Source organism: Rhodococcus koreensis (genome assembly GCF_017068375.1).
In the GTDB taxonomy this organism is placed as follows: Bacteria; Actinomycetota; Actinomycetes; order Mycobacteriales; family Mycobacteriaceae; genus Rhodococcus_F; species Rhodococcus_F koreensis.
The window spans coordinates 115344-230686 of the sequence record NZ_CP070609.1 but is presented as its reverse complement, the minus strand read 5'-3'; the positions used below and the strand labels follow the sequence as shown (position 1 = coordinate 230686).

93 protein-coding genes and 7 pseudogenes (1 of these 100 only partly in view) are annotated in these 115343 nt (G+C 66.6%); 45 read left to right on the top strand and 55 right to left on the bottom strand.

Going from position 1 to position 115343, the window contains the following annotated elements; all coding sequences use genetic code 11:
* Positions 1-279: 279 nt before the first annotated feature.
* Genes JWS14_RS01015 through JWS14_RS00990 form a run of 6 tightly spaced genes read left to right on the top strand, consistent with a single transcriptional unit; the run spans position 280 to position 5311 of the window.
* Positions 280-1425, top strand: coding sequence for a 4Fe-4S dicluster domain-containing protein (locus JWS14_RS01015; RefSeq protein WP_206012290.1), 1146 nt, complete (start codon positions 280-282; stop codon positions 1423-1425).
* A complete protein-coding gene (locus tag JWS14_RS01010; RefSeq protein ID WP_241031207.1) occupies positions 1422-1883 on the top strand; it encodes a cyclic nucleotide-binding domain-containing protein in 462 nt (153 codons plus the stop codon). The genes JWS14_RS01015 and JWS14_RS01010 overlap by 4 nt, the downstream gene beginning before the upstream one ends.
* Positions 1880-2722, top strand: coding sequence for an FAD/NAD(P)-binding protein (locus tag JWS14_RS01005; protein ID WP_206012289.1), 843 nt, complete (start codon positions 1880-1882; stop codon positions 2720-2722). Before JWS14_RS01010 ends, JWS14_RS01005 begins: the two co-directional genes overlap by 4 nt.
* Entirely contained in the window at positions 2722-3501 is a 780-nt protein-coding gene (locus JWS14_RS01000) for an NADH-quinone oxidoreductase subunit B family protein (RefSeq protein WP_072946268.1), read from the top strand. The genes JWS14_RS01005 and JWS14_RS01000 overlap by 1 nt, the downstream gene beginning before the upstream one ends.
* Positions 3498-4790, top strand: a complete 1293-nt coding sequence (locus JWS14_RS00995) for a Ni/Fe hydrogenase subunit alpha (protein ID WP_072946269.1) — start codon at positions 3498-3500, stop codon at positions 4788-4790. The genes JWS14_RS01000 and JWS14_RS00995 overlap by 4 nt, the downstream gene beginning before the upstream one ends.
* Positions 4787-5311: a hydrogenase maturation protease gene (locus JWS14_RS00990; RefSeq protein ID WP_095864181.1), complete on the top strand. Its 525-nt coding sequence runs from the start codon at positions 4787-4789 to the stop codon at positions 5309-5311. The genes JWS14_RS00995 and JWS14_RS00990 overlap by 4 nt, the downstream gene beginning before the upstream one ends.
* On the opposite strand, the gene JWS14_RS00985 is transcribed toward JWS14_RS00990, so the two are convergent.
* The 3 genes from JWS14_RS00985 to JWS14_RS00975 form a co-directional block, all read right to left on the bottom strand.
* On the bottom strand, positions 5235-6110 hold the full coding sequence (locus tag JWS14_RS00985; RefSeq protein ID WP_095864182.1) for a universal stress protein: 876 nt from the start codon (positions 6108-6110) through the stop codon (positions 5235-5237). The two genes, JWS14_RS00990 and JWS14_RS00985, sit on opposite strands and share 77 nt — an antisense overlap.
* A gap of 345 nt (positions 6111-6455) precedes the next feature.
* On the bottom strand, positions 6456-7097 hold the full coding sequence (locus JWS14_RS00980) for a response regulator (RefSeq protein ID WP_095864183.1): 642 nt from the start codon (positions 7095-7097) through the stop codon (positions 6456-6458).
* A 94-nt stretch (positions 7098-7191) separates the two neighbouring features.
* Positions 7192-8175, bottom strand: a complete 984-nt coding sequence (locus tag JWS14_RS00975) for an Acg family FMN-binding oxidoreductase (protein WP_420855105.1) — start codon at positions 8173-8175, stop codon at positions 7192-7194.
* A gap of 212 nt (positions 8176-8387) precedes the next feature.
* Between JWS14_RS00975 and JWS14_RS00970 the strand changes: the two genes are divergently transcribed.
* From JWS14_RS00970 to JWS14_RS00955, 4 genes are read left to right on the top strand one after another with little or no spacing between them, the layout of a single operon-like run.
* On the top strand, positions 8388-8573 hold the full coding sequence (locus JWS14_RS00970; RefSeq protein ID WP_095864184.1) for a hypothetical protein: 186 nt from the start codon (positions 8388-8390) through the stop codon (positions 8571-8573).
* Positions 8574-8575: 2 nt separating this feature from the next.
* The gene (locus JWS14_RS00965; protein ID WP_072946276.1) at positions 8576-9514 is read left to right on the top strand and encodes a universal stress protein; all 939 of its coding nucleotides are present in this window, start codon (positions 8576-8578) and stop codon (positions 9512-9514) included.
* Positions 9511-10377: a universal stress protein gene (locus JWS14_RS00960; RefSeq protein ID WP_095864185.1), complete on the top strand. Its 867-nt coding sequence runs from the start codon at positions 9511-9513 to the stop codon at positions 10375-10377. Before JWS14_RS00965 ends, JWS14_RS00960 begins: the two co-directional genes overlap by 4 nt.
* A 53-nt stretch (positions 10378-10430) precedes the next feature.
* On the top strand, positions 10431-10679 hold the full coding sequence (locus JWS14_RS00955; RefSeq protein WP_072946278.1) for a PLD nuclease N-terminal domain-containing protein: 249 nt from the start codon (positions 10431-10433) through the stop codon (positions 10677-10679).
* Between the two features lie 86 nt (positions 10680-10765).
* Here the strand turns inward: JWS14_RS00955 and JWS14_RS00950 are convergent, their stop codons facing one another.
* Positions 10766-11644, bottom strand: coding sequence for a universal stress protein (locus JWS14_RS00950; RefSeq protein WP_206012287.1), 879 nt, complete (start codon positions 11642-11644; stop codon positions 10766-10768).
* Positions 11645-11862: 218 nt separating this feature from the next.
* Here JWS14_RS00950 and JWS14_RS00945 point away from each other — a divergent pair, with 218 nt between their 5' ends.
* From JWS14_RS00945 to JWS14_RS00915, 7 genes are all read left to right on the top strand, one after another.
* Positions 11863-12474 (top strand): Rv1733c family protein, encoded by a 612-nt coding sequence (locus JWS14_RS00945; protein WP_476748558.1) that lies wholly within the window; start codon positions 11863-11865, stop codon positions 12472-12474.
* Between the two features lie 62 nt (positions 12475-12536).
* Complete coding sequence (locus tag JWS14_RS00940; protein ID WP_095864187.1) at positions 12537-13949, top strand: WS/DGAT/MGAT family O-acyltransferase; 1413 nt, start codon at positions 12537-12539, stop codon at positions 13947-13949.
* Between the two features lie 169 nt (positions 13950-14118).
* Positions 14119-15111, top strand: coding sequence for an Acg family FMN-binding oxidoreductase (locus tag JWS14_RS00935; protein ID WP_095864188.1), 993 nt, complete (start codon positions 14119-14121; stop codon positions 15109-15111).
* 125 nt (positions 15112-15236) lie between these two features.
* The gene (locus JWS14_RS00930; protein ID WP_072946282.1) at positions 15237-16241 is read left to right on the top strand and encodes an inorganic phosphate transporter; all 1005 of its coding nucleotides are present in this window, start codon (positions 15237-15239) and stop codon (positions 16239-16241) included.
* Positions 16241-16882 (top strand): hypothetical protein, encoded by a 642-nt coding sequence (locus tag JWS14_RS00925; RefSeq protein WP_206012286.1) that lies wholly within the window; start codon positions 16241-16243, stop codon positions 16880-16882. Before JWS14_RS00930 ends, JWS14_RS00925 begins: the two co-directional genes overlap by 1 nt.
* 132 nt (positions 16883-17014) lie before the next feature.
* Positions 17015-17284, top strand: a complete 270-nt coding sequence (locus JWS14_RS00920; RefSeq protein WP_206012285.1) for a metal-sensitive transcriptional regulator — start codon at positions 17015-17017, stop codon at positions 17282-17284.
* A gap of 109 nt (positions 17285-17393) precedes the next feature.
* On the top strand, positions 17394-17801 hold the full coding sequence (locus JWS14_RS00915) for a DUF302 domain-containing protein (protein ID WP_072946302.1): 408 nt from the start codon (positions 17394-17396) through the stop codon (positions 17799-17801).
* Between the two features lie 37 nt (positions 17802-17838).
* Here JWS14_RS00915 and JWS14_RS00910 read toward each other — a convergent pair whose 3' ends face one another.
* Both JWS14_RS00910 and JWS14_RS00905 read right to left on the bottom strand, forming a co-directional pair.
* The gene (locus tag JWS14_RS00910) at positions 17839-18711 is read right to left on the bottom strand and encodes a DUF4436 family protein (RefSeq protein ID WP_072946285.1); all 873 of its coding nucleotides are present in this window, start codon (positions 18709-18711) and stop codon (positions 17839-17841) included.
* A gap of 13 nt (positions 18712-18724) precedes the next feature.
* Positions 18725-19886 (bottom strand): annotated as a pseudogene (locus tag JWS14_RS00905) (zinc-binding dehydrogenase).
* A gap of 128 nt (positions 19887-20014) precedes the next feature.
* Between JWS14_RS00905 and JWS14_RS00900 the strand changes: the two are divergent.
* Positions 20015-20551 (top strand): carboxymuconolactone decarboxylase family protein, encoded by a 537-nt coding sequence (locus tag JWS14_RS00900; RefSeq protein ID WP_072946287.1) that lies wholly within the window; start codon positions 20015-20017, stop codon positions 20549-20551.
* A 28-nt stretch (positions 20552-20579) separates the two neighbouring features.
* On the opposite strand, the gene JWS14_RS00895 is transcribed toward JWS14_RS00900, so the two are convergent.
* Both JWS14_RS00895 and JWS14_RS00890 read right to left on the bottom strand, forming a co-directional pair.
* Positions 20580-21005, bottom strand: coding sequence for a hypothetical protein (locus tag JWS14_RS00895; RefSeq protein ID WP_072946288.1), 426 nt, complete (start codon positions 21003-21005; stop codon positions 20580-20582).
* 156 nt (positions 21006-21161) lie between these two features.
* Positions 21162-22667: an MFS transporter gene (locus tag JWS14_RS00890; protein WP_095864350.1), complete on the bottom strand. Its 1506-nt coding sequence runs from the start codon at positions 22665-22667 to the stop codon at positions 21162-21164.
* Between the two features lie 334 nt (positions 22668-23001).
* Between JWS14_RS00890 and JWS14_RS00885 the strand changes: the two genes are divergently transcribed.
* Positions 23002-23685 (top strand): hypothetical protein, encoded by a 684-nt coding sequence (locus tag JWS14_RS00885; protein WP_095864192.1) that lies wholly within the window; start codon positions 23002-23004, stop codon positions 23683-23685.
* Between the two features lie 22 nt (positions 23686-23707).
* On the opposite strand, the gene JWS14_RS00880 is transcribed toward JWS14_RS00885, so the two are convergent.
* Positions 23708-24556, bottom strand: a complete 849-nt coding sequence (locus JWS14_RS00880; RefSeq protein ID WP_095864193.1) for an alpha/beta fold hydrolase — start codon at positions 24554-24556, stop codon at positions 23708-23710.
* Between the two features lie 158 nt (positions 24557-24714).
* Here JWS14_RS00880 and JWS14_RS00875 point away from each other — a divergent pair, with 158 nt between their 5' ends.
* A complete protein-coding gene (locus JWS14_RS00875; protein WP_095864194.1) occupies positions 24715-25461 on the top strand; it encodes a response regulator transcription factor in 747 nt (248 codons plus the stop codon).
* Between the two features lie 97 nt (positions 25462-25558).
* On the opposite strand, the gene JWS14_RS00870 is transcribed toward JWS14_RS00875, so the two are convergent.
* Positions 25559-26494, bottom strand: coding sequence for an alpha/beta fold hydrolase (locus JWS14_RS00870; RefSeq protein WP_095864195.1), 936 nt, complete (start codon positions 26492-26494; stop codon positions 25559-25561).
* A gap of 53 nt (positions 26495-26547) precedes the next feature.
* Here JWS14_RS00870 and JWS14_RS00865 point away from each other — a divergent pair, with 53 nt between their 5' ends.
* On the top strand, positions 26548-27087 hold the full coding sequence (locus tag JWS14_RS00865) for a TetR/AcrR family transcriptional regulator (protein ID WP_206012284.1): 540 nt from the start codon (positions 26548-26550) through the stop codon (positions 27085-27087).
* Between the two features lie 13 nt (positions 27088-27100).
* On the opposite strand, the gene JWS14_RS00860 is transcribed toward JWS14_RS00865, so the two are convergent.
* From JWS14_RS00860 to rox, 4 genes are all read right to left on the bottom strand, one after another.
* Positions 27101-28831 carry a GAF domain-containing sensor histidine kinase gene (locus tag JWS14_RS00860; RefSeq protein WP_206012283.1) on the bottom strand — a complete coding sequence of 577 codons (1731 nt, stop codon included), beginning with the start codon at positions 28829-28831 and terminating at the stop codon, positions 27101-27103.
* 48 nt (positions 28832-28879) lie between these two features.
* A complete protein-coding gene (locus JWS14_RS00855; protein ID WP_072951667.1) occupies positions 28880-29527 on the bottom strand; it encodes a response regulator transcription factor in 648 nt (215 codons plus the stop codon).
* 68 nt (positions 29528-29595) lie between these two features.
* Entirely contained in the window at positions 29596-29880 is a 285-nt protein-coding gene (locus tag JWS14_RS00850) for a hypothetical protein (RefSeq protein WP_179377707.1), read from the bottom strand.
* 104 nt (positions 29881-29984) lie between these two features.
* Complete coding sequence (gene rox / locus JWS14_RS00845) at positions 29985-31418, bottom strand: rifampin monooxygenase (RefSeq protein WP_095864199.1); 1434 nt, start codon at positions 31416-31418, stop codon at positions 29985-29987.
* A gap of 266 nt (positions 31419-31684) precedes the next feature.
* On the opposite strand from rox, the gene JWS14_RS00840 reads away from it, so the two are divergent.
* Positions 31685-31966 (top strand): DUF1876 domain-containing protein, encoded by a 282-nt coding sequence (locus JWS14_RS00840; protein WP_072951674.1) that lies wholly within the window; start codon positions 31685-31687, stop codon positions 31964-31966.
* 23 nt (positions 31967-31989) lie between these two features.
* On the opposite strand, the gene JWS14_RS00835 is transcribed toward JWS14_RS00840, so the two are convergent.
* Positions 31990-32979 carry an Acg family FMN-binding oxidoreductase gene (locus JWS14_RS00835; RefSeq protein ID WP_095864200.1) on the bottom strand — a complete coding sequence of 330 codons (990 nt, stop codon included), beginning with the start codon at positions 32977-32979 and terminating at the stop codon, positions 31990-31992.
* 864 nt (positions 32980-33843) lie between these two features.
* Here JWS14_RS00835 and JWS14_RS51670 point away from each other — a divergent pair.
* From JWS14_RS51670 to JWS14_RS51665, 6 genes and pseudogenes are all read left to right on the top strand, one after another.
* Complete coding sequence (locus JWS14_RS51670) at positions 33844-34536, top strand: monooxygenase family protein (RefSeq protein ID WP_420855131.1); 693 nt, start codon at positions 33844-33846, stop codon at positions 34534-34536.
* 120 nt (positions 34537-34656) lie between these two features.
* A pseudogene (locus JWS14_RS00825) lies at positions 34657-35322 on the top strand (transposase); the annotation flags it as partial.
* A gap of 467 nt (positions 35323-35789) precedes the next feature.
* Complete coding sequence (locus JWS14_RS00820) at positions 35790-35930, top strand: hypothetical protein (protein ID WP_179377708.1); 141 nt, start codon at positions 35790-35792, stop codon at positions 35928-35930.
* A gap of 169 nt (positions 35931-36099) precedes the next feature.
* Positions 36100-36377: pseudogene (locus JWS14_RS49835) on the top strand (hypothetical protein).
* A gap of 1286 nt (positions 36378-37663) precedes the next feature.
* On the top strand, positions 37664-38329 hold the full coding sequence (locus tag JWS14_RS00815) for a ScbR family autoregulator-binding transcription factor (protein WP_095864204.1): 666 nt from the start codon (positions 37664-37666) through the stop codon (positions 38327-38329).
* Positions 38330-38477: 148 nt separating this feature from the next.
* A complete protein-coding gene (locus tag JWS14_RS51665) occupies positions 38478-38756 on the top strand; it encodes a hypothetical protein (RefSeq protein WP_420855104.1) in 279 nt (92 codons plus the stop codon).
* Positions 38757-39298: 542 nt separating this feature from the next.
* Here JWS14_RS51665 and JWS14_RS00810 read toward each other — a convergent pair.
* The 5 genes and pseudogenes from JWS14_RS00810 to JWS14_RS00790 all read right to left on the bottom strand — a co-directional run.
* Positions 39299-39889, bottom strand: a complete 591-nt coding sequence (locus tag JWS14_RS00810; protein ID WP_206012282.1) for an ATP-binding protein — start codon at positions 39887-39889, stop codon at positions 39299-39301.
* 89 nt (positions 39890-39978) lie between these two features.
* Positions 39979-40899, bottom strand: a pseudogene (locus JWS14_RS00805) (Mu transposase domain-containing protein); the annotation flags it as partial.
* A gap of 40 nt (positions 40900-40939) precedes the next feature.
* Entirely contained in the window at positions 40940-43378 is a 2439-nt protein-coding gene (locus JWS14_RS00800; RefSeq protein WP_241031205.1) for a site-specific integrase, read from the bottom strand.
* Positions 43379-43383: 5 nt separating this feature from the next.
* Complete coding sequence (locus JWS14_RS00795) at positions 43384-44604, bottom strand: tyrosine-type recombinase/integrase (RefSeq protein ID WP_011600104.1); 1221 nt, start codon at positions 44602-44604, stop codon at positions 43384-43386.
* Positions 44605-44678: 74 nt separating this feature from the next.
* Positions 44679-45326 (bottom strand): annotated as a pseudogene (locus tag JWS14_RS00790) (transposase); the annotation flags it as partial.
* A gap of 322 nt (positions 45327-45648) precedes the next feature.
* On the opposite strand from JWS14_RS00790, the gene JWS14_RS00785 reads away from it, so the two are divergent.
* Both JWS14_RS00785 and JWS14_RS00780 read left to right on the top strand, forming a co-directional pair.
* Entirely contained in the window at positions 45649-47235 is a 1587-nt protein-coding gene (locus JWS14_RS00785; protein ID WP_206012279.1) for an ISL3 family transposase, read from the top strand.
* Positions 47236-47540: 305 nt separating this feature from the next.
* Entirely contained in the window at positions 47541-47738 is a 198-nt protein-coding gene (locus tag JWS14_RS00780) for a DUF6308 family protein (protein WP_241031204.1), read from the top strand.
* On the opposite strand, the gene JWS14_RS00775 is transcribed toward JWS14_RS00780, so the two are convergent.
* The 6 genes from JWS14_RS00775 to JWS14_RS49830 form a co-directional block, all read right to left on the bottom strand.
* Positions 47735-48316, bottom strand: a complete 582-nt coding sequence (locus JWS14_RS00775) for an ATPase (RefSeq protein WP_072947475.1) — start codon at positions 48314-48316, stop codon at positions 47735-47737. The two genes, JWS14_RS00780 and JWS14_RS00775, sit on opposite strands and share 4 nt — an antisense overlap.
* Positions 48313-48687, bottom strand: coding sequence for a TA system antitoxin ParD family protein (locus JWS14_RS00770; protein ID WP_072947474.1), 375 nt, complete (start codon positions 48685-48687; stop codon positions 48313-48315). The genes JWS14_RS00775 and JWS14_RS00770 overlap by 4 nt, the downstream gene beginning before the upstream one ends.
* A gap of 153 nt (positions 48688-48840) precedes the next feature.
* On the bottom strand, positions 48841-49113 hold the full coding sequence (locus JWS14_RS00765) for a hypothetical protein (RefSeq protein WP_206012278.1): 273 nt from the start codon (positions 49111-49113) through the stop codon (positions 48841-48843).
* Between the two features lie 241 nt (positions 49114-49354).
* On the bottom strand, positions 49355-49879 hold the full coding sequence (locus JWS14_RS00760) for an ester cyclase (RefSeq protein WP_206012277.1): 525 nt from the start codon (positions 49877-49879) through the stop codon (positions 49355-49357).
* A 1124-nt stretch (positions 49880-51003) separates the two neighbouring features.
* The gene (locus JWS14_RS00755; RefSeq protein WP_241031203.1) at positions 51004-52329 is read right to left on the bottom strand and encodes a YbfB/YjiJ family MFS transporter; all 1326 of its coding nucleotides are present in this window, start codon (positions 52327-52329) and stop codon (positions 51004-51006) included.
* Positions 52323-52613, bottom strand: a complete 291-nt coding sequence (locus JWS14_RS49830) for a muconolactone Delta-isomerase family protein (protein WP_241031202.1) — start codon at positions 52611-52613, stop codon at positions 52323-52325. Before JWS14_RS49830 ends, JWS14_RS00755 begins: the two co-directional genes overlap by 7 nt.
* A gap of 124 nt (positions 52614-52737) precedes the next feature.
* On the opposite strand from JWS14_RS49830, the gene JWS14_RS00750 reads away from it, so the two are divergent.
* The 3 genes from JWS14_RS00750 to JWS14_RS00740 all read left to right on the top strand — a co-directional run bounded on the left by JWS14_RS00750 (position 52738) and on the right by JWS14_RS00740 (position 54938).
* Complete coding sequence (locus JWS14_RS00750; protein WP_206015886.1) at positions 52738-53649, top strand: LysR family transcriptional regulator; 912 nt, start codon at positions 52738-52740, stop codon at positions 53647-53649.
* A gap of 185 nt (positions 53650-53834) precedes the next feature.
* Positions 53835-54548 (top strand): SDR family NAD(P)-dependent oxidoreductase, encoded by a 714-nt coding sequence (locus tag JWS14_RS00745; protein ID WP_206012275.1) that lies wholly within the window; start codon positions 53835-53837, stop codon positions 54546-54548.
* 18 nt (positions 54549-54566) lie between these two features.
* Positions 54567-54938 carry a YybH family protein gene (locus JWS14_RS00740; RefSeq protein WP_206012274.1) on the top strand — a complete coding sequence of 124 codons (372 nt, stop codon included), beginning with the start codon at positions 54567-54569 and terminating at the stop codon, positions 54936-54938.
* Positions 54939-55270: 332 nt separating this feature from the next.
* Here JWS14_RS00740 and JWS14_RS00735 read toward each other — a convergent pair whose 3' ends face one another.
* Positions 55271-55909, bottom strand: a complete 639-nt coding sequence (locus JWS14_RS00735; RefSeq protein ID WP_206012273.1) for a ScbR family autoregulator-binding transcription factor — start codon at positions 55907-55909, stop codon at positions 55271-55273.
* Between the two features lie 268 nt (positions 55910-56177).
* Between JWS14_RS00735 and JWS14_RS00730 the strand changes: the two are divergent.
* A pseudogene (locus JWS14_RS00730) lies at positions 56178-56572 on the top strand (DNA-binding protein); the annotation flags it as partial.
* 43 nt (positions 56573-56615) lie between these two features.
* On the opposite strand, the gene JWS14_RS00725 reads toward JWS14_RS00730, so the two are convergent.
* Complete coding sequence (locus JWS14_RS00725) at positions 56616-57416, bottom strand: ABC transporter permease subunit (protein WP_241031201.1); 801 nt, start codon at positions 57414-57416, stop codon at positions 56616-56618.
* Complete coding sequence (locus tag JWS14_RS00720) at positions 57413-58357, bottom strand: ABC transporter ATP-binding protein (RefSeq protein WP_206012272.1); 945 nt, start codon at positions 58355-58357, stop codon at positions 57413-57415. Before JWS14_RS00720 ends, JWS14_RS00725 begins: the two co-directional genes overlap by 4 nt.
* Before the next feature lie 406 nt (positions 58358-58763).
* On the opposite strand from JWS14_RS00720, the gene JWS14_RS00715 reads away from it, so the two are divergent.
* A complete protein-coding gene (locus JWS14_RS00715) occupies positions 58764-58934 on the top strand; it encodes a hypothetical protein (RefSeq protein ID WP_206012271.1) in 171 nt (56 codons plus the stop codon).
* A 65-nt stretch (positions 58935-58999) separates the two neighbouring features.
* The gene (locus JWS14_RS00710) at positions 59000-59170 is read left to right on the top strand and encodes a hypothetical protein (RefSeq protein ID WP_167372093.1); all 171 of its coding nucleotides are present in this window, start codon (positions 59000-59002) and stop codon (positions 59168-59170) included.
* Positions 59171-59251: 81 nt separating this feature from the next.
* Here JWS14_RS00710 and JWS14_RS49825 read toward each other — a convergent pair whose 3' ends face one another.
* From JWS14_RS49825 to JWS14_RS00635, 15 genes are all read right to left on the bottom strand, one after another.
* Entirely contained in the window at positions 59252-59734 is a 483-nt protein-coding gene (locus JWS14_RS49825; protein ID WP_241031200.1) for a hypothetical protein, read from the bottom strand.
* Between the two features lie 801 nt (positions 59735-60535).
* Entirely contained in the window at positions 60536-60994 is a 459-nt protein-coding gene (locus JWS14_RS00700) for a nuclear transport factor 2 family protein (RefSeq protein ID WP_072947464.1), read from the bottom strand.
* Between the two features lie 670 nt (positions 60995-61664).
* Positions 61665-63239: a class I adenylate-forming enzyme family protein gene (locus JWS14_RS00695; RefSeq protein ID WP_206012270.1), complete on the bottom strand. Its 1575-nt coding sequence runs from the start codon at positions 63237-63239 to the stop codon at positions 61665-61667.
* A complete protein-coding gene (locus JWS14_RS00690) occupies positions 63236-64378 on the bottom strand; it encodes an NAD(P)-dependent alcohol dehydrogenase (protein ID WP_206012269.1) in 1143 nt (380 codons plus the stop codon). Before JWS14_RS00690 ends, JWS14_RS00695 begins: the two co-directional genes overlap by 4 nt.
* 53 nt (positions 64379-64431) lie before the next feature.
* Complete coding sequence (locus JWS14_RS00685; protein WP_206012268.1) at positions 64432-65892, bottom strand: aldehyde dehydrogenase family protein; 1461 nt, start codon at positions 65890-65892, stop codon at positions 64432-64434.
* A gap of 74 nt (positions 65893-65966) precedes the next feature.
* Positions 65967-67667: a sigma-54-dependent Fis family transcriptional regulator gene (locus JWS14_RS00680; RefSeq protein ID WP_072947462.1), complete on the bottom strand. Its 1701-nt coding sequence runs from the start codon at positions 67665-67667 to the stop codon at positions 65967-65969.
* Between the two features lie 53 nt (positions 67668-67720).
* Positions 67721-68275 (bottom strand): DUF5134 domain-containing protein, encoded by a 555-nt coding sequence (locus JWS14_RS00675; protein WP_206012267.1) that lies wholly within the window; start codon positions 68273-68275, stop codon positions 67721-67723.
* A 106-nt stretch (positions 68276-68381) separates the two neighbouring features.
* Positions 68382-68897 carry an SCO family protein gene (locus tag JWS14_RS00670; protein ID WP_072947461.1) on the bottom strand — a complete coding sequence of 172 codons (516 nt, stop codon included), beginning with the start codon at positions 68895-68897 and terminating at the stop codon, positions 68382-68384.
* Entirely contained in the window at positions 68890-70488 is a 1599-nt protein-coding gene (locus tag JWS14_RS00665) for a linalool dehydratase/isomerase domain-containing protein (RefSeq protein WP_206012266.1), read from the bottom strand. Before JWS14_RS00665 ends, JWS14_RS00670 begins: the two co-directional genes overlap by 8 nt.
* A 43-nt stretch (positions 70489-70531) precedes the next feature.
* Complete coding sequence (locus JWS14_RS00660) at positions 70532-71314, bottom strand: IS630 family transposase (protein ID WP_206012265.1); 783 nt, start codon at positions 71312-71314, stop codon at positions 70532-70534.
* Positions 71203-71673, bottom strand: coding sequence for a helix-turn-helix domain-containing protein (locus tag JWS14_RS00655; protein ID WP_241031199.1), 471 nt, complete (start codon positions 71671-71673; stop codon positions 71203-71205). Before JWS14_RS00655 ends, JWS14_RS00660 begins: the two co-directional genes overlap by 112 nt.
* Before the next feature lie 391 nt (positions 71674-72064).
* Positions 72065-73054 (bottom strand): AraC-like ligand-binding domain-containing protein, encoded by a 990-nt coding sequence (locus JWS14_RS00650; protein ID WP_206012264.1) that lies wholly within the window; start codon positions 73052-73054, stop codon positions 72065-72067.
* Between the two features lie 16 nt (positions 73055-73070).
* A complete protein-coding gene (locus tag JWS14_RS00645) occupies positions 73071-74159 on the bottom strand; it encodes a phenylacetaldoxime dehydratase family protein (RefSeq protein ID WP_206012263.1) in 1089 nt (362 codons plus the stop codon).
* Positions 74152-75225, bottom strand: coding sequence for a carbon-nitrogen hydrolase family protein (locus JWS14_RS00640; protein ID WP_206012262.1), 1074 nt, complete (start codon positions 75223-75225; stop codon positions 74152-74154). The genes JWS14_RS00645 and JWS14_RS00640 overlap by 8 nt, the downstream gene beginning before the upstream one ends.
* 710 nt (positions 75226-75935) lie before the next feature.
* Entirely contained in the window at positions 75936-76331 is a 396-nt protein-coding gene (locus JWS14_RS00635) for a hypothetical protein (protein ID WP_174705557.1), read from the bottom strand.
* Between the two features lie 864 nt (positions 76332-77195).
* Here JWS14_RS00635 and gvpJ (JWS14_RS00630) point away from each other — a divergent pair.
* Together gvpJ (JWS14_RS00630) and JWS14_RS00625 are read left to right on the top strand one after the other, a co-directional pair.
* A complete protein-coding gene (gene gvpJ, locus JWS14_RS00630; protein WP_072947449.1) occupies positions 77196-77564 on the top strand; it encodes a gas vesicle protein GvpJ in 369 nt (122 codons plus the stop codon).
* Positions 77561-78346: a GvpL/GvpF family gas vesicle protein gene (locus JWS14_RS00625; protein WP_206012261.1), complete on the top strand. Its 786-nt coding sequence runs from the start codon at positions 77561-77563 to the stop codon at positions 78344-78346. Before gvpJ (JWS14_RS00630) ends, JWS14_RS00625 begins: the two co-directional genes overlap by 4 nt.
* A gap of 378 nt (positions 78347-78724) precedes the next feature.
* Here JWS14_RS00625 and JWS14_RS00620 read toward each other — a convergent pair whose 3' ends face one another.
* Positions 78725-80230 (bottom strand): diguanylate cyclase domain-containing protein, encoded by a 1506-nt coding sequence (locus JWS14_RS00620; protein ID WP_206012260.1) that lies wholly within the window; start codon positions 80228-80230, stop codon positions 78725-78727.
* Positions 80231-81636: 1406 nt separating this feature from the next.
* On the opposite strand from JWS14_RS00620, the gene JWS14_RS00610 reads away from it, so the two are divergent.
* The 6 genes and pseudogenes from JWS14_RS00610 to JWS14_RS51660 form a co-directional block, all read left to right on the top strand.
* Positions 81637-82242 carry a hypothetical protein gene (locus JWS14_RS00610; protein ID WP_206012259.1) on the top strand — a complete coding sequence of 202 codons (606 nt, stop codon included), beginning with the start codon at positions 81637-81639 and terminating at the stop codon, positions 82240-82242.
* 6 nt (positions 82243-82248) lie between these two features.
* Positions 82249-83622, top strand: a complete 1374-nt coding sequence (locus JWS14_RS00605) for an SRPBCC family protein (RefSeq protein ID WP_206012258.1) — start codon at positions 82249-82251, stop codon at positions 83620-83622.
* The gene (gene gvpJ / locus JWS14_RS00600; protein ID WP_072947445.1) at positions 83619-84032 is read left to right on the top strand and encodes a gas vesicle protein GvpJ; all 414 of its coding nucleotides are present in this window, start codon (positions 83619-83621) and stop codon (positions 84030-84032) included. The genes JWS14_RS00605 and gvpJ (JWS14_RS00600) overlap by 4 nt, the downstream gene beginning before the upstream one ends.
* Positions 84033-84442: 410 nt before the next feature.
* On the top strand, positions 84443-84808 hold the full coding sequence (gvpJ, locus tag JWS14_RS00595) for a gas vesicle protein GvpJ (protein WP_072947444.1): 366 nt from the start codon (positions 84443-84445) through the stop codon (positions 84806-84808).
* The gene (locus JWS14_RS00590) at positions 84808-85620 is read left to right on the top strand and encodes a GvpL/GvpF family gas vesicle protein (protein WP_206012257.1); all 813 of its coding nucleotides are present in this window, start codon (positions 84808-84810) and stop codon (positions 85618-85620) included. Before gvpJ (JWS14_RS00595) ends, JWS14_RS00590 begins: the two co-directional genes overlap by 1 nt.
* 478 nt (positions 85621-86098) lie before the next feature.
* Positions 86099-86614 (top strand): annotated as a pseudogene (locus tag JWS14_RS51660) (IS3 family transposase); the annotation flags it as partial.
* A 106-nt stretch (positions 86615-86720) separates the two neighbouring features.
* On the opposite strand, the gene JWS14_RS00580 reads toward JWS14_RS51660, so the two are convergent.
* From JWS14_RS00580 to JWS14_RS00570, 3 genes are all read right to left on the bottom strand, one after another.
* A complete protein-coding gene (locus JWS14_RS00580; RefSeq protein ID WP_206012256.1) occupies positions 86721-101687 on the bottom strand; it encodes a non-ribosomal peptide synthetase in 14967 nt (4988 codons plus the stop codon).
* A gap of 40 nt (positions 101688-101727) precedes the next feature.
* On the bottom strand, positions 101728-104607 hold the full coding sequence (pabB, locus tag JWS14_RS00575; protein WP_206012255.1) for an aminodeoxychorismate synthase component I: 2880 nt from the start codon (positions 104605-104607) through the stop codon (positions 101728-101730).
* 1035 nt (positions 104608-105642) lie between these two features.
* A complete protein-coding gene (locus JWS14_RS00570; protein WP_206012254.1) occupies positions 105643-106248 on the bottom strand; it encodes a Clp protease N-terminal domain-containing protein in 606 nt (201 codons plus the stop codon).
* Positions 106249-106845: 597 nt separating this feature from the next.
* On the opposite strand from JWS14_RS00570, the gene JWS14_RS00565 reads away from it, so the two are divergent.
* Positions 106846-107331: a hypothetical protein gene (locus tag JWS14_RS00565; protein ID WP_095864234.1), complete on the top strand. Its 486-nt coding sequence runs from the start codon at positions 106846-106848 to the stop codon at positions 107329-107331.
* A 132-nt stretch (positions 107332-107463) separates the two neighbouring features.
* On the opposite strand, the gene JWS14_RS00560 is transcribed toward JWS14_RS00565, so the two are convergent.
* The 7 genes from JWS14_RS00560 to JWS14_RS00530 form a co-directional block, all read right to left on the bottom strand.
* Positions 107464-108135 (bottom strand): PAS and ANTAR domain-containing protein, encoded by a 672-nt coding sequence (locus JWS14_RS00560; protein ID WP_095864235.1) that lies wholly within the window; start codon positions 108133-108135, stop codon positions 107464-107466.
* A 781-nt stretch (positions 108136-108916) separates the two neighbouring features.
* Complete coding sequence (locus tag JWS14_RS00555) at positions 108917-110152, bottom strand: fatty acid desaturase family protein (RefSeq protein ID WP_206012253.1); 1236 nt, start codon at positions 110150-110152, stop codon at positions 108917-108919.
* 209 nt (positions 110153-110361) lie between these two features.
* Positions 110362-111969: a bifunctional 3-(3-hydroxy-phenyl)propionate/3-hydroxycinnamic acid hydroxylase MhpA gene (mhpA, locus tag JWS14_RS00550; protein WP_206012252.1), complete on the bottom strand. Its 1608-nt coding sequence runs from the start codon at positions 111967-111969 to the stop codon at positions 110362-110364.
* Positions 111966-112322, bottom strand: coding sequence for a DoxX family protein (locus tag JWS14_RS00545; protein ID WP_206012251.1), 357 nt, complete (start codon positions 112320-112322; stop codon positions 111966-111968). The genes mhpA and JWS14_RS00545 overlap by 4 nt, the downstream gene beginning before the upstream one ends.
* Positions 112319-114208 (bottom strand): acyl-CoA synthetase, encoded by a 1890-nt coding sequence (locus JWS14_RS00540; RefSeq protein ID WP_206012250.1) that lies wholly within the window; start codon positions 114206-114208, stop codon positions 112319-112321. The genes JWS14_RS00545 and JWS14_RS00540 overlap by 4 nt, the downstream gene beginning before the upstream one ends.
* A complete protein-coding gene (locus tag JWS14_RS00535; protein ID WP_206012249.1) occupies positions 114205-115143 on the bottom strand; it encodes a fumarylacetoacetate hydrolase family protein in 939 nt (312 codons plus the stop codon). Before JWS14_RS00535 ends, JWS14_RS00540 begins: the two co-directional genes overlap by 4 nt.
* A protein-coding gene (locus JWS14_RS00530) for a VOC family protein (protein ID WP_206012248.1) crosses the window boundary here: on the bottom strand, positions 115140-115343 show its 3' portion. The gene runs 930 nt beyond the window's last position; the window shows 204 of its 1134 coding nt (coding positions 931-1134); the start codon falls outside the window, past its right edge; it ends in the stop codon at positions 115140-115142. The genes JWS14_RS00535 and JWS14_RS00530 overlap by 4 nt, the downstream gene beginning before the upstream one ends.

The window sequence follows — 115343 nt, the reverse complement described above, 5'->3', positions numbered from 1 at the left end:
CGCGTGCGTTCGATCATGTGTTCAGCGAACCTCGGTCCGCGAGCGCCGAGGTAGAGCACCCGGTCACTGGGCGCGGTGACCTTCGTCGTCGCGACCCGTGCCCGCTGCTCCTCGCCCGATCAGAGGATTACACCGGCGGCGTGCCGCGATCGTGAGTGCGGCCGCCCGGCTCCGACTATGCCGGAGGAAAGGCCGAACGGCCCTTATCACCGCCGGGTGTGCGCTGGCTCAATGGGAGATGAGTGGTCACGGCAATTCCGCCGGCGGAGGAGTCAGCGTATGGGCAGCGCACGTGTCCAGCGACCGGGTGAACGAATCCTCGACCGCACGGGCCTCGATCTTCTGATCGAGGTGCTTCGTGGCCACGGATATCGGGTGGTCGGCCCGACGGTTCGTGACAGCGCCATCGTTCTGGGAGAACTGGATTCGGGCGCCGATCTGCCGACGGGGTGGGGCGTGGAAACCGGCCCCGGCACGTACCGGCTGCACCGCCGCGACGACGACGCGGTGTTCGCGCACTCGTCGGGCCCGCAGTCGTGGAAACAATTCCTGCACCCGCCGCGGCGGCAACTGTGGTCCACCGAACCGGACGGCTGGTGGGAGGCACCCGTCGACGACGAGACACCGTATGCGTTCCTCGGAGTGCACGGTTGCGACTTGGCGGCGATCGCGATCCTGCGTCGTGTCCTGTGTCCGGACCCGGACGCGGACACACCCACCGCGCGCCGGTTCCGGAACCTGTTCGTCGTCGCAGCGCAGTGCACCGAACCCGGCGGGGTGTGCTTCTGCGCCTCCATGGGGACCGGCCCCGCAGCCGGTCCCGGGTTCGATCTGGCGCTCACCGAACTCCTCGACGACCGCGCCCACCGTTTCCTGGTCGACGTCGGCTCCGAAGCCGGCGCCGAGATCCTCGGCGACGTCGAATGCCGCGTTGCCGAACCCGGCGACGTCGACGCCGCACGCACCGCGGTCGCCACCGCCACCGAGCGTATGGGCCGGCGCATGCCGGAGACGGACCTGCGAGGACTGTTGCAGCGTTCGCGGGACGCCGACGTCTGGGAGGACGTCGCCGACCGGTGCCTCACCTGCGGCAACTGCACCATGGTGTGCCCCACCTGCTTCTGCACCACCACCGAGGACATGACCGACCCGACCGGCGAGCACGCCGAGCGGTGGCAGCACTGGTCTTCCTGTTTCGAACTCGACTTCAGCCACCTGCACGGCGGCGATGTGCGTACCTCGGGGGAGAGCCGCTACCGACAGTGGATGTCCCACAAACTCGGCACCTGGTTCGACCAGTTCGGCAGCTCCGGCTGCGTGGGATGCGGACGGTGCATCGACTGGTGTCCCGTCGGCATCGACATCACCGAGGAGGCGGCGCGGCTGGCGCAACTCCTCCCGGTGTGGGGGCAGGACGACCAGTGAACGCCGGCGAACCGGTCCTTCCGGCCGCGCTCGCAGCGCTCGCCGAGAAACAGCGTGTCCGGCTCGCAGAATTCACGACGGCGACCCGATTCGCTCCCGGCGCCGTCGTCTTCCGGGAGAACGACCCGGCGACCCGCTGCTGGCTGCTGCAGACCGGCAGTGTGGTCCTGACGACGGTGGTGCCGGGGCACGGCACCGTCAGCCTCGAGACACTGCACGGCGGCGACATCCTGGGCTGGTCCTGGCTGGGCACGAATCCACGCTGGCAATTCACAGCGCACGCCGTGACCGCGACCGACGCCACCGAACTGGATGTGATCGCCCTGCAGGCGACAGCCGCCGACGATCCGGCCTTCACCTACGCGGTCACCCGGGCGCTGTCGGGGGTGCTCATCGCCCGCCTCCAGTCCACCCGGGCGCGGCTGCTCGACCTCTACGCCGGCCACCGTCAGGAGTGACACCCGTGCCACAGGACTGCATGCTTCCGCTCGGTTACCGCGTCGCCTCCCGCACGGTCGAAACGCACGACACCGTCACCCTGACGCTGCATCCGATCGGCGTCCTACCCGAAAATCAGTTCACGCCAGGTCAGTTCATGATGCTGTACGCACACGGTGTCGGGGAGGTGGCCATCTCGGTCAGCGGCGACCCGGCGCGGGACCGCGACACCTTGGTCCACACGATCCGGAATGTGGGCGCCGTGAGCCGGGCCCTCCACGACGCACCGGTCGGCACCGTGCTCGGTGTCCGCGGTCCCTTCGGACGCGGGTGGGACCTGCGCAGCGAGTCCGGCCGGGACCTCATCATCGTCGCCGGCGGCGTGGGACTGGCACCGCTTCGTCCGGTGATCCTCGCCGCCCTCGCCGCCCGCGACCGGTTCCGGCGGATCACCCTCGTCGTCGGCGCGCGGACTCCGTCGAACATCCTCTTCCGATCCGAGCTGTCCGCCTGGCAATCCCGCGACGACCTTGCCGTCGAGCTGATGATCGACCAACCGGTCTCCGGCTGGACGGGTGCGGTCGGATTCGTCACCGAAGCCTTACACCGGGTGCCGGTCGATCCGGCCCGGACCACCGCGTTGCTGTGCGGACCCGAACCGATGATGCGGTTCTGCGCCCGGGCCCTGACCGATCGGGATGTGCGCCCCGGCGACATCCAGGTGTCCCTCGAACGGAACATGCAGTGCGGTGCCGGAGTCTGCGGTCACTGCCAGCTCGGTGAGCTTCTGCTGTGCCGGGACGGCCCGGTCGTCGACTACACCGTCGCCGAACCCCTCCTACGAACACCGGAGCTGTGATGAGTGCACCCCCGAAGACCACTCCGACGCTCGCTGTCTGGAAGTTCGCCTCGTGCGACGGCTGCCAGCTCACGCTCCTCGACTGCGAAGACGAACTACTGGCACTGTCCGAGGCCGTGTCGATCGCGCACTTCCTCGAGCTGTCCGACACCGTCACGGGCGGACCGTACGACGTCTCGCTCGTCGAGGGATCGGTCACCACGGCCGCCGACCGTGACCGCATCCGCGCGATCCGCGAGCAGTCGCGGTTCCTCGTCACAATCGGGGCCTGCGCCACCGCCGGCGGAATTCAGGCGTTGCGCAACTTCGCCGACATCGATGAGTTCCTGGCGGTCGTCTACGCCAGCCCCGACTACATCGACACCCTCGCGACCTCGACCCCGATCTCGGCGCACGTTCCGGTCGACTTCGAACTGCGCGGCTGCCCAATCGACCGACGCCAGCTCCTGGAAGTGATCACGGCGTACCTGGCGGGGCGGCGGCCGAACATCCCGAACACCAGCGTGTGCACCGAATGCAAACGTCGCGGCCTGACCTGCGTGATGGTCGCGGACGGCACCCCCTGCCTCGGTCCGGTGACCCATTCCGGCTGCGGTGCACTGTGTCCGGCGGTCTCGCGAGGGTGCTACGGATGTTTCGGCCCGACGACCGACCCGAATCTCGCGTCGATGACGGGATGGCTGCGCACCTGCGGAATGACCGATTCCGCCATTGCCCGTGTCTTCGCGACTTTCAACGTCGCGGCGTACGGTACCGGCAACGGCGGACGTCCGGAATGACATCCGCCCGTAGGGAGCTGATCGTCCGCGCCCTCGCCCGTGTCGAAGGGGAAGGCCGACTCGACGTGACCATCCGCGACGGCCGCGCGGACCGGGTGGCCCTCGCGATCTACGAGCCACCCCGGTTCTTCGAGTCGTTCCTGCGTGGGCGGCACTATCTGGAACCACCGGACATCACCTCCCGGATCTGCGGCATCTGCCCGGTCGCCTATCAGGTGAGCGCCTGCAATGCGCTCGAACAAGCCTGTGCGCTCAAGATCGACGATGCCGTTCTCGATCTGCGGCGCCTGCTCTACTGCGGGGAGTGGATCGCGAGCCACGTGCTGCACATCTACTTCCTGCACGCCCCCGACTTCCTGGGTCTGCCGGACTCGATCGCACTCGCCCGCACCGATCGCGCCGCAATCGAGCGGGGACTCGCCCTGAAGAAGGCGGGCAACGCCATCCTCGACACCATCGGCGGCCGTCCCATCCATCCGGTGAACGTCCGCGTCGGCGGCTTCCATCGCGCACCGACCCGCACCGAACTGGCTCCGCTCGCCGAACAACTCGGCGCCGCGCTCGAGTACGCGGTGGCCACGGTTGACTGGGTGTCGTCGTTCACCTACCCCGACATCGAACTCGACCACGATCTCCTCGCACTCCGGCACGAATCCCGATACGCCATCGAAGACGGCGAGATCGTCTCGTCCACCGGACTGCGTTGCCCGGCCGAGGAATTTCCCCGGCACGTCGTCGAACACCAGGTGCCGCACTCCACCGCTCTGCACGCCGAACTCGACGGTCGGCGTTATCTCACGGGCCCGCTCGCCCGGTACTCCCTCAATTCGTCCCAGTTGACGGGGCAGGCCGCATCGAGTGCCACCGCAGCGGGACTCGACGTGCAATGCCGCAATCCGTATCGCAGCATCGTCGTCCGCGCCGTCGAAGTCGTGTACGCGGTCGAGGAAGCCCTGCGGATCATCGACCGCTACCAGCGGCCTGCGCCATCTTTCGCCGCCGCCGCACCGAAATACGCCGTCGGACACGGCGTCAGCGAAGCGCCGCGAGGACTGCTGTATCACCGCTACGAACTCGATACCGACGGCCTCCTCACGGCGGCTATCATCATCCCGCCCACCTCACAGAACCAGGCGGCCATCGAACACGACCTCCGCACCGCCGTGAACGCACATCTCACGCTTGCCGACGACGACCTGACCGCGGTGTGTGAGCGGATCATCCGCAACTACGATCCGTGCATCTCATGCGCCACTCATTTCCTCACCCTCACAATCGACCGCCGATGACCGCCGTTGTGCTCGGGCTGGGCAACGACTACCGCCGCGACGACGGCCTCGGACCCGCCGTCGCACGTGAAGTCGCTGCCCGCGTGGCAGCGGACATTCGGGTGTCGACCTCGGACGGTGACCCCACCCGCATACTGGACGCCTGGGCCGGAGCGGACCTGGCCGTCCTGGTCGATGCCGTCGTGTCCGAGCCACCACGACCCGGAACCGTTCATCGATTCGACCCGACCGCCGTTGCCGAGCTGCCAACCCCGAACACCAGCACACACGGTGTCGGACTGGCCACGGCACTCGAACTGGGGCGCGTGCTCGACCGACTGCCCCGCCGGTGGGTGCTCTACGCTGTCGAGGTGGTCGACCTCGGATACGGCCGCGGGCTCTCACCCGTGGCCGCGGGAGCAGTCGAACCGGTGGTACGGGCGGTGCTGTCCGAACTCGCGAGCACTACCGGACAACAATCAGTGGGCAGGTCACCGAATGCGCCAGCGCCCGACTGGTCGAACCCAGCAGCATGCTCGTGAACCCGCCCCGCCCACGGCTGCCGACCACGATCAGCTGTGCATGCTCGGCCTGCTCCCGCAGATTCCGAGCCGGCTGATCCATGACCACCAGCGGTCGCACCGTCACATCCGGGAACTCCTCGGCACGGCCGGCCACGCTTTCGGACAGCAGTGCACGCTCGCGGCTCTCGACCTGCGACCAGTCGACATCGCTGGGGAACGGCGCGTACAGATCGATATCCGACCACGCGTGCACCGCCACCAGATCGACGCCGCGCAGCGCCGCCTCCTCGAACGCCATCGTGATCGCGGATTCGCTGTGCTCGGAGCCGTCGACACCGACGACGACCGGACCGGAAATGGCGTTGACCTCGGTGTGCGGGAGGCCGCGTACGACGGCGACCGGTGCGTGCGCGTGGGCCACGACCGCGGCACTGACCGACCCCAGGACCGCACGTTCGAAGAACCCGTGCCGATGCGCGCCGACCACGACCATCCGCGCGGACTTCGACCGCTCGATCAACTCGCCCGAGGGCACCCCGGTGCAGAACGCGGTGTCGACGTCGAGGGTATGCCCCGCCGCGGCCTGGGCGACCACCTCTTCCGCCTGCGCGAGTCGCTGCTTGGTGGCGAGTTCCTCTTCCTCGAAGAGGCTGACGGGAACCCCGATCGGCACACCATAGGTACCGGGCACGAACATGGTGGTGACCAACGTCAATGGAGCGCTGCGCAACGCAGCTTCCCGCGCAGCCCACGACACAGCCTGCAGGGACGACTGCGACCCGTCTAACCCGACGACAATCGGATGCTGCGCGGTCATGATGGTCTCCTCGAATTCGCGTGAATGATCCCGTCAACACCATCGTCACCGCCGCCGCAACCGGCGCCGTAGGGGAGAAGGTCCTCACCTTCGCGGCACTGGTCGAAGGTCAGGGCAGCGGCGCGGACCAGTGAGTCGATGACCGACAGTGGGCCCGACATGTGCACGGTGGTCTGTAAGCCGGAGTCGGCGGTGGTCTCGGCGAGCAACTCCCGCAGCCGCAGCTCGGACAGGGGTCCGAGGAGAGATCGGGGATCCCGCTCATCCTCGTGTGGGATCACCCTCGGCATTGTTCCACGGCGAGCGCCTGGCAGGGCGCAAAGAGGATGCGCACACCCGGGCGGGTCAGGTCGGGGGTGGGCTCATGTTCGTGGCGATGACGGCGGCCTGGGTCCGTCGCTCCACCCCCAGCTTCGTCAGCAGCCGTGACACGTAATTCTTGACCGTCTTCTCCGCGAGGAACATCCGCTCCGCGATCTGCCGGTTCGTCAGTCCCTCACCCAGCAGGGCGAGAAGGGTCCGTTCCTGGTTGGTCAGGCGGGAGATGGTTCCGCGCTCCGAGCTCGCGTCCGACCGCAGTTTTGCCATCAGCGCTGCCGCCGCGCGACTGTCGAGCAGCGACTTGCCTGCGCCCACGTCGTGGACCGCTTCGGTGAGTTCCATGCCGCGGATGTCCTTGACCACGTACCCACTCGCACCGGCGAGGACGGCATCGAGCATCGCCTGATCATCGGTGTACGAGGTGAGCATCAGGCAGCGGATGCCGGGCATCCGAGACATCAGTTCGCGACACAACTCGACTCCGTTTCCATCGGGTAGACGGACGTCGAGCACGGCGACATCGGGTCGGAGCGCGGGGATCCGGGCCAGCGCCTGGAAATACGACGCCGCCTCTCCGACTACGGTGAGATCCGGGTCCGCGGTGAGAAGTTCCGCGATGCCACGGCGCACGACTTCGTGATCGTCCACGAGAAAGATGCTGATCATTCGGCAACCTCCGCTCTACAGGTCGGTGCCGCCACTTCCCACAGGTGACGGCAGCGGACGAGTGCACGAGATCTCGGCGGGAATGCCGTCGCGATTACCGCGGATGCGATACGACCGACAACACCGAGTCTGTGGGGCGCCGCGGTGTCTGCCGCGGAGTGAGCTTCTTGTCCGTCACACCCAGCCGAATCAGGGCCTGAGGAAATCCTCGGTCGGGGAGCAGTTCACGGATCGACTCACGGCTCTGCCGAAGTTCGGTCATATGGGTCAGGGGGCAGGTCGCAAGGCCCTCCACCGTCGCCTCCAGGAGCACCGCCGACAGCGCCTCGCCGGCGCGGAGCCAGTCCGGCCGCCCATCCGCATCGGTGCTTATCACGAGCACCGTGGACCGATCGATCTCCTCGGCGGAATCTTTGTCGCGACCGGCGGGAAAACCGCGCCCGATGTCCACCCGGGAGAGGTTCTCCGCTGTTGCCAGAGCATTCGGGGGAATCCCACCGGATCGAATGGAATGACCTGCCCACCAGTGTAACTCGGTGTGATATGCGGTGTCGTACCTTCGTGCTGCGGCCGTGATCTCGGTGGCTGCCGCGAGGGTCGCGCGAGCTTCGGGTGGCAGGACCGTCAGATGCACCCCCGGGGCGCGGATAACATCCGGCAGAGTGCGCGGAAGCGGCGACTTCACACTCAACGGACCAAACGGACGCCGATCCGAATACCGGTGGCGGATCGCGGAGAGGAGATCGAAGTCGTGTGACTGCGGGTGCGCGTCATGTTGGAACCTGATCGTCGCCAGATGCCCGGAACGAAGCCCGTCGGGAAGTCGCTCGATCTCTGCCGTCCATCGCAGAGCGGTCAGCGCAGTTTCCAGGTGATGCAGTGCAGCGCCACAGCTGACCACCAGTTGCCGACCCTTCGGATCGGTCGACGCCAGGAGCCGGCCGCGGTCGGTGTGCAGGTCCAGGCGACCGTCGGAATAGGTCCACTGCCACGGCTGGCTGTTGTGCACCGAGGGTGCACGACACGCAAGGTCCACCGCGATTCGAACCACGTTCACCTCAGGAATTGTGGTGTCCACGATCGTCTCCACTTCAGTCCACGCTACGTCACGATTCGTGCCGGAGATCTGGTGCATGACAACAGTGTCCATCGCGCGGGGTCTGCGGGTTAGGGCCGATTGTCATCGGTGACAGGGCGCACCGTCGGCAGCACTGCGGTCCGTCCGCGCGACCGTCATTCGGGGACCGAAGACCCTACTGGCATCGTCCCGACAGCTGAGAGCCTGGGCACATGGCCACTCCGCTCGACGTCCGCACCGCGGGGCTCACGAAATCGTACGGTTCCGTCCCCGCCCTCGACGAACCCACCGGAAGACTCGATCCCCTTCGGCGCAGGTTCTCCATCACCGCCCCGCCGGCCACGATATCGGCGCTGATCGTCGTCGTGGGATGCAACCGGTGGGACATGGTGAGGTAGCGGTGACCGGGCACGGCACGGGCGGCCGGCAGATCGTCGCCGGGGTCGACGGCTCGGCCGTGGCGGAGGCGGCGGCACGCTGGGCCGCCGCTGTCGCCGCGCAGTGGAATGTGCCGCTCCGACTGGTTCACGTCCTACCACAGGCACCTGTCTTCTATGGGGTGCCGGCACCGGTCCGGGACATCGAGGCGCACCGTGTGCTCGGCGACGCCGCGCTCGCGCGTGCCGCCGACATCATCCGCGGCGAACAACCAGCCGCCGCGATCGAATGCACAACCATGACGGGGCCGACTCCCGCCGATGTCCTGCTGGATGTGGCATCGTCGGCCTCGATGGTGGCGATCGGATCGTCGTGTGCCGGGCCCGTCGAGGGATATCTGAACGCCACGGCCCTACGGCTGGCGCACCACGCCGAATGCCCGGTCACTGTGTGGCGGCAGGCCACGGGTCCCGCCGTGCCCGACCGCTGGCCGGTGATCGTCGGCGTCGACGGAAGCGAGATCAGCATCGCGGCGGTGCGGTGGGCGTGTTCGTTCGCGGAGTCGTTCGCGGTGCCCGTCGTGGCCGTTCACACCTGGACGGGCGTAGCGCCCCAAGGGGATTCGCATCGCCACGAGTATCCGGTCGAGGCGGCAGAGAGCGTACTACTCGCCGAAAGCGTCGCCGGCTGCCGGACCGAGTACCCCGACGTGACGATCGAACAGGTCACCGAACGCGGCACCCCGGCGGATGCCCTGCTCGCGCGGTGTCGTCAGGCGCAACTCCTGGTCGTCGGAAGCCACGGGCGAGGAGCGCTGGGACGGGCGCTGCTCGGATCGACCAGTCAAGACATGCTGCATCGCGCTCCCTGCCCCGTCACGATCTGCCGTCCGGACACGATTCCGGCACCGCCCCACACCGATGCCCCATCCGTCCCGACGGATTCGAGGAGAACACCGTGACGAACGCACCGATAGTCGTGGGCGTCGACGGATCCCCGTCGTCGTCGGACGCCGTGCGATGGGCTACGCGTGAGGCCGGAATGTGCCACGCTCCACTCCTGATCCTGTCGTGCGTCAGCTATCGCGGCGCCGAGGCCGTCCCCTGCATCGGAACCGAACTGCGCGCCCGCGCCGAACGAGACCTGGCCGCCGCGGTCGGGATTGCGCAAACCCAGAACCGCGGGGGCGGAGTCGAGATCCGCACCGAGGTACATGCGCAGTACGCGCCCGCGGCGCTCGTCGATTGCTCGGACTCCGCGAGGATGATCGTTGTCGGCCGGCGCGGTCTCGGTGAATTCACGGGCGGCTTGCTCGGTTCCGTCAGCTCGATCGTCGCCCGCCACGCACGCTGCCCGGTCGCGGTGATCGAGGGGTGGTCTCGGATCGAGGACGGCGCGGGGCCGGTCGTCGTCGGAGTCGACGGATCCGCCAACAGCGCCGCCGCCATCGACGTCGCGTTCGAAGAATGTGCACTGCGTGGTGCTGAACTGGTTGCGCTGCACGCCTGGTCCGATCAGAACCTGTCGCAGATCCACATCGATCCGCAACAGTGGACGGCCGCAGAACAGTCAGAGCGGTCCCTGCTGGCCGAATGCCTCGCGGGGCGCAAGGAGCAGTATCCCGACATCGCCGTGCGGGTCGTCGTGGTCAGAGATCGTCCGGTGCGTCACCTGCTGGCCGAGGCGGAGGAAGCTCAGCTGATCGTGGTCGGAAGCCACGGCCGCGGCGGATTCGCCGGTATGACACTCGGTTCGACCAGCGAGGCCCTGTTGCATATCACCACGTGCCCGCTGCTGATCGTGCGCCCGCACTCGGAGGGGTGACGCCTTTTCCCCTGAAAGAGATATCTTCGGTGAGAGAGAGGAGGGGACGAATAATGCACAGCAGACGAAGCCGCAAGTCGTGGTCTGATCTGACGCACCGCCAGCGCACCGCCGTCGCCATGTCAGCGGCAGTACAAATGGCACTCGCGATCGCCGCGTGGACCGATCTCGCTCGCCGCGATCCGTGGCAGATCAACGGCAGCAAGAAGATGTGGGCCGCATTTATCGCGGTCAATTTCATCGGCCCGATCGCTTACTTCACACGCGGTCGCCGCGACGAGACCTCACCGCACACCGCGTAGGCTCTCCGCACCGCGGCTGCAACACCCGACGACAGGGATGTCCCCGGGCACGGGTGCATGACCCTGTCCGCGCGAGGGCGACGAACTCAGCGGGCGACGATCAGCGGGCAGGTGACGGAGTGCAGCAGGGCCCGGCTGGTCGATCCCAGCAACATGCTCGCGAATCCACCACGACCGCGGCTGCCCACAATCAGAAGTTGTGCGCGTTCGGCTTGTGCGCGCAAATTGTGGACAGGACGATCTATCACCGCCACCGGCTGGACCTTGACGTCCGGGTAGTCCTCAGCGCGACCGGCCAGACTTTCGGCCAGCAGTGCCATCTCGCGGGTGTGCTGCTTCTCCCATTCGAATCCGCTACCGCGCCAGCCCGCGAGATCGAGGTCGATATCGGACCAGGCGTGCACGGCCACCAGCCCGACGTGCCGCTGCGCAGCTTCCTCGAACGCCACGGAGATCGCAGGTTCGCTGTTGGCTGTCCCGTCCACCCCGACGACGACCGGTCCGACTATCTCGGTCACCTCGGTATGGGGGAGGTCGCGGACCACCGCGACGGGACATTGGGCGTGGGTGACGACTGCGGTACTGACCGAACCGAGCAGTGCCCTCTCCACCGGGCCGTACCGGTTGCTGCCGATCACCACCATGCGTGCCGTCTTCGACCGCTCGAGCAATTCGTGAGCCGGTGAGCCCGTGTCGCGCGCGATCTCGATGTCGATGTCGTGACCGTCGGCGGCCGCCCGAGCAAATTCCTCGGCCTTTGCCAGGCGTTTCCTCGCATCGAGTTCCTTGTCGTCGAAGAACCTGGCGGGTATCCCGGCAGGGACCCCGGGGTCGCCGAACGCGGAGGTGACGGTGACCAGGACCAACGGGGCGTCGTGGTAGACGGCCTCTCGTGCGGCCCAGGTCACGGCCTGCAGTGCCGACTGCCCGTCTACTCCGACGACGATCGGCTTGTGGGCGGTCATGATGGTCTCCTCGACTGAGTGTGCGTTCGCCCGATTCAACAATCGTCTTCGCTGGTACAAACGCCTCATAGAGCCGAAGGTCCCGCCTTCCGGAAGGGCCGCCGTGCATTGACGACAACCGAAGTCACCAGTCACCGACCGAGGGACGCGAGATGACCTTGGTCTCTACAGACCTGTGACACGAGCCGGAAGACTGAGAGTGCGGAACGCAGGAGGTCGTGGTGGCTGGGGAACTGACTACACCAGTTCGAATCTGGCGGTTGGTGCCATGGAGCCACAACGGGCTGATGCGTCCGAGCGACCGCCTCGAATCCGTCATCGTCATCGTTGTAGTCGCGGTGGTCGTACTCCTGCTTCCGGTCGCCGGGGCGTTCGGAACCGCCACCTACACCAGGTTGAGCGACCAAGCACGAGTCGAACAGGCGACCCGTAGCGAGGTGACCGCCGTGCTCGTCGAGGATGCGGCGCGCGTATACAGCGAGGATGCGGTGCGCGGAACTGGAGGGTCCGATCTTGGTCGGGCGCGGGTGCACTGGTCCGTTGGCGGGACGGGGCACACGAAAATGATCGACGTCGATTCCGGGGCGAAAGCGGGCGACGCTGTGAGCATCTGGGTCGACACGAACGGGAATCTCAGTGCGGCGCCGATGACCGGCGGGGAGAGCGCGGTCGCCGCGGTCATCGCCGCCATCGCAGTGTGGGCAACGAGCATCATCGCGGGAGTGCTGCTCCTTCTGGGTGTTCACTGGAGCGCGTCGAGGCACCGCCTCGCGCAATGGAACCGGGAATGGGCCGGGATCGGAAAGGCACCCGGATGGCCCGTGAGCTGAAGTCGACACGGCCGTGAATCCGGACCTCAGGAACACCGCACTGGAAGGCGATGAGGTCGACCATGGGCAATGACACGCTGAGTTTCCTCGACGCCGGCTTCCTGGAAACTGAAGACTCCGACCGGCATGCGAGCCTGACCATCGGAGCGCTGGCAGTCATCGAAGGACCCCCGCCCGATCAGAAGGAGTTCCGCGACGCCGTCGCGGAACGTCTCCTCGACCTTCCACACGCACGCGACAAACTCCGCACGGCTCCACTCGATGTCAGTGCCCCGTCGTGGACGGAAGATTCGAACTTCGACCTCGACCGACACCTGCGACGGGTCGCCATCCCGAACCCGGGCGAGGAGGAGGCACTGTTCGGATTCGTTGCCCGAGTCATGGGGCACCGGCTCGACCGGGACCACCCGCTGTGGGAATGCTGGGTAGTGGAAGGACTCAGCGGCGACCGCTGGGCGATGCTCGCCAAACTCCATCACTGCATGGCCGACGGGATCACCGGAACACGACTGTTCGAGGCTATGTGCGATGAGGTGGAGCCGACAATCGACCCCGCCGCCGACTCGTCGGGTCCGGATCGCCCCGCGCATCAACCACCGCCGGCACCGTCGATCTCCACGCTGCTCTCCCCGAGCCACCAGTGCGAACTACTCGAGACAATCCTGCGCGCTCCTCTCACGATCGCTCGAGCGGGACTCGGAGCGGGCCGGGGACTTGCCCGGCTCCTGACCGAGATGCTGACGTCGTCGTCCGACACTTCACTGATCGGTCCGATAGGAAAGCAACGGCGCTACCGCGGTGCCCGCACCCGGATGGCGGATGTCCGGGAGATCTGTGCGGCATACGGCGTCACGGTCAATGACGTCGCCCTCGCGGCCATCACCGGCGGATTACGGACACTGCTCCTCCGGCGCGGTGAACACCCCGACGCACACACGGTGCGCACACTGGTTCCGGTCTCGGCGCGGTCCGCGAACGACGACGCGGAATCTCTCCACAACCAGGTATCGCTCATGCTGCCGTTCCTGCCGGTCGACATCGAAGATCACGTCGAACAGCTCACCGCAGTGCATCGGCGGATGTCCGCGCACAAGGCAGGCAAGGAAGCGCAGGGCGGAAAGGTGTTCACCACTTTGGCGCAATCCGGGCCGTTCATGCCGCTCGCCTGGGCATTGCGTCTGGCCACCCGATTCCCCCAGCACAGCGTGGTGGCAGTGGCCACCAACATCCCCGGACCCCAACAGACTCGTCACCTCCTCAGCCGAAGAATCGTCGACATCTTCCCGTACGTACCCATCGCACTGCGATTGCGCGTCGGCATCGCAATCCTCAGCTACGCCGACAATCTGACGTTCGGGTTGACCGGTGACTACGACACCACCCCGGACCTCGCCGACCTGGGAACGGCGATCGAACAGGGCGTGTCCTCGCTACTGACGGCAGCCCGGTTGGAGACCGCGGGCAGCCAGAGCTGATCGGGGACCCGCCATCCCACAGTCGCATGTCGGTCCAGCCCTCGGGTGGGTGACGGCAGAATGTCGCGATGACCTCCGGCCCTACCGGTGCGAGGGCCCGGTACGCGAGACTCGACATCACCACGATGGCACCAAGCGGCGCACCTGGCTACGAGTAATGAGGTGGGTGATGGGCACAGCTGCGGAGACGATGCCGAGTTGGCGCACGATCGAGTCGGTGGTCGCGTCGGCCTGCCGGGCGCCATCTCTTCACAACAGTCAACCGTGGCGGTGGGTCCTCGAGCCGGAGGGTCTGACACTGTCCAGTGACCCCGACCGCATCCTGCCTGCCACCGATTCATTCGGACGTCAAATGGTGGTGTCCTGCGGTGCGGCGCTCAACCATCTGAAATACGCTCTACTCGAGCACCATTGGGATTCGGTGATCGAACGCATGCCGCATTCGGCGAACCGCGAGTGTCTGGCAACTGTTGCATTCACCCCCACGGCGGACGTGTCCGAATCCGAGATCTCCATGGCAACGGCGATCGCACGCCGGTACACCGAGCGGCTACCGATGTCTGCACCTACCTCATGGGACGACACCCTGGCGCAGGTCACCGAACTCGCCGAACGCGCAGGAACACAGGTGGAAGACATCGGAGATCGCGCACGACCCGCACTCGAGGCAATGTCACTTCGCCTCCGAGGTCTACGCCGCGAGAACCCGGTGTACCAAGCCGAGCTGCGCTGGTGGGCCGGGCACGCACTGTATCCCGACGGGATTCCGTCGGCGGCGCTACCAGCCGCGCCACCGGGAACTGTCCCGGTCGGACGAGAGTTCCCTCCAGGCACTGCCACGTGTGACCCCGGCGACCTGGAGGACCGTGCAGCGATACTCGTGCTCACCACCGGCTCGGACTCGAGGCTGAACTGGTTGCGATGCGGCGAGGCGCTCTCGGCGCTCCTGTTGGCCTGCACAGCGCGAGGCTTCGGTACGTGCCCGGTCACGCACATGACCGAGCTGGGGGAGACGCGAACCCGTGTGGGTGAGCTGCTCGAGGGCGATGGCCTGCCTCAAGTCCTCATCCGGGTCGGCATCGGGCCACGGGCCGAACCGCTCTCGACAACGCCGAGACGACCGCTCTCCGAGGTTCTCTTCCGCGACCGATCGGAGGCCTGACCGTGCACGGGACTGATCGCGCCGTCACGGCGCTGCAGATGTTCACCAGGCCGTCTCGTGCGGCCGTGATGGCCTGTTCGATGCCGGCCGCAGAGAGCCCACACACCGATCGCGTGTACTGAGCCGTGGAGGTCGCTGTCCTCCTGGCCATCGCGACAGCGCTCGCGTTCGACCTCACCAACGGCTTCCACGACTCCGCGAACTCGATCGCCGCGCTCGTCGCCACCCGGGCCGCTCGCCCCGAACACGCGCTCATCCTGGCTGCTGCCGGGAACTTCGTCGGCCCATTGATCGTGGGAACGGCCGTGGCCGACACCGTCGGAGGAGTCGTCGCACTGCCCGCGAGCGCGACGGTCACAGCGGTCGGCGCCGCACTGACTGCAGCGATCGCATGGAACCTTGTCACCTGGTGGTTCGGGCTGCCATCGAGTTCATCGCACGCCCTGGTCGGCGGACTGGTCGGTGCATCCCTGATCGCTGCGGGCCCGAGTGGTGTGCACTGGGGCGGATTCACCGACGGCCGACCTTCCGGCGTGGTGGGGATCCTGGTCGGTCTGGCAATCTCCCCACTTCTCGGCGCGGTCGCGTGTGCGTTGCTCGCGACCATCGCCTGGAGACTGATGCGACGTGCCCGTCGACGCGCACTCGGCCCGGTGCGCCGCGCCGAATGGGTCACGGCCGCCACACTCGCACTGAGCCACGGTGGCAACGATGCGCAGAAATCCATGGGCGTGATCACGCTGCTGCTCATAGCGGGTGGCCATCTCACCGAGTTCACCGTGCCCCTGTGGGTCAAGCTGGCAGCTGCGACGAGTCTGACGGTCGGAACCGCGTTCGGCGGGTGGCGTATCGTGCGGACGGTGGGGCGTGGGGTGTTTCGGATGACTCCGCTCGACGGGCTGGTCAGTCAGGCCGGCGCCGCCGGCGTGATCCTCGGCGCATCCCTCGTGGGTGCACCGGTCAGCACCACACATGTAGTTGCCGCCGGTGTAGTGGGCACGGGAGCACAACACCGCGCGCGGCATGTGCACTGGAAGGTAGTCACAGAGATGGGCGTGGCCTGGGTCGTCACGCTACCGATGACCGCACTGCTGGGGGCGATGCTGTTTCCGGTGTGGGGGGCGATCTGATGCATCGGCCGCGACTGTCCAATGCGTGGTTCCTGCCACGCTCGTTCGACCTGCTGGGCATGCTGCGCCAACAGCTCGACATCGTCGAGCAGTGCATACACGTGTTGAACGACTGGGGACACGGCAAGATCCCGACCCATGATGCCGTCGCGGAGCTGCGGGTCGCCGCAGGGAACGAGCATCGTGCCCGCCGCACTCTCAACGACGCCGTGCGCGATAGTTTCAGCACCCCCGTCGAGGCGGAAGACCTCTTCGAACTGGGGGAGCGTCTCGGCGAGATCACCGAGGCCGGGTACGCCTTGATCCGGGAGTCCGAGCTGTCGTGTTCCGGCCCGACCTGCGCCCCGCCTGATCCTTACCTCGTCGAGTTGATAGACAGGCTCGCGAAAGCGATGGTCCCCCTCGCACAGGGGCTGCGGGCGCTGCCGAGTGGGGACGCGGCAACGTGCGCCGATCACGCTATCGAAGAATTGTCCGCGGTCGAGCACGCCTACCGCGCTGCGATCGCCGATCTCGAAACCGAGCCCGACGTCCGACGGGAGCTGCGTAGACGGGAACTGTATCGCCGCGCTGAACATCTGCACGCCGCGATGATGCGTGTTGCACGGCGGACCTGGTATTCGGTGTACAAGTCGCGGTGAGCACGGCCCGCTCAGCCACTCGGGAGGTCCAAGGAGCAGGCGCGGCGCGAGTGAGGTGACACTGGACTCACCTACCCCGACACGATACCCCCAGGGGTATTATTGGGGTCAGATTTCAGGAAGGGGACACTCGTGGTCGGCGACGACGACAGCATTGCGTTGGTACTCAATCGGCTCCGCCGCGCGCACGGGCAGCTGGCCGGGGTGATCTCGATGATCGAGCAGGGACGTGACTGCAAAGACGTCGTCACCCAGCTCGCTGCGGTCTCTCGCGCTCTGGATCGGGCCGGGTTCAAGATCGTCGCAACCGGGTTGCGTGAATGCCTGACCGGCGACGCTGCGGAGGGTGCCGAACCCATGACTGAGGCTGAACTGGAGAAGCTCTTCCTTGCGCTCGCCTGATCGTCATTCACCCGCATGGCCCAGGGCCGCTCCGATTCAACGCATCGACGATCACACAGCGAATGCCGAACACCAGATCCCACGAACACCGAAAGAAGGCCGAATGGTCATGAATCTCGCATTGTCGACAACACTTCACACAACGTTCGCCGATGCCGTGGAACGCACTCGGAAGGCCCTGTCCGAGCAGGGTTTCGGAATTCTCACAGAGATCGACATGAAAGCCACCTTGAAGGCGAAACTAGGCGAGGACATGGAGGACTATCTGATCCTCGGCGCGTGCAACCCGCCTCTGGCCCACCGCGCAGTCAACGTGGACCGGCAGATCGGGCTGCTGCTGCCCTGCAATGTCGTCGTGCGCGCCGACACCGCCACCGAGAACAGCGTCATCGTCGACGCGATGAACCCAGCCCTGATGGTCGAAGTCACCGGCGAACCGGGACTGAACGACGTCGCCGACGACGCCACCACCAAACTGCGGGCCGCGATCGACTCCCTCACCGCACACCGCGCCTGACACCCACACGGCTGGCGCCGTTACGCGCCCCAGCTGATCAGGGCTGAGCGGGCTGCTCGCTGTCCCTCCACCAGCAGAAGACGAACAACGCCAGCGACGCGACGAGGGTGGACACCACCCACACCGTGAGGGCGATGTCGACCCACGACCCGATCGGCGGGCTTCCCGGCAGGATTCCGCGCAACGGCACGACCGCGAACAGCATCGCCGCCATCCATCCGAGCATGTCCGTGTTGACGGCCCGCTTGCGCCGGAACGTCTGCAGCGCGACGAACGCGGCGAGCCCCGCGAGGATCGTCATCATCAGCAAGAGGATGCCGGCGTAGATCAGGTTCCCGCCCGTGCGCGCGAACAACAGCGCGGCGCCGGTGCCGTTCCGCGAGAGGTCCGTGTCGACTGTCACCGCTTCGGCCCGCGCCTTCCACCCGTCGACTCTGCCGTCCACGAGGAGACCCGTGGGCAGCAGTTCACGGTCGGCGCCGGCGCCCTCGTACGCCTCCACGACCATCGGGTTCACCTCGAACCGGTCGAACGGCCAGTACGCCGCGTTGCCGGTGGCGATGAACTCGGTGTCGAACGTCGTCGGTGCGGCGCCCGCCCGGAACACGATCTCTTCGTGACTGGTGCTCGGGAAGAGCAGCAGGGTGATGTCCCGATTCAGGGTGTCGCCGTTGGCGTGCAGGTACTCCTCGCCGACGGCGATCGTCACCTCGGCCTGCACCCGGTCGGTCGTCGGCTGCAGGGACTTCGCCGTCACCAGGACCACGACCTCGTCGTTGCTGCCCTCGAACGGTCCCTCGTCCTCGCCGGTGCGGCTGCTCAACCCGTACACGGTGAGCGACGCCGCGTAGATCAACGCGAGGAGCAGCGCCGGGGCGACCCATCGGAGGCGGGGATGGTGAGAGTTCATGATCGGCGGCGGATCACAGGGAAGCGGTGCTGATCTCGGGGTCGATCAGGATCTTCGCGTGCACCTCGGGGTCACCCAGCGCGGCGAACGCGGATTCGACCCCGGGCAGGCCGACCGTGCCGGTGATCAGCGGTGTCGGATCGACCTTTCCGTCGGCCAGCATGTGGAGGGTGTCGCGGAATTCGCGGGGGTCGTAGGCGACGGCGAAGCGGAGTTCGATCTCCTTGTTGACCGCGAGCGCCGGCCGGAACGTGTCGGTCTCCATGCACACCCCGACCACGACGACGCGGGACCGCAGCGGGGGCCCCGGCCAGGATGCCGTCGATGACGCCGGGCATGCCGACGCACTCGAAGACGACCGGCCCGGACGGTGTCGCGCCCACCGTGTCGGCGAGGGCGAACGCATGCCACCACGGCAGCCTCGGGATTCGGCGCAGTTTCTCCATGGTGTCCAGCCCGAGACCGAGCACATCCGTGATCGAGGTCGTTTCCCGACGTCGCGGATACGACGTCCAGGGCGACGCCGCGGCAGGGTCGACGACGACGTCGGCACCGCACTGCCGGGCGAGTTCGCGGCGGCGGGTGGAGAAGTCGGCGGCCACCACGGTACGGACACCAGTCGCCTTCAGCATGCTGATCACCGCGAGACCGATCGGGCCGCACCCGATGACGACCGCGTTCCGGCGCTTGCCGACGTCACCCTTGCGCACCGCGTGCCACGCCACCGACATCGGCTCGGTCAGGGCCGCCTTCTCCGCCGTCAGACCGTTCGGGACCGGCAGCGTCATCGACTCCTGCACCACCACCTGTTCGGCGTAGCCACCGGGCGCCGAGGCAGACAGGCCGGTCAGGTGAATCCCGGCGCCGGTGCGGACGATCGGCAACGCCACCACCGCGGTACCCACCGGCCACCGCTTCCGGCAGCCGGGCCCGTAACCGGCAACGGTGCCGCTGAACTCGTGACCCAGCACGACCCGCTGGTGTGAACGCATGAAGTCGCGGTAGCCGGTCTCGGCGGCCAGTTCCGCCATCTCGTCGGCGTGCACGCGGGCGTGCAGGTCCGAGCCGCAGATCCCGCACCGGGACACGTCGATCAGCACCTGACCCCTGGCCGGGACCGGAGCCGGGACGTCACCGAACTCCAGGCGAGTCTCGGTGCAGACGACTGCCTTCATGGTGACTCCTCGGGGTGCGGCGGGGTCGGCCTCAGCTCCGAACGTAGAACACTCCCGCCGCCGGGACACGGCGATTGCCGAATGGCCCAGGGGTTGTCTCGGTCCGGCGGCGGGTGTAAACCGACAGCATGAGCGTCCTCGGTCAGATGGACTCGTTTCGCCGCGTCTTTCCCACCGCCCGCCGCAACCGGGCAGACCTGTTTCGCTGGTTGCGACGCCGGCCGCAGCTGCTCGCGGCCGTCGGATTCCACGAGGTCGCGCTGGCGGCGAGCGCCCGGGTCGACCCCCGGTTGAAGGCGCTCGCCGAGATCAAGGCGGCCGCGCTGACCAACTGCGAGTACTGCCTCGACATCGGATCGGCGTTCAGCCGTGCGCTCGGGGTCAGCGACGCCCAGTTGCGCGCCCTGCCGGCGTTCCGCGAGAGCTCCGCGTTCGACGACACCGAGAAGCTGGTCCTGGAGTTCGCCGACGCGATGACACGCACCCCCGCCCACATCGGCGACGACCTGCGGCGTTCGCTGCTCGCCGCCTTCTCCGAGTCCCAGGTGACCGAACTCGCCGCGGCCATCGCCTGGGAGAATCACCGCGGACGTCTCAACCAGGCGCTCGGTGTGCGCCCTTCCGGATTCTCCGACAGCGACTTCTGCGCCGTGCCCGAACAGTGACGACAGCGTCGACGCCACCGCCGGACCGTCAGCGGTTGCGGAGCCGCGTCCACCCGGTGAGCACGTAACCGAGCCCCATCCCGAGCATCCACGTGTCCTTCGCGACGGCGGTGCCGTTCTCGTTCGGCCAGATGCTGCCGGGGTTCCGCAGAGCGGGGGTCCTCGCGTACATCGCCACGAGCCCCCCGGAGAACCCGGTGAGCGCGGCCCCCGCGACAACGGTGGGCACGAACGGTGCGAGCAACGCTGCGCCCGTGCCGATCTCGGCGATCGACAGCAACTTGATGAATCGTTCCGGCGGAATCGCGTTCAGGAACGGGAACGCGCCCGCCGCCATACCGTGAACGCCCTGGGCGGTCTGCTCGTCCGCCGACCATTTCTGCAATCCCGTATGGAGGATGAAGCCCCCGGTCGCGATGCGTCCGGGAAGGTCGCCGAGTGTGGTCAGTCGCATGGTGGTCTCCTGTCGTCCGGGTCGAACCAGAGAACTGTTTCCCCACCTCAGCCTCCCACTCGGCAGACGGCCGGGAGCGGTTTCGACGGAGCGGGCCGCCCGGTGGTCGTCGCCGCGCCCGCTCGGGGACGCGGCGACGACGTCATGACCAGCCGCTCAGTGGGCGAGAACCACGTCGGTCGCCGAGGTGGACTCGGCACCGGGTGCGCTCAGCTGCGAAATCCTGCGGGGCAGCGCGACGGCCACCACCGCGCCCAGCAGCGCCGAGATCGCGCCAATCACGAATGCGATGGTGATGCCGGTGTCCGTGTAGAAGACGGCGCCCTGCACGACGGTCGCGATGTGCGAGTTCAACACGGTGAACGCGATGACCGGAAGGATGGCGGGCAGAATGCTCTGGAACACCGCCACCATGCTCGCCGTCGTCGCCTGCAATTGCGGCGGCACCGTGGCGATGAGCAGGTTCGGGATGGAGGCGTACCCCATGCCCATTCCCACTCCCAGGAGGGCGGCGAAGCCGATCAGCAGCGCCTTGTCGTCGTGGATCGTCGCCGTGAGCAGGCAGGCCGCGGCCATCAGCAGCATGCCCACGACCATCAGGATCCGCGGCCTCACGTTCCGGGGAACCAGGGTTCCGACGATCAGTCCGCCGATCACCACCGCACCACCCAACGGAGCCTGGAAGATCGCGAATCCCTCTGCGCTGATGCCGAATCCGTAGCCGAGCCCCAGGATCGCCGGGGTCATGCACATCATCGGGAGCATGATCGTGAAGACCGAGGACGTGCCGTAGCAGAATCCGGCGCCGAGTGCCGTCAGGAATACGGGCCGCTTACCGAAGAACCGGATGTCGATCAGCGGGTCCGGCAGCAGAAGTGCGGACACGATCCACGCCACCAGCAGGGCGACACCGCCGGCGATGAACCCGAGGGTCGACCCCGACGTCCAGCCCCACGACGGCCCGAAGCTCACTCCGACGAGGATGCCGGCGAGTCCCGCGCCGAGGAGCGCGGCGCCGATCAGGTCGATGCGCGACCGCAGACGGACGGTCGATTCGCCGGTCGTCGCCCGGATCAGAATGCTGAGGACCACGAGACCGGCCAGGAAGAACCAGAAGATGCTCCGGAAGCCGAAATTGTCGATCAGCCAGCCGGTGAAGAACGGCGCGGGGATCGCGATGAGCCCCATACCGCTCGTGGCGATGCTGACCGCCAACGCCACCGTCCGGGCGGGGAAGACGTCGCGGATCAGCGAATAGCTGAGGAACAGGCACGGCACGAGCAGCCCGGTCAGGGAGCGGCCGGCGATCAGCACCGCGTACGTCGGTGCGATCGCCGAGATCAGCGACCCGAGCGCCGACAGGCCGACGGCCGTCAGCAGCATCTTGCGCTTGCCGTGGGTGTCGGCGAGCTTGCCGATCAGCGGGCAGGTGATCGCCCCCACCAGCAGGAACGACGTGAGCAACCACGCACCCTGCGTCGTCCGGTAGTGGGTGACGATCTGCGGCAACGCGATCGAGATCATCATGTAGCTGACCGCGAGCATCTCCAGCAGCAACACGATCGAGGCGAGCGAGAAGATCAGTTGGGGCGTCCATCGCTCGTCGGTCGCGTCCTGCTGTCGCGTCCGAGCCGATCCGCCGTCTGGCGCATGGGTGACCATCATCGGGTCCTTTCGAATACCTGCACGGGAACTCGTGGCGGTGCCGCGGCAGTGCGGCGCGCCCGAGCCGGGCGGTAGGGGTGGGTGGTCACATTCGGTGGTCGAAGTCTCGCGAATGTGTAATTGACATCACAGTTCTCGGGAATGCGGCACGCCATGCGGCGTTCCGCCCAGCGGGAGGCCGACACGCCCGGTCTGCACCATCGCCCGGGAAAGGCCAGTTCGCGCCGCCGAATCGGGCGTAGCAGGCGCGGCGGTCGGTTTCTTCGTCGGGCACGGGGCCGGTTGGCGCGAATCGGTGATTCCCGCTCACCGCTCGAGCGAGGATTGACCCATGGCCGCCATGCAGCGCGAGAAACAGTTCCGCCGGCTGAGAACGCCACGCTCGGCGGCCGTCGCGGGAATCGTGTTCGCCGCGTTCTTCTCCGCCAGCCTCGTCCTGCTGCACACCGCGCTGCCTGCCGACCCGTTCGACGAAACCCCCTGGGTGGGAAGCGGTGAGACACGGATCAAGACGGCCCTCGTGCTCGCCCCGTTCGCGGGCATCGCGTTCCTCTGGTTCATCGGCGTCATCCGCGACCGTCTCGGCGACCTCGAGGACCGTTTCTTCGCGACGGTATTCCTGGGCAGTGGCCTGCTGTTCCTCGCGATGGGCTTCATCTCGATGGGCGTGGCGGGCGGCGTCCTCGCGATTGCCCGGCACTCGGGCAGTTCCGCGGACGAGATCGTCTACTTCGGCCGCGAGATCATGCTGCAGATCAACCACGTCTACGCGCTGCGCATGGCAGCGGTGTTCATGATCTCGCTGGGAACGATCTGGCTCCGGACCGGACTGATGCCGCGATTCCTCGTCGTGACGACGTACCTGCTCGCCCTGGCCCTGCTGCTGGTGGTCAGCGTCAGCCTGTGGACGACGCTGGCGTTCCCCGCCTGGGTGCTGCTGGTCAGCATCTACATCCTGGTCACCGGACGACGCATGCGCGCCGCCCGATCCGAGTCTCCCCTGCGTCAGGCGTGATGCGTCGACACCACCCAAGAGTTCACCTGCGTGCGGGCGTGGTGGAAACGAAGTCGTCGATGATGCCGACCACCGCGGCCGGATCCTCGAGGTGCGGGTAGTGGCCGATACCGTCGAGGACGGCGAGCCGGCTGCCGGGCATCGCCTCGTGCGCCGCGTAACCGTGCGAGACCGGGATGATGCCGTCGGAATCGCCCCAGATCAGTTGGGTGGGCAGACCCGCGTTCAGGTACAGCCGGCTCAGCGCGCTCACCGCCTGCCCCCGATGGTCGACGACCGCGCGGAGAGTCCGCAGGAACGCCTGCCGGGTCTCCGGATCGGACAGCGACGAATAGGCGTGCCACATCTCGTCGCCGCGAACCGACTGAACCCCGATCGCCGCCAGCCAGCTGCGAACCTTGTTGCCGGCGTCGCGTATCGCGGCGGGCGCCATCAGGGGAAGCAGGAACTCGGACCCGGGCGCCGCCAGCAACCGCAGGGTCCAGTTCACGTCCGGTCCCAGTCCGCCGCTGCCGATGAGGACCAGGCGCTCACACCGTTCGGGATGCTGATAGCTGAACTGCATCGCCACCCCGCCGCCGAGGGATTGCCCGACCACGGTCACCCGTTCGATGTCCAGCTCGTGCAACAGGTCGCGCAGCCACGCGGCGAACGCGCCCAGCGAGTAGTCGCCGCGCGGTTTGGCCGAATCGCCGTGACCGGGCAGATCCGGGGCCAGCACCCGGTAGCGCTGCGCCAACTGCGGGAGGACCGCGCGCCACGTCGCCGAACTTCCGGCCATCCCATGCACGAGCAGAAGCGTCTCGCCCTCACCGCTCAGCCGGTAGGCGACGTCGTCCCCGTGCAGTGCGATGTGTCGCAGTTCCGACATACAGCGACCTCCCGATCGGGTGATGCAGCGGTCTCACGGTAACGATAGGGGAGTTCCGCTCGATATCGTCATCAACTGCGGCGTGGGAACTTGATCTTCGGCGCCGGGTTGATCTACACGGCACACCGACGTGAGGCTCGAAAACAGGAGGAATCCGCATGAACTCTGTGTCGAGCCCGGCCGCCGCCCGGCCGCGTGTCCTGCTCATCGACGCCGACGTGGCAAGCTCCCTCGTCGAACGCCTCCGGGACGGAGGATTCTTCGTCACCCGAACCTACGCGGAACCGGTGCGGTCGCGGATCGAACCCCCCGACGTGGTGATCGTCGACGCGCGATCACCCCACCTCGACGCCGACACCACCGTGCGGGGATTGAAGGCGATGCGATTCGCCCTCGCCATCGTGGTGATCGGCACCTTCCGTTCCGGCAACCGTCGCAGCGACCTCCTCGAGGCCGGCGCCGACGACGTGCTGGAGATGCCAGTCGGCGCGGACGAACTCGTCGCCCGGCTCCGTGCGATCCTCCGCCGTGTGAAACCCGAGGTGACCGCGCCGGCGCCCGCGGGCAGCCAGGACCTGTGCCTGTGCGAGGAGCGGCACGACACCGACTACGACGGGTTGCGCACCACGCTGACCAGGACGGAATTCGTCCTCTTCACCGTGCTCGCGCAGAACGTCGGCAGGGTCGTCACCCGCCGCGACCTCATGCTGATGGTGTGGGGTGTGACCGTCGAATCGAAGACGAACGTCCTCAACGCCTACGTCTGCTCCCTCCGGCGGAAGCTGGTGGCCGTCGGATCGCCGTATGTCGTCCACACCGTGCGCGGTGTGGGTTTCGCCCTCGGCGAGGACGTACGCCCGGGGACCATCGACCCCGCCCGTCAGGTGTCCGTCGCCGTGTCGTGACACCGGCCCGCGGGAATGGTCACCTACATCCACCCCGACGCCGGCGCACACCCGCTGGGCACTGCCTGACCGGGGAACCCCGTGATGCCCGGCCCCGTCAGGCCGCTGCGAAGAATGCGAGCGCGCGTTCGAGCACCACATCGGGCCGTTCGTCGACGAGGAAATGCGAGGCGCCGTCGACGAACTCCACACCGAAGTCGTCGGTGTGCCCCTCGAAGCCGCCGAGGAATTCCTTGCGCACGATGGCGTCCTCGGCGCCGACGAGCACCCGGGTGGGAGTGGCGAGACGGGTGTGCCGGTACGCGCCCGTCATGATCCGCGCCGCCTGACGCATGATGAAGCAGCGGTACAGGGCCGACGCCGCATGGGCGCGGGCCGGTTCGCGCAGCCGTCCGGCGAACAGTTCGACGTCGCGCTCCGACCACGTGTTCCGGTCCGTCGTGAAGCCTCGCAGCAGGTGGTCCGTCAGCCGTTGACGCCCGCGGCCGAGCAGGAACGGACCGAGGAACGGCGCGGCGATCACGGGCTGGAACCAGCCGTGCCGTGCGATCGTCGTCAGCAACCGTGGGTCGAACCGGATGAAGGGGTGGGGGACACCGAGGCTGATCTGCTTCCGGACCCGGGGGGGTGCGCTCAGGCACAGCTCGTATCCGAGAAGTGCGCCCCAGTCGTGCGCGATCAGGCAGACCCGGTCGAGTTCGAGCGCGTCCAGCAGTGCCTCGACGTCGGCGAGCAACTGCGCGCGGGTGTATCCGGTGGGCGGGGCGTCGGTCCAGCCGGCGCCGCGCAGATCCGGGCAGATCACCCGGTAGTGCTCGGCGAGTCCCGGGACGACCCCGCGCCACTCCCACCAGTGCTGGGGGAAGCCGTGGAGCAGCACCACCGGTTCGCCGTGACCGGCCTCGGCCACGTGGACGCGCAGGCCGGGGAGCCGGACGTAGCGGTGCCGGACCTCGCCCAGTGCGGGAAAGGTGTTGTCCGGCGCACCGTTCGGGCCGGATGTTCTGGCGTCGCCGGGAGCCTCGCGTCTCATGACCTCACGTTACTACGATCATAGTGCTACGTCACTATGTTTATAGTAGCCAGGTGACGTCCACGAGAACGAGTGCACTCGACGCGGCGATCGACCTGCTCGGAACCGAGGGTCTGCGATCGCTCACCCACGCCCGGGTCGACGACCGCGCCGGCCTCCCGAAGGGGTCGACGTCCAACTACTTCCGCACCCGGGCCGCGCTGCTCACCGGGACGGTCGACGCGATCGTGGACCGCGAACTGTCCGAGGTCGGCATGCTGGCACCGGCGTCTGCCGCAGACCTCGTCGACGCGGTCTGCGGCCTGATCGACTACACGACCGTCGCCAACCGAACCGTCACCGCGGCGCGGCTGGTCCTGTTCCTCGAGGCCAGCCACGACCCCGTTCTCCGGGATGCGCTGGCACGCGGGCGCACCGCCATGGAGGCGTCCGTCGTCTCGGCATTCGCCCACCTCGGTGCGCGGGACCCGCGGACCGCCGCCACCGCACTCATGGCCTGCGCGGAGGGACTGATCCTGCACCGCATCGCCCGCGAGGACACCATCGATCCGCGGCCGGCCTTCGAACTGGTGGTGCGGGCGGCGTTGAGCTGACGCGCACCCGGACTCACGGAAGGGGAGCGGACCACCGGAGCGTGGTTCCACCGCCGAGAGTCGAGTCGACGGCGCAGTGCCCGTTGACTTCCCGCGCCCGGGCGGCCAGATTGTCCAGCCCGCTGGTGGCGACGTTCTCCTCGAATCCCTTGCCGTCGTCCGCGACCTCGATCGCGAGATCGTCGTAGACCGAGATGCTCACCGTCACCGTCTCGGCTCCGGCGTGCCGGACCGCGTTGCTCAACGCCTCACGCAGAACCGCCTCGGCATGCTCGGCGAGCGAGGCGTCGATGACGGACAGTGGCCCCGACATGTGCACCGTCGTGCGCAACCCGGAATCCGCGGTGGTCTCGGCCACGATCTCGTGCAGACGCCGCCGGAACTGCGTCATGCCGCCCGAACCGCCGTGCAGGTCGAAGATGGCCGTGCGGATGTCCCGCACGATGTCGTGCAGGTCGTCGATCGACTGTTCGAGCCGGTCCTTGACGACGGGAGCCTTCGCCCGCTGCAGGGTGCTCTGCAACGACAGGCCGACCGCGAACAGCCGTTGGATGACGTGGTCGTGGAGGTCACGCGCGATCCGGTCGCGATCGGACAGGACGTCGAGCTCACGCATCCGGCGTTGACTGTTGGCCAGCTGCAACGCGACGGCCGCCTGATCCGCGAATCCCGACATCAACGCCAGCTGGTCGTCCGTGAACGGCGCGGCATCGACATGGCGGAGCGTCACCAGCACCCCGGACACCGATTGCGCGGCACGCAGGGGCAGCGCCAGCGCAGGACCGAACCGGGCCCCCGTCTCGAACCCGGGATCGAACGCCAGCGCGGTGACACGAAGCGGGGTCCGCTCCCGGAACGCCTCACCGGACGTCGACCGCTCGACCGGGATCGCCCGGCCGATGATCCGATCCGAGACCGTCCCCGCCGATGCCGTCACCACGAGCTCGGTCACCTCGTCCGACGGGAGGTCAGGATCGTCCGGCACCGCGAGAAAGGCACTGTCGGCGGCGGTCAGGGCCAGCGCGTCGTCGGCGATCACCTGCAGCACCTCCGCGGTCTCGCTGCCGGCGAGCAACTCGGTCGCGATCTCCCGTGTCGCCTCCAGCCACGCCTGCCGCGTCCGGGACTCCTCGTACAGGCGGGCGTTCTCGATCGCGATACCGGCGGCCGCCGCCAGCGCGCGGAGAAGCACCTCGTCGTCCTCGGTGAACTGCGCACCGTTGGCCTTCTCCGTGAGATACAGAATCCCGAACACCTCGTCCCGGACCTGAATGGGAACTCCCAGAAAGGTTTTCATCGGCGGATGGTGCGGCGGGAATCCCACCGACACGGGGTGCCGGGACAGGTCCACCAACCGGACCGGCTTCGGATCCGTGATGAGGAAACCGAGGACGCCGCGACCACGAGGCAGGTCGCCGATCCGCTCCCGCGTCTCCTCGTCGATGCCCTCGTAGACGAACTCGCTCAGCCCCTCGGTCGGAGCGAGCACCCCCAGCGCACCGTACCGGGCGTCGACGAGATCGATCGCCGCGTGCACGATGGTGCGGAGCGTGTTGTCGAGGTCGAGTCCCGACGTGACGGCGAGCATCGCCTCGAGAAGGCCGTCGACGTGATCGCGCGCATCGACGATCTGCGCGATGCGGTCCTGCACCTCGGTCAGGAGCTCACGCAGCCTCAGCTCGGACAGGCTACCGAGGAGGGGCCCACGGTCGTGTTCGTCCGGTTGACGGGTCACACGACGCATTGTCCCACCCGGTGACCTCACGAGGAGCCGGAACAACCATAGGTCCCGTCAGGTGCCGGGCGGTTTCGACGGCAACTTCGTGGCCAGCACCGCCGCCTGCGTCCTTCGCTCCACACCCAGTTTGGTCAGCAGCCGGGACACGTAATTCTTGACGGTCTTCTCCGCGAGGAACATGCGTGCGGCGATCTGCCGGTTGGTGAGCCCCTCACCGAGCAGGGCGAGCAAGGTCCGCTCCTGATTGGTCAGGTGCGCGAAGATGCCGTCCTTCCCATCGGCGTCCGCACGCACCTTGTCCATCAGAACGCCGGCGGCACGACTGTCGAGCAGCGATTTGCCCGCCCCCACGTCGTGGACTGCCTGAGCCAGCTCCATGCCCCGGATGTCCTTCACGACGTATCCGCTGGCCCCGGCGAGAATCGCGTCGAGCATCGCCTGCTCGTCCGTGAACGACGTCAGGATGAGGCAATGCAACTCCGGCATCAGCGAGTGCAGTTCCCGGCACAGCTCGATTCCGTTGCCGTCGGGCAAACGCACGTCCAGGACGGCGACATCCGGTTTCAGGGCAGGCACCCGCGCCATCGCCTGCGCGTAGGAGGCGGCCTCACCGACCACCGTCAGAGCGGGATCGGAGGTGAGGAGATCCGCGATCCCTCGCCGGACGACCTCATGGTCGTCCACCAGGAAAACCCTGATCATGGGCACCCTCCAGACCTGGCCGCGTCACCCTCGGAGAATTCAGATTACGCCGGTGAGCACCGGGCCGGTCAGCGCGCGGCCGGACGAAACGGCCCGGATCCGCGACGCCGCGGCCGGTGCGGCATCAACATCGCCGCCGCCAACCCCACGGTCGCGACGAGCGTCGCCGCGGCGCCGACTCCGACGAGGGGAGTCGCGAGCCAGGCACCGAGCAGGACCATCAGGCCCGCGGTCACCGCTCCCGCCACCACCGCAAGCGCGAACCCCGCGGGATGCACGTACAGGAACTCGCCGGGCTCGTCCTCCCGCCGGTGACGATCCTCGCGCGGCGATGCGGTGGAGTGTTCGAACATGGTGTCCTCGTTCCTTCGCCGGCTCCGATGTCGTGCGCCGGCCCTCGTACAACGGTGCGATAACGGCGAGCACAATGACAGGGCCGAAGGTCACACGTCCGTCCTCAGGCGTCGGCGGCGCCGAACCACGTGGGCAGCACCTCGAGCAGATCCCGCTGATCGTCACCGACCCACGCCACGTGACCGTCCGGACGCAGCAACGCCGCGGGCACGTCCAGTTCTTCGCTGACGTCGACGACGTGGTCGATCCGATCCGCCCAGCCCGCCACGGACAGCCTGCCCGTCTGGTCGAGCAGCAGTCCGCGGCCGTCGTGCATCAGCCCGTACAGGCGACCGCGTTTCAGTGCGACGTCCCGCATCCGTCGGCCGAGCAGTGCGTGGCCGGCGCCGAAGTCGTAGCGGACGCCGACCGCGGTGATCTTCTCGATCAGATACCGGTTCACCTCCTCGAAGTCCATCAGCTCCGACAGCAGCCTGCGCACCGCCTGGGGACCCGGCTCGGTGGACATCAACTCCATCTGCGCGCGGGTGTTGTCCAGCACGTCGGCGGCCACCGGGCGCCGTTCGGTCTGGTAGCTGTCCAGCAGCCCGCCCGGGGCCCAGCCGCCGATCTGGGCGGCCAGTTTCCATCCGAGGTTGAACGCGTCCTGGAGGCCGAGGTTGAGGCCCTGCCCACCGGTCGGCGGGTGGATGTGCGCCGCGTCGCCGGCCAGCAGCACACGTCCGGTCCGGTAGCGGTCCGCCAGCCGGGTGGCGTCGCCGAAGCGGGACAGCCAGCGCGCCGAGTGCGCGCCGAAGTCGGTGCCTGCGAGAGCCCGCACCTGCCGCTTGAGTTCGTCCAGGGTCGGCGGGACCATCCGGTCCTCGGCGACCCCGTCGGCGGGCGCGACCAGGCGGTACACCCCGTCCCCGAGGGGCATGGCGCCGAACCGCTTCTGCGTCTTGCGGACCTCGGCCACCACGGCGGCCAGTTCCTCCGGCGGCGCCGTCAGCTCCACCTCCGCCAGCAGCGTCTCGACCCTCGACGGCTCGCCGGGGAAGCCGACGCCGAGCAGCTTGCGGACCGTGCTGCGGCCGCCGTCGCAGCCGACGAGATACCGGGCGCGCAACCGGGTGTCTCCCGCCGCTGCCAGTTCGACGCTCACCCCGTCCTCGTCCTGACTCAGCCCGACCAGTTCACAGCCGCGCCGGATCTCGACACCGAGTTCTGTGGCGTGCTCGGCCAGCAGGCGCTCGGTGACGGTCTGTGGGATGCCGAGGACGTACCCGTGTGCGGTGTCCATCCGGTCGGGCCACGGTGTGTCGATGCCGGCGAAGAAGCCACCGACCTCGTATCGTGTGCCCTCCGCGAGGAAGCGGTCCAGGAGGCCGCGCTGATCCATCAGTTCGATGCTGCGCACGTGCAGGCCGAGCGAGCGGACCACTTTCGTCGGCTCCGGTTCCCTGTCCAGCATGAGCACGTCCACGCCGTGCAGCCGCAACTCGGCGGCGAGCATCAAGCCGGTCGGTCCGCCGCCGGCAACGATCACGTCGATCATGAAAACCCCATTCGACACGGTTGCGTTCGGCCAGCTGCTGCGCTTTCTGCAGGTTCTGGCTTCGACGGGAGATTCTGCGGCACGACCAGGGTCTTGCCGCAAGGCCCCCGGTGCGCTATGCGTTGAAAGGGGCACGGAGCGGACGACTCCTGCCCTTTCCTATGCCGTTCCGTCATTCTCACGGTTCATTGATCGCCGGCACCGTAGGACACTGGGTAATAGGACCACCTCGGTCCCGCACTCACACCGAACGGAGGCCACCGGACATGAACGAGACGACATGGTTGGTGGAGATCGTCATCGACGAACACGACTCGGACGAAGGCGGCTCCAGAACCCGCGCACAGGCCCGGCTCCGCACCCGCGACACCCGCACGTTCGTCGGGTCCGGACTCGCCCGCCGAAACCCGGACGACACCGAAATCCCCGAGATCGGAGAGGAACTGGCCACCGCACGCGCGTTGTCCGACCTCGCCCACCAACTGATCGAGGCCACCGCGGCCGACGTGGAGACGGCCACGCACAGCCGCGTCCATCTCACCGGATAATTGCCCTCGCCGACGCGAACCCGTCAGCGGGGGATACGACGCCGGCCGACCGAGAAGACCGATTCGACCGGCCGTCTCGGAGTCTGCCGCGGCGCCGACTTCTTCTCGGTGGTGCCCACCCTGATCAGCGCCTGCGGGAACCCGCGGTCGGGAAGCAGTTCGCGGATGATCTCCCGGCCCTGGCGGAGTTCGGTCATGTGGGTCAGCGGACACGTCGACAATCCGCCGACGGTGGCCTCCAGCAGCACCGCGGACAGGGCCTCACCGGCGCGGAGCCACTCACCGCGACCGTCGGTGGCGGTGCTCAACACCAGCACCGTCGAGCGGTCCGTCTCCGTGGTCGCGCCGGCGTCCCGGCCGGCGGGGAAGCGGCGCCCGATGTCGACGCGGTCCCGGTTGTCCGCGGTGGCCAGCGCCTCGGCGGGGATTCCGCCCTGCGCGGTGGAATGACCGGCCCACCAGTGCAGCTCGGCCTGATAGGCGGAGTCGTATTTCCTCGCGGCCGCGGTCGTTTCGGTTGCCCTCGCGAGTGCCGGACGCGCCTCCTGCCTCAGCACGGTCAGGTGGACGTCCTGACGGCGCACCACGTCGTCCAACGCGGCGGGCAGCGGCGTCTTCAAGCTGACGGGACCGAAGGGCCTGCGGTCGGAGTGCCGGTGCCGGATCGCCGCGAGCAGATCGAAGTCGTGCGACTGCGGCCGGGCGTCGTGACGGAACCGAATCGTCGCCAGGTGACCGGATCGGGGCCCGTCCGGGACACGCTGGACGTCCGCCGCCCATCTGAGTGCGGTCAGCGCCGTCTGAAGATGATTCAGCGCCGCACCACAACTGACGACCAACTGCCGGCCCGTCGGGTCGGTCGACGCCAGGACGCGGCCGTGTTCGGTGTAGAGGTCGAGTTGGCCGTCGGCGTACGTCCACTGCCACGGCTGGCTGTTGTGTACCGACGGCGCCCGGCAGGCAAGGTCCACGGCAATGCGAACAACGTTCTCGTCGGGAATGGTGCTGTTCACGATCGCCTCCTCGGTGAATCGCGTTCCGCCCCCACCCGGCGCGGAACGCCGGTGCCTGTATCCCAGTGTTCGCCGTCCATCGGCGCGAGATAAGGGCCGATGGTCACCGCCCGGGCGACGATTCACGTGCGGGTCGGGCACCCTATTACGTCAGAGTGACGAAACATGAGGTCATGGCCGGGGCGGGGGACACTGAACGTTCATTCGGAAACGGCGGGTGTCCGGGCCACTCCGGGGTCGACGCCGAAGTGGCCTCACCGGCCCGGCGCGGCACATCCGGTGGCGTGAATATTATTCAGCACGCGCGAACGAACGCATTGCGCCGCGACGTTCGACAACGACGCACCGAACCGGCGGGTACGAGATCGAGGGGCGACGGCCGTGGATGCCGGCGGGCGCAGGACCGACTGGGTGTAGAGGGGCGAGCCAAATCCGGGTCTCTGAACTGCGGCGATAGGACGCCACCTTTGCCGATGGTCGGCAGTGTGACATTTACGCTGGTGAAGTCAGCAGTACTCTCTGGCGTGCCTGCCACGTCATACCCACTCGTGCTTTGTTGTCGAACGTCCGCATCGCCCCCTCGCCGACGCGCGCAGCCGACTCGAAATATGTGCGGCTGCCCTCCGGTCCGGCGGCGGCGGCGCTGCACCCGGCCACGGTCACACAGACCGCGAGTATCAGTCCCACGGCGCGGCGCAAACGGTGATCTCGCATGTTCTGGCCCCTTCTTCCGAGGTTGGTGTCGGATGCGACACGCCGAGATGCGCTTGGCCCTTGCCGTGTCGGCGTGAGCGATTCCGGGCCGGCGCGGCGCTGCGGCACCGGCGTGACTGCGATTGCCGTGCCCGTCGCGCCCGTGTCGGCATGACTGGTGATTACCGCCAGTGTCAGCCTTGGGCCGGGCCGGAAACCATCCCACACTCGGGGGGATATCGGGACCACGGTCTGCCGTCGCATACTCACTACAGGACCGGACGGAAGCAGCCCACTCTCAGCTCGGGTCCACGCATTCACCGGAGGGCACATGCCCCACCACGGCCTGAACCGTGGGAGCCCCCTTTCCGTCGCCGGGACCTCGGGATGGCGGGGAACACCCGATCGCTTCGCGACACAACGCGGGCGGAGACGATCCCGAACTGGCAACGCACCCGCGACCGACCATGTCGCTCGCACCCGCAGGAGGTACCGCCCATGGCCGACATCCACCGCGGCCGCTTCACGGCCGACGTTTCCGTCCTCGGCGACGAGATTGTCGTGTATCTGATCGGAGCGCGAATCAACAAGCCCTGGAAGTTCCGGACCTGGTGGCCGGTCTTCGCCGCGATGCCGAAGATACTGACATACTTGCCCACCCGGAGAACGGGTTGTTGGGATACGAGCAGGCCCTTTTGCCGTCGCCGATCATCGTGCAGTACTGGCGTTCGTTCGAAGACCCGACCCGCTTCGCGACATGACTTGGCCGCCGTCCGGATCGGACGCACTGCCACCGAGCCAAGCCACCATCCTGACACCGCGCTACCGGACACCGTTCGAGGGGTTGTTGACCCCGCTCGGTAAGAGCTGCGGCGGACCGTGGAGGTCGGCACGACGGAAGATGCCATCGCGGGCAGTCTGAGGTGGCCTCTGGGAGTGGACACCCCGGACAATGGTTCCAGGAGAGCCAGGAGGGATGTCGAGGTGGGACGCCAGTCTCTGTACACGGAGGAATTCCGGAAAGACGCGGTCGCGCTGTACCGCGCGGCCGACGGCAAACGCACGTACGCGGCGGTGGCCGCGGATGTGGGCATCAGCGGCGAGACGCTACGGACGTGGGTCCGTAAGGACACCGCCCGGAACGGGCGGTCGCAGGACCGCAGTACCGGCGCCGACGGGACCGAGGCGGACGAGCTCGCGCGGCTGCGCGCGGAGAATGCTCGGCTGCGCGGTGCGGAGAAGGAATGGCAGCTCGAACGCGAGATTCTGCGTCGGGCAGCAGCGTATTTCGCCAAGGAGGTGAAGTGAAGACCCGCCGCTGGGACTTCATCTCCGCTCATCGCGCCAAGTTCGGCGTGCAGCGGCTGTGCCGGGTGCTCGGGACCTCCCGCTCCGGCTACTACAAGCACCCGGCCACCGAGCCGGCCCGGGTCGAGCGCCAGGCCGAGGAGGCCACGACGGTCGCCGAGATCCGCGCCACCGATGCCGAGCACCGCAGCGCCTACGGCGGCCCCGCGCGCGCAGGCCGAACTCCGGTCCCGCGGACGCAGGATCAACCGCAAGCGGGTGACCCGGCTGACGCGGATCCACCACGTCGTCGGCCGGCACCTGCGCCGCACCAAGCGCACGACCATCGCGGACCAGCGTGCACAGAAGTAGGCGAAGGGGATGGGGGAGGAGTGACTCGCTTCGTGGGTGACGCGTCAGCCGAGGGTCGCCGCGTCGAAGGGCCCATGGGGCGGCGGCACCGGTTTATGTGTGGTTTAGCGGCCAAGCGCAGCCCCCGCCAACGATGTACATCAGCTGGCAGGGGCGCTACACGGACAACCTGCACGTCGTAACGAGCAGCGCATCACTGATCTTCGTGAGCCGGAGCCTGGAAGTCCAGAGAGTGTGATCCACGCCATTGCACTATTTTCGCATCACTCAATAACCGACCAGTAAGTGTGATCTCGAGTGGTCTTGTGCTGTGCCCAGACCCAATCCTTCGGACCCGATTTCGGGTATGGGTGTACGTAGTTCGGCCGATGTGCAGGTGTCGACGTCGGTCCAAGGTAACTGGTACGCCGCCGTCGACGTGGCAATCGAGAATATCTGCACGTGAGAGAAGAGTTGTCATGGCACGAAATACCGAGAGCATGGGTGCAAGTGTGCTGAATACGTTGCGGGTCGGTGTGGTTGGCACTGTTCTGTACGCCGGTCTGATCATGGGCGTCGTTGTGGTGGCGGTGTGGAAGTTCCCGATGCCCGGCGTGTAGGCCCGCGGCGTCTGTGGTCCTGCGCCGGCGCCTGGCGTTGCAGAGTGAAACACGTGGTGGCAGTTCGGCGATAGAGCGACAGGGGCGTGGTTCTGCCCGTGGCTCAGCGTGGCCGGCAAATCAGCGCGCGATACCCGTGACGGGCCCTGATGCTGTGGAAGGGACGATGATGTTCGGGACGGGCGTAGCTCTCATGGTTGGTCTGCTGGTGGTGGCGCTTCTGGTGGTGCCCGTCTCGTTTGGTGTGGCGGCACAGCGGACGCGAAGGTCCGCCGCCCTGCGGAGTCCCGGGCATCGTATCCGAATCCGGTGGGCGCGGTCGCTGTTGCGGATGTAAATGTGCGGTGTGATCGGTGGCGGCAGTTGGCAACCCGAGCGTGGCTGATCTGCGGCGGCGCCTCGCTGGTCGCAGTAGCGGTCGTGGGTGTACTGATCTGTGTCGGGTGACGGTGACGGCATGTGCCGAAAGTGTGCAATTTTGGCGGTTCGCACCTGCCGCCGGGGGCCGGCTGCACAAACGAAATTGCCCCCGCGCGGATAGAGTATCACCGGAACATGAAACTATCTCGGCCCCAATGGTATACGCGCGTCAGTGGTCGCCCGAGATGCGATGGCATCCAGGTGAGCCGAAGCGACCCGGTCGGAGTATCGTCCGCTCCGACCGAGCCTCGCCGGGACATGTAACAGGTACCCGCCACGTCAATCCTGACCGCGCTCGTCACGCAGTGTGCGTTCGTGAGGCGACCCGCTCCGTTGGAGCGGCGGGGGTTCCGCGTCGGTGTACCTGGATGATTGGCGTCGCTGATGTCTCCTCGGACGTTTGCTGGGTGTGAGGTTTTCGACCGGATCTACAGAAAGGCATATCGTCTGGCGGCAAGGGACGTTTTCGGCGGCGCAGTGCATCAATCCCTGCTAGCCAGTGGGGGTTTGGCGGCCGCGGTATCCGTTTGTTCACCCGCTGCTTCGTGTTCCGGTGCGAGGAAATGGTAGATCCGCCGTCTGTCCCGGTGTCCTAAGTGTGATCCACGCCACATGGATTTCTCGGGTTGTCCGATACACGGCTGGCGGCCGTCGGCGCAGAATCGCCGATTCGAAATGACGCATTCAAGTGTGGGCGTTGGTTCTAACGGGGCGGATTTGGTGCCTGACCGATCGATTTGGCCGGCAGCGATCCCCGAACTCCGCTCGTCCGGACGTAGAGAGATGGTCGGCGGGTGGAGCACGGCGCCCGGTGGTGGGTGCGGGTGTTTGAGGTCGGGACTGGTTGGTATGGACCTCGTGTCAGTGCGGTGTGGTGCGGTGTGGTGCGGTGTGGTGCGGTGTGGTGCGGTTGAATGGGTGGTATGGGGTCGCCTGTGGGTGAGCAGCTGTGGCAGACGTTGTCCGATTCCGGGTTGGCGTTGGTGTGTGTGTCCGTGGGCCGCAGTGCCGGTGGGCGGATCTGCTCTTGCCCGGCGATGGGTCGGTGGGGAGTTGACGAGATCGCCGGGCAGTGCCGCGACCACCGATGACGACACGTGGGAGCTGCGACGCCTCGAGAGGGGGGCGGAGTTCACCGAAAAAGCGCCCCGGTGGTCTGTTTTCGTGTGAGCCGGTGTCGGCGCCCGCGCGTGTGGACGCGGGTTTTTCCTGAGGTGAGGCGCACCGGTGCCGGTGGTAGCGTCGCGCAGGCTGCAGGGGTGCGATCGAAAGGTGCCGGGCTGCAGTGGCGAATGGCACGGAAGGTGCGGTAGATGGTTCAACAGCAACGGGCGGCGGTGACCCGCGCGCAGATCGTCCGCGGGGCGGCGGAAATGTTCGACAGGTCCGGGTTCGAGGGTGCCAGTCTCGTCGAGATCCTCGAGGCGGCGGGCATGACGAAGGGGGCGTTGTATTTTCATTTCCGGTCCAAGAAGGATTTGGCCCGGCACATCATCGCCGAGCAGCACCGGATCTCGATCTCCGCGGTGCAGGCGATCGCCGCGCAGGAGGCGTCGGCGATCGAGCAGATCGTGATGCTGTGTCATGAGATGGCCCGGCAGATCGTGCAGGACCCGATTGTGCGGGCCGGGATCCGCATCACCCTCGAGCTCAGCGCCGACGACCGTGGCCCCGCGGGCCCGTATCTGGATTGGATCGCCGCCTGTCAAGGGTTGGCGGCCCGTGCGGTCGCCGAGGGCGATCTTGTCGAGACCATCGACCCGCCGACGTTCGCGCGGTTCGTCATCGGCGCGTTCACCGGGGTCCAGACCGTGTCCCAGGTTCTGACCCATCGCGTGGATCTCGAGCAGCGGGTCGACGAGATGTGGGGGTTCCTGCTGCCGGGGATTATGCCGACCACCCGGCACTCCGGCATGATGCGGATCCGGGCGGCCCGCACCGACGTTCCCGTCACCGGACCGCCCGACCGTAAGGATTAGTGCGCTCAACCTACCGGGACGATCGCGCATGCTTGCTGCAGACCGATAAGTGCGCCATCCGCACTCCGCCGGCGACGCGATCGGAACAACGATGGGATGATCGCCGGGGCCGGTGTTCGTGCAGGTCCGCTAGCGTGCCGGGTGCCGGGTGCCGGGTGCCGGGTGCCGGGGGCTGGTCCGCGGGAGCGCCGCGGCCGATGTCATCGGGGAGATCATCGAGGACAACGCGGCAGTGAGCCGGACCGGGGGTGGTGGTCACCAGTGGGCGCCGGTGCATCGGTGGGCGGTCGCGGTCGATGATGGGCGGCTGGTCTTTGCCGACACCGAGGTCTTGACCATCGATCCGAGTTCCACCACCCCATCGCGGACCCAGACTGCGATGTGCCCTCTTCTCGGTGCGGGGCCAGATTTCACTCTTGCTGGTTGACCGCAAATTTGTCGTTGCGGAATTGTTATCTGGCCGGTATAAATATTCACATCGTGTGCTGTGTGTCACGATTCTCTGAACAATCGAACTGGAGTTGCAACGATGGACCTCGCTTTCTTGGCCGACTTTTTCTCGAACGTCTCCACTCTTCTCGGCGTTCTCGATTTCTTCTCGGGTTCTGCTGGGTCGCTCAGCGGCTAGTAACGCTGGCCAGTAACTGAACTGGCTCTGTGGCGGCAGAGAGGGGGCCCGTCCTTTACCTGCGGACCCTTCTCGCTGTACTTGGATCTTCCGGTCGTGTCTGCGCCGCGTCGGTTCCTCACTGGCAGTGCCGTGAATGTCATTTTCCGCGTGGATGGTCTGACAGTTCAAGATCATTTGCTGGTCTGGATGCTGACCTATCTCGATTCGGTAACTCGAAACTTTGAGAGCCGAATTATGTGTGTCGTCGAGTTGGGGAAACAAGGGTCCGCCCCCAGCGGGAGGTGCATCTCGGCGCGTGGCTGCTCGCCAAAGGTGTCGCGACGCCGAACGCGGCGGCCTCACGCCCGACGTAGCGACCCGTGCCTCGTGGCGGCGAAGGGTCTCGCGGTCACGATCGACAAGGTCGCCGAACTCGACCACGCCTCGCAGGCGGCCAACGCCCACGTCCGGGCGCGCCGACGATGGAAATCGGCTCCCACACGAAGGAATGCTAGGTCTTCGAGGGTGAACCACAACACCTTTCGTCCGTGTTCGACGGCGTGTTGGCCGAGGGCCTCGAGGAAGAATGTCTTGCCCGTGCCGGACGGGCCGCAGACCACGAGGTTCTCCCGCCGGTCGATCCATTCCAGGATCCGTAGCGCCTGCTGGGTCGGCGCCGGGATGGACGACAGTTCCGGTTTCCACGCGTCGAAGGTCTTGCCGGTGGGAAACGCCGCGGCGGCGCGGCGGGTGGCCAGCGCCGAGCGTTCCCGCCCGGCGGCCTCCTCGGTGAGCAACGCCTTGAGGACCTCGGCCGGTTCCCACCGTTGGGCGCGGGCGGTGGCCAGCACGTCGGGGGCGGCGCGGCGGATGTGCGGCAGCCGCAGCCGGTGCAGCAGTGTTTCCAGGTCGGCCGGCAACGGCGGCGCCGACGGTGGTGCAGTGCTCACGAGAACAACCTTCCTGTGGTCGGTGTTTGCATGACGTTCTGATGCTGTTGCAGCGCAGTGGATTTAGATAGCCCTGCGTGTGGTCGGCGTTAGGGTTCGGTGTCGCCGGTGCCGTCGGGGTCGGCGAGTTCGGTCAGGATCGGGGCAGCGCCGAACCGGGCCCACCCGGCGGTGCCCTGGGCCAGGGACCGCGATTCGTCGGCGCGGTGGGTGGTGTCCGAGGCGGCGCCGGTGGGGTGGGCGTCGAGGATCGCCATCAGGTCGCCTTCGGCGAAGCGGCCGTAGGCGGCGGCGTGTCCGAGCGCCCAGTCGACCCGTTCGGCGCCGAGCAGCTTGGCCAGGGTGACCGCGTTGCCCATCTTCACGCGGATCTTCCCGGTGCCGGCCTCGGCGGCCTCACACAACCACAGCCGGGCACCGGCACCGATGTCGCAGAAGGCGCGTTCGGCGTCGGTCCGTGGGATCGGGTGACGGTCGAGGACCCCGGCAGGAGGCGGCGGGAAGTGCTCGTCGCAGATCTGCGGGGAGCCGGGGCGGGCCCGCCGGTGACGGGCGACCTCGACCGGGCCACCCTCGCCGTGGTGGACGAAGACGATCCGCTCGGAGACACCGGCGCCGTGCGCGCGGACCCACACCGTCTGCCCGCGCAGGGTGTGCGGCACCGAGTACTGGCCGTTCTCGAAGGACACCATCGGTGTGTTGTCCGGGACCGTGCGGGTCACACCCCAGGTCGCGGTGTGCGGGGCGGCCGGGACCGGGTGCAGGTGAAGCCGTTCTTCGGCGAGCATCTCCGCCGGGATGCGGCGGGTGGTGCGGTGGATGCGGGTGTTGACCTGGTGGCAGAACTGCGTGCAGGCGGCCTCGAGGTCGTCGAAACTGTCGTACTGGGCGGCGAGATTGTGGTCGGTGGGCACCAGGTCGGCCTTGGCGAGTTTGACGGTGTTCTCCACCCCGCCCTTGGTGGCCGGGTCGGCGGGCAGGCAGGTCTTGACGACCAGGCCGTATTCTCTGAACTTGACGGGGACGGCTAGTTGGCCGTCTCGCCCTGAGTCAGGAATCCTTGGGGAGGGTCGGGTTTCCGAGTTCGACGGTCCCGGTGTTGAGGGTGCGTTTGTCGATTTGGGCGAGTTTGTCTTCGGCGGCGGCGAGGCTGACTTGGAGTCCTTCGACTTCGCCGAGCCAGCCTTCGCGGTTGGCTTCGGTGATCCGGGCGGCGAGGTTGTCGCGGATCTCGGCCAGGCGGGGTCTTTGGTCGGGATCGGGCCAGAGCAGTGAACATCTGACGCAGGCGTGCTCGTGAATGCACGCCGATCCGAAGGCCCGGCCGCAGGTTCCGATGGAGACCTTGCGTCGCTCGAAGTGACCGAGGAATTCCTGCCATTCCTTGTCGGTGGGGACGCGGTATTCGTCGGTGGGGCGCAGTGCCCGCCGCCGGGCGAGGAAGGCCAGGTGGGATTGGATGGCCTCGTCGGGATAGACCGCCTTGTAGCCGAGGGTGACGTTGATGTCGCGGTGGCCTGCGATAATCTGGGCGATGTGTGGTGGCAGCCCGTTGAGGATGGCGTCGGTGATGAACATCCTTCGAAAATCGTGGGGAGTGAACCGGATTGGGTCACCGGTAGTGGGGTCGTCCAGGCCGGTGTGGGCGAGAGCCGCGGTGAGCATGTCACGAATGGTGCTGGCGCTGATCGCTCGGTGTTCGTAGCCGTAGCGGCGCTGGAACAGCAGCGGCAGTGGCGGCGACCAGGCGCGTTCCCTGTCGTCGTAGGCGCAGACGAGCGGGACCGCGCCGGTGGTGCCGCGGACCCGGCAGATGATCGCGGAGAGCACGTCGGCGAGTTCGGGGCTGACCACCAGCAGTCGTTCGGTGTCGGTCTTGGACGGGGCGATCTGCAGCAGCGGCACCACCTCTCCGGTGGTGGGAAGCCGGTATTGGACCAGGCTGTGGTGGGACAGTTCGGAGAGTTCCTCGATGCGGATGCCGGTGGCCCGCAGCACTTCCACGGCGGCGAACGTCCAGAACGCGTGCTCTTCCTCCCGGCCGAGGTCCCGGCGTTCGCCGTTCGCCGAATCCTGCGCCCAGATCTTGGCGGCCGCCGAGCGTGTCGGGGCGAGGCGGATCAGCGTCTGCCCGGCGGCGGTGAAGGCCTCGCCGGGCTGGGTTCGGCGGGCCTCGTCGAGTATCGCCGCGGCGTCCTTGCGTCGCTGGTCAACGCTGCGGACCAGGACCGGCAGGACGGGCAGCCGCTCCCGGGTCCGGGCGTCCATGCGGGACTTGCGGTGACGCTTGTCTTTTCGCCTGTTGATCTCCTCGCTCCCGACCGGACACGGGGCGACCCACGGTCCCCAGCGGGCCGGGTCCTCGACGGCCCAGTGGGCCAGGTCGAGATAGAACGCTCGGACCGGGGTCAGGCATTCGCGGTAGTTGATCCGCGCGGCGGTGGTCTGCACCTTCTTCCCGTCGGGTGTCCGGATCGTCTTGGGGACGGTGCGCAGCCGTTGCTTCCAGGCGTCGGCGACCGCCGCGGACAGGTGGAGGCTGTCGATGCCCGGATGGTGACGCTCGAGGTCGGCCCAGAACAGGCCACCGAGATAGCCGGCGAGTGAGTGCAGGCTGGTGTAGTCCAGAACAGGCTGGCGTTCGCGCAGGTAATCGACCAGCAGATCCCGGATCGGACGGCAGGCCAGCCCGTAGCGGTCGATCATCTCCTCCGGCGTGCGCTGCCCGGCAGTGCGCAGCTCCCTCAGCGTCGCCGGTGCGTTCTCCGCGAAGACCCCCATAGTGCGCAGGGTCCGGTAGAACAGGTGGGTGGCACCGACCGAGGTTCCGCGGGCGTCGGCCTCTGCCTCGAGCAGCTCGAGGACATCGCCGGTGGTGACATCGGCCAGGGTGCCGCCCTTGGCGGCGAGTATCAGTGCGGCGCGGTAGGCGGTGCGAGTCGCCGCCGCCGGGGACACGTCCGGATCGGCCGAGCATAGCGCTCGCAGCCGCGCGAACCCCTCAGCATCACGGCACTGAGCCAGGACGTTGACCAGAGATCCGCCCCGGAAGCTGGCGGTGACCAGCCATGTCAACGACGGCCGGATGAGGTCGGCGGCCACCGCCGTATATAGCGCCCGAAAGAAGCAGTCGTGCAGCCAACCGGCAGGGTGGCCGTGATCGCGCAGCCATGCAATCGGGATATGCCGCCAGGACCGACCGTCGGCGTCGGCGCCGCTCGCCCGCCACCGGTCCTGCCAGGTTCGGCCCGGCTGCTCTGCCAACCAGTCCAGCAGCAGGCCCACCTCGGTCTTGTAGGCGTTCGGGTGTCGCTTGCCGGGCCTGTCCGGCGCGAACGGCGCACGCGTCAGCCGCGCCCAGACGGCGTCACGATCCTGTCGGATCGTCGGCCAGTCCGCCGCTGGGGGCCGGGCCGACGGGCGCAGCCGGGCCGACGGGCCGGCTGCCGTCCGCCCAGCCGAAACATCCCGGGGTTCTTCGACGCTCATGGTGGTCATCCGGCGCCGCCGAACAACACTTGCAGTGTCTCCGGCCGATAGCCAGGAGCGGGTGGCGGGGCCGCCCGCTCGGCCGCCTTCCGGTTCTGCTGCGCGTGGTGAGCCAGAATCCGCCGGATCACGTCTTGCTTGCGGGGCGTCAGATAGCGCTGGGTCGTCGTCAGCAGCGCGTGCCCGAGGACGAACTGCACATCGGTCAGCGGCAGTTCGGGGTCCTCGGCCATCCGATAGGCGGCGGTGTGACGCAGCGCGTGCAAGGTGACCGTGCTTCCCGCTGCGTCGACCGCCCGCTCGAACATGCGGTGCACCGCATGATAAGTCAACGGACGCACCGGGGTTCGAGACGTCCACCACAGCGGCTGCCGCCGCCCCTTGAGTGTCAGGCCGGCCATCTCCACCTGGTAGAGCCGCAGCCACACGAACGCATCGGTGGACGCCGGCAGCTCCTGCGCCTCCCGGCTGCCCTTGCGGATCACCGTGATCAGCTGCCGGCCGGGGTCGACACCGCCTTGCGTGACCGACAACAGCTCCGAGGCCCGCGCACCGGTGGAAACGTAGAAGGCGACCAATGCCCGATCCCTGTTCGAGGGAAGCCGGGCGAAGATCTCGTTGAACTCCGCGTCCGAGACGCTGCGGGGAATCCGGTCGGGCACCACCGGTCGATACCTACCCGTCCGCTCGTTGCGGTGCGGCTCCATCGGATTGTGATGGGCGTGCGCTCGTCGGCCCCGCCGCGACCGGTCCAGCGGGAACGGATTCACCAGCGGTCCGCTGCCCGCATCCAGGTGAAACTCGTAGAATCCGCGCAGCACCGTCTCCGAGTGCGCACGCACCGACGGCGCGTAAGCATCCCGACTCGACGACGGGTCAGGCACCTCCTGCGGTCTGCGCCAATGCGGGCGAGACGGCTTGCCCGCCACAAGCATCCAGCGGCAGAAATCGCGGGCCTGGGCCCGCGTCGCCCGGTTCCACGAAACCTCGATCGCCCACAGGAACCGGAACCACCGCAGCAGATCCATGCCATAGGAGCGGATCGTTGCCTCGGATCGGTCGGCCGCCTGCAGATCACGGAAGTAGGCCGACACCGCCTCCACCGCCGCCCCGGACGGATCGATCAGTCGGAACGGCAACCACGGGTCACCGGTCTCCTCCAGCGAACCGACCAACGGCACCGCCAGCGCCGCCAGATCCCGTGGCCGCTCCTCGTCTTCGTTCACAATCCGGACATTACCGAGCGATCCCGTCCCAGCCCGTCAACCTGGGCAAACGCGTGTCGTTGTTCAGTCAACGGGTAGTGCCGGGCGAACGAGACCACGCCAGGGTTGCGGACGGCGACCGAGGCGATGTGTTCGGTGGTGACCATCTTCTCGTTGTCGGTGAGCAGATACGTCGGGACACCACCGACCTGCCGGAAGATCCGGTCCAGGCCCGCGTAGACGGAGGGGGCGGTGCGGTCCCGCAACGGGATCACCACCCGGTGCCGGCACCAGGCCAGCCACGCACACAGCAGCACCGTCTTGGCGCCGTCGACGACCGGGCCGTCACCGAAGTCGTACTGCAACCAGAGCCCGGGTTCGGTGATCCACGGCCTGTGCACCCGGGTGTGTCCGAGCCGGTAGGCGCGCTTGACCCGGGCCACGGCACGGCGGGTAGTGCGTTCGGTGCCGGTGAATCCGAGGGCCAGCAGCTTGTCATTGGCGACGTCGGCGCGAACCCGGCCCTTCGAATGTTCCACCTACTCTTCGATTTTCGGTAGATATTCGTCGATCAACATCGGTCTCCTCTCCCGCGGCATGCTCGGCCCACCGGCGCTGTCGCGTTCGGCGACGAGGCGGGCGACGGTGTGATGCGAGCACCCCGCCAACGCGGCGGCGGCACGATACGACTTCGTCAGGTCGTAGGCGGCAAGAATTTCCATGGCTTCCTTGGCAGACTTCACAGTGGCCTCTCCTCGAGGACTGCGTTTCGGCGTGGTAGCACCGTCGAGCGAACCCGAGGAGAGGCCCCGATCCGGGGAGGCGATCGGGAAGAAAATCGAACGTGTCGTACAGCTGAGACACCCGAGTGGGCAGTTTCGTGTCCGCCAGTGGGCAGAAACTCGTATCCGTCAGCGGGCAGTTTCGTGGCCACTACCGGGCGCTTTCGTGACCGCCCATGGGCAGTTTTTCGGATCTGGCGCAATTTTCGTGAAGCCGCTGGGCGTGTCGCTGACCTGCATCGACGAGGTCGGGTGAGGATTCTCCGGGTGCGCTGAAGACGGTGTGCGGGTCCTGCTCCCGCATCTGGCAGGTATCGATGTTGTCGGTGTTTGGCGAGTCGGATCGACGATCCGACTTCAGGCCCGTTCCCGAGGTGACCGAGCGTGGTGCCCGCGGTGCGGTGGTGAGGCCACTCGTGTGCATTCGCGGTATCGCCGACAGTTGACCGACACCGCGATCGGTGGGCATCCGGTCTTGATCGATGTCCGGGCCCGCCGGTTCTTCTGCGACACCACTGACTGCGGGGCAAGAACTTTCGCCGAGCAGATCGCGGGGTTGACCGAGCGATGGAGTCGACGAACACCGGCGGGGACAGCGATGATCGAAGCGATCGGCCTGGCCGCGGCAGGACGGGCCGGCGCCCGACTCTCCGGCCGACTCGGTGTCGCCGTCAGCCGGGACACCCTGCTGCGGGCAGTGCGGTCGATACCCGACCGACCCATCGGTGAGGTGCCCGTCCTCGGTATCGACGACTTCGCACTCCGCCGAGGCCACGTCTACGGCACCGTCGTGGTGGACATGAAGACACGAACACCGATCGACCTGCTGCCCGACCGCACCGCCGGCACCGTCGCCACCTGGCTGCGCGGCCATCCCGAGATCGAGGTGGTCTGCCGAGATCGGGCCGGGGCATACGCGGAAGGCGTCCGCACCGGTGCCCCGGACGCGATCCAGGTCGCCGACCGCTGGCACCTGTGGCACAACCTCGCCGGTGCGGTGGAGAAGACGGTGATCCGCCACCGCGCCGACCTGCGCCCACCCACCGAAACCACGAGCACCAACGACGCGATCGACAACCCCTCCTCCGCGACTGCCGACCCGACCGAAAGTGGTATCGCTGACGGTCGCCTGGCCACCCGAACCCGGGAACGCCACGCCGCCGTCCACGAATTGCTCGCGCAGGGAAGAACGATCTCGTATATCTCCCGGACACTGCCACTCGACCGTAAGACGGTCCGGCGCTTCGCCCGCACCGCCGATGCCCAAGACCTGCTGCCCACTACGCGGACCGGCCGCAGTCTGCTCGACGAGTACGCACCCTACCTGCGTGAACGCGTCGCCGGCGGGTGTGTCGACGCGGCAGTCCTCACGCGCGAGATCACCGAACTCGGCTACCGCGGCAGCACCAAGACCGTGCGCCGATTCCTGCAGCCACTGCGCGCCGCCCACACCGCACTGCCCTCGAGGCCGGCCGCGCCCAGCGTCCGGCGGGTCACCGGGTGGCTGACCCGACGACCGGACCGGCTCACCGACGAGGACCGGGCCGGGCGCGACGCGCTCCTGGCGCGCAGCCCCGCGCTCGCCACCACCGGTCGACTGGTCCAGGACTTCGCCGAGATCATGGTTGATCGGCGCGGCCAGGACCTGAACGCCTGGATCGGCCGCGCCCGGCAAGAAGGGTCACCGGCACTTCGGTCGTTTGCTGCGGGCCTGGTCCGTGATCTCGATGCCGTTACCGCGGGGCTGACACTGCCGCACAGTTCCGGCGCCGTCGAGGGGCATGTGAACAGGATCAAGATGCTCAAACGGCAGATGTACGGGCGAGCCAACTTCGACCTACTCCGCAAACGCGTCATCCACGCTGGATAGCTAAGCGCCCCATAGCAATCACGAAAATTGCGCCAGATCCAGTTTTTCATGTCCGCCGACACTCGATAACGCGGTCTTGGGAGTTAGTCGCGCGCCGATCTTCCCATTCGATGTGGAATCCACCTGCTGCAGGTGTTGCGCAAAGTTCAGGCCCGGTTATGCCAGAGGAGGTCAACGCCGCGGCCGACACCGCCTCTGATCCCGGGCCGGGCGCGTAGGGACCACTTCGGCTCGGTTCTCGGGCGCCGGCGCCCGAGGGGTGAGAGGGTGCGGGGTATGACATTGCGGCTGCCCACGCTCTTGCGATGGACTTGGATGCTGCGGCGGTCGCGGCGCTGAACCGGTACTACGGCCGCCCGTATCTGGGCGACGCCGCCTACGTCGGGGCACACTTCGATTCCTGGTCGAGCACCGGGGACCGGGCAGGGGAGGCGGACCGGTTCACCGCGGACGATCTGGTTGCGGCGGGTGTGCCCGTCGGTGCAGGTCCCACCGGAGGCTAGCTGTCCGTGCGGAGAGCGGTCGGGGTCCAGGACGGCCAGGTCGGGTCGTCGATCGGATTGCCGTTGGTGAAGGTTGCGATCAGGCGAAACGGGTGGGCTGTGGTGGTGTTGTCGTATACGTAGGCTTGGTCGGCGGCGGCGATCGCGGCCCGCAGTAGGGGCCACAACCGCCCAAACCGGGCCCGGATTTTCTCCTCGGGTACGTGGTGGCCTCCGTTCGCCACGCGGTCGACCACGCGCGCGACAGCTAACTCCTCCGGGATCAGGACCACGTGCAAGGTTATGTGGAATCCTGCCTGCTGGGCGGCGCGGAGCAGGTCGAGTTTCGACTCGTGGGAGAACACGGTCTCGGTGACGAACGATCGGCGTTGGGCGATCCGCTGTGCTCGTTGTTCGGCCGCAAGGGCGGCCGCTTCGTACGCGTGGGTTGCCGCCTCGTTCGGCCAGCGTGCGGCGGCGATGACGTCTGCGTTGACGAAGTCCAGGTGCGTGACAGGGCCGAGTACGTGTTCGTAGAACGTGGTCTTGCCGGCACCGTTCGGTCCGGCGATGGCGTGCAGGACGGGATCGGGGCTCAAGCGTCGGCCGACCCGCCCTCTTGTGCGGGGTGCCGAACGATGTTCCCGTGTTGGTCCAGCTCGACGTAGGAACGGCCGGAGTCGGCGAACTGTTCTGCCAGGTTCAGTCCTTCTCGGCGCTCGGTGATGCGCTCGGTCCATTCGGCGCGGACGACCGCCTGTTCCCGGTCGGTGAGCTCGTCGTAGTCGCGTCGGCCGTCCAGCACGTCGGCGACGTCGCGGTAGGAAACGCTGTGAGAGGCCTCCAGCTCGCGGCCGATCCGCGCCCAGTGCGCGATCTGTTGCGCGGCGCTGCGACTCATCCGTCCACCGACCAGTTTCGCCGATGCGTAGAGCTCGTTGTCGATTCGAGTCGGAGATGTGGCTGCCATGTCGTGCACCTTCCTCTCGACACCACTGTAGCAGTTTGCAACAGCCCAGGTGGGTGTGGTGCCTGAGGTCAGTTCCGAAGCGTTTCCGAGCGGGCCTGCTGCCGGCATTTTGCTGTTATCGGCGAGTGGATCGGTCGGCACCGGCGGCGGCGGTCATTGGCGTTCTGTCAACCGTGCGGTGTGCCGCTTCGCCACGTCGAGGTCGGCATCGGCGATTCCGAGTGTGTCCTGGGCGGCGCGGAGGGCGTCGACGGCGCTCTCCAATGCTTCCGGTGCGGTGGTCGGGTCGCCGTGATCGTTCACGTCGAGCGTGTGCGCGTCGAGGTCTGCGTAGGTGCGCTCGAGGTCGAGGAGGGTTCGGCGTAGGGCGTGCAGCGCGTCCCGGACCTGGGTTACCTGCTCGTCGAGGTCGGCGGGGGTGCTCACACGATCACGTCCCGGAGCGCCGCGGCGGCGTTGGTGAGGTGCAGCTGCACGTCGGTCAGGGTGCCGGGCTGCTGGCGCACGCCGGCTGCCGGTTGGTCGACGTCGGTCATGCGATCACTCCGTCTCTGTGTGAACGACTCGGGCAGGTCGTGCCCGCGGCCCGCTCGATACCTCGGTAAGGACCGTGCTCCTGGTGACACGTTCTGTGCTGGGAGGATGACACGTCCCGGTGCGGGGTGGCTCAGGAGCGGGTGAGGCGGGATCTGAGTTTGTGCATGCCGACCAGGATTTTTTCTGCGGTGCTTCCGGGTGCGGGGAGCAGGCCCAGCTGCATGGCGATGTCGTTCATGTTGCAGATGATCCGTAGTGTGGCGATTTTGCCGTCGGGGTATTCGTGGATGTCGACGCCGTCGAATTTGATGTGTGTGCCGGTGGCGGGGATGCCGGGTGGGTCGATGGGGCTCTGGTGGGTGGCGGTGGCCTGCCACCAGTAGGCGGCGCGGGGGCCGTCACCGGCGATGTGGGGGCCGGCGATCAGCTCGAAGGTCAGGTCGGGGAATGCGCGCCAGGTGTGGTCGAGGAATTCGCGTACGTCGGTTTTGCCGCGCATGATCGTGGGCCAGGCGGAGTCGTGGTAGACGATGTCGTCGGTGAGCAGTTCGAGAAGCTGTGCGGGGTCGTGGGCGTTCCAGGCGTTGCCCCAGCGCTCGACGAACTCGTCGACCCATGGGGGGTCGAGTTTCTGCGCCGATGTCGGTTCTCCCATGCCTTCCAGGCTAGGGGGTTACGGGTCGGTTTTACGGGATGTGATGGTGCTGTGACCTGGTGTGATGACATGTCCCCCGGTTTGTGATGTGGGGGTACCGGAGACGTGTCGGGGTGCCGGCGCGGGCGGCGCCGGGCGCGTGGGGTGCCTGGTCCGTCCCGTGTAGAGCAGTCTTGAAAGCTGTTGATTTATAACGGCTTCCTGGCGGGGAGATGGAGCGACCCGTCCCGGCTCCCGGCGCGGAACGCGGGGAGACGGGGTGGGGTTGGTGAAGCTGGAGAGCGATCAGCGGTTTCGTGATCACATCTCGCTGGGCGTGTCGACCAGGGTGTTTCCGCCCGATTCGTTCGACGAGGTGCTGGTCGGGTGCGACCCGGGTCAGCCCGGTCTTGGCGGTGATCTCGGCGACGGGGGCGCCACTCTCGCACGACCGGGTGACGGAGGCGAGTGCGCCAACAGACGCTGACGGTGACCGGAATTGCCCACCAGCTGATCAGACGCCGCAACTGGCTGTGGCGTCAATATATGCCAGCGGCTTCGGTGGGGGTGGTGCGGTCCCGCGGCAAGATCGCTCGCGTGGGCCCGGTCCACCAGCTCGCCGACACTTCGGGAGAGTTGTCCGATCTGCTCTATGACGTCCGACGCGGTGGTAGGGATTCGACCAGTCAAAATCTACGGCAGAATCCTCGACACGGATGGTCGCTGCGCAGAGACCATTCCGATTGATCTCTGGACAGAAGTCAGCAGTGCTGGTCGACTCGCCGTTGGCGGGCCAGCTGACTGGTGCAAGCCGCAGGCAGCCCAAATCTGAACTCTGACTGCAAGGCCGGCCAGGTCATGACGTCTTGTCGATCAATGAGTAGTTGTAACCCGGTGGCCGTCGACGCCGACGCCTTCCGCATCTATGCCTGCACGATCCGGGGCCGAAGCCGACGCAACGGCATCACACTTCCCGACGGCGACCCGCTCGAGGACAACGACCATTTCGACGGCAAAATCGAAACCGCCGCTCGAGCCCGGCGGAGGGCGCAGCTTCGGGCTGTTCGCCGCCGACAACGACTGTTCCCAGGACATCACGCGGGAGCGCCGATCTCCTCCGGCGCATCGCGGACGAGAATGTCGTCCTACTTCAGGGTGCTGCGTGGATGAAAGACGCCGGCACTGGAACGCCGTTCGGGGTGAACTCCCTCTCCTCGAAGCTGCTGTGCGGGAGGCACAACGGGGCACCGAGCCCACTCGACACTGCGGTCAGGTTGGGTCTCCACGTGTTGGATGTTCGAGTGCGGTGGTGCGTGCATCACACCGACGTGGAGAGGAAAACGGAAGCGCAGCGCTGCGGCGGCGAGGGCCGCGGCCAAGACAATAGCGGCGCCGACCAGCAGGGCCTGGTGGTAGCCGTCGTGCAGGAACGGGGCGACGACGAGGGGGCCAAGAATCTGACCGACGCTGTATCCAGTGGTCAGCAGTGCCACCGCGCGTGGGAACTGCAGATGCGCACCGATACCCAGTGTCATCGACCCGACCCCGAGGAATGTGGCACCGAACAAGAAGGCGGAGATCAGCGCTGGGCCGACACCGGCGACGACGGCGGGCAGCGCGATGCCGACCGCCTGGATAAGCAGGGCAACCAGCAGGAGGATCGGCCGCGACCAACGACGGCCCAGCCACGCCCACACTGCGCAACTCGGCAACGCAGCCAGCCCCACGACAATCCAGGCACCGCTGCCGACCCACCCGCCCGCGGTTTGATCGATCGCGGCGACGAGGAACGTGCCCGCGATGATGTAGCCGATACCTTCCAAGAAGTAGCTGACAAACACGGCCGTGAACCAGCGACCGGTCCGCGGGCGGCCATGTGCTGCCGGTCCGGACGGCGTGGCGGTCGGTGACGGCTCCGGTGCCAGTGCCCAGGCTGCGACGGCACAGACCACCGCCAGGGCGGCGGCCGCCCACCAGGCCGAGCGCCAACTGCCGGCGGAACGCAGGATGAACACGAGGACACCGGAGAGGGCGATGCCCGCTCCGACCCCGCCAAACGCCCACCCGGCCAGGTGCTGGGCGTCCACCCGCAGGCGGGAGAGCATGGTGCTGACGGCGATCATGAAGATCAGTGCGCTCGCGATGCCGGCGACGAGTCTGAGGACGAACCAGGCCGATCCATCGTGTGTGGTGGGCATGAGCGCCAGGGTCGCGACGAGCACGACCAGCGAGATTCGCATCACCGTTGCCGAGCGCACCCCTCCCGGAATGAGGATCCCCGCCAATGCCCCGACCAGATATCCGACGTAGTTCGCCGTGGCCAGCGCGGCGCCGAGAGAGGAGGACAGACCGGCCTGGGTGTGCATTAACGGCAGGATCGGAGTGAAGACGAATCGGCCGATGCCCATGCTCGCCGCCAACGCCGCAGCTACCTGGATGACGTGCGCCCGCGGAGAAACCGCGCTCACCACTGGCCCGGATTGTTCGGATGCGGCCGCAGCGCGGTGACAGCGACACTCATCCACGGCCGCAGGGGCAGCGTGTCGAGCACGTTCGTGTGGAGGTCGGCCTCGTCGTCGGCGCGCCATACGCCGATACTGCGCAGCTCACCGACCGGGCGCCACAACCGGACCAGGCGCCCTGCAGAGGCAAGTGCCGTGGCGCGCAACGCTTCCGCAGCGCGGCGTGCATCCACTTCGGATGGAGCGGTGTCGTCGGGGATCGTCGTGGTGATCTCGACGAGAAACTCCTGCACGGTCGTTTTCCTTTCAGGGGCTGAAACCATGGACTCATCGTGCGCCCGGGTCCGGCCGCTGCGCCACGACCGCTTTGCTCCCGACTGGTAGGCGCAGCCTCTCACCGCACCTAGCATGAGCAATGTGGAGCTACGCCAGCTGAGATACTTTCTGGTCGTCGCGGAGGAACTGCACTTCGGCCGGGCGGCGACGCGGCTGCTGATCGCCGGGCCCTCGCTGTCTCAGCAGATCAGGGCACTCGAACAAGACCTCGGCGTGCAACTGTTCGCCCGCGACCGCCGTTCCGTTGCCCTCACCGCGGCCGGCGCGGAGCTGCTCCCACACGTCCGCGCGCTGCTCGAGCGTGCTGACGACCTGCGCGCCCGCGCCGAGCGCCTCTCCGGGGCGGAGCCGGTCCGGATCGGCTACGTCAACTGGCTTCCCGCGGACCTGGCCGCGCGCACCGCGGGTGTGGCGCAACTGCACGTGGACCCGTGGGTGGTGCCCTCGCACGCCCAGGCCGCACGCGTCGCCGACGGCAGCCTCGACCTGGCCGTGTGCTGGGTGCGGAATGCGGATCTCGCCCGGTACGGCCTGCAGGCCCGGCTGCTCGGCGCGGACCGGCTCTACGCGGTGTCCACCGGCGAGAAAGCCACACCGGTGAGGGCGGGGGACGCCGCGCTGCTTGTCGATGTCGACGCGACGTCCTGGTCGTCGTGGAATCTCTTCGCCGAACAACTGGCCCACGACACCGGCGCTCCGATCGTGCGGATCGACGATGGCGGCATTACCGGCCCCGCATTCTTCGACCATGTGCGCGCCGCGGGCCGCCCCGTGCTCAACTCTCCCAAGGGGCAGACCACGACATTGCCGCCCGACCTCGTCGCACGCCCGGTGATCAACCCGGCGGTGATCTGGACGTGGTCGCTGGTGTGGCGGCGGAACGAGATCCGCCCTATCGTGCTCGCCGCCGCCGACGCCCTCACCCGGGATGTCGATGATCTCGGCATCCACGCCAGCGGAGTCTGGCTGCCCGAGGACGACCCCCACCGCTAAGCCGGGGGCGCCGTAGGAGGCTGCGCCTCCCAGGAGGGAGCAAACAGGTCGTGGCGCGGACCTCCGCCGCGCGCGCATCATCGATTCGTGAACGAAACCACCCGTGTTCCGAACGGTATTTCCGGGATTTTCGGTCACCGAGTCCTTGTGCGCCAACCCCGTTGCGAAAGAGAGTAAGTCGACATATGAGCACCACCCAGAAAGTTGTCATCGTCACCGGCGCTTCCCAGGGCATCGGCGCGGCCCTGGTCACCGGTTACCGGAAGCTCGGCTACGCCGTCGTCGCGACCTCCCGCTCCATCGGCGCATCCGACGATCCCGAGGTGCTGACCGTGCCCGGCGACCTGTCCCAGCGGGGAACCGGCGCCGACATCGTCGAGCAGACGCTGGCGCGGTTCGGCCGGATCGACACACTGGTGAACAACGCGGGCATCTTCGTCGCCAAGCCGTTCACCGACTACACCGACGAGGACTACGACGTCGTGACCAGCGTGAACCTGCGCGGCTTCTTCGACATCTCCCGCGGCGCCGTCGCCGCGATGCTTGCCCACGGTAGCGGCGGCCATCTGGTGAATGTCTCCACCACGCTGGTTGACCACGCCAACTCGCGGGTGCCCTCGGCACTCGCATCGCTGACCAAGGGCGGGCTGAACGCGGTCACCAAGTCGCTGGCGGTCGAGTACGCGACCCGCGGAATCCGGGTCAACGCCGTCGCGCTCGGCGTCATCCGCACCCCGATGCACCCGGTCGACACGCATGAGGCGCTCGCCACCCTGCACCCGGTCGGCCGGCTGGGCGAGATCGACGACGTCGTGGACGCGATCCTCTACCTCGAGCACGCCGGGTTCGTCACTGGCGAGATCCTGCACGTCGACGGCGGCCAGAGCGCCGGGCACTGAGAGCGAGGCGGACATCTCATGAACAGCACGGCTGAAAACGAAGAAATCTTGCGCGGGGTGCTCGACCGGTGGAAGGCCGCCGTCGACGCGCACGAGCCCCAGCGCGTCGCCGCCGGGTTCACCGCGGACGCGATTTTCCAAGGCCTGCACCCATATACAGTCGGACGGCAGGGTGTCGCCGACTACTACGAATCCCAGCCGCCGGGCATGACCGCCGGGTACCGGATCCTCGAAACCCGTCGACTCGCCGACGACGTGGTGCTCGGTTACTTGAGCGTCGATTTCTCCTTCACGGACCGGCCGACGCTGACCGTGAACCTCAGCGTGCTGATCCGCCAATCGCTCGACGGCGATCTGATCAGCCACTACCAGGTTTCCCGGCTCAGCTGAAACAGCCTGCGTCGCCCGATCGTAATCCGGCTGAGCAGTTGCTGGGGCCGCGTCCAACCCCCGTCGTAGACCCGTATGTAGTGACTACTCGCGGATTGGGGTGGTTGCTGGCAGGGACCTCGCTTACACAACTCGAGGGTTACCGAGCGTCGTTTTCCGCGCTCGGCCTTTCCGGCAAGCACCCTGCTCCGCGACCACATCCCCGACCTGGACTGGTACCGCAGCCTCGACGCCGATATGGTCAAGGACTTCCTGATCGAACAAGCACTCCGGGGGGCTCTATCCTGCGTGCCGTTACATCGAGGCTCCTCGGCCCTTATTGACAGCACCCTTCACGGCGGGCGCACCGAAGGCAGCCTTCGGGTGACGAATTGTCGGAAGTAGTCGATCTTCGGTGTGGTCACCAGCACCGGGAGCAGCAGATCCCACGCCATCGCGGTCCGCGTCGGCAGGGTGTCGGTGGCCGTCGCCAGGAGGCGTGCCCCGGCGAAGAGTTCCACCAGGAGCTGCCCGACTGCGTCCGGATCGGTGTCCTCGCGCAGGTCGCCCTCGTCGATTGCCCGGCGGGCGAGGAGTTGGTAGGTGGTTATCCAGGTGGTGAAGGTGTCCGTCTCGGAACTTCGGTAGTCGCCCATTTCGGTGATGAGGCGGAACGTTGCGCCCATCACCGGGTCGTGGAGGGCGGCGTCGACGGTGACGAAGGAGATGCCGATCATGGTCTCGAATGCCGGTGCGGGGGAGGCGAGATACGGGGTGCACACGGCGGTGAACCGCCTCGTGCCCTCCTCGATGACGGCGCGGGCGAGTTCTTCCTTGGAGGCGTAGTGAAAGTACAGGGCCCCCTTGGTGACCCGGGCCTGGGTGAGGACCTCGCTCAGCTTCGTCTCTGCGTAGCCGCGGTGGGTGAATACCTCGGCCGCGGCATGGAGCAACGCGCGACGAGTGACTTCCGCCCGCTTCTGGGTGGCCATTGACCTGCCCTTCGAGTACCGAGATCATCGACCGGACGCGAATTATGAACGGTCCTGGATGGGGTTGACCGACGCCCTGCACAATGCTTACCCGATGTGGAGGTTCGTCGCATGATGTTCGGTATGGCCTGTGAGGCTTGATCCGTCCGGAGGAATCTCTGGCACCGAGTTCGGTCGTAGCAGAGGGCTGCCGCGCGGGCTGGTTTCTTAGCGGAATCCTTACGCCTCGGCGGCGGATTTCGGCGTTGTCAGGCCGTACGCTTCGGCGGTGTCCAAAGCCGTCCATGCGGTGCGGCGCCTGATTCTGGGTCGTGCGCTGCGCAGTGAGCATCTCGGTGACCAGTTGCTGTCCAAGCGGCTGGCGCTGCCGATCTTCGCCTCCGACCCGCTGTCGTTGGTGGCCTACGCCACTCAGGAAATCCTGCTGGTGCTGTCCTTGGGCGGACTGGCGTACCTGTCACCCCGTACCTGGGTGCGGCGGTGGTGGTGCTGCTGGCGGTGGTGGTGCTCTCCTACCGGCAGGTGGTGTTCGCCTACCCCAGCGGCGGCGGATCCTACGAGGTCGCGAACCGCAACCTGGGGCCGTCCGCCGGGTTGACGGTCGCCGCCGCCCTGCTCGTCGACTACGTGATGACCGTCGCGGTGTCGGTGGCCGCCGGGGTGGGACGTGACGCGGTTCGAAGTTCATTCCATGTGCGGCGGGTGGTCAGTGCAGATCCCGCCGTCGGAAGCTCCACCAGGCCACCGCCGCACAGACCATGGAAACGGCCATCGGAGCGAGGAACGGCTCGAGCGCGATCCCCTGCGCGAGCATGTTGCGACCCCCGTACCAGTGCCAGGGTGAGGCGAACCGCAGGAAGTGCAGGCTCTCGCTCGACACGGCGACGGCGTTGAGGAGGTTTCCCACCACGGCCACGGTTGCGGCGGTGGCGATCGCCACCGACCGGCGGCCGGTCCAGGCGCCGGCAGCAAACGCGATCGCGCCGTGCATCAGCCCGAATGCGGTCGCCGCGAACACCGCCGCGACGAGTCCGGGGATCGACACACCCACGAGCAGACCGAAGGGTGGGGAGAACGCGAGAAGGCTCGCGGTGGTGACGATCCCGAGGCCGAGCGACAGCGCGACGACGGCGACGAATCGCTCGATCAGGACACGTCCGCGGGTCACCGGGTTGGACAGGAGCAGTTCGAGGGTGCCGTCCTCCTCGCTCCCGCCGATCGCGTATGCGCCGGCCCCCACGGCGAAGATCAACAGTAGGACCGGCAGGGTGAGGCCGAACAATCGGCCCTGCAGGTACCCGGGCGGGGAGGTGATGAGGATCTGGTCGCTCGAGCCGATCAGGGTCTTGAAGGTGTCCGGAAGGTTTTTGACAAGGTTCTCGATCCCGGTCACGTTCTTGATCGTCGGGTAGAACGCGTTGTTGACCGCCACGTAGGCGGCCACGCCGCCCGACCACCACACCATCGAGCGACGCCGGTCCGCGAGGAAACGCCCCAGAACCTTCACGGCTGGTCCCGGTAGAAGTCGAGGAAGGCGTCCTCGAGGTCGGTCTCGTGGGTGACGATCCGCCGCACCGGCAGCGTCGCCGCCGCCTTGAGGACGGCGTCGACGTCGCCCTCGACGACGAGCCGGATCACCGCCCCGGACGCCGTGGCGCGCACGACGCCCGGAAGCTTCTCGAACGGCTCGGCACTCGCTTCGCCGGCAAGGTGCAGGTCGATGTGCTGGCGGGCGTGGCGGGCGAGTTCGTCGACGGCGGCGACCGTGACGAGCCGGCCCGTCCTCAAGATCGCGACGCGGTCGGCGAGCGCTTCCACCTCGGGCAGGACGTGGGAGGACAGGAACACCGTCGCGCCGGCGCGTGTGACGTCGCCGATCAGTTGGTGGAACTCGTGTTGCAGCAACGGGTCGAGACCCGCGGTGGGTTCGTCCAGGATCAGCAGCTCCGGACGGTGCAGGAACGCCTGTACGATTGCGGTCTTGCGGCGGTTGCCGGTGGAGAGCTGCCCGATCGGCCGCGCCGGATCGAGGTCGAAGCGTGCGAGGAGCTCGTCGACGTAGGTCGTGTCGATGTCGCCGCGGAGGTGGCCGTAGAACGCGATCAGGTCTGAAGTGGTGTATCGGGGATCGAACCGGAGCTCGCCGGGGATGTAGCCGACCCGGCGGCGGATCGCCGGGTCGGCGCCGCTGCCGCCGAGCACGGTGTAGGTTCCGGCGGACGGACGAATGAAGTCGAACAGCATGCGGATCGTGGTGCTTTTCCCGGACCCGTTGGGGCCGAGATACCCGAACACCTCACCCCGATGGACATCGAGGTCGAGCGCGTCGACGGCGACGAGATCACCGAAGCGTTTCGACAGTCCGCGCATTTCGATGACGCTGTCGGCTGCGCCCCGCTGCGGAGGGTGCGGACGCGCGGCTTCGTGGCCTTGATGGTCGGGCGCCATCTGGCCATGGTATTTCCCCGATTCCGGGTTCGGGCAGTGCGGCATCGAGGCCGTGTATCCGGCGAGTTCGTGGTCCCGATCCGTGAAGTGCTCCCCGCCGGTGTTGACGAACGGGACCAAAGAATTTGGAATGGGCACACCGGTGCCGCGGCGACGGCGAGGATGCAGCATCGAGGGTGTGCGCCGACCACGCTGGCCTGTTGGAGGTCGGGGACCAGGGAACGCCGGGGCGCTGGCCGGCGCCGCAGCTGTGCAGGAAAGCCCGGCAGCCGTCCATGGGGAGGTCACTTCACCGGCACATCCTGCACTCGATCCGATGAGAACCGCCGAGTGCTTATCACCCATGCGGGACGTGTGGGCGCGCATGGGTGAGCACGGTGATGCGGGTGCAGCAGACTTGTCCGTCATGACGGATCCGCTGCATGCCCACCTCACCGAACGTCTCCGCCGGGCTGTCGCCCGCGCCGCCAGGGAGGGCGATCCCCTGTTCGGCACCGTGGAGGTCACCATCGAGGAGTTGGCCGAGCTGCTCGAACGCCAAGTCCCTCCCCGTGACGAGGATGCTGCGCCGCGCTGAGGGTGCCACTCGTGTGTGGCGAGCGGCACGCTCTGATGACCGCCCGCCCAGCACAGGCTGAGGCCGTGGGCGACCGAACCGCAGCAGACCTCGAGCGTGAACTCGCCATGCTCGCCTACGTACGCGACTGTCTCCGCGCGTCGGAGGGCGAAGACTTCCGCATCCCGACGACCACGGTCGATGAGGTTCTCGACGAGCTGAACAGTGTCGAAAGATCACGGTGGGCTTCGACGTGATTGACGGCGGTGCGGCACCCCGAGGTGTGGTGGTCTTGATGGAGCCACCTGTGGGCCGGGGACGATGGTGGGTGGTGTGGGTCAGTCCGGATGGTGACCGCACATGCGATTGCCGTGTTGGCAGTTCACAGATGCGCCGGCATGGGAACAGGGTGATCGCGGAGACGGTGAATCCCGCGGTGCCGAGTAGGGCCCGCGACGATGCCGCTCGTCGTCGGCCACCACGGACCGCGGCGTGGCGAATTTCTTTCCCGGTGCCATTGATCGACGCTCGCGGACCGGCACCGAGGCGTGCCGGTTCGGGTCAGAGGATTGCGGTGTCGGGCCGACGTCCCGGTGATCGGCCCCGGCGTCCGGTCGGTTGATGTGTTCGGCGCATCGCAGGGTGACGGACCAGAACTGGTCGAGGTCGGGGAGGTCGGCGATGGGGAAGCCTTTCGCAGTGGATTGGTGGTCCTGGCCGACGAGATGGGCGAGTTCGGCGAACCGACGGTGGTATTTGATTTTGTCGTACTGGTACCAGTTGCCGTAGGCCATCAGCTGCCCGGCCTTGTTGATCCACAACTGGATCGGCGCGTACCGCGGCCCGTAGGGGTGGAAGAAGATGCCACACCCGGGTTGGTTGCCGCACCAGAGGTCGTCGTGGGTTCCGCGCCGGTCGTCGACCTGGTCGAGGAGCGTAGAGTTTCTCGGCGCTCGCGCGGTCGGTGTCGGAGCCGATGGTGTCGAGAAAGCTGTCCTTCGTCCCCCGGGTGGTGGTGTCGGCTGAGGTGCGAGCTTTGGCTGCGGCGATCTCGCCACCGTAGGTGGAGGTGATGAGGATCCCGAGGTCACCGTGCCGGGCGTAGGCCAATTGGAGGGCGGTGACCTGTATGGCGTCGCGGGTGATCTGGTTGAGGTACTCGACGAGTCGCCGGAGGTCGGCGTCGATCTGGTCGACGGCGTGGCAGAGGTGGCAAGCATTTTCGGGCAGCCACCGAGCCGGGCCGGGACGAGGTGGAGGCGGTGGCCGGTCTCGGGTTCGTTGCGGTGTATTCGACGACCCGGCCGGTTTCTCACGCCGACCAGACCCGATTGTGGCTGAGCGGGAACGATTTTTCACCGGGGTGGGTGTTGCTTTGCCGGAATCACGGTGATCACCGTACCGCCGTCGAAGTCAAGGCCACTGTCAAGCCGTCGGAGCGTGGTTGTCGGCGTTCGTCGATGACCGAATCGCGGAACCATAGCGAAGCTGTGTCACCGGTACGACAGTTCACGACGGCGGAGTGGCACTCACGCCTGTCGCCGCAGCACTGTCGTCCGTGTCATTTGCGTCGGTAGGCACAGTTTCGGTGTTCGTGCCGTGGCTGAAAAGGCGGCGAAAACCTATCGAACCAACGGAGCACTGCTTCCCCGAAAGTTATAGTCCTCGAACGGAATCCCATTCGGAAAGCTGGTGCTGTAAAACTCTTCAGTCCGCGTGATGAGTCCTTGTTCGTTCACGGAAAGAACAATGAATCCCCTGTAGGAGAAGGTAGTACCGGTCGCCGCCATCGTGGGGAGGTCTTTCTCGAAAGTGCCGGACCCGACGAATGAGAACATCGACCGTGACCCTACGACATCGATCTTAGCGATTTTCATCTCGAAGTTCGGAATTGAGTTGCTCCAGATGTCGATGTGTAGAGCGATCGATTCTCGGCCCGTCCTGCGAAGTTGGAAAGCATGGTCAATGTACTCGCCAGTGTCGCTGTACTGTGCCGCGAAGGCTATGCCGTCCCGATCCTTGAACAGGTCGACCCAACGGCGAGAGATTTGTTCGATCGATTTGCTTGAAATGTCGGTCATGTCGTTCTCCTTCGAATCGCGAGGCCAGCCCGTTCGTGGCTCGACGTCTGCATGTATGGCGGGTTGATACATCGCTCATTTTGCACGCGATTGTCGAAGCCACAATGCTCCAACCGCGAACACTTGACGATGCATGGTGAGGCGACCACCGTGATGACATCGCCCTCGACGTTCGTCCAGGCTGGATGCTCACCGCCGGTCAGCGCGAGCAGCGACTCGGTGACATCAGGTTGGAACGCTGCCAGATAGATGAGGTGGAATGCCTCCGTAGGAATGCACGACGATGACGGTCGGGCCGTTGAGGCTCTCCAACGCAGTTCGAACGGCCTCCGCGTCATCGTGCATGCCGAGACGTGGTGGACCCTTCTCGGCCACGCTGAGAAGGTCGAGGAAGGACACTGTTCACCCTCGGTCGGTGGGTTTCTCTTCGAGGACTTCCAGCACAAGGCGCAGTGGACGAGCAAGTCAGGTCGTTTTGGCGATGCCATGAACATGTTCTCCGTTTCGAGAGGTCCTCGACGCCGCCTCGGATGCGGGACGGGTGCTTTCACTTGTGCGTGGACAGTATTGACGCGCGGATCAGCTGTGATCGGAGTACCTGCAAGTATCGAGTTCGGTTTGGCATCGGGTGCGATGGTTGGTGATCCAGTTCGTTGTGCAAACCCGGAATCTACCGGGTGAAGGTGGGATCGAGTTCGGTGAGTTTGCGGCGCATCAGCTTTCCTGAGGACGTTGTCGGGAGGGCGTCGACGAAGACGACTTCGCGGGGGCGTTTGTAGGCGGCGAGGTGCACCCTGCAGTATTCGGAGATGATGGTGGCGTCGAGATCGCTGTCGGGCGCGGCCACGATGTAGGCGACCGCGACCTCGCCTTTCACCTCGTCCGGGCGTTTGCCGATCGCGACCATCGTCACCTGGGGGTGTGAGCTGATGACGCGTTCGATCTCGGCCGGGTACACGTTGTATCCGGCCGTGAGGATCATGTCCTTGAGTCGGTCGACGACGAAGAAATGGCCGGTGTCGTCCACGTACGCGACATCACCGGTGCGGAGCCACCCGTCCGGACTGAGCACCTCCGCGGTTGCATCTGGGCGACCGTAATACCCGAGCATTACCAGCGGCCCGCGCACCATGAGTTCACCTGGCGTGCCGACGGGCACTTCACTCAAGCTGCCGTCGATGGGACCGATCTTGATCTCGATACCTGGCAAGGAAACTCCGATCGACCCCGGTACGGGAGGAGTGTAAACGGAGTGGGTGGTGCCGAGCCCGGAAATCTCGGTCATGCCCCACAGTTCCAGCACCGGCCCGGCGACACGGGCCTGCCACCGTTCGGCCAGGCTCGGGCTGAAGGTCTGGCCGCCGATGGTGCTCTTGCGCAGACTTGACAACTCGGCGGTCTCGAACGAGGGGTCGGCCATGATCATCGAGTACATCGCGGGGACACCTTCGAACATCGTGGCGCTCTCGGTACCGATCAGGCGTAGAGCGTGAGCTGCGTTGAACCGGTCCATCAACACGACCGTCCCACCGGCCAAAAAGGTGCTGTTGATAGCGACATTCCCGTAGACGTGCGCGGCCGGAAGGGCGGTGACCACGATGTCGTCGTCGAGCCGACCGTGCATGGTCGCCGTCAGGGCGCAGTTGAGCAGCACAGCCTGGTGCGTCTGCATGGCTCCCTTCGGGTTACCGGTGGTGCCCGAGGTGTATCCGATGCAGCACAGATCTTTCGGTGTCACCTTCGGTGTGGGTGTGGTTGAGGTGTCGCTGGCCGAATCCAGGAACTCTGCCCAGGGGACCGCGTTCTCGTGTGCCCCACTGGGACCGTCGAAGACGCAGAACAGTTCGACCGACGTCACAGCCTGGAGCGCGCCTTCTACGGTGTCCGCCTGTGCGGACCCGGCGAACACCGCCTTCGCACCACAATCGCTGAGGACGTAGGACAGTTCGGGACCGGTGAGCATCACATTCACCGGGTTCACCACCGCGCCGGCTTTGAGGGCGCCGTGGTAGCTGACGATCCACTCGGCACTGTTCTGACCGTACAGCGAGACCACGTCCCCGGGCCCGATGTTGCGGGCGCGCAGGGATGCGGCGACCCCGTCGGACAGGTGGTCGAGTTCTCGGTAGGTCAGCCGGCGGTCGCCGACCACCAACCCGATCTTGTCGGGATGGCGGGTAGCGGCGAACGGGAGAATTTGACCGGGGCCAACCGAGGGAAGGGCCGCGGCGTGGAGATCACTCACTGCTCTGCGCTTTCGGTTTCGGTTTCGCGGGAGTAGGTGTCGAACGTCAAGACCGCCTTGGTGACCTCGCCGCGGTGGGCCGCCTCGAGGGCGTCGTTGATCCGCTCGAAGGGGAAGGTGGTGATCAGTTCGTCGAAAGGGAACCGCCCGGCCTGATACAGGTCGATCATGCGGGTGACGAACTCGGCGGGGATGGCGTCGCCCTCGATGACTCCTACCAGGGTGCGGCCGAACAGCAGATGTCCTTGATCGATCGTGATCTCGTTGGACATGCCCTGAAAACCCACGGTGGCGCAGACACCGGGGGACTGCAGGCATTCGAGAGCGCTCCGCAGCACCGCCGGCAGCGCAATACAGTCGACCGAATACTGGGCGCCGGGGCCGCCGGTGATGTCACGGACCCGGGCGGCGACATCCTCGGTGGCCGAGTTGATTGTATGGGTGGCACCGAGCTTGGTCGCCTGCTCGAGCCGGGACTGCTGGATGTCGACGGCGATGATGGTGCTGCAGTCGGCGGCCACCGCGCCGAGCAACGCGGCCAGTCCCACCGAGCCCACCCCGAAGATGACGATCGAGGAACCGGGTTCGGGCTGCAGGGTGTTCAAGACTGCCCCGGCGCCGGTCTGGATGCCGCACCCGAGGGGGCCGAGCAGCTCCAGGGGCAGATTGCGCGGCACTTTCACGCAGTTCTGCTCGTTGGCGACGGCGTGGGCCGCCCAGGACGACTGGCCGAAGAAGTGGCCACGAATCGGTTCGTTGCCGTGGGCCAACGCCGTACTGCCGTCGAGGCGGGCCCCGACGAGGTTGAGCTCGACGAAGTGTCGACAATGCTGGGGCACGTTGTGCTCAACGCAGTTGTCGCACTCGCCGCAGAAGTTGTAGGAGAGCACCACGTGATCGCCCGGGGCGACGGTGGTGACTTCGGATCCGATTGCATCGACGATGCCGGAGCCCTCGTGACCCAGCACGATCGGCGACTGATCGGGTTCGTGGCCGGCGATGACGCCGAGATCGGTATGGCAGATTCCGGATCCGACGACCCGCACGAGCACCTCATGCGGGCGCAGATCGTCGATACGAAGCTCTTCCAGCGTGAGCGGGCCGTCGGAGGAGCGCAGAACAGCAGCGGTGGTGTCCATCAAACTAAGTTCCTTCTTGGTGGGGCGGGTCATCGGAGCAAGGGCCGATGCGGTCAGGAGACGACGTTCCGCGCCTTGTTCAGGGTGATGGTCTGGTTGTTGGTGTACTCGGCGAGTCCGTGCAGGGAGTTCTCGGCACCGATTCCGGATTGCTTGTGCCCGCCGAACACCTGATGGGGGGAGTACTGGTGCACTTCGTTGAGCCAGACCGTGCCGGCCTCGAGGCGGCGTCCGATCCGCTCGATCGCTTCGAGGTCCTGACCCCAGACCGTCGCACCGAGGCCCCAGATGGTGTCGTTGGCCCGGGCGATCACGTCGGCCTCGTCGGTCCACCGCAGCAGCGGCAGGATGGGGCCGAAGGGCTCCTCGGTGACGAGGCGGGAGTCCTCCGGCGGGTTGTCGACCAGGGTGACGGGCACGAACCAACCGTCGGCGTTCGGGTCGATCCGGCCGCCGAGCGCGAAGGTGTATCCGTTCGCGGCGCAGTCGTCGAAGTATTCGCCGACCTTCTCGTACTGCTGCAGGTTCTGGATCGGGCCGAGCTGGGTGTCGCCGTCGGCTCCGTTGCCGACCTTGACCGTTCGCGCATACTTCACCAACTCGTCGCGGACTGCGTCGTACACGCTGTCGTGAATGTAGATGCGTTTGGCGGCATTGCAGAACTGGGCGTTGTTCTGGAAGGCCGCCCAGAAGATCTGCGGCGCCACCTTGACGGGGTCGACGTCGCCGAGCACGATCGCCGGATCGTTACCGCCCAGTTCGAGGGTGATCCGCTTCAACGTGCCCGCAGCCGAGCTCATCACATGGCGCCCGGTTTCGGTGCTGCCGGTGAAGGCAATCTTCGCGATATCGGGGTGCGCGGTCATCCACTTGCCGAGGTCGTCGTCACCGCTGACCGCACTGAGCACACCGGATGGCAGCAGATCCTGAACGAGTTCGACGAGCTTGAGATCGCACAGCGGGGTGAACGGTGAGGGCTTGACGATGATCGTGTTGCCCGCGACCAAGGCCGGCGCGGTCTTCCACACCGCCAACAGGATCGGGAAGTTCCACGGCACGATCGCTCCGACCACGCCGAGCGGTGTGTGCCGGCTGATGACCCGGCGCTCGGAGTCGTCGACGAGGATCTCCTCGTCCAGCGATTGCGTGGCGATCTCCCGGAACCAGGCAACGGACCCGTACACCTCCCACTCCGCCATCGGCCGCGGCTTACCCTGCTCGGCGGTCAGTAGCGCGAGGAAGTCCTCGGCGTGCGCCTCGAGCCGGTCACCGATCGCCGCCACGATCGCCTGACGCTCCTCGAGTGCTGTCGCGGACCAGGTCACGAACGCGGTCTTCGCGGCCACTACGGCGGCGTCGAGATCGCCGCGCGAGGCGACCGGCACGCGGGCGATGATCTCCTTGGTTGCCGGGTTGTAGACCGGCGCGGTGTCGGCGGTAGTGACGGGGTCACCGCCGATCGTCATCGGGAATTCTGCGTCGAGGTTGACTCGGGACTGGGCGTGAACGGTCACCAGATTCGTCCTTTGCGAGTAAGGCCGACTCCCCACTGGAGTGGCCCCACTCACATTTGTCGATCAGGGACGGTTCAACTGTTCCGATTACGAACACCCGGCCGCGGTACCGACTCCGCGATACCGTACCGGCGCAGACGGGCATACAGCGTCGTCCGTCCGATGCCGAGTTCCGCTGCCGCAGCTGCCCTGTTCCCGTTGGACGCCCGCAGGGCGGCGACGATCGCGTCCCTCTCGGCGGTCTCCATCAAGGTCAGTGACCGGGCAGTGCTGGTGTTCATGCGCACCGTGTCCGGGAGATCGTGTTCGACGATCATTCCGCGTTCTCGGCCGCGGGCGGCGTACTCGAGGACCGCTCGCAGTTCGCGGATGTTGCCCGGCCACGGCTGTGTGGCGAGAAGGTGGAGGGCCGAGGGGGCGAGCTCGACGGTGGATTCGGGAAGTAGCTCTGCCAGAACGGACTTGGCGACTGCTGCGAGCTTGTGCGGGTAGGTGCGCAGCGGTTGCAGCTCGTGCCGGGTCAGGGCCAAGGACGCGAGGGCGCGGTGCGGGTTGTCGAGGTCGGGTACGGGCGCGCTGGTGAGGACGACCTGGTTGCGGCTGACTCGCACGGGGCCGGCGAGCTGACCGGCCAACCACGCACTGAGGGCGTCGATGTTGTCGATCACGATCGAGCTGTCTTCCTCGAGCAGAGCCGATCGCACGGGGAGGAACCACTGTGCTTCCTCCCCGATCGCGTCGGCGGCGTCGAATATCGCGCACTCCGGGCCGCCCATCGTCCGCGCGGTGGTGGTTCGGCCGGTTCCCGGCTCTCCGGTGATCAAGATGGTCCGGGCCAGGCCGGTCGGGTGTGGCTCGTTGTCCGGTGCGCCGGTCACGGGTGCGCTGCGCGGCCGGGGCCGGCGCGTCCTGGGAATCCCGCCTTCGGTGATCTCGAAGAGCGCGCCCCCGTGGCTCCCGGTGACCGCTCTGGCCCGGACGGACACTTCCGCGCCCGAGGAGAGGGTGAGCGAGCATTCGACCGGCGCGGTCCCGGGAAGATCCGCTGCGATGGCACGCAGGGCGACATGGTCGGAACCTTTGACGAGATCGACGGCTGCGGAGTTCGTCAGCACCAGGTTCTCACCGAGGGCGACCACCGCGAACCTTCGCTGGTTCGCGTGGGCCTGGAATTCGGCGAGGAGCTGCTTTTCCGCCACCCGTGATCCTTCGAGCAGACGTTCTTCGATGTCGCGTGCGGCCCGCATCAGGAACGGCCCGAGCAGCGTGGTCGCGTCGGCCACGGGGCCGGAGACGTCGATGACGCCCTCGAGCCGGTGGGTGACCGGATGGATGATCGGGGCTCCGTAGCAACAGAAACACCGCAGCGCCTCGAGGAAGTGTTCCTCACCGGTCACCGCGATCGGCCGCCGGAGCTCGAAGGCGGTGGCCAACGAGTTCGTCCCGCTCACCTCTTCCAGGTACTGGAAGCCGGGAACGGCGAGGACGCGGTCGAGGGCACGGCCGATCGTGCTGCTGGTCACGCGCCGGTCGACGATGCGGGAGGTCCGGTCCGCGAGGAGTATCGAAAATCGGGTGTCCGCCAATTCGTCGACCATTTTGTCCAGGACGGGACCGGCGGCGATCGTGAGGGTGCTGCGCACCTCGATGTCACTGATCGCGCTTTCGCGGACCTCCATGCCGGGGTCGAGTCCGCTCAGCGTGGCACGGTGCCACGCCAGCTCGATTTCCGGTCGCCGGCGGGACGACGCGTTCGGGGACTGCTCAGGTGTCATCTCTTGCTCCATCGCCCTCGCGAATGATTCCGCATGTCAGGCGCTTGCGTTCCTCATCTCCCGTCAGCTGCCATCGGCACCATTCCGGTAATCATCAGTATGCCCGAGGCCACGGTGATCTTTGTCTGCCTGCCGATCGGGCCCCGCTGCGAGAGGAGGGGGTACAGCGCGATGGTGGCCCAGCCGGCCAGAACGAGCAGGCCGAGCCAGGTAGTGAAGATCATCGGCGGCCCACCGAGCATCTGGTGTGCGTGGAGGGGCACCTGATACCCGTCCGATCGGGGTGCCCCGTCGGAATAGGTCAGGGCGGGTGAAACGAACAATAGGATCAGAGCCATTGCAGCGAGGTCCGCTGCGCAAGGCAATGCGGCCGCACGGTCCGCCGCGTCGGCGGTAACCCACATCGCCAGAGCGATCAGAAGGCATCCCGTCCCCACGCTCACCCACCCCGTCATGCCACCGGGGATGAACATCGCCGCCATCACCACCACCATCGCCAGGTGCGCAACCCATGCCCTGCGTCTGCGGCCGCGTTCGCGGAACAGGGGAAGCGCAGCACCGACGATGCCGATAATCCCCAGTGCGTGGATCAGAGGGAGATCATGCATCAGAACCTTCGAACTTCACTGAGGTTGACGGCCGTCGAGGAGCACTGTTCCCGATTACTCGCGAACGGACGCCGGGCGGGCTTGCCCGGCGGACGTGGTTGCAGGGTCACCGGAGAATCGACGACAGCCGGGTGACCAGCTCGTCTTCGTCGACGGCGTCGGTGAAATGGGTGAGATAGGCACCGTCGGGACCGAGGACATAGGTGAACGCCGAGTGTGGCATCTGGTAGTTGTGGGGATCATCCGGGTCGGCGACGGTGGTGGCGAACACGCGGAAGGATTTCTTGGCCCGGTCGATCTGTGCCGGTGTACCGGTCAGCCCCGTGAACCGCGGATAACCGGGGGAGAGGAAATCCTTCATCACCTCCGGGGTGTCCCGTTCCGGGTCGACGGTGATGTACAGCGGCTGAACGCGTTCGGCGAGCGGCCCCAGGCGGTCGAGTACCGTCGACAGGCGGTGCAGCGCACGGGGGCACACCATCTTGCAGTGGGTGAAGCCGAAGAAGATCACCGCGTACGTGCCGCGGTAGGTGCGCTCGTTCACCTCGTGCCCGTGATGGTCGACGAGGTCGAACGTTCCGCCGATGTGTCGGCCGGTGACGTTGCTCGTGGTCTCATTCATCGCTGTGTCCCTTCAGAGGGGACACAGCGAGGTGGAATGTGCGCGGTGCGCCGGCGGGAACCCGGATTCCGATACCACCCTCGACGTGATCGATCTCAATTTCCTGTGCACCGCCGGTGTGCGGTCCCGGTGCGATCGGTCCGCCGGCCCCGCCCGTCGCGACGACGACACCGTTCTCCGTCAACGACCAGTGCTTCCTGTCGGCGACGTTGCCGAGCACAATCGACCCGTCACCCTCGCGCTCACCATGTCGCTGCACGCGGAAAGTCAGCACGTCCGAGGCGGGATCGAAGCGCGCCTGGCTCACCGCGATGTCACCAGCCACATCGGACAACACAGGTTCGGTGAAATGTGCTGGGCCCCAATGTTCGTTGTACAACTTCCGCATACCGTCCGGGACGTTCAGTCGGGCGTATCCGAGTAAGGCGTTGCCGGTCAGCGGTTCGATCAGGGTGCGGTTGCCGTGTTCGTCGACCTCGGTGTCATTGCGCGGGTAGAACAGGCCCCCGTCCCGCCAGGTGGGGTTCATGAAGCGGTCGGCGTGAGTGAGGAGTCCGTGGAGTGCGGTGGTGTCGCCCATCTCCGATGCCCACGCCGCGACCCATCCGAAATCGCAGGTGTCGTTGATGACGGTTTGACCCATCACTTGCTGGGCGGGTGGGGTGCGCACGGACTTCGTGCCGTCCGGGCCGTCGACGAGGAGGTCCGTGATCTGCTGGGGGTAGTGGGCGTGGACGAACTCGCTGTTCCACGTGTTCATCAACGTTCCGCACCAGGCGTCGATCCACGGTGCTGTCGCCTCGTTGGGGACGACGGTGCCGGAATCCTGCGTGAGCATCATGTTGTAGTGGCCGGTCGAGTCGAGTCTGCCCAGTTGCTTCCAGGCTTGTTCGTAGCTGCGGGTGACCCCGGCCGCGACGTTCTCTCCGGTCACCAGATCGTGCATGCGGAAGCCGAGGATCGCCGGTTGATTGCAGATCTGGAAGGTGCAGTTGGGTTCGCAGGCGACGCCGAGATAGCCGCTCTCGACCATCTGCCAGTACAGGTGCTCGTTGAGGGAGTTCTCGTCATACTCGAATCGTTTCGGTTCGCCGCCCCAGAAGAAGGACCAGTAGTCGAAGCTCAGGGCGCCGGGCTGTGAATATCGGTCGTCACCGAAGAGGTGGTGATACATCAGGGTCATGGACTGCACGTAGGCGCTGTACATGATGTTGTCGCGGGCGACCGGGTTCCACTCCTCGTGGTAGTTCTCGGCCAGGTGCGCGTTGAACACCGCACCGCCGCGACTGACGTCGCGCCAGTACAGCCACGCCTCGGGCATCAAGATCTTCTCGATAAGACGTTCGAATACGGGTTTGAATACACCCGGTGCGTTCGGCAACCGATGGACATGGGCCAGCGCAAGCGCGTAGGCCATGTAGGCAACTTGGAACCGTATCCCCCCGAAGTCGAACTGGCCGATTCCCTTGCCCTGCATCAACGACCAGTCGTTGGGTAGCTGCCGGGACAGGTTGTCGAAATGCCGGATGTGACCGAGTTGCTCTGCGGTCAATACAGCGTCGACGTCAGCGATGTCTCGTCCATGTGCCACTTCCGGCCCGGTCTTCAGCGACGACACTAGTAGCGTGTCGCTGCTAAGTGTTGGGATATAGGTGGCGGAGTTTGATGCGGGCGTCGTCGGTGGTGAAGTGCCACTGGACCTGGCGTTGATCGGCGTTGGTCTGTCGTTGCCAGGCGGCGAGTTCGGCGCCCAGGGTCTCGAGGTCCTCGATGCGCCGGTCCAGGCACTGGCGGGTCAGCACCGAGAGTTCGATCTCGGCGATGTTGAGCCACGAGCCGTGCTTGGGGGTGTGGTGGATCTCGAGTCGCTGCGCGAGCGCGAACGCCTCGGCCGGCTCGAAGGCCTCGTAGAGCGATCCGATGCCGTGGGTATTGAGGTTGTCCATCACCAGCACCACCGTCTCCGCGTCCGGGTAGTCCACGCACAGAAGCTCTTTGACCTGCCGGGCCCAGTCGATCTTGGTGCGCCGGGGCTGGGCATCGACACGCCGCCAGCCGGCCAGGGGCTCGACCCAGCAGAAGATCGAGCAGGTCCCGTGCCGCACGTACTCGGAGTCCTCCTTCAGATCGCGTCCCGGGCCTGCAGGGATCGGGTCACGCACGTGAGCGAGGAGCTGGTAGGGCTTCTCGTCCATGCACACCACCGGGCGAGAGGGGTTGTGGGGGCGGGCGTAGACCGACAGGACATCTTCCATCCGGGCTGCGAACTCCGCGTTCGCCTTTGGTGGGATGGTCCAGCACTTCTTCAGGTGAGGACGAAGTTTCGTTTTTTTAAAATCCGGCCGATGGTCGAGTGGTCCAGGTCTGGGATGTCCTCGACCAGGGCGACGTGCTTCTCCAGCAGTCGCAGCGACCACCGGGCATGACCCTCGGGCGGCTTCGAGCAGGCCAACGCAATCAACCTGGCCTCGATCTCGCCGGTGATCTGCGAGGGCACCGGTGGCAGGTCACGCTGCTTGCGCCCGATCGTGGCCTCCACGTCCTGACCGGTTTCAGCGAACCGCTTGGCCACCAGCCGCACCGTCTCACCCGAGACCCCCAACCGTGCCGCGATCACCTTCTTCTCATCGACCGCCCCGACCGAGGTGTCCAGCGCCAGCAACACCCGGGCCCGTCGGATCATCGAGGCCGGATGCACCCCGGTGGTGGTCAACCGTTCCAAGAACTCACGATCAGCCGAGCTCAACGTCACCGGACGCTTCTTCTGCGAAGGCATTGACAACAGTCCTGACCGGCAGAGGGGAAGGGGAAGTCTGCCGCCTCCAACTTAAACGAAACAAGGCAGAACTAAGCAGCGACACGCTACTAGTTTGTCCCTTCCTCTGGAACTCGCCCGTCTGGGCGGGTTCTCCGCGTGAATATTTGATTTCCGAGAGTGCCGGTTGTGCACGTGCACTCGGAGGTTGCCCTGACCGAAACCACCGCCGGTGTTCGTGACGTGATTCACACTGCCGCGTTTTGGTGTGGTGAAGTGTTCCGATCGCGAACACGTCCGCGCGGACTGGGCCCGACTTCGTGTCGGGCGCGCGGAGCGCAATCGCATCACCAGCCTTTCGGGCGATGTTGTCGATCGGTGAAGGGCACATGAGGTGCACCGGGCGGGACGGCTACCCGAGCGCGGATCTGCGGTAGTCGCTGGGACTGCATCCGAATCGAGCACGAAAGGCCCGGCTGAAGTGCGCGGCGTCGGAGAAGCCCCAACCGAAGGCGATGTCGGAAATCGAGATGTTCGACAGAGTCGGATCGACGAGTTCCCGCCTCGTCCCGTCGAGCCGTTGCGTCCAGATCCACTCGCTGGCCGAGCACGGTTCGTCGGCGAAGGCACGGTGGAGTGTGCTGGGCGACAGGTGGAGCGTCGCAGCGACCGAAGCGACGGAAAGGTCGGGGTCGCGGAGGCGGGCGCGGATCTCCTGTTTGATCGCGGCGAGCCGCCGCGCCGCCAGCTGCGGCGGCGGTGCGTCGAGACCGGTGAATCCGGACAAGCCTGCGACTACGAGGTATTCCACACTTTGCGCTAGCGCCTCCGCCGACTGGGTGGCTATCTCGGTGTCGTCGAGGAGGGTGCGCACCATAGTGAGGAGTAGTTTCCCGGCGCCCTGAGCGCTGGGGACTCGGCGGGCGGTGAGGTCGGCCGTGTTGCGCACGAGGGTGCGCAGCGTCGAGCCCGGCAACCGGAGGACGTATTGCTCGAAGTTGTCGGCGAAGTGGAGTTCGTACGGCCGGGTGGTGTCGTACATCGCGAAGTCGCCGGGTTCGAGTCGGGCGATCCGGTCATCCTGCACGACGAATCCGTTGCCCCGGTTCTGCACACTGACAAGGAAGTAGTCGTCACTGGTCCGCGCGATGCCGGCCGGGGTCCGCAAAACGGACTGGGCCGTGGCCGTGACCTTGGACAACCCGAGCGTCACCAACTGGGCCGCCTCGATCGAGCCATCGATCGAGGCGGCCGCAGCCGAGGAACCCGGCACCTCGCACTGGAGATCGACATACGTCTGGCTAACGGCCCGGGTCCAGAACTCTCTCCGGTCGGCATGGTCCACGGAGTCGGTACTCAGGACGGTTCTCGATGTCGTCCGCCCGGCGGGATCGTGAATCATCTGTTCACCTTCAGACCTACGACGTCTCGACTACCTCGGAGTCGAGCGCTGCGCCGGACCGATGGCTGGTCGACGCCAACATCCCGGTTTCATCGTGGCACCCAAGGTACTCGAAGAACTGCTCGTCGGCCGCCGCCACGGTGACTTCGTGGTACAGGCGGAGCGTGGCCGCCGGGCCCAGAGTGGACAGGTAGCGAAGCGCGGCACCGAAAATCGCGACATGTGTGGGATGGGATTCCGCCCACCGCTCGAGGTCACCGAGGCTGCGCCACCACCTCATCCCGAACGTCTTGTCCAGCGGGTCGCCGTCGTCCGAGAGCACGGTCATGTACCGGTTCGCGAAGCACCCGAGGGGTCGGCCGGCGTCTCGCAGGAAGTTCATTCCGGTGCGGAGGACCGGTTCGACGTCGTTCAGATACAGCGCCCGCTCATCGCCGTCTGCGTCGGTCCAGTCCTGTCCGGAGCGGATCAGGCACAGATTGTCCACGGGATGCACGCGTGTGCGGGGCCCGTCGTGGGTGACGGACGGAGTACCGGAGGGTTCGAGGTTGCTCTCGGCGGCGATGGGAAGCCGGTCACGCATACCGCCCCAGTAGCCGTGCTCGCGGATCTCACCACTGAGGGCCTCGGAGATTCGAGCGACACCCTCGAGTCGGTCGACGGCGGAGAAGAGTGTCTCGAAACGTCGGACCTCGGGGTGAAGGACCTCGACGAAGAAGCCGACGCCGTTGGTGTGGCGCCTCGGTGCGGTCCACTCCGAACCTATTTCGGTGAACCACCGGTTGAACGCCTCGTCATTGGCCCAATACCCGATGACGATCTCCGTCTCGTACCCTCTCTCATCGAGGTAGCGGGCACGTTCGATCCGTGGGGATCCCGCCGCGACGGCGAGTTGTCGTCGCAGGCCTGTCACCGCTTCCTGTGCGACGTGTCGTTTTTCGTTGATCGACTGAACTCCGAAGTAGGCCATTACCACTCGGGTCGTTGAGGTGTCGTAGCGGGCCGTGTACGACGGATATGGCGGGTGGAAATTGTGGGGTGTCCGAACAGGGCACGTCCGCGCCGGGGCCAGGTGCGCCGGGATCGCCGACTCGTAATCAGACATGCTGCCGGGTGAGGGTGCCGTCGAGCGCGAGTTCTTCAGGGAGGCTGTTTACAGCAGCGGATATGGTGTCGTCTCCCTCGAACATTCGGGTCACGCCAGCTTCGTCGGGCGTCCCTGAGATGATGCGATCGCCCGGAGCCTTGTTCAGCCACAACCGGGTTACATCGGGTCGCGCGTAATGTCCGGCGGGATCGGCGGCGGCCTTGGCGACAGCGATCGCGCTTGTGTCGATGTCGGCGTAGACCAGGCCTTCGGTCGACGGGTCGAGGGGCTCGTGCAACAGCTGCCCGTCGGGTCCGAAGATCCGGGCGTATCCACCACCTTCCGACAGCATCGCCCGCTTCGCGTCGTCGGTGCACAACCTCTCCACCATGTCCGCCGAAACCGTGGCGCAGGGCGCGATCACAAAGCTCCCACCCTCGACGGCATACACGCGGCTGGCGGCCGTGTTCACCTCGGGGCCCAACGCATACGCTGCGCCTGGGTAAAGCGAAAAACTGGGCCAGGCACCGACATGAATCTGTTCGTTCTGCGCGTACATGGCGTACTTCGACAGCGGCTGAAGGTGCTCCCAACAGCACAATGCTCCGAGTCGGCCGAGATCGGTGTCGTAGACCGAGAGGTCGGTTCCGTCGCCCTCCCCGTACACGGTCCGTTCCACGTGGGTCGGCTTCAGCTTGCGCCGGGTGGCGATCGTGCGTCCGTCAGCTCCGATGATCCACTGTGCGATGTAGAGGCTGCCCTGGAACCGCTCGCTCAGCCCCATCACGACCATGATGTGGTTGTCGCGTGCGGCGGCGGCGAGGCGATCGGCCTCAACCGATCCGTACTCGAGGGAATTGTCGAAATACCGGCCCGTGAACTGGAGGGCCCAGGCGGGGGAGTCGAGCCAGATGTGAAATGGATAACCGGGTAGGAAGGTCTCCGGGAAGGCGATCAGCTCGGCGCCGGCGTTCGCCGCCTCCTCGATCAGTGCGATGGCCTTGTCGATTGACGCTTCCAAGTTGAGGAAGACCGGTGCGGCCTGGACCGCCGCGGCACGGAAGGAATGATGATGTGACGCCATGAGAATCTCCTCTGCTGGGGAATAGAGAGAAACCTAGGCCTCAGAACACCCCCGCTGTGGCCCCAGTGACGCGACCTTCTTGACTGACAGCCGCACACCACGATGGATCCGGAGCCGGTCATCAGTGCTGCCACCGATTTGGCGATGGCGACCCCGGCATTGGCGCCGAACGCGATGATCACCGTGCGTGTGCTCTCACCGCCGGTGTCCGTCTCGACGGCCAGTGGTCCCGGATCGTGGGCCCTGGTCACCTGTCGAGTCTCACACGAGAATGTGCCGCGAGCACTGGCCGAAACCACGTGCGGCAGCTACTGCGTGTCGGGATGGTCGGCGACTGCTGCCCGAGGCATCGGGCGGTGCCTGGGCGCCGACCCGCCGCAATCGGTCCCCCTCTCGCGGCCAAAATGGGGTTCGCGGGATGACCCGCTCGGCGCTGGGATGCGCCCAGGGACGGCGGCCGGGAGGGTGCTGCACAAACTGGCGCCGCGGAGGAGCCGGCGACCCTGACAGAAGGCCGCGGACTGTACTGACGTGACCTTCACCGGCTTCTGCGACGCGAATGTGCTTGTACTCGAGTGTTGCACGAGACGTGCTGATTTGGCTCGCGCAGGCGGGCCTGGTGCACGCGCGGTGGGCGGATCGCATCCCGGGCGTAATGTTCGAGGACGTGGCGGGGGATCGACCGGACATCCGCGATGATCGTGGCGATGTTACGGCGACGGGGGTTCGATGGGGTCGAAAAGCGGTACCACCGTCGCCGCACGGAGCCGCTCCTTGTGTCGCTGCCGCTCCTCCCATTGCGCCGTCCTGTCGGCGGCCTCGGCTTCTCGTCGCTGCTCGAGCCGCCGCCGTTGCAGAGCGACGGTCATCTGTGTGGCGAGGATATGGCGCCGTAACTCCTCGGCGCGCTCTGCAGCGACAGTGTCACCGAGATGAGTGGCGGCAGTTCGGTCGCACTGGACAAGGAATCCCTCGTAGGTCAGCCTGGACCGGTCGTGCTCATCCAGGCGTGATTCCGCGACCTGTTCGATCAATTGCAAAGGGATACGTAACATTCGGTAATTCATTCGCAAAAGCGTGAGCGGTATCGACCGCAATGTTGTCACGCTCTGGGATGCTAACCCTCGCGGCGGAAACATGTGGATGATCGGCTGCCCGAGGTCGGTGCGCGGGAAGCATCAGCACTGCACGCATGTCGCGCACGGCCGCCGTCCGTGCCGCCCCGAGGGGGTCAGGAGGTACGAGATTTGCCGATATGCCCAGATCGCCAGGAAAGAAGTACCGCCGACCACACAGTGCCGAACGGTCGGTTTGGCATTGTTGGTGGCTACTGCCCCGAGTAGCGTCAACTTCAGCGGCCCGGGCGGCCGCGAAAACATCTGATGCGTGGTCGTCCGCTTCGCGTTCCCCACAGCGCGAATCGAAGGAGTGCGGCCATGATCACATCAGTGGCATCCAACCTGTCAGGTGGGGAGTCTGCAGGCCGTGGTGCGCATCGTCGACGCAGACCTGCCCGCCGCCTGCGGGCCGGAATGTTGACCCTTGCAGCGACCGCCGCGGCAATGATGCTGGTGGCTCCGCACGCCGCAGCTGCGGCCATCAACACCACAACGACAGTCTCGATCCAGGGTATGGCTGCGACGACGTGCCCAGTCACCTTGACCGCCCAGCTTGCGCCCGCTTTCACCGGTGGCACGGTCGCATTCAAGGAGGGCAGGGCAATGCCACGCTCGGCGCCGCGGCGGCCGTGACGAAGGAACCGCCAGTATCCAGCACACCTTCGGGGCCGAATCGACTAGCCTCCAGCGGTTTTGACTGATTGAATTTCGGCCGTTGCGGGTAGTCCGGTAGTTCGCGCGCGGGCATCCGTTTCGGGGTATGCCCGCGCGGGGCGAGTCCGGCCGGGGCGCCGAGCGGACCACAGACGGAAAGTTCCGGGACGGGGGTGGCCGGGAGCGAGGAGCGATGCAATGACCACAGCGGGCGGTCCGAGCTCGAGCAGTCTGGCGGATGTCATCGACACCATCTTGGACAAGGGCCTGGTCATCGACGCCTACGTGCGGGTCTCGCTGGTCGGTATCGAGCTGCTGACGATCGATGCCCGTGTCGTGGTCGCCAGTGTCGACACCTATCTGCGGTTCGCCGAGGCGGCGAACCGGCTGGCGATCGGCAGCGAACCGAAGGGTCTGTCCGACCTGGTCTCCGACGTCAAGGGCAGCGGCAGCACCAAATCCAAGACCAAGGGTGTCCTCGAGGGCGTGGGGGAGACCCTCGGTGAGCTGCTCGGCGGATCATCCGGCGGCGAACGCGAACCGGCACCGCGGCGGAGACAAAAATGACCTCCCCGGAGGACACCGACGACACCGAGGGCGCTGCGGCGTCCGTGATCTACGTGTATGCAATCGTGCCCGCGGACGTGCAACCGGAAGAGGATGCGACCGGTATTCACGATGCCCCGATCGAGAGTGTCACGCACGGCGACATCGCGGCCTTGGTCAGCGAGATCGACCCGGACCACCGACTCGGCACCTCCGCGGATCTGCAGGCCCACGCCCGCATCCTCGACGGCACCTCGCACGTGGCCCCGGTGCTGCCGCTGCGGTTCGGTGCCGTCGTGTCCGACCGCGACGCCGTGATCAACGAGTTGCTCGCCGAACATCACGACGAGTTCGCCTCGGCTCTCGACGAACTCGAGGGTTTCGCGCAGTACATGATCAAGGGCCGCTACGTCGAGGAGAGCATCGTTCGGGAGATCGTCGACGAAAGCCCGAAGGCTACCGCCCTGCTCGAGTCGATCCGCGGCCAACCCGAGGAGCTCACCCGGGACGCCCGGATGGCTCTGGGCGAGATCATCGGCCACGCCCTCGAGGCCAAGCGGGAGACGGACACCCGTATCACTCTCGACGCGTTGTCACCGCTGACCGACACCGTCACCGTTCGCGAACCCACCCACGACGAGGACGCCGTCCAGATCGCGATCCTCCTCGAGGTCGACCGGCAAGACGCACTCGAGCAGACGGTGGGAGAGCTGGCCGCACGCTGGGACAACCGGGTGACGATGCGCATCCTCGGCCCCATGGCCCCCTACGACTTTGTGGTGAGACCGAAACCGGAGGGCTGACGAACGATTCTGTGGCGTGCAGCATTCGAGGAGTCTGTGTTCATCGTTGCAGTCGGTGACGCGCTGTGAGCACAGGACTCCTTTCGTGGTCGACGATGCGTGTTCTGCCGCTGATCGTCGGAACATTCGCGGTGCGGTGCGGTGCTCCCGGCGGCAGTCGAGGGCCTCCGCGGTGGCCGGTATGAGGAGTGGTGGGCGCACCCCAGGGCGGGTGTCGCGGTGGACCGGCCTAGATGTTGCACGTTCAGCAGGCACGACATCGCGGTGAGCAGTTGTTACTCGGAGCGTTCCCGCCGTTGCCGGTGTTGGAGCGGCAGAATGTCGGGGGTTTGACGCATACCGTGGCGGGTTTGTTGAGCCTCGGTCCCGGGGTACCGCTCAGCGGCCTGGGTCTGCGGGGTCGGGGCTGTGTAGTGCGTACCGGCCGGGGCCGGTGGCCTTGGCCCGGTACATCGCCCGGTCGGCGTGATGAATCAGCTCGTGCGGGGAGACGGCGGCACCGGTGACGGCGATCCCGACACTCGCCGTGATCGGGGCAGCCCCCGGGTGCGGGTCCACGGTGGCGATCAGGTCGGCGATCGCGGTCGCCTCCGCGGGACCGGTGACGGCCGGGCACAGGATCAGGAATTCGTCGCCGCCCAGGCGCGCCACGGTGTCGGTGGGCCGGACCAGGGACCGCAGGCGGTCGGCGAGTCGGACCAGGGCGGCGTCGCCGCCGGCGTGCCCCAGTCGGGCGTTGAGGCGGCGGAAGTTGTCCAGGTCGATCACCAGCACCGCGACCCGAATGCCGGTGTGCGCCGCCTGGTCGAGGGCGGCGGTGATCCGCTCCAGGGCCAGGGTGCGATTCGGCAACCCGGTGAGCGGGTCGTGCAGGCTCTGATGCCGCAACCGCTCCTCCACGCCGAGTCGGTCGATCGCGGTGGACAGTACCGCGGCCACCGCGGACACAAACGCCACCTCACGCTCCGGGGCGACACGCGGTCGGGCGAAATGGGCGGTCAGCACTCCCCAGATCGGATCGTGCCCGATCGGCACGCCGATGCCGCTGCCCAGCCCGTGCGCGGCCATATCCGCGCTGGCGAACCGTCGCTCGCGGGCGCGGTCCGGGCAGCACACCACCACCGCCTCGGCGGCCGCGTACCCGGTCAGCGAGCCGCAGCCGGCGGCGACGGTGCTCGGGCGCGGCCCGGGTCCGTGGTAGCCGAGCACCGGCAGGGCCGCCCCGCCGGTACCGTGCACCCGGGCGACCGCCGCGCACCGCGGCCCCAGCAGCGCGGTGACCATCCCGGTCGCCGCGGTCAGGAGCGTGTCGAGGTCGGCGGTGACCGCGAGCCGGCTCAGTTCGGCGAGTACGTGTTGTTCCCGGCACCGGCGGTCGGCGTCCGCGAGAGCGGCGAGCAGCGGGTGTTCCCGCTCGCCGGAGGTGGACGGCTCCCGGGCGATCGCCCCGATCAGCAGTGGCCGCCCGTCCGTGTCGCGTTCGGTGACGAAAACCGACAGGACCGTCGGGATCGGTGTTCCGGTGCGTAGGTGCCGCAGCTCCGTTTGCCCGCACCACCGACCATGTTCGGTCAGGGCGGCGGAGACTTCCGGTGCCTGTTCCACCACGGTGTCGGTGCAGACGTCGGCGACCGTGTGCCCGAACGCCTCGCCGCCGTCCGGGAATCCGAGCAGGGCGGCGCCGGCCGGGTTGAGGTACCGGAGGCGGCCCGACCTGAATTCCCACAGTCCTACGGGGGTCGGTGCGCATTCCAGTGCGGCGGCCAGCTGCGCCGACATCGCCGCGCCCGGGAACGATCCCGTTTCGGATCGGGTCCCCTCTTCGGGGAACCCGGATTGTCCGGCGCCCTCCGGCACCCGGCATGGTTCGGATAATTCAGTCACTACTGGTCGGTTTCATTCTCGTTCAACAGCTTTCAGTGAATTGGTATGTCGCACCGGATGGCGCATTCGTTTCGCGTGAAGGCCGCCCAGGCGGCGCGGACATGCCGAGGCGGAGATGTCCTGGGGCCCGATGCCCTACGCCGCGGGCTCCCTGCTGATCCATGGGTGCGGGGTGTGGTTTCGGGCAAGTCGCGCTGATCAACGAGCTGGTGACGAGGCCGTATCTGGTGTTCATCCGGGTCGTCTCCGTGAGGGTGTCCTTTGTATATGCTGCGGCCGGGAATTTCCGAGACCAGTCACTCTCGTGCACGGTGAGATGAAAATGCAGAAACGGGACCCTCAGATATCCGATGTCGGCAAAATCACGTGTACATACTGCGAGGCCCACATTCTCGAACCGCGCTTCGCGCAAGGTTATTCTGGGGTCGACCGGCCTGATTTCGAGGTGACAATTTCGACTCGACTGCGTAATCGCCCGCCGACCGGGCACCCCGCAGGCCGAGCTCGCCTGCCGGCGGAGGATGGCGGTAGGGACAGGCGTCACCTGGCCGGTGATCGTACTGATCGGGGCGGTGGCCCGGCTGCCCCAGGTGAGCCGGGTCACCGCTGGCCTGGATTGCTCGGTCGGTCGGCTCGGTCGGATGCCGCCGCCGAAGGTGACGCTCAGTCACCTGCCTCGAACGCGACGTCGAAGTTGATTCCTGCAGAACCCATCAGAATTCACGCCTTTCCTGGTGATGAATCCACGGGTTCGTCGATCCCCGCTTACCATGCCTATCGCGCTCGGGGCTGGGAAGCGTTTCGCAAAAAAAGCGAATTTCTCACATAATGAAATTAACAACCGCCCATAATGTTCTGTGCAAATTAACGACCGCCCATAATGTTCCTGGGTAATCAATTTGGGAAATGGGGGCAACTCCGAATTACTCGGCGCGTTTGTCTCTCGTGTGTATTTGCGTGATCCACGAGATTACGGAGGTGGGACCACACGTGGGCTACGGCGGGGTGGGCGAGCGCTCGACCTCGGTCCGCGCGCGGCGGGGCGCCCCGCCGGCCGAAGGGGTTCGGCGACCGAGCGGGGCTGGCTGCCCGGTCCACCTTCGCGGCGCGGGCAGCGTACTGAGCGGGTACCCGCAGATAACTGCGATACGCGGGTATCCCCGACGGCCCGCGGTCGTACCGTGCGGTCCTGTCCGATGTGACGCGGTGACGAACGTACTGCTCGCCGAACACGACGACGAGTTCGCCTCCGCCCTCGCGGAACTCGAGGGCTTCGGCAGATTGAGCGGAGCGGCCCCGGGGTAGTCGGCGGAACGAAGGCACCACCCACCGACCACGGCCCCATCCTTTTCGCCGACGCCGGCGCCGAGGTGCACCACATCTTCTCGACAACAAGGGGTTGGGCGATGACAGGCAAAGGTCAGATGGCGTTGGCCGTGGGTGCCGGGTACATGCTGGGCCGCACGCACAAGATGAAGTTGGCGTTGATGCTCGCGGGTGCCGGAGCATCCAGTCGGTTTCCTTCCGGATCACTGGGTGTTCTCGGACAAGGAGGAAGGCTGCTCGCGAACTCACCCGAGGTTGCCAAGCTCGGCGAGACGGTCCGCAAGGAATTGATGAACGCGGCGAAGACGGCCGCGGTGACCGCGGCCAGTCGTCGCATCGACTCGCTGAACTCCCGGTTGCAATCGGGCGGTGACGAGATCCCGGACGGGAAGAGGTCCAATCGCAGGCGTCGTGAGGAGCCTGAGGACGACTACGACGACGAGGAGTACGCAGAGGTCGAGGAGGAGCCCGACGCAGACGAGGACGAGGGTTCCGAGGAGGAGGCGCCTCGCGCCCGGAAGCGTCCGGCCCCGCGCCGCCGCTCCTCGAGTAGTGGTGGTTCCCGGCCGACCCGGTCCCGGTCGTCGACGAAGAAGGACGACGAGGACGAGACCCCCACCCGTGTCCGGAAGTCGCGCGCGAAGGCGACGACCGATGTCATCCCCATTCGACGCACCCGGAAGTGATCAGCGATGACCTCGAATCTCGACAGTGCGGCGAAGAAGCTGCGCAAGAATGTCTCCGGTGCGTCCGGTGAGGCCGCCTCGGTGTCACCGCTGCAGAAGGCGGCGCAGGGCCTGCTCGGCACCGTGACCGACAAGGCGTTATCCACCGTCTCGGACAAGGTGGCGGGCGCGACCGGCCGGCTGACCGACTACGCCGAGGGCGGCGGTGGCAGCCTGCTGTCCGCGGTCACCGGAAACGGCAACGGCAACGGTGACGGGAACGGGAAGGGCGACGGCAAGTCACTGTTCTCCGGGCTGACCGACAAGGTGAAGGACACGGCGTCGGATGTGAAGGACGCGGTCACCGGCGGCGGCGGTGGTGGTGGCGGTAAGGGCAAGAAGCTCAAGTTGACCAACATCGTCGAAACGATCGATGTCGGTGTGCCGGTCCAACTGGCGTATAACCAGTGGACCCAGTTCGCCGACTTCCCCTCGTTCATGAAGAAGGTCGAGCGGGTGGAGCAGGAAGCGGACGAGAAGCTCGAGTGGAAAGCGAAGATCTTCCTTTCGCATCGCACCTGGGAGGCGTCGATCCTCGAGCAGGTCCCGGATGAGCGGATCGTGTGGCGGTCGAAGGGTGCCAAGGGTTTCATCGACGGTGCGGTGACGTTCCACGAGGTGACTCCCGATCTCACCCGGATTCTTCTGATCCTCGAGTATCACCCGAAGGGGTTGTTCGAGAGGACGGGAAACCTGTGGCGGGCGCAGGGTCGGCGAGCGCGTTTGGAGTTGAAGCACTTCGGTCGTCACGTCATGACCCAGTCCGTTCTCCATCCCGACGAGATAGAGGGGTGGCGCGGAGAAATCCGGGACGGCAAGGTCGTCGAGCCCGAGGAAGTGGAACCAGAAGACGAGCAGGACGAAGCGCAGCTGGACGAGGGCGAAGAGGACGAGACCGAGGAGCCCGCTGAAACAGACGAGACCGGGGGCGAGTACGAGGAGCCGGAGGAAACGGACGAAGGCGAGGAGCCGGAGGAAACAGGGGAGGACGAGGCCGAGGAAACGGACGAGTACGAGGAACCCGAGGAGGACACCGAGGAGCCGGAGGAAACAGACGAGACCGAGGCTGAGGAGCCCGAGGAGGAGGCTGAGGAGCCCGAAGAGGAGACCGAGGAGGAGGCTGAGGAGCCCGAAGAGGGGACCGAGGAGGCATCACCGCCGCCAGCACGTCGTGGCCGCCCGCGTAAGACCGCGGCCGCGAGTGAGGACAAGGCGCCGGCACGCCGGGGTCGCCCGCGCAAGACGGCGGCCGCGAGTGAGGACAAGGCGCCGGCACGCCGTGGCCGCCCACGCAAGACCGCGGCCAAGTCCGCCGGTTCGAAGCAAGGAGCGCGGCGATGACGTCGATACAACCCGCAGGTCGTGGCGGTGGCGGGGGCGGAGTCAGCGGCGGGCCCAGCTCGAGCAGCCTCGCCGACGTCATCGACACCATCTTGGACAAGGGCCTCGTGATCGACGCGTACGTGCGCGTGTCGCTGGTCGGCATCGAGCTGCTGACGATCGACGCCCGCGTCGTTGTCGCCAGCGTCGACACCTACCTGCGGTTCGCGGAAGCGGTGAACCGGCTCGAGATCGGCAGCGAGCCCAAGGGGCTGACGGACCTGGCTGGAGGCGGCGATGGCGACTCTGAATCGAAAACCCAGGGCGCACTCGGAGCCGCCGGCGAAAAACTCGGCGACCTCCTCGGCGGCGGACAGGAAGAACCTCAGCGCGAACGGGTTTCACGCAAGTCCACTCGCGAGGACAAGTGATGTCAAATCGTCCCGCTGGTCGTCTGCGCGACACCGGCGACGGCGCGCAGAAACGTCGGAACAGAACACCAACGACACACCCGAGGCCACGTCCCAACGGTGTCTACGTGTACGGCATCGTGCCGACGGTGACCGGCGTCCGAGGAGCCGACCGGTCGGACCGTTTCGCGCAGGGGTGGGCGCGTCGAATTACTCAGTCCTTAGCGGTCTCTGCTGGATTGAGCGTCCGGGGTTCCGGGGTAGTCCGGTAGGCCGCACGTACACCTCCATTTCGGTACTGCACCGGGACGAGCTGGACGCGGCGAGAGCGCCGAGCGGGCCGAGAAACGACCGGTACCGCCACGCGTCACCGAGCCGCCCGCACGCGGTGTTGCGGGAGGGGCGAGAGCGGGGCAGGGAGGAGCGAGGAGATGACCACAGCGGGCGGGCCGAGTTCGAGCAGTCTGGCCGACGTCATTGACACCATCTTGGACAAGGGCCTGGTCATCGACGCATACGTGCGGGTCTCGCTGGTCGGTATCGAACTGCTGACCATCGACGCCCGGGTCGTGGTCGCCAGTGTCGACACCTATCTGCGATTCGCGGAGGCGGCGAACCGGCTGGCGATCGGCAGCGAGCCGAAGGGGCTGTCCGATCTGGTGTCGGGCGGGACGGAGAAGATTGCGAAGTCGAAGACGAAGAGTGCGATCGAGGAGAAGCTCGGCGGGCTGCTGGGCGGGCAAGAGGAACCGGAACGGGAACGGGCGTCGCGCAAGTCGACTCGAGGTGACAGGTGATGGTTACGGAGCAGACGAAGAACCAGCACAGCGAGAACGCAGAGAAGTCGGACAAGAGGCAGACGACGGGGGTGTACGTCTACGGCATCGTCCCGGCCGACGTCGAACCCGGGGGCGACGCGACCGGGGTCGCCGACGGGAAGGTGGACGTCGTCACGGACGGTGACATCGCCGCCCTGGTCAGCGAAATATCCGTGAACCGTCCACTGGGCAGACCCGAAGACCTCCGTGCTCACGCGAACGTGCTGGACGGGACGTCCCGGGTGGCGGCGGTGCTGCCTCTGCGGTTCGGTGCGGTGCTCACCGACGCCGACGCCGTGAAGGAGGAACTGCTTTCGGCGCATGCGGACGAGTTCGCGGCGGCCCTTCAACAACTGGAGGGCAAGGCCCAGTACGTGGTGAAGGGCCGGTACGTGGAGCAGGTGATCCTGCGGGAGATCCTCGACGAAAACGAGCAGGCGGCGCAGTTGCGTGACGAAATCCGGGACAAGTCGGAGGCCGCCGGCCGCCAGGCGCGGATGGCGCTCGGGGAACTGGTGAACAACGCGATCGCCGGCACGCGCGAGGAAGACACCCGCAAGACGGTCGAGGCCCTGGGCGACCTCACCGACTCCGTCAACCGCCGCGAACCCACGCACGAGGAGGAGGCCGTGCACGTGGCGGTCCTCGTCGACGTGGACCGGCAGGACGGACTGGAGCGGGCGGTGGGAGCGCCGGCCGAGGAGTGGGACGGCCGGGTCGAGATAAAGCTGCTCGGGCCCATGGCCGCCTACGACTTCGTGGTCACCCAGAATCCGGCGGGGCAGGGCTGAACCAAGATGCGCGATCAACTCCCCGACCACGTCGAGGTCCCACAGCCCTGAAGCACCCCACAGCACCGGGCGTCTCGAACCACGCCGGCGGTGAAGGCGATCGAGGACGATCGCCAGGCGCACTCAGTACGAGGCCGGCGATCGCCACACCCTCACCCCGAAGGCGCGCGAAGGTCGCGGCCGTGCTGGTGCGGGCGGGCTTGGTCACCACCCGCTCCTCAACAGCGACCGGGCGGTCGTCGACCCCGAGCTCCATCCGCGCGGGTCGCCATCGCGTCCCGGGCCGGTCAGTGGTCTGCTCATCGCTTACCTCCGTGCGCGGGAGCGGCGCGCAGGTTTCGAAAAGAAACGTCCTTCACGTGAGGCCGCTCGGGCTCCGGCGTCTCCGCGGGCGAACGTCGTCACTTACCGGCCCGTGAATCGATACAGTCCCGAAGATGGCGCCAGTCCACCATCAGGATCGGCGGCGGCAGCACCGAGACGCTCGCACTCAACTCGCCCCGCCCGGGGAGCCGGGCGAGGAACTCCTCGCCCGGGCGGTGACTGCCGCCCTGACACAGGGCGCGTCCTGGGCGCAGATCGGCGCACGGCTCGGGGTTCCCGATCTCTGCGCACCGGACCGCGAGTGTTCCGACCGTCAGGGGCAGGACGCGATCGTCGACCACAAAAACGCGCGACACGTGCAGCGGCTGTGCCGGGCGCTCGGGATCTCCCGCTCGGGTCCCTACAAGCACCTGGCTACTGAGCCGGCCCGGGTCGAGCGCCAGGCCGACGAGGCCACGACGGTCGCCGAGAGCCGCGCCATCCATACCGAGCAGCGCAGCGCGTACGGCGCTCCCGCCCGCATGCCGAACTCCGGTCCTGCGGACGCAGGATCAACCGCAAGCGGGTGGCCCGGCTGATGCGAATCCACCACGTCGTGGGCCGGCACCTGCGCCGCAGCAAGCGCACGACGATCGCGGACAAGTCGGCGCCAGCCGTCCCGGACCTGATCAGATAGTGGTGGATTCCCTGATCCTGGTGCGCCTGATCATCTGCCGCTCCTGATGGGGGCGCTAACCAACCCGGCGGAGCTGGCGCTGGCCGATGTCGAGTCGCAACTAACTGGCTCCGTCGCCGAGATAGGTGTTGAGAACTCGTGCAATGTCCGCCAAAGCTCGCGGCGTGGTCATGTGAATGTGCGTGGCATCGATGGGATAGTACTTGAGGGAACCGGATATGTATGGCTTCCAGCAGCTGTCGGCAAGCTCTTCGGTCATGCCGTCGGCTGCAGCGGCGGCGAAATAGACCACGTCTCCGTCGAACGCGGGGGGTTGATAATTGGCGACCAGCCGTGGCGCGTCATTGAATGATGCGACGATCCGCTTCACATGTGATGACTGGAGAAACTCGAATGCTCCAGTCCGCATGTGGATCAGTTCGGTCGCGTGTTCAGGCGACATGGGTGCTCCCGCGGCATCGAAGTCTTCGGCATCGAATCCAATCAGATCGGATAGCTCGACCAGAATGTCTCTTACGGTGAATTCTGGGGCCGCAGCCGATTCCGCTTCGCGTAACCGGCTGTCCAGCATCGCTAGCAGTGAGACCCTTTGCCCCAGATGGCGAAACCGTGTGCCTACGGCGTGGGCGATGACTCCGCCCAATGACCAGCCGAGTAGGTGATATGGGCCGTGTGGTTGCACGGCCTGGATCTCCCGGACGTACTGCTCCACCAGCTGCTCGATCGACCGGGGATGCGGGTCATCTTCGACAAGTTCGGGGGACTGGAGCCCGTACATTCGCCGTCCCGGTTGGATATGTGGAGCCAAACCTGCGTAACACCAAGCTAATCCGCTGGCTGGGTGTATGCAAAAGATAGGGTCTGAATTCCCGGTTGATCTGATCGGCAACAGGACGTCGAACGCCGAAGGTCCGGTCGGTGCAAGATGTGTCGAATCGTCGGAGACTGCCTCGACTTTACTGGCGATCGACTCCACCGTGGAGTCAGCAAAGAGCCACGTAACTTGGATCTCGACGCCGAGAGCCTCTCGCAGCCGCGCACTGACCCGGGTGGCGAGCAGCGAGTTGCCGCCGAGGGTGAAGAAGTCGTCGTCGAGTCCGACCCGCTCGTGGCCGAGGACGTCGGCGAAGATGCCGGCGACGATTCCTTCCACGGCGGTGGTCGGTGGCCGGTACTGGGGTGTTGGTAGTACGGGTGCGGGGAGTGCGCGGCGGTCGATCTTGCCGTTGGTGGTCAGGGGTAGTGCGTCGAGGATGGTGATGGGGTTGGGCAGCATGTAGTCGGGGAGGTGTTCGGCGGCGAAGGTGTGGATGGCGGTGGGGGCGACGTGGGCGCCTGGGGTGGGCACGACGTAGGCCACCAGTTGTTCGGTGGCTGGGCCTTTGTGTACCGTCACCGCGGCGTGGGTGATGTCGGGGTGGGTGGTGAGGGTGGCTTCGATTTCGCCGAGTTCGATGCGGTGGCCGCGGATTTTGACTTGGAGGTCGCGGCGGCCGAGGAATTCGAGGGTGCCGTCGGGGTGCCAGCGGACGAGGTCGCCGGTGCGGTACATGCGTTGGCCGGGTGGGCCGTAGGGGTTGGCGACGAAGCGTTCGGCGGTCAGGGCGGGTCGGCCGTGATATCCCCGGGCGAGTTGGATCCCGGCCAGGTGCAGTTCTCCGGTCACGCCGATCGGTACCGGATGTAAGCGGTGGTCCAGTACGTAGGCGTGGCAGTTGGTCTGGGGTGTGCCGATGGGTACCACTGACTCTTCGGGCTGGGTGCAGCGATGGCAGATGACGCTGACGGTGGTTTCGGTGGGCCCGTACTGGTTCCACACCGTCGCCGGACCGAACTGCGCCAACTGCGCGACCGTCTGCCCGGACAGCATTTCACCGCCGAGGTAGACCACCTTCAGCCCACCGAGAGCGTCCGACGACCGGCTCGCCATCAGACTGGTTAGCACTGTTGGCACGGACGCCATGTGGGTGACCTTCTGAGCCCGGATGAGTTTGGCCAGGTAGTCGGGGTCGCGTTGGCCGTCGGGCCCTGCCAACACCACGCATCCGCCGACCTGCAGCGGTGCGAAGAGGTCGGGGGTGGAGGCGTCGAAGGTCACCGCGTTGCTCTGCAGGAGGCGGTCACCGGCGCGGTGATCGAACGCCTCCACCACCCACCGAACCTGATTGGTGATTGCGGTGTGGGCCACGGTCACTCCCTTCGGGCGGCCGGTCGATCCCGAGGTGAACATCACGTATGCCGTGTTCTGTGGGCGCAGTGGTGCGCGGCGGTCGGCGTCGGTCACCGGCGCCGCGGACATCCGTGACAGATCGATGGTGTCGGTGTGGAGGACCGGTACCGGGTCCGGCAGATCGATGTGGTCGTCGTGGGTGGTGGTCAGCATGCAGGTTGGTTGTGCCACTGCGAGAATGAAGTGGGTGCGTTCGGCTGGGTGGTCGGGGTCGATGGGTAGATATGCTCCACCGGCGGTGAGGGTAGCGTAGACTCCGACGACGAAGTCGAGGGAGCGGCGCATCCGCAGTGCCACGATGGTTTCCGGGCCTACTCCTTCTGTGATCAGGTGTCGGGCGAGACGGTTGACGCGTGCGTTGAACTCGGCATAGGACAGGCACCGGTCCCCATCCACCACCGCGGGCGCGTCGGGTGTGCGGGCGGCCTGCGCACCGAATATCGACACCAGTGTGTCGGTGGTTGGAGCATGATCGGTGTGGTTCCAGTCCGCGAGGATCAGCTGTTTTTCGGTGGGGTCGAGGAGATCGATGTCGCCGACCGGGCTGTCGGGATCGGCGACCGCAGCGTCGAGGAGGCGAGTGAACCGGTCGGCGAACCCGCGGACGGTGTCCTCGTCGAACAGGTCGGCTGTGTAGGTGAACGCTGCGTTCAGCCCGGTGGGTGCGCCCTTGTCATAATAACGTTCGCTGATGGTGAGGGTCAGGTCGAACTGGGTGGCGGCGTGGTCGATGTCCTCGATACGGGCGTTCAGCCCGGCCAATTCCAGTTTCGGGTGCTCCTGGTTCTGGAGGACGAGCATCACCTGGAACAGTGGGTGTCGGGTGGTCGATCGTGCCGGGTTGAGGGCCTGTACCACCCGTTCGAACGGCACGTCGGCGTGCTCGAACGCGGCCAGGTCGGTTTCCCGGACCGTCGAGAGCAGCGTGGTGAAGTTGCTGGCGCCGTCGACCGGGGTTCGCAGCACTAGTGTGTTGACGAACATGCCGACCAGGTCGTCGAGGGCTGGGTCGCCGCGGCCGGCGACAGGGGTGCCGATCGCGACATCGCCGGTGCCCGACATCCGGGCCAGGAACACCGCGAATGCGGTGTGCAGCACCATGAACAACGTCGCGGAGTGTTCTCGTGCGATCTCAATGAGCGAGAGGTGGGTCTCTGCGCCGAGTGTAAACGCGTGTGTCCGTCCACGGTGCGACACCATGGGCTGGGTGCGGTCACGCGGCAATTCGAGCTGATCCGGTAGCCCGGTGAGTGTGGAACGCCAGTAGGTCAGCTGCTGTGCGAGCACCGAGTTCGGGTCGTCGTCGGACCCGAGGAGTTCGCGTTGCCACAGGGTGTAGTCGGCGTACTGAACCGCTAGCGGTGGCCACGAGGGCGGGTGTCCGCCTGTGCGGGCCGTGTAGGCGGCCATGAGATCCCGGGCCAGCGGGGCGATCGAGGAGCCGTCGGCGCAGATGTGGTGCAGCACCACGGCGAGCACATGCTGATCGTCGGCTGTCTCGAACACGGCGGCCCGCACCGGCACCGATTCTGTGACATCGAACTCGGCCGAGGCCATCGCGGTCAGCCGCGCGGCGAGTTCGTTCTCGGTCACGGCGGCGGTGACGAATCCGCCGCTGACCTCTGCCGCCGGGACAACCACTTGGTGCGGGCCGGTGTCGGATTCGGGGTAGATCGTCCGCAGGGTCTCATGTCGGTCCACGACGTCGCCGAGAGCCGCGCTCAGCCCGGCCGCGTCCATGGTTCCCGACAGGCGCAGGGCGAATGGGATGTTGTAGACCGGTGAGTGTGGGTCGAATCGGTTGAGGAACCAGATCCGTTGCTGTGCATACGATAGCGGTATGTGTTCGGGCCGGGTCCGCGGCAGCAGCGGTGCGCGTGCGCTTGTAGCCGTCCGGGACTCGAGCCACTTCGACAGTGCCTGCACCGACGACGCCTCGAACAACACCCGCATCGGCACCCGCACATCCAACGTCACACCCAGCCGCGACACCGCTTGCGTCGCAAGCAGCGAGTTGCCGCCGAGGGTGAAGAAGTCGTCGTCGAGTCCGACCCGTTCGCGGCCGAGGACATTGGCGAACACCCCGGCAACGACACCCTCCACCACCGTCATCGGCGCCCGGTATTGTGGCGCCGGCAACACCGGTACCGGCAACGCCCGCCGATCCACCTTCCCACTCGCCGTCAACGGCAACCGATCGACGACGGTTATCGGCGAGGGCACCATGTAGTCGGGGAGGCGGTCCGCGACCATCGCGCGGACACGAGCCGGGTCGAGGTGGGCGCCGTCACGGGAGACGACGTAGCCGACCAACCGGTCCCCGGTGTGGTGATCGTGGTGCACCGCGGCGGCAGCCTGGGTGACGTCGGGATCAGCCGCCAGAGTTGCTTCGATTTCGCCGAGTTCGATGCGGTGGCCGCGGATTTTGACTTGGAGGTCGCGGCGGCCGAGGAATTCGAGGTTGCCGTCGGGGTGCCAGCGGACGAGGTCGCCGGTGCGGTACATGCGTTCGCGGGGTGGGCCGTAGGGGTTGGCGACGAAGTGTTCGGCGGTCAGTCCGGGCGCGCCGTGATAACCCCGCGCCAGCTGCACCCCAGCCACATACAACTCGCCCACCACCCCTATCGGCACCGGATGCAAGCGGCGGTCCAACACGTAGGCGTGGCAGTTGGTCTGGGGTGTGCCGATGGGTACCACTGACTCTTCGGGCTGGGTGCAGCGGTGACAGATGACGCTGACGGTGGTTTCGGTGGGCCCGTACTGGTTCCATACCGTTGCCGGACCGGACTGGGTCAATCGCGTCACCGTGCGCCCGGACAGTGTTTCACCGCCGAGGTAGATCACCCGCACACTGCGGAGAACGTCGGGTGGTCGGCTGGCCATCAGGGCGGTCAGTACGGTCGGTACCGAGGACATGTGGGTAATCGCCTGGGTGTGAATGAGTTCGGCGAGGTAGTCGGGGTCGCGTTGGCCGTCGGGCCCTGCCAACACCACGCATCCGCCGACCTGCAGCGGAGCGAAGAGGTCGGGGGTCGACGCGTCGAAGGTCACCGCGTTGCTCTGCAAAAGACGGTCACCGAAGCCGTAATCTGACGCAACCCACTGCACCTCGTTGGCGATTGCGGTGTGGGCCACGGTCACTCCCTTCGGGCGGCCGGTCGATCCCGAGGTGAACATCACGTATGCCGTGTTCTGTGGGCGCAGTGGTGCGCGGCGGTCGGCGTCGGTCACCGGCGCCGCGGACATCCGTGACAGATCGATGGTGTCGGTGTGGAGGACCGGTACCGGGTCCGGCAGATCGATGTGGTCGTCGTGGGTGGTGGTCAGCATGCAGGTTGGTTGTGCCACTGCGAGAATGAAGTGGGTGCGCTCGGCTGGGTGGTCGGGGTCGATGGGTAGGTAAGCCCCACCGGCGGTGAGGGTCGCATAGACTCCGACGACGAAGTCGAGGGAGCGGCGCATCCGCACTGCCACGATGGTTTCCGGGCCCACACCCTGGGTGATCAAGCGTCGGGCGAGACGGTTGACGCGTGCGCTGAACTCGGCATAGGACAGGCACCGGTCCCCATCCACCACCGCGGGCGCGTCGGGTGTGCGGGCGGCCTGCGCACCGAATATCGACACCAGTGTGTCGGTGGTTGGAGCATGATCGGTGTGGTTCCAGTCCGCGAGGATCAGCTGTTTTTCGGTGGGGTCGAGGAGGTCGATGTCGCCGACCGGGCTGTCGGGATCGGCGACCGCAGCGTCGAGGAGGCGAGTGAACCGGTCGGCGAAGCCGCGGACGGTGTCCTCGTCGAACAGGTCCTGCGCGTAAGTCAGCGCGGCGGTCAGACCGCAAGCGGCACCATCCCGATCTACGCGTTCACTTACCGTCAGCGTGAGGTCGAACTGGGTGGCGGCGTGGTCGATGTCCTCGATACGGGCGTTCAGCCCAGCCAATTCCAGTTTCGGGTGCTCCTGGTTCTGGAGGACGAGCATCACCTGGAACAGTGGGTGTCGGGTGGTCGATCGTGCCGGGTTGAGTGCCTGTACCACCCGTTCGAACGGCACGTCGGCGTGCTCGAACGCGGCCAGGTCGGCTTCCCGGACCGTCGAGAGCAGGTCGGTGAAGTTGCTGGCGCCGTCGACCGGGGTTCGCAGCACCAGTGTGTTGACGAACATGCCGACCAGGTCGTCGAGGGCTGGGTCGCCGCGGCCGGCGACAGGGGTGCCGATCACGATATCGCCGGTGCCCGATATCCGGGCCAGGAACACCGCGAACGCGGTGTGCAGCACCATGAACACGGTCGCGGTGTGCTGTCGTGCTAGTGCGGCTGCCGCGCCGTGGGTGCGTGCGTCGATGGTGAACGTGTGTGTTCGTCCACGGCGGGTGACGGCAGGCCGTGTTCTGTTCCCGGGCAGCTCGAGCTGTTCCGGTAGACCATCCAAAGTCGTGCGCCAGTAGGTCAGCTGCTGTGCGATCGACGAATCGGGGTCGTCCTCGGACCCGAGGAGTTCGCGTTGCCACAGGGTGTAGTCGGCGTACTGGACCGCCAGCGGTGGCCACGAGGGCGGGTGTCCGCCAGTGCGGGCCGTGTAGGCGGCCACGAGATCCCGGGCCAGCGGGGCGATCGAGGAGCCGTCGGCGCAGATGTGGTGCAGCACCACGGCGAGCACATGCTCATCGTCGGCCGTCTCGAACACGGCGGCCCGCACCGGCACCGATTCTGTGACATCGAACTCGGCCGAGGCCATCGCGGTCAGCCGCGCGGCGAGTTCGTTCTCGGTCACGGCGGCGGTGACGAATCCGCCGCTGACCTCCGCCGCCGGGACAACCACTTGGTGCGGGCCGGTGTCGGATTCGGGGTAGATCGTCCGCAGGGTCTCATGTCGGTCCACGACGTCTGCGATCGCTGCCAGCAGTGCGGCCGTGTCCATGGTTCCCGACAGGCGCAGGGCGAATGGGATGTTGTAGACCGGTGAGTGTGGGTCGAATCGGTTGAGGAACCAGATCCGTTGCTGTGCATACGATAGCGGGATGTGTTCGGGCCGGGTCCGCGGCAGCAGCGGTGCGCGTGCGCTTGTAGCCGTCCGGGACTCGAGCCACTTCGACAGTGCCTGCACCGACGATGCCTCGAACAACACCCGCATCGGCACCCGCACATCCAACGTCACACCCAGCCGCGACACCGCTTGCGTCGCAAGCAGCGAGTTGCCGCCGAGGGTGAAGAAGTCGTCGTCGAGTCCGACCCGCTCGTGGCCGAGGACGTCGGCGAAGATGCCGGCGACGATTCCTTCCACGGCGGTGGTCGGTGGCCGGTACTGGGGTGTTGGTAGTACGGGTGCGGGGAGTGCGCGGCGGTCGATCTTGCCGTTGGTGGTCAGGGGTAGTGCGTCGAGGATGGTGATGGGGTTGGGCAGCATGTAGTCGGGGAGGTGTTCGGCGGCGAAGGTGTGGATGGCGGTGGGGGCGACGTGGGCGCCTGGGGTGGGCACGACGTAGGCCACCAGTTGTTCGGTGGCTGGGCCTTTGTGTACCGTCACCGCGGCGTGGGTGATGTCGGGGTGGGTGGTGAGGGTGGCTTCGATTTCGCCGAGTTCGATGCGGTGGCCGCGGATTTTGACTTGGAGGTCGCGGCGGCCGAGGAATTCGAGGGTGCCGTCGGGGTGCCAGCGGACGAGGTCGCCGGTGCGGTACATGCGTTGGCCGGGTGGGCCGTAGGGGTTGGCGACGAAGTGTTCGGCGGTGTGTGCGGGCTGGTTCTGGTATCCGCGGGCGAGTTGGATCCCGGCCAGGTGCAGTTCTGCGGTCACGCCGGTGGGGACGGGGCGGAGTCGGTCGTCGAGGACGTAGGCGTGGGTGCCGCGGATCGGGCCGCCGATGGTGACCGGGCCGCCGGGTGGCAGTGGTCCGCTGCAGTTGCTCATCACGGTCGTCTCGGTGGGGCCGTAGCCGTTGAAGAAGCGGCGGGGGGCGTGGGTGCGGGAGGTGTCGGTGTTTGTGGCCCAGCGGGTGAGCAGGTCGGGGGTGCAGGCCTCGCCGGCCGAGAGGACGGTGTGCAGGGTGTGGAGGTGGGTGGGGTCCATCGTGGCCAGTGCGGCCGGTGTGATCACGGCGTGGGTGACGTGGTTGTGGTGGAGGAGTTGGGTGAGTTCGTCGCCGCCGAAGACGGTGGGTGGGGCGATGACCATGGTGGCGCTGGATCCGGCGGCGAGGAGCAGTTCGAAGACCGAGGCGTCGAAGCTCGGTGATGCCACGGCCAGGGTGCGGGAGTCGGGGGTGGTGGTGAATCGTTCGCGTTGTTCGGCGGCAAGGTTGGCCAGCCCTTGGTGGGTGACGGCGACGCCTTTGGGGGTGCCGGTGGAGCCGGAGGTGTAGAGCAGGTAGGCGGTGTTGGTGGTGTGCAGGGGTCGGAGTCGGTCGTCGTCGGTGATCGGACCTGAATCCATGGTGTTGCATCGGGTTTCGAAGTCGGGGGTGTCGATGACGAGCCACGGCAGTGGTCCGGGCAGGGTTGTGGCGTGTGGGGTGGCGGTCAATCCGAGTGCGGCTCGGGAGTCCGAGAGCATGTGGGTGATGCGGTCTTTCGGGTAGTTCGGGTCGATCGGGAGGAACGCGGCGCCGGTTTTGGTGGTCGCCCAGACTGCGAGGACCGCGTCGGGGGAGCGGGGCAGTGCGATGGCGACGGTGTCTTCGGTGCCGATGCCTTCGGCGATGAGGATCCGTGCCAGCTGGGAGGATGCGGTGTCGAGTTGTTGGTAGGACAGGTGGTGGTCTTCGTATAGCACCGCGGGTGTGGTGCGGTCGTGTGTGGCGGCGGTGGTGAGCAGTTGGGGCAGTGTCGTGGCGGGGTGTTCGGGGCCGCCGGTGCGGTCGAGCAGGTTCCGTCGTTCGTCGGCGTCGAGGATGTCGAGGTCACCGACCCGACTCCCCACATCGGCCATCATGGCTTCGAGAACACGCAGGTATCGGTCCAGTAGGGCCTCGACATATGGTTCGTCGAACAGATCGCGGAGGTACTTCAGGCTGAGGCGGATCTGGGTGTCAACGGTGATTCCCAGGGCGAGGGGGTAGTGGGTGTTGTCGTTGGCGCTGACACCAGCCAGCGTCATGCCCTCGATCGCGCCGGCCTGTTCGACTAGCGCGGCCCTCTCGACCGGGTACGACTCGAACACCGTCAGCGTGTCGAACAGGACGTCTGCTATCCCGGCCGACTGCTGAATCTCCGTGAGCCCCAGATAGTGGTGGTCGAGCAGGTCGGCCTGTTCACCGTGCATCCGCCTCAGCAGTCGGGTGATCGACTCGTCCGGATCCGCCCGCACCCGAACCGGCACCGTGTTGATGAACAGCCCGATCATCGATTCCACGCCCGCGAGGTGAGGTGGCCGTCCTGACACGGTGCCGCCGAAGACCGCATCGTCGCGGCCGGTCATCCGCATCATCAAAATTCCCCAGGCCGCCTGCATCACCGTGCTGACGGTGACATCGAGCCGGGCAGCCAACTCGGATAGGGCGCGTGTCCGTTGGTCACCGAGATCGGCAACTACTTCACCCGCCCGCGAGGAGAGCTCTCGGCCCGGGTCGGCCGGGGCGAGCAGAGTTGGGCCCTCGACACCCTCGAGCGCCGCCGCCCACGCCCGCCGCGCCGCCGCCTCGTCCTGTTCGGCGCGCCACTCCAGATACCTGCGATACGGATGAGCCGGAGGTAACGCCGGCGCCCCGTCGCCGGCGGCATAGAGCGCGAGCATGTCCGCCATCAGCAGTGGCATCGACCACCCGTCGAGCAGGATGTGGTGGTTGGCGACGACCAGCTCGTACCGGTCCTCGGCTACCGTGACCAGCGTGAACCGGATCAACGGTGGTGCGGTCATGTCGAAATGCCTGGCCTGGTCCTCGGCCAGCAGCCGGGTCAACGCGTCCGGGCGAGCGGCGTCGTCGACTCCGCGAAGATCGACCTCGCGCCACGGCACCGGCAACGTATCGAGCACCAGCTGCACTGGTATGCCGTCAGCTCCCCCGACGAACGCCACCCGCAGATTCGGATGCCGATCCAGTACCGCCTGCGCCGCCGCGTGCAACCGCGTGGCGTCCACCCGACCTGTGAGGGTGAATACGACCTGCATCGAATACACGTCCACCGACGACGCGGCCAACAGCGCATGGAACAACAGACCCGACTGCAGCGGTGTCAAGGGCCACACGTCCGTGACCGACGGATACGCCGCTTCCCAGCGGTCGATGTCCAATTGACGCGCGGTGATCAACGGCAGATCCGACGGTGTCAGCCCACCGGCGTCGGGGGACTGCGCATGGGTGGCGAGCGCGGCGAGCGCCGCACACCATTGTTCCGCCAAGTCCTGCACATCGGACCGCCCGATTGCACCCGTCGGGAACGTGAACGCGGCGCCCAGCACCGGACCCCCGCCGCCGTCGGTGACGATCGCATCGATGTCGACAACCCCGCTCGCTGGCATGTCGGCATCTCTCGGAGCGGCGATGTCGCCGAGACGGCAACACGGTGACCACTCGGCCCCCAGCCCGTCGTTCGGTACGCCACCGGGAGACACCCGGCCGAGGTAGTTGAAACTGATTTGGCCGACAGGCAGCAGCCGCAACTGCTCGGCAGTCTCCCGATTCAGGTAGCGCAGGAGCCCGTAGCCGATTCCCCTGTCTGGCAGCGACCTCAGCTGCTCCTTGATCGACTTGACCACCACGCCGGCCGCGGCGCCACCGGCGAAGGCCCCGTCGAGGTCAGCGTCCCCGATATCCAGACGCAGCGGAAACACACTGGTGAACCATCCCACCGTCCGAGACAGATCCGCTCCCGCGGCAATCTGCTCCTGACGGCCGTGCCCCTCGAGTTGGATCAGCATCGAGGATTCGACGACCTTTCGCGAGCGCCGCCACCGGCAGACGGCCAACGCCAATGCCGCCAGCAGTCCATCCTCGACGCCGCAGTGGAACAGTGTCGGCAACGTCGCCAGCAATGACGCCGTCACCGGCGCCGGTACATTCACCTCGACACGGTCGAGGGTGGATCCAACATCGACAGCCGCGTTGAACGGGCGGAGGCCCAATACCGGGTCCGATGCCTGCAACAGCGCCTGCCACATCGGCAACTCCGCCACCCGAGCCGGGGTCGACGCCTCCTCGACCAACGCATGCGCCCACCGACGCATCGACGTTCCGACGGGATCCAACACCGGAGTACGCCCAGCGGACACCTGCGCCCACGCGGAGGCCAAGTCCGGCAGGATTATCCGCCACGACACCCCGTCGATCACCAGGTGGTGCGCGACGATCAGCAACCAGCCCGGCCGCTGCGCGGCGCTGACTCCCGACCGGAAATCGAGCCACACCAACTGCACCATCACACCCTTCGTCGGCGCCAACCGCTCCAACGCCGCATCCAAATGCGCCGACGCCAACGCCACCGCGGATTCCTCGTAGAGATCGGCGGAGACCTCCACCCGACGAACAAGGCCATCCACATCGACGGCATCCGACCCACCGGCTACGAGACCCCACCCGCGGTCGTCGCGAACAAGTCGCGAGCGGAAAATGTTGTGGTGAGCGAGCACGGCCTCGACCGTCGCCACCAACCCACCGCGGTCAATTCCAGGCGGCAGCTCCACCAACAAGTGTTGCGAGAGTCGACCGAAGCCACCACCGCGCTCAATCAGCGCCCGCGCGACCGGGGTCAGCGGCATCCACCCGGCGCCGCCGCCCGGCAACTCCTCGAGCACCACCGGCGGGCCGGAATCCTCGGGACGCTGCGCGACTTCAGCCAAGCCGCCAACAGTCCTGCGCTCGAATACATCGCGCGAGGAAAACATCACGCCGCGGGCCTTCGCGCGCGACACCAACTGAATCGCAACGATGCTGTCGCCACCTAGAGCGAAGAACGACTCGTCAACCCCGACGCGGTCGACGCCGAGGACGTCGGCGAAGACCTCGGCGATCGTCTGCTCGATGGGGGTGACCGGCGGCCGGAACCGCCGCTTCAACGGCGCTGGTGCGGGTAGTGCTCGTCGGTCGATCTTGCCGTTCACGCTCACTGGCATCCGGTCGAGGGTCACGAACACCGACGGCACCATAAAATCGGGCAGGCGCGCACCGACCGTCGCGGCGAGCGTCTCAGGGGCGACGTGGGCGCCTGGGGTGGGCACGACGTAGGCCACCAGTTGTTCGGTGGCTGGGCCTTTGTGTACCGTCACCGCGGCGTGGGTGATGTCGGGGTGGGTGGTGAGGGTGGCTTCGATTTCGCCGAGTTCGATGCGGTGGCCGCGGATTTTGACTTGGAGGTCGCGGCGGCCGAGGAATTCGAGGGTGCCGTCGGGGTGCCAGCGGACGAGGTCGCCGGTGCGGTACATGCGTTGGCCGGGTGGGCCGTAGGGGTTGGCGACGAAGTGTTCGGCGGTGTGTGCGGGCTGGTTCTGGTATCCGCGGGCGAGTTGGATCCCGGCCAGGTGCAGTTCTGCGGTCACGCCGGTGGGGACGGGGCGGAGTCGGTCGTCGAGGACGTAGGCGTGGGTGCCGCGGATCGGGCCGCCGATGGTGACCGGGCCGCCGGGTGGCAGTGGTCCGCTGCAGTTGCTCATCACGGTCGTCTCGGTGGGGCCGTAGCCGTTGAAGAAGCGGCGGGGGGCGTGGGTGCGGGAGGTGTCGGTGTTTGTGGCCCAGCGGGTGAGCAGGTCGGGGGTGCAGGCCTCGCCGGCCGAGAGGACGGTGTGCAGGGTGTGGAGGTGGGTGGGGTCCATCGTGGCCAGTGCGGCCGGTGTGATCACGGCGTGGGTGACGTGGTTGTGGTGGAGGAGTTGGGTGAGTTCGTCGCCGCCGAAGACGGTGGGTGGGGCGATGACCATGGTGGCGCTGGATCCGGCGGCGAGGAGCAGTTCGAAGACCGAGGCGTCGAAGCTCGGTGATGCCACGGCCAGGGTGCGGGAGTCGGGGGTGGTGGTGAATCGTTCGCGTTGTTCGGCGGCAAGGTTGGCCAGCCCTTGGTGGGTGACGGCGACGCCTTTGGGGGTGCCGGTGGAGCCGGAGGTGTAGAGCAGGTAGGCGGTGTTGGTGGTGTGCAGGGGTCGGAGTCGGTCGTCGTCGGTGATCGGACCTGAATCCATGGTGTTGCATCGGGTTTCGAAGTCGGGGGTGTCGATGACGAGCCACGGCAGTGGTCCGGGCAGGGTTGTGGCGTGTGGGGTGGCGGTCAATCCGAGTGCGGCTCGGGAGTCCGAGAGCATGTGGGTGATGCGGTCTTTCGGGTAGTTCGGGTCGATCGGGAGGAACGCGGCGCCGGTTTTGGTGGTCGCCCAGACTGCGAGGACCGCGTCGGGGGAGCGGGGCAGTGCGATGGCGACGGTGTCTTCGGTGCCGATGCCTTCGGCGATGAGGATCCGTGCCAGCTGGGAGGATGCGGTGTCGAGTTGTTGGTAGGACAGGTGGTGGTCTTCGTATAGCACCGCGGGTGTGGTGCGGTCGTGTGTGGCGGCGGTGGTGAGCAGTTGGGGCAGTGTCGTGGCGGGGTGTTCGGGGCCGCCGGTGCGGTCGAGCAGGTTTCGTCGTCGTTCGTCGGCGTCGAGGATGTCGAGGTCACCGACCCGACACCCCACATCGGCAGAAAGGAAGCGTTCGAGAAAGGACAACAAGCGGTGGTGATGACGATCGAGAACGTCGCCGTCGTACAGGCTCGGGTTGGCCTGGAAGTCGATGTGCGTCGTGGTGCCCCCCACGCTCGGGTAGATGTTGACGAAAAGATCGTCGACGAGCCCGGAGGTCAACACATGTAGTCGGCCCAAGTGGGGGCCCAGCCGGATCTCACGGTCGGCCGGCATGATGTTGAGAGTCGGACCAAACGAGCGAATTCGGCTGATGTCCCTGCCGAGATCGCGGCAGATGTCCTCGCGCCGGTACCGCTGCCGTCGCAGCGCCCCGGTCAACTCGAGCTGGGCGGACTTGATCAGTGTCCCGATCGTCACGTCCGGGCCCACCTCGAGTTGTAGCGGTACGACATTGGCCACCATCCCACCTGAGCGTCGCAGCGGTGCGGTCGTTCGGGCCGAAACCGGCAGACTGAGTACGATGTCCGATCTGCCTGTCATCCGGCACAGGTAGCCGGCAAGAGCAGCGACCAAGACCGGCGCCGCACTCGAGTTGTGCTTCGCGACGACCGACTCGAGCATTGAGGCTACGTCGTGTGACAAGGCCGCGCTGGCCACTCGCGGATGCGCCTTGACGGGCGCCGACCGCCCGGCCAGGCTCGCAGGCTCCGGCAGTCCCATGGTCCGTTCCGCCCAGTACCGCCGATCCTCTTCGAAGCGATCCGAGTTCCGGTAGGCAGCATCGAGTTCAACGATCTGCGCGAGGTCCAGCACGCGGAGCGGCGGGGCGTCGACACCGGCAACTGCGGCCGAATACAACTCGGCAATACGCTGCACCAGATTCATGGCGCCGTAGCCGTCGAGCGCGATGTGGTGAATGCGTGAGTACCAGTAGTGGTGCCGGTCACCGATCCGGAGAATGGCCGAGACTGCGAGCGCATCCCGGAGGAGGTCTATCGGGGTGCTGAACTCCCGGCGCATCCACTGCTGCGCGGCGACCCTCGGGTCGTTCTCCGCGCGAAAGTCGATTCGCCGGAGCCCGTCGTCGGAAGAATCGTCGACCAGTTGATACAGCTCACCGTCGTGATCGACCAGGCGTAAGAACCCCGAACCGAACTCCCTGGCGGCGACGCGACTGGTCGCCTCGAGTAAATCGATATCCAACTCGCCGAAGACTTCGACGTACTGCGCGATCGTGATCGGGAGCTCGCCGGCCAGTTGCTGGGCGAACCAGATGCCCTTTTGCGCGGCAGACAAACGGCACGCCTTCGACGGAAGACGGTTCCCCGAGCGCTTTTCAACTCCTGGAACCCGTGGCGGGACGGCGTCCACGACTGTTCTCCGATCTGCTCTTTGCGCCAGGATGCGTGCAGGGGTTGGGCTCGGGCCCGACCTCGGTGTGTTGGGGCGGCATCGAGGTCCGCGCGCAGGTGGTGTAGATCGCTCCTCCGGCGTGGTCGAAATATGTTGCCACGTTGGCGAAGCACTTGTTCTCGTCGAGTAGTGCGAGCACTGTCGTGTAGCGGTCGGGACGGTGCTCGACGACGAGGTTGCCGCCCGCGTGCAGGAGCCGTGCCGCCGCAACAATGGTTTGCCGGGCGAGCTTCAACCCCTCTGTACCACCGACCAAGGCCCCTCGGTGGTACTCGCTGCGCTGCAAGGGAAATTCGTTGTCGTCGGGAATGCACGGTGGACGTGCGAGGACCAGATCTGCCGTTCCGTCCAGGCCGGACAACAGATTGGGCGCGGTGACGGCGGCTTCGTGAAGCACGATCGGGCTCCCACCGAGGCGGATCTGACGTTCGATGTTGCGTCGCGCCACGTTCAGGGCTGCCGGATCCACATCCACGGCGTGTACACCGGCATCGGCTCGGGCATGCGCGATCGCCAGGGCGATTGCTCCGGAACCGGTGCACAGGTCCACGACCACTGGAGCCGTGATACGTGAAATATCGGCGAGGGCCTCGGCAAGTACAAGTTCGGCATTTGCCTGGGGCGCCGGCATACCGGGGCGGACCCATACCTCTACACCGCCCACTTCGGCCCGCGAGAGTCGCCCGGCTCGATCGATGGTGTCACTCGAGGTCGGCGGACCAACGTGGTGGGCGAGGGCGGGCGATCTGCCGGCGCTGATCGTGAGGGCCCTGCGCATGGCGGCCGCCTTGACCAGGGTCTCGATGAACTCTTCGTCGGGGTCGGACAACGCGACGATGGCGCCCCCGATCCCGAAGCTCACTGTCCCGCGCCGGGACACCATGGTTCGGATGACGATGCTGAGGTCGGCGGTGCCGTTGATCGACAGCCAGCCGAGGGCGCCCGAGTACACCCCTCGCGGCCCCTCCTCCAGCCGATCGATGATTTCCATGGTGCGGAGCTTCGGTGCTCCGGTCATCGAGCCACCCGGGAAGCAGGCACGCACACACTCGACCGCAGTCGCGTCACTGCGCAGCGTCCCCCGAACCGTCGACACGAGCTGATGGACCGGTGCGTAGGTTTCGACGTCGAACAATCGCGGTACGTGCACCGAACCGGGAGTGCAGACCCGTGAAAGATCGTTGCGCACGAGGTCGACGATCATGAGGTTCTCGGCCCGATCCTTTTCGCTCGTCAGAAGGTCCTGGCGGAGCGCGTCGTCCGTGGCAGCGGTTGCACCCCGCGGTCGGGTGCCCTTGATCGGTTTGGACTCCACGACCCGGTCGGCGCCCACGCGCAGAAACCTCTCGGGGGAGGCGCTGAGTATGTCCGCCGCCTCGAACCTCAGGAGTGCTGCGTACGGCACTGGCGTGATGGATCGGAGGTAGGCAAAGGTTTCGACGGGGTCTATATCGACATCGATCTGGGCGTGGTTCGTCAAGCACACTTCGTACGTTTCGCCGACCCGAATGTTCTCCAAACAGGTGCGGATCTTGTTGAGGTAGGTTTCACGGTTGTGGCGCAGCGTCATGCGCGGGTCTGCCGCCGACCTGATGAGCGGCCGGGCGGGAAGCGCATCGTCGGTCGTGACGGGCATCCGGTTGATTACCCGCGCCGTACGGCGCATCCAGTCGCGGGTTCCGGGTTCGTGTGCCTGCTCGCTGAGCGCCAGTAGGTAGCAGCTGCCGTCGACATGGTCGATCACGACTGCGCGGTCGGCGAATACCAGGGCCGCATCGGGTGTGTCCGCGGAGTGTTGTGCACTGCCGTCGGCTTCGGCTTTCAACTCGTAGCCCAGGTAGCCCACGTAGCCCAGATTGAACGAGAACGGCAGGTCAGGTGATCGCGGCACCGCGCGGATCCGCAACTGTTCGTCGAGGTAGTCGAAGAATCGCACGCGTCGTTTGTCGGCCGGAACGCCGGAACGGTGCACTAGGACGGTGCCGTCCGTTACGTCGTAGGTAACGTACTCGGCGCGTGGACCAGATGCGTCACCCATGATGGTGAAGCGGGCGTCCGATTCCACGGCGGAGCTGCCATCGAGCCAAAAACTGTCGGGGCTGTCTGCGAACAGGCGCTCATACACCATCTGTGGGTCGACTCGCCGATCTATCCGTCGTGTTTCGACCACGTATGGAGATAGGGTCCGCCGCCGACGTCGTGGCTTCGGGACGGATCCCTTCCGGTGGGTCGGGGTGAGGTCGCGGAAGTTGGCGAGGAGTTCATGTCCATGATCGGTGCAGACCGACTCCGGATGAAATTGCAACCCCCACAGTGGGCGCAGACGGTGCCTTACCCCCATAAGAACCCCGTCGGATGTCCACGCAGTCGCCTCCAGCTCAGCGGGGAGATCTTCGACGGCGAGAGAGTGGTACCGAACGACCGACAGAGGCGAGGGGAGACCCGCGAACAATTCCCTCTGGTCGTGAAATATCTCTGAGTTGCGACCGTGCCTCGGCTCTGGAGCCAAGACGACATGCGCACCGAACAGTTGGCATAAACCCTGGTGACCGAGGCACACTCCTAGTGTGGGAAGCCCACCCTGGAGAATGGCCCGCGAGCTGATGCCGAAGTCGCGTTCGATTGCGGGACGACCGGGCCCCGGAGAGATCACGATGTTGTCGAACTCGGCCAGGTCGATCGCACACCAGTCCACGTCGTTGCGCACCACCGTCGGCGGGCACCCGTTGACGTCGCTGAGAAAGCTGTAGAGGTTGTATGTGAAGGAATCGTAATTGTCGATCAACAACGTCTTGGTAAACATCGTTCGCCCGGCTCTCGGCGCGTGAGGGATGCGACACTGCGTTGTCTCTCGCCGGTGCAACGACTTGATGAGGTCCCTCGAACTTGTTGCAGGAGAATTCGTCTGAGCGTGCACCCTGTGGCGCCCTCCTCCAGCACGGGGAGCTCGTGTGATTCACCGACTGGAGGCGATACGGCCGACGTTGTGGAATGAGGCGCCATGCCGTGAAGTCCGCCCGTCCCGGCGGTGCGGATGATTGCCACCAAGACCTCTCGACGCGTCGGCCCAGTCGGGAGGCTCCGCTACCTGCGGAAAACCGACTATCCGCGCATTAGTGCCGGCGATGCCCGCTCGTGCATTCCTGCTGACGAGCCCGTTGAGGAGCAACAGGATATTTGTACCGTCGATAGGCTGGGTCTGGTGGACATGATCAATCCTTAGAAGGGCTAATTAGCCTGTCTATCAACGCAATCCGCCCAGACCCCGACACGCCGCGCGATGCGCGCACTCCACCTTAAGTCACGAAAGTCCGTGGAAGCAAGATCGCCCAGTCGGCAGTGGTGCACAGAGCAAGTGGTCGGTTTTATGCACCCGGTACATCACATCTCAAAACACCCTCCGTCGCGGAGTGGCCATCGACAGCAGCCGCTTCTGCGCTGCCCGCATACCCCTTCCGGGCTGCGCGGGAGTGGTGTCCCAACCGACGAAGTGGAATCGAGGTGGAACCGGGTCGACGAGCGCTCTCGCCAGCGTGGGGGCGAGGCGGTACCGCGCCGCGTGCCTGATTCCGCCGCGATGTGGTCGATGGTCACGACGGTGGCGACACCGGCGGCCAGGAAGCGCCGGAGTCGGTGCGTTCGGCGATCATGCCGAAATCCGCGCCACCACCATCGTCGGGCAGTGCAGATGAAGTCGGACGTCCCAGCCGGTATTTCGGGCGTCCCAATTTCGTAAAGAGTGAGCTTAGTGTGCAGACCGCACAACGTTTCTCGGTTCCTACTGACAAAGCGCTGGCCGCGGGTGCACCCGCCACTGTCGAGAGGGTGACGTCTCGTTCTATTCGGTGTCGGTGGGGTGTTCCCGTGCGGCGTCGAGGACCTTCTCTCGCATCCATACATCGATGCGTTGGCCGGCCTTGGCGGCCGCGACTGCGCACGACGTGTGTTCGGTGTCGGTCAACCTGATGCTGGTGAGATTCGTCGGTCCTACCGTCTCCGGTGCCCGCTGGGACGCGGCGGTGCGCCGAAGGATGTGCTGGCGCAGTTGGTCGACGTCCATCGATCCGTTCTCGACGAGTAGCCGAGCGCCGGTTGCTTCGCTGTCGTGGAGGAGGGCTAGCAGGAGGTGTTCGGTGTCGATGTGGTCGTGGCCGAGCAGGGAGGTTTCGCGCAGGCTCTGTTCGAGTACCTTCTCGGCGCGCGGGGTGAACGGGATGTGCCCAGGCCGGTGCGGCTGGTGGTGGCCCATGTCGGGTAGCCGGTTGCCGATAACGTCGGCAGAGATGCCGATCGATTCCAGTGTTTTCGCTGCGACCCCGTCACCTTCGGTGATCAGGCCGATCAGGATGTGCTCGGTCCCGACATGGTCGCAGTTGCGGGTCTGGGCTTCGTCGGTGGCCAGGATGAGGACGCGGCGTGCAGGGTCGGTGAATTTTTCGAACATCGCTGCTCCCATCGGGTTGGCCGCCGCGCACTGTTCTCATTGCGATCGTCGAGGTGCCTGATCTTTGGCTGCACCGAGATCCTCTGCGGCCACAGTCGTCATGCGGGTTCATTCAACGTCAACCAACCCAACCCTGGTATAACCCCGCGCCGAACCGGACTGTTTCGTGGCCAGCACGTCGAATATGGGTTGGCCAGGGGCAGAGGGATCCGCAGACCCAGAACGTGCGGCCCATCTGACGCCCGCGCATCGGGGCAAGATTCGCGTCGTTTTCCTGTGGTTGGCGCGCGGGGAGACATGCAGTGGTGGAGCGGTGACGTCTGGCGGCTTGAGGTGCGAGGGCAGCCGATCGAGGGCGACGCCGCGCACGGCCGCTGCGCCTACCGTGGGACGTGGCGGCAAGACCCTGGTCGGGGTCGACCATGCGGTGCCGCGGGCGGCTCATTCGCTGAGCCCCGATCGGCTCCCCTCAGGTAGCGGGTCCAAAAGGTGGTGATGCTGTCGAATGACGCCTGCGGAAGTTCGGCCGGGTAGGTGTCGGCCCGCGAGCGCCAATTGGGCAGTGTCGTGGTGCCCAGGGTCGGGCACTCCCCGAGTATGGGATCAAACGCAGGCCGCCCACCAGCTCGCCGGCCGCAGCTCTCGGGCCGGCTGGTGCAACTGGCCGGTGACCGTGACGCCGCCCGGTTCTCGTGCGAGGTATCCCGGGTGTGCGCCGCGCACCCCACCGACGGCCGGTCGGAATACGGCGAGGTGCTCGCGTGGGTGGTCGATGCGATCGTCGACGTGATCATCGCGCGCCTAGGCCCGGCGGGTCGGGGCGAGAGATTCATTCTCGATCTCCGTTTCATCGATGGGGGATACGCCGATGTCGACGACTTGCCGGAATCGGGGCGTTGGGTCCTGCGGACGGTGTCGGCTCTACTCGGCGGGGATCTCGCGAACGAGGTGCGGTCGCTCACCGCCGCCGAGCAGCAATTCGACATCACCATGCGGGCGGAGACTCTGGCCGACGCCCTCATCTGGCTCGACTTTCTTCTCGATGTCGATCTTCCCGACCCACCCGACGTCATCACCACATAGACCGACGTCATCACCCCGCATAGCGAGATATGCCGGGTCGGGGAGGCGGGTTCCGACGCCGGAGTTCCCGGCTGCGGGTGATCTCGCCCCGGGCTGCGAGGGCTGAGTTCTCCGCGGGTGGGACCGCCAATTTTAGTCCTGCGCCTCCGGCCGTGTGTCGGGGTGCTCGTGGGCGGTGAGGAGTAGGTGGTCGAACCGGGCGCGAGACGACGCGGGCAGTGCCGTCTCGGCGGTGAGGACGTCGACGAAGCGTTGGGCGAGGACGCGGAGTTTGGTGTTGGTCTGCTGTGAGCGCCAGGTGAGGATGCCGAAGGCCCGTTCGGAGGTGATGCCGTAGACGAGCATGAGCGCACCCTTCGCCTGCTCGATCACCGCCCGCGACTGTTCGAGTTCGGCGACGGCCTCGGTGAGCGCCGCGTTGAATTCGCGAGGGTCGGTCTCCAACGTTTCGGTGACGTCGATGTAGTACCCGGACGTCCCGATCACGTTGTCATTCTCGTCGAGCATCCGATCGCCGACCACGATGACGTGGTGGATGCGGCGGTCGGTGTCGATGATGCGATGCTTGCTGCTGAACGGCGCACCGGCATGGATCATCTTGTCGAAGAGTGCAGCGACCTGAGCTTGGTCGTCTGGATGCTTGTGCGAGAGCAGGAGTTCGGTGGTGGGGGTGATCTCGCCCGGTTGGTAGCCGTGCATCCGGGCAACGGGATCCGACCATTCCCAGCGCTGGCCGTCGAGGTAGAACCGGAAACTTCCGCCCTGTGGGGGTGCAGTCGAGCCGAGGAGCTCATCACTGTCCACAGCTCCACCTGCCGCCCTTGCGGCTCACCCACCTCGCCTCGGACACCACTGCCACAGTATGCCGAGCACCCACACCGGAGTGGGCAGAAATTGTCCACACCGCTGTATCCGACGATGTCGTTATGCCGGAAGGGCAGGTTTCTGCGGTGCCGGGCGGGCCGGGCGGAGGGGACCGCGCCCGCGCGGATCGTAGGGCCCGGCTCGGACACGAGTTCGTCGACGCCGACCCCGGATGAGCGGGGGCGACGGCATGCACCCCCACCTTCGTAGTCGGCCTCCCCGGTCTTATCGAAGGATAAGATCACACCAGCCCGGGTGTGGTGGACGGCCGCCGACACCGGTGCCCCGCTCCCGGGCCTCGCGATCTGCTGTCACCGCTCACGACAGACGTGGTGAGTGACGCACGAAAACACGCCGCAACCCCCCAGCTGCTGATTGCGGCCGGTTCGACCAGCAGGGCGACGAAGTCTCGGGTGCTACGACTCCTGGCTATCTCGCTGGGCGATCTGCTCGCGGGGAACCTTTCGGAGGCGCAACCACAAGCCGAACCGCCTGGTGTCAGGTCGGGTGGTCGTTGGTGGGCGGAGTCCATTGACGCGTATTGACGAGGGGAACCGCGCCCGTCTCCCTCAGTCGGGGCTGGTAGCCAGTGAATCTGGGCGACGGCATCGGACCATTCTCACCGCTGCCCATCCCGGAAGGAGCGGAACTGTTCGGCTGATCGACAGCTCCGTGACGATTAACCGAGCGTTGTCCGCAGCATCCCCGGAATAGTTGTTGGTCAGCGCATTCCGAGGAGTCGGCGGACGGGTCCGCGTGTGCGTGTTGTCTTGATCGTCGTGGCCAGGCCGATGCGGCGGCCGGTGAGTGGGTCGGTGGCGGGGGGACCGCCGAACCCGGCTTCGGAGGCGGTTTCGGGTGCGGCGTCGCGGGTGTCGGTGAGGTACTTGTCGGGGAGTGAGAGTTTCGCGATGGTGCGCCATGATTTCCAGTACTGCACTGCGAGTGGGCCGGTCGTGTACGGCAGGTCGTACTTGTCGCACAGCTGCTTCACGCGGACCGAGATCTCGTGGTAGCGGTTGGACGGCAGGTCCGGGAAGAGATGGTGCTCGATCTGATAGCTCAGGTTGCCGGTCATGAAGTCCATGACGGGGCCGCCCGAGATGTTCGCGGAGCCGAGCATCTGCCGCAGGTACCACTGGGGGTGCGTCTCGTTGTCGACGTCGGTCTTGGTGAATTTCTCGGCGCCGTCGGGGAAGTGGCCGCAGAAGATCACGGCGTTGGTCCACAGGTTGCGGACGAGGTTGGCGGTCGCGTTCGCCTTGGTGGTGGACTTCCATGCCGTGCCGGTCAGTGCCGGGTACACGACATAGTCCTTGAGGGTCTGCCTGCCGAGTTTGGCGAGCACTTCCTTGCCGCGCTTCTTGGTGAGGTCGCGGTCGTCCCGGCCGCGGGTCACTTTGCCCAGCTCGAGCAATTGGATGGCGAGGCCGTATTGGAACAGCGCCGCGAGGATCGCGTTGTAGGCGAGGTTGCCGAGGTAGAACGGCTTCCAGCGCTGGTCCCGGGTGACGCGGAGCAGGCCGAATCCTACGTCGTCGTCCATGCCGAGGACGTTGGTGTATTTGTGGTGCGCGTAGTTGTGGGTGATCTTCCAGTGTGCCGACGGATCGGCGTTGTCCCATTCCCAGTTCACGGAGTGCACTTCGGGGTCGTTCATCCAGTCCCACTGCCCGTGCATGACGTTGTGCCCGAGCTCCATGTTCTCGATGATCTTCGATAACGAGAGCATCCCGGTGCCCAGTGCCCACAGCGTGCGCGTGCGGGAGCCGAAGAGCACCGCGCGGCCGCCGAGTTCCAGGCCGCGTTGCAGCCGGATGGTGTTGCGGAGGTACCGGGCGTCGCGTGCACCGCGGGATTTCTCGATGTCTCGGCGGATCGCATCCAGGTCGCGGCCGATGGCCTCGACGTCGGCGTCCGTCAGGTGCGCGTATTCCTTGATGTCCGATATCGCCATGAACCTACGGTACCGTAAGTTACGGTCTCCTAGGTTACGGGTGAGTATTTTATGGTGCGAATCACTTCGCCTGGTGCGCAGTGATTTTCGATCTCGATGTGCACTGGCCGAACCAGGAACCGCGTTCCCCGGGCCCGCGGCGACGTGAACAGCCGCCCGCACGATCCTGCAGGACATTGCGGACGCCGCGGGCCCGGTCGGAATGCGGGTCACGCGTCGGGCCGGTACCTCACAGCGTCGGCATGCGTGCGCAGTGGCGGCTTCGTCAGGGGTGGGTCACTGGGTGAGGACGTCGGCACGGGGTCGGGGTGGAAGCGGGGGAGGGCGGCGGCGAGGGCGGACAGGTCGTTGCCGGTGCTGAGGACGGTGCCGTCGGGTCGGATGATGGCGGCGCGGGCGCGGGCGCGGCGTAGCCAGTTGTGCAGATCGGTGCCGGGTCGAGCCAGCAGGACTGTGCCACCGCGTTGTTCGATGTCGGTGCGTTGTGTCGTGGTCGGGGGGAGGGAGGTGACTACCGCGAACCGGCCGGCGACGACCTCGGCGAATCGGCGGCCCTGGTCGAGGTCTGGATTCGGGATCAGGCGGCCCGCTCGGCTTCGGCGTAGTCGTGGTCGTTCTATCAGAGTGGAGCGGTGCAGGGCCGGGGTTTCGCCGTCCATGATCGTGTCGCCGAGGCCCGGGATGCGGTGCAGCAGTGGTAGGACGATGCGGCGGATGAGGTTGCCGAGTTCGCCGCCTTCGGTCATGGCCATTCCGACGAGCTTGGCGCGCCGGATCAGTGCGAGGGCGTGGGGTTTGCGTTCGATCTCGTAGGTGTCGAGTGCGCGTTCGGGCAGATCTCCGGTGAGGACGCCGGCAAGTTTCCAGGCGAGGTTCATCGCGTCGCGGATCCCTGCGCCCATACCCTGTCCGATGAACGGCGGCGTGAGATGGGCGGCGTCGCCGAGTAGGAACACCCGGCGGTCGCGCCATCGGTCCGCGATGTGGGCTTTGAAGGTGTACTCGGCCACGCGGACCAGTGTCAGGTCGTCGAGGGGGGTGTTCCGTGTCCATGGTGAGAGGAGAGGATGCAGACGAGCCATGTCGCGATAGTCCTCGGCGCTCTCGCCGGGTTCGAGCCGGAACTCCCAGCGGTAGCGGGTGTGTCCGATCCGCATGTATGTTGCCGCGCGTACCGGGTCACACACCTGGTGGGCGCCCTCCCACGCGCCGAGGTCCGCGGTTGTCGCGACGTCGACGACCAGCCAGCGTTGGTCGAACTTCAGGTCCCTCATCGTTGCCTGAATCTGGTTTCTGACCAGGCTGTTGGCGCCGTCGCAGCCGAGGACGTATCCGGCCTGCACCGATTCCTGCACACCGGTGCTTCGGTCGGTGAAGTCGACACGAACGCTGCCGGCCTGGTCGTCGGCCAGCCCGGTGACCTCGACGTTGCCGCGGAGAGAGGCCTTCGGGTGCCGTGTCAGGTTGGCGCGCAGGATCTCCTCGAACTGCGGCTGGTCGAACATGTTGGCCTCGGGGTAGCCGTGGACGCCGGGACCGGGGTTTCGGTGGAACTCGGTGAGAACGCGCATGTTCCGGTCGACAAGCCGCAACCCGAGGCACGGCCGGGAGATCGCCGCGAACTCCTCGGCGATCCCGAGGTGCGCCACGATCCGGTGGATCTCACCGTCGAGGTGGACCGCCCGCGGCTGCGCATAGACGCCCTCCCAGCGCTCGAGTAGCAGGCACTCGACACCGTACCGGGCCAGCAGTGTGGCGGCGGTCAGTCCGGTGGGTCCGGCACCGACGATGACGACCGGGACGATTCGTTCGCTCATCGGATCGATCCGAGCAGGACGACGAGGTAGGCCACGATCGCTGCGCCGACGACGATGGCGGGTGCCATCTCCCGCAGTCCGTCACCGTTGCGTACGTGTGTGACGACGGCACCGACCATCAGGAGTAGCAGCCCGATGCCGGCGGAGGCGCCGAGTGCCGGCACAACTCCGCCGATCAGGAGACCGACGGCACCGGCGACCTCGAGAGCGCCGATGCCCCGATACGTGCTGACGGGCATACCGACGTGGGCTGCTCGTTCCCGCATCGGGGAGGTTGCCGCTATTTTGCCGGCGCCGAGCAGGAGGTAGAACACTGCCAGGCAGAGTGCCAGAACTAGTGATGCGGTGGTCATGTGCGCACCGTGACCTTCCAATTGATCGCGTATCGGTTCAGGATCGCCTTGACCGTCGGTTCGCCGGCAGGTCCGTCGATCTCGACGGTGGCGAGGATCGAACCGTCCTCGACGGACGCCTGGATGCTGTCGATGCCTGCGACGGTGGCGAGGGCGTGCTCGAGCTCGGCCCGTGTCGCGTCGGCGCGCAGTGCGAGTTTGTAGAGCTTGCCTACCGCCGTGACCGGCAGCGCCGGGAGGATGGTGACCGCCTTGGGTGCGGCGGCCCGTTCGGGGACGCGCTCGCCCGCCCAGGCTTGCAGTTCGTGTGCGGTGATGTCGGCGTCGGCGGCAACGGTGACGTAGGCAACGGGTACTTCGCCGGCGTGGGCATCGGGGCGTCCCACCGCGCTGACCGCGGTGACCTGCGGATGGTCAAGGAGGACGTCTTCGATGACCGCCGGATCGATGTTGTGCCCGCCCCGGATGATGACGTCCTTCGCGCGTCCGACCAGGTGGATGAAACCGTCGCTGTCGATGCGCGCCAGGTCGCCGGTGTCGAGCCAACCGTCGACCAGTTTGCCCATACCGTTGAGAACGGGTCCGTGTTCGTCGTGGCCGGAAACATAACCGGCGAACACGGTCGGACCGCTGATCGCCAGCACTCCGGTCGCTCCGGTGGGCAGGTCGTCCCAGGTGCCGTCTTTGCGGACGCGTATCACCTTGACCTGCTGATAGGGCATCCGTACCCCGACCGAGCCAGGTCGTGGTGCGTCGGGAAAGCTGCGTGCACTCGCGCAGGTTGCCTCCGTCAGTCCGTAGCCTTCGAGCAGGGGCACACTCGTGTGGTCCTGAAACGTCGTGGCGACCGCGGTCGGCAGAGGCGACGCTCCCACCATGGCGAAGCGCAGACCACTGATGTCGGCGTCGACCGGGCGCTGCGCGAGGGCCGCGTAGACGGTGGGCACCGCGCTCATCGACGCGATGCGGTAGTGCTCGACGATCTTCCAGAATTCGTTGAACAGCATCGGGTCGCGATAGCCGAGCGGGCCGGCCCACACCACACCCTGGCCCTTGAACAGCGGCGCCAGCAGCGTGACCATCAAGGCATTGACATGGAACAGCGGCAGGGCAGCGAAGACGACGGCGTCCGAGTCCCACGACGAGTTCGCGGCCAGCATCCAGGCATCGGCGACCTCGTTGTCGTGGGTGTGGGCGGCCAGCTTCGGAACACCGGTGGTACCACCGGTGTGAAACAGTGCGGCCACGTCGAACCCACAGGGGGGATCACCGACGAAGTCGGAGGAATCGATATCGGCCGACAGCGCACTGAGATAGCCGATCCGCACTCCGTCGACCTCGGGCAGGTCCGCAGGCGCGCCGGCGGCTCCGGTGGGCCGCACGGCCAACACGGCATCCACCGTCCCGCTCACGGCAATCTGGTGCGCGGCCTCCCATGTCTGCGGCGCAAGTTCCGGTCCGGCCGCGACGAGTACCCGGGCACCTGAGCGGCGCAGCAATTCACCGATGTGCTGCGGCGACTGCGCGGCGTTGATGGGTGCAGCGATGCCGGCGAGTTGTGCGGCGAGAGTGGCGGGGATCAACTCGGCGCAGTTGGGCGCCATCACGGCGACCGCGTCGTGGCGTCGCACGCCCAGACGATGGAGCAGGTTCGCGTATCGATGAACATCGTCGCGTAGTTCGGAGAAGGTGCGCTGCACCGGCTCCCGCCACCGTGCACCGTCCGGTAGGACGGTGAGCGCGAGCCGATCTGGCCACATCCGGGCCGCGCGGGTGAGCAACGCGTAGGTGGACTCGGGAAGCCCCCGATCGCGCAGCGGCACGGCCTCGATCGTGGTGAGATCCGTGGGCGTCGCGTAACGCGGCCACAGGAGGTCGGTGGTCATCGCGCGTACCTCACCACCGTGCGTTGGCGCCCCAAGTCGATGGTCCCGTCGTCGGTGGCGACGGTGGCTTCGATGAGGTCGCCGTCCTGCAGGTAGTTCGGATTCTTGGCCTGGCCCGCGAAGAAGAGCTTCCATTTGACTGCGGGCGGCAGCAGGGAGGAGAGGGTTGCGATCGGCTTCGGTGGGGCGCTCAGTGCCGTCCCGACCGGTGTTCCGGTCAGCAGCAAGTCCCCGGCGTCGAGGCGTTGAAACCGGGTCAGCGCCTGCAGAGTCTCGGTCGGCTGGTAGATCATGTCGGCAACGGTCATGTTCTGGCGCGGCTCACCGTTGACCCAGAGCCGCAGGCGCAGGTCGGTGAACCGCTTCAGCTCGTCGCCGTCGAGCAGTACGAGGGCGGGGCCGACCGGGGTGAACGTCGGATATGACTTGGCTTCGTAGAACTGCGTTTTCGGAAGCTGGATGTCGCGCGCGGAGATGTCGTTGGTGACGACCAGGCCGGCCACGTGATCGGCGAGAGTGTCTGCGGTGATCTCGGTCCCGACCGGGATGTCGCGGGCGAGGACGAGCCCGATCTCCACCTCGTAGTCCAGTAGCCGGACATGGGCAGGACGGATCACGTCGTCGGTGGGGCCGCTGATCGATCCGGATGCCTTGCGGAAGAAGGTCAACGGAGTGGTGTCGGGGTTCATCCCGGCGTCCTTGACGTGCGAGGCGAAGTTCGTCATCTGTGCGACCACCCGGCACGGGGCGGTGACCGGGGAGAGCAACCGGAGGGTCGCGACGGGCACGGCGCCCTTGCTGGACGCCGCTGCCTCGACGGCCGGTCGGTCGGTCAGCAGTTGGGCGGTGGTGGTGGCCGCGGTGTCTACCCGTGCGGCGCCGGTGGGTGTGTCGACCCACCAGGCGTCGGCGGTGCGGAGGACGGAAATGGTCATGAGCTGGCAACTTTCAGAAGGCCGCGGAGGCGGTGGAGGTCGAATTCGTTGTCGGCGCGCAGCGCGTGGACAATGGCGCGCAGTTCCTGGAGTGATTCCCGGCCGGGATTCACTCCGAGGAAGTCTTTGGTGGCGGGCGGCCCCCACTGGGACAGTCCGGACGCGGTCATCGGTGCCCAGCCCGCCTCGAGGGTGTCGTC

Coding starts and splice junctions, on each gene's coding strand:
- JWS14_RS00640 (WP_206012262.1), bottom strand. CDS start 75,225: ATGGCGTCACATCATCATTCCTTCCGTGCCGCGGCGGTCCAGGCCGCA.
- JWS14_RS00940 (WP_095864187.1), top strand. CDS start 12,537: ATGGGCAATGACACGCTGAGTTTCCTCGACGCCGGCTTCCTGGAAACT.
- JWS14_RS00850 (WP_179377707.1), bottom strand. CDS start 29,880: ATGTTCGAACACTCCACCGCATCGCCGCGCGAGGATCGTCACCGGCGG.
- JWS14_RS00885 (WP_095864192.1), top strand. CDS start 23,002: ATGGCCGCCATGCAGCGCGAGAAACAGTTCCGCCGGCTGAGAACGCCA.
- JWS14_RS00700 (WP_072947464.1), bottom strand. CDS start 60,994: ATGACCGACATTTCAAGCAAATCGATCGAACAAATCTCTCGCCGTTGG.
- JWS14_RS00690 (WP_206012269.1), bottom strand. CDS start 64,378: ATGGACACCACCGCTGCTGTTCTGCGCTCCTCCGACGGCCCGCTCACG.
- JWS14_RS00565 (WP_095864234.1), top strand. CDS start 106,846: ATGGGATCAAACGCAGGCCGCCCACCAGCTCGCCGGCCGCAGCTCTCG.
- JWS14_RS00980 (WP_095864183.1), bottom strand. CDS start 7,097: ATGATCAGCATCTTTCTCGTGGACGATCACGAAGTCGTGCGCCGTGGC.
- JWS14_RS00540 (WP_206012250.1), bottom strand. CDS start 114,208: ATGACCACCGACCTCCTGTGGCCGCGTTACGCGACGCCCACGGATCTC.
- JWS14_RS00675 (WP_206012267.1), bottom strand. CDS start 68,275: ATGCATGATCTCCCTCTGATCCACGCACTGGGGATTATCGGCATCGTC.
- JWS14_RS00815 (WP_095864204.1), top strand. CDS start 37,664: ATGGTTCAACAGCAACGGGCGGCGGTGACCCGCGCGCAGATCGTCCGC.
- JWS14_RS00645 (WP_206012263.1), bottom strand. CDS start 74,159: ATGTCTGATTACGAGTCGGCGATCCCGGCGCACCTGGCCCCGGCGCGG.
- JWS14_RS01000 (WP_072946268.1), top strand. CDS start 2,722: ATGAGTGCACCCCCGAAGACCACTCCGACGCTCGCTGTCTGGAAGTTC.
- JWS14_RS51670 (WP_420855131.1), top strand. CDS start 33,844: ATGACTGGTGATTACCGCCAGTGTCAGCCTTGGGCCGGGCCGGAAACC.
- JWS14_RS00985 (WP_095864182.1), bottom strand. CDS start 6,110: ATGACCGCGCAGCATCCGATTGTCGTCGGGTTAGACGGGTCGCAGTCG.
- JWS14_RS00955 (WP_072946278.1), top strand. CDS start 10,431: ATGCACAGCAGACGAAGCCGCAAGTCGTGGTCTGATCTGACGCACCGC.
- JWS14_RS00670 (WP_072947461.1), bottom strand. CDS start 68,897: ATGAATGAGACCACGAGCAACGTCACCGGCCGACACATCGGCGGAACG.
- JWS14_RS00770 (WP_072947474.1), bottom strand. CDS start 48,687: ATGGCAGCCACATCTCCGACTCGAATCGACAACGAGCTCTACGCATCG.
- JWS14_RS00970 (WP_095864184.1), top strand. CDS start 8,388: ATGGCCACTCCGCTCGACGTCCGCACCGCGGGGCTCACGAAATCGTAC.
- JWS14_RS00900 (WP_072946287.1), top strand. CDS start 20,015: ATGAGCGTCCTCGGTCAGATGGACTCGTTTCGCCGCGTCTTTCCCACC.
- gvpJ (WP_072947449.1), top strand. CDS start 77,196: ATGACCACAGCGGGCGGTCCGAGCTCGAGCAGTCTGGCGGATGTCATC.
- JWS14_RS00925 (WP_206012286.1), top strand. CDS start 16,241: ATGCATCGGCCGCGACTGTCCAATGCGTGGTTCCTGCCACGCTCGTTC.
- JWS14_RS00870 (WP_095864195.1), bottom strand. CDS start 26,494: ATGAGACGCGAGGCTCCCGGCGACGCCAGAACATCCGGCCCGAACGGT.
- JWS14_RS00910 (WP_072946285.1), bottom strand. CDS start 18,711: ATGAACTCTCACCATCCCCGCCTCCGATGGGTCGCCCCGGCGCTGCTC.
- JWS14_RS00570 (WP_206012254.1), bottom strand. CDS start 106,248: ATGTTCGAAAAATTCACCGACCCTGCACGCCGCGTCCTCATCCTGGCC.
- JWS14_RS00680 (WP_072947462.1), bottom strand. CDS start 67,667: ATGACACCTGAGCAGTCCCCGAACGCGTCGTCCCGCCGGCGACCGGAA.
- JWS14_RS01015 (WP_206012290.1), top strand. CDS start 280: ATGGGCAGCGCACGTGTCCAGCGACCGGGTGAACGAATCCTCGACCGC.
- JWS14_RS00735 (WP_206012273.1), bottom strand. CDS start 55,909: ATGGCCACCCAGAAGCGGGCGGAAGTCACTCGTCGCGCGTTGCTCCAT.
- JWS14_RS00655 (WP_241031199.1), bottom strand. CDS start 71,673: ATGCCTTCGCAGAAGAAGCGTCCGGTGACGTTGAGCTCGGCTGATCGT.
- JWS14_RS00605 (WP_206012258.1), top strand. CDS start 82,249: ATGACCTCGAATCTCGACAGTGCGGCGAAGAAGCTGCGCAAGAATGTC.
- JWS14_RS00915 (WP_072946302.1), top strand. CDS start 17,394: ATGAATCTCGCATTGTCGACAACACTTCACACAACGTTCGCCGATGCC.
- JWS14_RS00545 (WP_206012251.1), bottom strand. CDS start 112,322: ATGACCACCGCATCACTAGTTCTGGCACTCTGCCTGGCAGTGTTCTAC.
- JWS14_RS00875 (WP_095864194.1), top strand. CDS start 24,715: ATGAACTCTGTGTCGAGCCCGGCCGCCGCCCGGCCGCGTGTCCTGCTC.
- JWS14_RS00995 (WP_072946269.1), top strand. CDS start 3,498: ATGACATCCGCCCGTAGGGAGCTGATCGTCCGCGCCCTCGCCCGTGTC.
- JWS14_RS00555 (WP_206012253.1), bottom strand. CDS start 110,152: ATGGCGATATCGGACATCAAGGAATACGCGCACCTGACGGACGCCGAC.
- JWS14_RS00625 (WP_206012261.1), top strand. CDS start 77,561: ATGACCTCCCCGGAGGACACCGACGACACCGAGGGCGCTGCGGCGTCC.
- gvpJ (WP_072947444.1), top strand. CDS start 84,443: ATGACCACAGCGGGCGGGCCGAGTTCGAGCAGTCTGGCCGACGTCATT.
- JWS14_RS00590 (WP_206012257.1), top strand. CDS start 84,808: ATGGTTACGGAGCAGACGAAGAACCAGCACAGCGAGAACGCAGAGAAG.
- JWS14_RS00990 (WP_095864181.1), top strand. CDS start 4,787: ATGACCGCCGTTGTGCTCGGGCTGGGCAACGACTACCGCCGCGACGAC.
- JWS14_RS00780 (WP_241031204.1), top strand. CDS start 47,541: ATGGACTTGGATGCTGCGGCGGTCGCGGCGCTGAACCGGTACTACGGC.
- JWS14_RS00880 (WP_095864193.1), bottom strand. CDS start 24,556: ATGTCGGAACTGCGACACATCGCACTGCACGGGGACGACGTCGCCTAC.
- JWS14_RS00740 (WP_206012274.1), top strand. CDS start 54,567: ATGAACAGCACGGCTGAAAACGAAGAAATCTTGCGCGGGGTGCTCGAC.
- JWS14_RS00950 (WP_206012287.1), bottom strand. CDS start 11,644: ATGACCGCCCACAAGCCGATCGTCGTCGGAGTAGACGGGCAGTCGGCA.
- JWS14_RS00855 (WP_072951667.1), bottom strand. CDS start 29,527: ATGATCAGGGTTTTCCTGGTGGACGACCATGAGGTCGTCCGGCGAGGG.
- gvpJ (WP_072947445.1), top strand. CDS start 83,619: ATGACGTCGATACAACCCGCAGGTCGTGGCGGTGGCGGGGGCGGAGTC.
- JWS14_RS00760 (WP_206012277.1), bottom strand. CDS start 49,879: ATGGGAGAACCGACATCGGCGCAGAAACTCGACCCCCCATGGGTCGAC.
- pabB (WP_206012255.1), bottom strand. CDS start 104,607: ATGTTTACCAAGACGTTGTTGATCGACAATTACGATTCCTTCACATAC.
- JWS14_RS00860 (WP_206012283.1), bottom strand. CDS start 28,831: ATGCGTCGTGTGACCCGTCAACCGGACGAACACGACCGTGGGCCCCTC.
- JWS14_RS00535 (WP_206012249.1), bottom strand. CDS start 115,143: ATGACCATTTCCGTCCTCCGCACCGCCGACGCCTGGTGGGTCGACACA.
- mhpA (WP_206012252.1), bottom strand. CDS start 111,969: ATGAGCGAACGAATCGTCCCGGTCGTCATCGTCGGTGCCGGACCCACC.
- JWS14_RS00715 (WP_206012271.1), top strand. CDS start 58,764: ATGACGGATCCGCTGCATGCCCACCTCACCGAACGTCTCCGCCGGGCT.
- rox (WP_095864199.1), bottom strand. CDS start 31,418: ATGATCGACGTGATCGTTGCCGGCGGCGGACCGACCGGCTTGATGCTC.
- JWS14_RS00840 (WP_072951674.1), top strand. CDS start 31,685: ATGAACGAGACGACATGGTTGGTGGAGATCGTCATCGACGAACACGAC.
- JWS14_RS00890 (WP_095864350.1), bottom strand. CDS start 22,667: ATGGTCACCCATGCGCCAGACGGCGGATCGGCTCGGACGCGACAGCAG.
- JWS14_RS00800 (WP_241031205.1), bottom strand. CDS start 43,378: ATGAGCGTCGAAGAACCCCGGGATGTTTCGGCTGGGCGGACGGCAGCC.
- JWS14_RS00610 (WP_206012259.1), top strand. CDS start 81,637: ATGACAGGCAAAGGTCAGATGGCGTTGGCCGTGGGTGCCGGGTACATG.
- JWS14_RS00720 (WP_206012272.1), bottom strand. CDS start 58,357: ATGGCGCCCGACCATCAAGGCCACGAAGCCGCGCGTCCGCACCCTCCG.
- JWS14_RS00650 (WP_206012264.1), bottom strand. CDS start 73,054: ATGATTCACGATCCCGCCGGGCGGACGACATCGAGAACCGTCCTGAGT.
- JWS14_RS00820 (WP_179377708.1), top strand. CDS start 35,790: ATGGCACGAAATACCGAGAGCATGGGTGCAAGTGTGCTGAATACGTTG.
- JWS14_RS00745 (WP_206012275.1), top strand. CDS start 53,835: ATGAGCACCACCCAGAAAGTTGTCATCGTCACCGGCGCTTCCCAGGGC.
- JWS14_RS00895 (WP_072946288.1), bottom strand. CDS start 21,005: ATGCGACTGACCACACTCGGCGACCTTCCCGGACGCATCGCGACCGGG.
- JWS14_RS00935 (WP_095864188.1), top strand. CDS start 14,119: ATGGGCACAGCTGCGGAGACGATGCCGAGTTGGCGCACGATCGAGTCG.